The sequence below is a fragment of the Firmicutes bacterium HGW-Firmicutes-1 genome (assembly GCA_002841625.1).
Lineage (GTDB): Bacteria > Bacillota > Clostridia > Lachnospirales > Vallitaleaceae > HGW-1.
Window position 1 is genome coordinate 403,700 of the sequence record PHAG01000002.1, and the last position, 115,343, is coordinate 519,042.

Consider the following 115,343-nt stretch of genomic DNA (forward strand, 5'->3'; position numbering starts at 1 on the left):
ATTTAATGGCACCTTTTAGACGTGCCAATCCCCCTTCAAATTGATAAATTCTAGTTCCTTCAACTGAAAATTGAATGCGAAATCGTATTTTATCCCATGCGTCTTCTAATTTTCTCATATTTTCAGATGCTACATCCCATTTTTCTTGTACTACATTATCTCTTATTGCTAAAATATATGCAACTACATCTTCATCAGGATTTAATGGTTTCTTGACGATTCCACCAGTGGTCATAATTATGATAAAAATGATTAATGTAACAATGGGTAGTATTAATTTCAAAGTTCTTACCATTACAATCAAAACTCCTTTATTTATTAAGATAATCTTTATATAGGTCAATAAATAGCTCTCCACTCGTATTAATAGTTGCTAAATGGATCTCTTTTGAATGATTGATCTTTCTCTTAGCTAGTTCATCCTTAAGCCATCTTTTATCCAAACCAATTTTCTTTAAATTTTCTTCAATGATCATCCCATATATAATAATCTCGGTAGATACTCCAACATAAGGAGTGCTAATACCTAAATCTTGCGCAGTAACTGTTTCATATTGAGACTTTTTTAGCACCGTTAATTTACCGTTCGTTTCAAGAACAGCAAATTCTACTTGACTAATATCAAAAACATTATTAGACCTTAATTGCTCCAACAAATCTGAAAGGCTGTATCTTAATGATTTCATTTTTTTGTCCATCAGTTTACCATTAACGATTATTAGCTCTGGTTGCCCATTGATATACTCTGACACCAGTGGAAACCTTACTACTATGTGTTGAAGTAAGAACACTAAGAAAGACCATATAAATAATCCCATCCAATGTGACCATGCAGAGCTTGTAAGGTCTGTAGTTAAAGTTGCAGCTATAGAACCGATTGTAATACCAAGTATATATTCAAATAAAGTAAGTTGACTAATTTGTTGCTTACCTAATAATTTAGTAAAGATTAATAAAGTAAAAAACCCAATGACACCTCTGACAATAACCACGAGTCCTTCGTCCATACAACCACCTATTCATTTCATATTTTGAAGTTAGTTTGTAACAAAAGATGTTTTTTTATGCGAATTTTGCAAAAGCTAATTAGATGAAGACTAAGTCAAAGCTTAATTATTTTTAACATTTTAAATGAATGAATAAAAAGGAAAGGCCTGCATTTTATTGACAACTACGCTTCTAATATGTTATGTTTTGTTGTAGTAGATTTGTATTCTTGATAAATCTATAAAAGATTCAACAAAGTGAATGAAGAAATATCTTTTCTAAGAAAGGAATGAAAACATGAACAAAACAGAAATTTTAGGTAGATGGACTAGAGATAAGTCCGAAGAACTTTATGGAATAAAAAACTGGGGTGCAGATTATTTCTCTATCTCAGATAAGGGTGAGGTACTTGTTAACCCATATAAAGACAATCCTTCTGCAGCAGTTAGTATTGTGGATATTATATCTGGTGTACGTGAGAGAGGTCTGGATATGCCTGTATTATTGCGTTTTGAGAACCTACTTGACTCACAGATTTCATATCTGAACAACTCCTTTAATGAAGCAATTAAAAAACTTAATTATAAAGGCGAATATCGTGGTGTATATCCAATAAAGGTAAATCAACAACAACAAGTTATAAAAGAAGTAACAAGGTTTGGACAAAGATATCACCATGGTCTTGAAGTTGGTAGTAAGGCTGAATTAGTGGCTGCTCTTTCTTTAATGAAAGATAAAGAAGCTTGTCTTATTTGCAATGGTTATAAAGATGAAGAATTTATCGATCTAGGTTTATATGCTGTTAAAATGGGATTTAAATGTTTTTTTGTAATAGAAATGCCTGGGGAATTAGATATCATCTTACAACGCTCCGAAGCATTAGATGTTAAACCGAATATTGGAATTAGGATAAAACTTTCAGCAAAAGCTGGTGGTCACTGGACTGAATCTGGTGGGGACAGAAGTATTTTTGGCTTAAATATGTCTCAAGTCATTGAAATAGTTGATATTCTAAAAGAAAAGAAAATGTTAGATTGCCTTAAATTGCTGCATTATCATCTTGGCTCCCAAATACCCAATATTCGCGACATTCGTTCTGCTGTTCTTGAGTCTGCTCGTGTATACGCCGAATTGGTTAAGGAAGGAGCGCCAATGGGATATCTTGATCTTGGGGGTGGCCTAGCGATTGATTATGATGGTTCTAATACAAATTATACGAACAGTAGAAATTATTCAGTTGAAGAATATTGTATGGATATTGTAGAAGCCGTCATGACAATAATGGATACTGCCAATGTTCCCCACCCTGTAATTATTACAGAATCAGGACGAGCTCTGGTTGCATATTATTCAGTTTTATTATTTAATGTATTAGATGTCGCAAAATTTGAAGAACATAAACTGCCAGATGAATTGAAGGAAGATACTCCAGAACAAATCAGAAATCTATATGATGTTAGCCAAAATCTAAATTTAAAAAATATCCAGGAATGCTATAATGATGCTCTTTACTATAGAGATGAAATAAGGGATATGTTTAAACATGGAAGAATCAGCTTACGCGAACGTTCTTTTTCTGAAAAGATTTTTTGGAATATTATTAATCAAGTAGCAAAAGAAAAAAATAAGCTAAAATTTGCACCAGTAGAACTAGACGATATTGAATGTGCGATTGCTGATATTTATTATTGTAATTTCTCATTATTTCAATCGATTCCTGATAGTTGGGCAATTGATCAGTTATTCCCTATTATGCCGGTACATCGTTTGCTTGAGTTACCTAAACGAAATGCTATCATAGCTGACATCACTTGTGACTGTGACGGTAAAATAGATCACTTTATTGATCTTCACGATGTTCGAAACACTTTGCCATTACATGAATTGAAAAATAATGACAATTATTATCTAGGCGTGTTTTTAGTTGGTGCCTATCAAGAAACATTGGGAGACCTTCATAATCTTTTTGGAGATACTAATGTTGTTAGTATTAGAATTAACCCTGATGGTAACTATGACTTAGTAAATGAAATTCATGGAGATAGTGTTGCTGATGTACTTTCTTATGTTGAATTTGATCCAAAAGAAATGCATACAAATTTCCGTGAAACAGCTGAAGAAGCTATTCGCGAAGGGTTGATCACTGCTAGAGATAGACGCGATATTATGTCTTCTTTTGACAATGGTTTACGTGGTTACACTTATTACGAAAGCTAAATTTAAGCTAACAAAAGAAATGTTGTACTCAAGAAAATAGATTGATTATAAAAGAAATTAGTTGTATAATGTAAAAGCATTTTTTTAAATTAAAGGAGGTCGAAAAATTGGGAAAAGCTCTTATTATTGGTGCTGGTGGCGTATCAAATGTGGTAGTACACAAATGCTGTCAAAACCCAGATGTTTTTGAAGAAATATGTATTGCAAGCAGAACAAAATCAAAATGTGATGCTATGAAAGAAAAGCTAAAAGGTGGCAAAACAAAAATACAAACTGCACAAGTGGATGCAGACAACACGGATGAACTGATTGGCTTAATAAATGATTTTAAACCTGATGTGGTTATTAACGTTGCCCTACCTTACCAAGACTTAACGATTATGGATGCATGTCTAGCAACTGGTGTTCATTATGTTGACACTGCCAATTATGAGCCCCTTGATACGCCAAAGTTTGAATATAAATGGCAATGGGCTTATAAAGAAAAATTCGAAAAAGCTGGCCTTACTGCTCTACTTGGAAGCGGCTTCGATCCTGGAGTTACGGGTGTTTTTAGTGCGTATGCGCAAAAACACTATTTTGATGAAATTCATACAATCGATATCTTGGATGCAAATGCGGGTGATCATGGTTATCCTTTTGCTACTAATTTTAATCCAGAAATAAATATCCGTGAAATTACAGCTAAGGGAAGATATTTTGAAAATGGAAATTGGGTTGAAACTCCCCCACTTTCAATAAAAAAAGAATATGATTTCCCTCAAATTGGACCTAAAAATATTTATTTATTATATCATGAAGAGCTAGAATCTCTTGCAGTTAATATAAAAGGGATTGATAAAATTAGATTTTGGATGACCTTTTCAGATAATTACTTGAATCACTTAACGGTACTCCAAAATGTTGGTATGACTTCAATTAAACCTATTTTATATGATGGAAAAGAAATCCAGCCTATCCACTTCCTACAAGCTGTACTGCCTGATCCAGCATCATTAGGTCCACGTACAAAAGGAAAAACAAATATTGGGTGCATTTTCCAAGGAACAAAAGATGGACAACCAAAAACTTATTATGTATATAATGTTTGTGTTCATGAAGAAGCTTATGCAGAAGTAGGATCACAAGCAATTTCCTACACGACAGGTGTGCCTGCAATGATTGGTGCAATGCTGATTCTAAAAGGAATTTGGAATAAGCCAGGTGTTCATAATATTGAAGAATTTGATCCAGATCCTTTTATGGATGCGCTAAATAAACACGGTCTTCCTTGGATAGAAGATTTTTCTCCTACTTTATTAGATTAAGGAGCTAAATAAATGATTAAAAATTATAACAGTGTGCCTTCGCCTTGTTATGTTGTTGATAGAGACTTATTAAACAGAAACCTTGAAGTTCTTGATTATGTTCAGAAAAAAACGGATTGTAATATCCTGCTAGCTTTAAAAGGATTCTCGATGTTTTCTTTATTTCCACAAATTGGTCAAGTACTGGTTGGAATCACATCAAGCTCTCTTTTTGAAGCGAGATTGGGATATGAAGAAATGAGTAAAGAAGTTCATATCTATGCTCCTGCTTACCAAGAAAAAGAATTTGATGAAATCATGACATATTGTGATCATATTGTATTTAATTCCTTTCCTCAATATCAAAGATTCAAGGAAAAAGTGAAAAGCAATAAGAGCAAAAAAATTGAATGTGGAATTAGAGTCAACCCACAATATTCAGAAATAAAAACAGCTATTTATGATCCATGTTTTGAAAATTCCAGACTTGGGGTAACGCTTGACCAATTTAAAGAAGACGAGCTAGATGGTATAGATGGTATTCACTTTCATACAATGTGTGAGCAAAATTCAGACACCTTAGAACGAACAATAAAAGTAGTTGAGGAGAAATTTGGCAAGTACTTTCATCAGATGAAATGGATTAATTTTGGTGGTGGACACCATATTACTCGGAGTGATTATGAGCTTGATACTTTAATAAATACAATCAACTATATTAAAAACAAATATAATGTCCAAGTTTACTTAGAGCCAGGTGAAGCCATAGCTTTAAATACCGGCTTCTTAGTCACTAGTGTACTAGATATTGTTTCAAATGGAATGGACATTGCAATATTAGATACTTCTGCTGCTTGTCATATGCCAGATGTCATAGAGATGCCTTATAGACCGGAAATTATCGGTGCTAAAGTACCTGGCATAAATCAATACACCTATAGACTTGGTGGTATGACTTGTTTAGCTGGTGATGTTATTGGAGATTATTCGTTTGAAGAACCATTGAAAATTGGTGATAAAATCATATTTTGTGATATGGCACATTATACAATGGTTAAGAACAATACATTTAATGGCGTTAACCTTCCGTCAATAGCAATTTCAGATACTAATGGTGTACAGGTTATTCGTGAATTTGGATTCGAAGATTATCGAAACAGATTATCGTAGTATAGGCTATATCAAAAAGAAATAAGCCATAAAGCAAAAAATGCCAGTAACATATTCGTTACTGGCATTTTTTATATTTATTTTATAGCCTTTAATATTTCTAATAGATATTGCCAAGTTCTTTGAGTTGAAGAAATAGAAATTCTCTCGTCGGGAGAATGCACATCGTATGTGTTTGGTCCTATTGATATTGCTTCCAAGTGAGGCATTTTTTCTAGGAAAACCCCTGCTTCAAGACCTGCATGAATCCCTTTAATCAGGGGTTTGCTGCCATGCATTTTTTCGTAAGTATTCACGCATATTTCTAAGAACTTAGAGTTACTTTTAATTGGCCATTCAGGGTAATCTTTGCTCGCGGTGCATGTAGCACCAACGTTTTTTGCAAAAAGCTTAAGTAGCTGTACCATGCGATATTTTTTGCTTCTTACTGAGCTTCTTGAAGCAAATTCAAAGCATAATTTATTGCTGTCAATGTACAATCTTCCTAAGTTAATTGAGCTTTCAACCAATCCTTCTATTTCGGTGCTCATTGATTGAACACCATTTGGTAGAGCTCTAAGTAAGAAAATAATGTTCTCAAGAGTTTTGTTGTTTATGGCTTGACTCACTTTCTCTTCTTCTTTTTCCTCTAACAAATCAATCATAAAAACAATTTCTGGGTCACTACCCTTGTATTCATTCTTAAGATCACATATAATTTTAGACATCGTTTCATGAAACAATTCCATTTGGTCTTTACGAACATTTAACGTAACAAACCCTTCCCTAGGAATAACATTGTCCTTTAAGCCACCAAATAAATGACATAAATTCAAATCGATAGCTTCATTTAACTGACTAAGTACAATTCCTAAGAGTACAATCGCATTTGCTCTATTTTTGTGGATTTCCATTCCGGAGTGTCCACCCTTTAAGCCTTTAATCGTAATCTGTACAATATTATATTCAACATCATCTAATTCAACAAATTCAAGAGGTAATTCAATTAAAGCTCTTAGACCGCCTGCACAGCTTACGATTACTTCACCCTCTTCTTCAGTATCTAAATTGATAAAATACTGCCCCTTTAATCCTGAAGTATCCATTTCTAAAGCACCTGTTAAGCCCACTTCTTCATCTGTTGTGATGAGAATTTCAAGTGCTGGATGAGGAATATCATCAGCATCAAGCAAAGCCAATGCATATGCAACTGCAATACCGTTATCTGCACCAAGTGTTGTTCCATCTGCAAACAAATCATCACCATCAACGATAAGTCGAAGTGGATCCTTGCAAAAGTCATGGATGGTTCCCTCGTTTTTTTCACATACCATATCCATATGCCCTTGTAAAATAACTACTGGCGCATTTTCATAACCTGGAGTTGCAGGTTTTTTAATGATGATATTTAAGTATTTGTCTTGTTCAATAAACAAATTTCTTTCTTCAGCAAAGTGTTTTAAGTAATCACTTACTTCTTTTTCGTTCCCCGATTCTCTTGGGATATTACTGATTTGGGTAAAGAAATAAAAAACTTTATCTTTTTGCAATGATTCTAAAGTATACTCCATTGATTTCACCTCTATTGTTCTTATTCATTGTATGTTTAGTTATCGTGTCAGAGTTCATGGTTAACGCATCCATACAGTATATGCAGTTCTCGAAAGATCAACTACATACTTTTAACACATTAATTTCTAAAACTGTGAATGGGAGCTGGAATTCGTCCAGTTCTATTAATAAAAGCACTACAATCAAAATTATTTACTTTCATGATAGGTGCATGGCCAAGAAGTCCACCAAACTGTGCTATGTCTCCGACATCTTTACCAATAACAGGTATAATTCGAACTGCGGTAGTCTTGTGGTTTATCATACCAATAGCCATTTCATCTGCAATGATTCCTGAAATTGTTGCTGCGCTTGTTTTCCCTGGAATTGCGATCATATCTAATCCAACAGAGCAAACACAAGTCATAGCTTCAAGCTTCTCTAAGGTCAACGCACCAGCCATAACGGCATTTATCATCCCTTGATCCTCACTTACTGGAATGAAAGCACCACTTAAGCCACCTACATATGAAGATGCCATTACTCCTCCCTTTTTCACTTGATCATTAAGAAGTGCTAATGCAGCTGTTGTACCTGGGGCCCCGACATATTCCAGACCCATTTCACATAAAATATCTGCAATACTGTCACCAATTGCTGGAGTTGGTGCTAGAGATAAATCTATAATTCCAAATGGAACCCCTAATCTTTTAGAGGCTTCCTGTGCAACTAATTGACCTACTCTTGTTATTTTAAATGCTGTTTTCTTAATTGTTTCACATAACACTTCAAAATCAACGTCTCTGCAGCCCTCTAAAGCTTTTTTAACAACACCTGGACCACTTACACCCACATTAATTACAACATCGTATTCGCTAACACCATGAAAGGCTCCAGCCATAAAAGGGTTGTCATCAGGCGCATTACAAAAAACAACGAATTTAGCACAACCTATGGAATCTTTATCTTTTGTAAGTTCAGCAGTCTCTTTAATAATTTGTCCAATTAATCTAACAGCATCCATATTAATTCCTGTTTTTGAAGAAGCTACATTAACTGAGCTACAAACATGATCAGTAATAGAGAGTGCCTCAGGAATTGAACGAATTAAGCGCTCTTCACTTGGTGTCATCCCTTTATTAACTAAGGCTGAAAAACCTCCAATAAAATTTACACCAACTTCTTTAGCTGCTTTGTCTAATGCTTGAGCTACAGATACATAATTATTAGAACGAGTTGCAGCTGCTGCAAGTCCTATGGGGGTTACAGAAATCCTTTTATTGACAATGGGAATTCCATATTCCTTAGAAATATCTTCACCTATTCTCACAAGGTTTTCAGCTTTCTTGGTGATTTTATCGTAAATATTTCTATTGAATTTATCCATACTAGATGAAGCACAATCAAGTAGGTTAATACCCATTGTAATTGTTCTAACATCTAGATTTTCTTTTAATATCATATTATTGGTTTCATTAACTTCAAATAATTTAATCATTTTCAAGCCCTTTCTTTGTGTTTCAAGATTAGATTCTGTGCATTTTAATAAAGATATCTTCAAGTTGAAGAAGTACTACTACTCCAATTTCCTGACCAAGAACATCTAATTCATCAACAATATCTCCAAATTGCATGGTGGCTTTATCTAAATCAACGAGCATCATCATATTGAAATAATCTTGAACGATAGTTTGATTTATATCCAAAATATTAATTCGATGATTGGCTAAATATGTACATACTCTTGCTATTATTCCTACCGTATCTTTTCCAACTACAGTAATGATTCCTTTTTTCATTTATGCTTCCTCCAAAAAATTTTAAATAACAATAAGATCTGAGTTTTGATTACGTTTGGCAACTAAAACAGAAATAGTTGGTGAATAAACTGCCTCACGTTCATAGAGTTCAAGTTTAACTGATTCAAAAGCAATATCAGGATAATTATTTTCTTGACTTAAGTGTCCAAGAATAACATGTGTTAAATCTTTGTGAATTAACTCTGATATGAGCTTACCAGACATTTCATTAGATAAATGACCAAAGTCACTTAATATTCTTTGCTTTAAGAAATAAGGATATTTCCCAACTTCCAGCATTTTAATATCGTGATTGGCTTCTATAAATAAGACATTAGAATGCATAAGCTTTTCTTTTATGTAATCATTATAGCATCCTAAATCAGTTGCGACACTAATTTTCTTATTATTTTTTGTAAAAGTATAACAGACCGGATCAACAGCATCATGAGATGTTTTGAACGGATAAATATCAATATCATTGATTTGAAAGCCAACATCTGGAATAATTTCCACATGTAAAGAAGGATCAATTTTGCCCAAGACACTATTCGTTTGAAGCTCATTCCAAGTAGTTTGGGTAGCAAATATAGGTATTGAAAACCTTCTTGCCATAATACCCAAGCTTTTTATATGATCGGCATGTTCATGTGTAATGAGAATGCCATTCAAATCCTTAGGTGAAATATTGATGAAAGATAAACCTTCTGCAATTTTTTTGCCGCTTATTCCGACATCTATTAAAATATGAGTGTTATCATCTCCAATATAGATACAATTGCCACTACTACTACTTGCTAGGCTACATATGTGCATACTAAAGCCACCTTTGTTTATTTTATTTAGTTGTTTTATTCGTTTAGGTTTATGTCATCAACGGTTATCTTACCGCGACCATGATCTTTAGAATAATACATTGCATTATCTGCTCTATTGAGTAAATCTTCTGCACTGGTGCCAAAGTCAGGATAAGCTGTAACTCCAATGCTAATGTTTATATAAACCAGTCTATCTCTATTATAATATAAAGGTTCTTTTTTTAATTCATTATGCATATTTTTCATGATTTCAACAGAGTCGCGAAGGCCAATGTTTGGAAGAACAATTACAAATTCCTCACCACCATACCTACCAGCAAAACCACCATGTAAAAGAGCATATTTTTGTGCAATTCTTGATACCATTTTGATTGCTTCATCACCAAATAAATGTCCATACGTGTCATTCACATTTTTGAATTTATCAATATCGAACATTGTGACTGACATCGTACCCTTTTCTTTAATCTTATTGAATAAATCAACAAGCATTTTTTGAAAATGTCGCCTGTTATATAATCCTGATAATCCATCCTTAGTTGCCATTTCTTCCATTCTAGTATATAAACTAGCGTTGTTTACTGCAATATTAATTTGGGTTGCAATGCTTTGGAAGAACTGTAGGTTCGTTTCTCCAAAAAAACCAGTTGAGGCATGCTCAGAAATTAACAATCCATAAATACTATTATTTCTAATTAATGGAATGATTATTAGAGAACCTACTGGCCTATCTTGAATAAAAGGATAATCAGAGGTATTAACATAGCTATCAATATGTGAATTTTTTTCGGAAAAGTATTTTGCAAGGTTTCCTTCGGATAGAGCATTTTTCAACTGCTGTTCTATGTCTACATTATAATTTGTTTTGGTTTTAAAATAATATTTATCCTGCTCTACATTATGAATGATTAAAGAACAGGTATCTACACCAATAGCTCCAATAATGGAATCTGTTACCAAATCCATCAATTGATCTAATTCTAGTGTAGAACCAATATACCTTAATAATTCATTTTGAATATACATTTCAGATGTAATTCTATTTAAAGTTTTGTTTGTTTGTTCCATATCCATTTTTTGTTTTTCCATTTGTTGATATGCAATTTTAACTTCATTTTGCGTTGATAATAGTTCTTGATTAGAATGTTGACTTGATTCCCATAGTTTAATTCCATCCGCTATTTTTTCGCGCATTTCATCACCATTCAAGTCAATTATTTTATATATTCCAAATAAAAGAGCTGAAAATTGAATTAGAAAAAGAAGTTGAATCCAGTTGAGATCCTTAGCAAACCACAATACAAAAGAACAAATTATCATCGGCACAAAGGTAAAGAAAAACATCCTATTTCGTTTTGTTATATCCTCTTGGAATAACGTTAAAATCAATTCGATGCAAATCATAATATAACAAAGTGATGCTGTAACTAAAATAAAGATGTTTTCATTATAAAATAAAATCCCTAATGAGAACAAATTAATATATTTTAAGGTGATAAATATATTTATACGATCGAAATATTTAAAATGGTATAAAACGATTGTTAGAAGAAACACAAAGAAAATCATGCTAATTCCCAAAATAAGCAATTGATCCTCTTTCATTTCATTGAAAAACAGAACCATATATGCAAATAGGATACACAAAGTACCTGAATAGATTCCTATATACTTTTTTTCATATTGAAGTATCCTTCCCATTGGTAAACTCTCCTGATATTCATATTTAAATATTACTCCAGTATATTTTTAAAACATCACCATCTTTTATTGGTGACATATAAGTAACCTTTTCATCATTGATCTCACAAATAACAACGCCTTGAGGTTGACTTAAATCAAAGGGGAAATGATCAAATACATCTACAAAAATATACTCTCTCTTTGTACTGAGACTGATAACATGTCCATTCACAATAACATGAATGGTTTGAATAAGTTTGTCAAAATCTTTTGTTACTACCTGCTCATCTACTGTTGTAGTTGGCTGATCAAAAAGTATGATATCATTGTCATTCACTTTGGCTTCAACATCTTGCTTTTCATTATTTAGTATGATATCTTGACCCGTATATCTGATTTCAAAATGATTGAATATTTCTTTAATTGTAGGATGAATCGTTTCAATTCGATCATTATTATGTAGATCGTAGTTTATTGTTGCTAGCTTATCATTAAGCATAAGTTTCGGCTTATATTTATAACTAGTACCATTTATTTGAATATGTATTGGATCATTTTTTTCGGACAATTGATGCGTTGAAATTTCGGCATCCTTTCCTTTTTTTGCGGAAATAATTACAATATAATCATTCATTTCTACCCTATCATTTAGACTTGCAGGTTGATGATTAATCAATATTTTTGAGGGTTCCCCTACCTCACCTTTAACACGTTTTTCAATTCCATTAAATATAAAGGTAAGATCATTTCCCCTTCTAGCAATAAGATGCTTTGGGTTGAATCCTTTAAATGCAGCAATGTCCATAATAGTTAAGTTATTCGTATTAAAAACCTTGATTGGTTCATCGTTCAAATACACTTGCATAAATTCTCGTTTGTTGCTATCTAGTCCACTAAAGCAAATTCCTATTGGTGTGACAAGGTCAGGGCTTTTCTTACGACCCGATTCAAAATTGATATTGTTTAATACTGTTTTTCCTCTAAGTGCCACTCTATCATTAGATAACTCTAATTGTTTCGCTAGCATATCTGTAAATTTACTTAACTGCCCCCCACCACCAACAAGGAAAACTGCATTTGTGGAATATCCATTGTTAAGTTCTTTGATTTTATTGCCAATTTTCTCCGCTAAGTTTTCAGCAGTAGCTTTGATTTTAACATTAACCTCTTCAGGGCTTATTGAATGTTGAAGACCCATAATATCCTTATAAGTAATTTTTTTAGTCTTACTTGAGGCTTTTATTTTAATTTCTTCTGCAGTGTTAAAGTCTACTAAATATTCATGAATGATTGTTTCAGTCACTTCATCTCCTGCAAGCGGAATCATTCCATATGCTATAATACTTCCATCCTTTGTAATAGCTATATCAGAGGTTCCAGCACCAATATCAACTAATGCAATATTCAATAAACGATATTCTTTAGGAATTGCGATGTTGATTGCAGCAATTGGTTCTAGTGTTAAACTATAAACTTCTAAATCAGCGTGATGTACAACCTCATGTAAGCTCTCTACAACTTCTTTAGGCAAAAAGGTTGCAAGTACATCCGCTCCAATCGTTTTACCCTTATGTCCTTGCAGTTTGCTAATTTCATAATTATTCAAGTAATACTTTGATACTGTATAACCAACACAATGATAACCGAGTTCATGACCATTTAGGGCAACGTTTACCTCTTGATGTGCTTTTTCAATACCTAATAATTCAAGTGCAAATATACGATCATCATTGATGTTCGTATTAAGATCTATCGTCTGTTCTACATGGACTGTAGTCGTTTTTAAAACACGACCAGCTGCAGCAATACAGACCTTTTTAAGAGTAAAGCCCAGTTTGTTTTCTAACTCAAGCTTTACCTTTTTAATGGATTCTGTGACTTTTTCAATATCATATATTTGCCCATCAATCATAGCACGTGTGTCGTGCTCAAGAAAGGAATCAGCGATTACGTTGAAGCCACCAGCAGTTGGATAGCCAACAATACCAATAATGCTTCTTGTACCGATATCTAATCCGAATATATAGTTTTCTTGAATAAATTGTTTGCCTTGTGACATCATAAATCTCCATGAAGCTTATTATAAAGTGTCAATAGTCCTAGGATTTGATGCTAACCTATGTTTAACATCATATCACAAATACAGACAATTGAGTAGTTTTTTCGACCAATAGAGTTATCAAAATTATTTTTGTCTATTGATATATAGGTTCTCAATACCACGAAAAGCATGATCGGTAATTGGCTTTAATTCACCATTCACATCCTTGTTTGTTAATATGATTGAATTCATGAAATACAAGGAAAAATAAGGTAGCTCCTGTACATATAAATTACTAAACTTTTGAAAGTTGGAATATAACATCGCATCATCAGATGAATTGAAAACATCACTTAAAGCTTGATCCATTAATGGATTGTTGTACCGAATAAAATTAGAACCACCTGCGATTTGAGTTGAGTGAAACATATCTGTATAATCTGGAACAACTGAAAGTTTCCATCCAGTAAGTACAAGATCAAAGTCACCTGCTAAAAGTTTGGCGTTGAAGGTAACTTTATCTACAGCTACAATTTCTACTTTCAATCCAATTTCTTTCAAGTATTCCTCTAACATTGTTGCCACTTTATTTCTGGATACATTTTCCTTGTTAACGAGTAGTCTTAAGCTTGGTATATCATAGTATCCATCTTTATCAGAGTCTTTAAGATCTATTCCGTTTAATAATTTTTTAGAATTGTCGACATCATATTTATAAGTGATCTGATTATCTGTTGGGCTTAACCAACTATCAGGATGAATCGGACTGTCAGTAATAGCCACCTGAGATAAAAATTGTTTCTCCGCAACCTCCTCCCTATTGATACTGTTAGCAATTGCTTGCCTAACTACAGCGTTGCTTAACCACTGATTCGTAAAATTAAATCCTAAAAATTCAAAATAATTTGTTGTATAAGAAAGAGTTTTTTGATTGCTTGCGTCAGAATGCTCAAACCAATCAAATTTCGAAGGGAAAAGCATATCTACAAGTTTTTGTTCAAACGCATTCGCTTCAACCTCAGCATCTCGAGTAATGATTGCTTCAATACTTTCAATATAAACATCATCCTTATGTTGTTCTGCTGCTTTCAGTTTTACGCTCTGCATTGATGTGAATTCTGTTATAACATAAAGGCCACTACCAATTGGTTTGAAAGGATCATATCCACCACTAGTGCTGTCTTTCATTGACACGATTGGAAAGTTTAAATAGTAGGTTGAGAACGCATAAGGCTGTTTAAAATAAATTTTAAGCGTTTGGTTATCTATAACAGCTGTACGTTGTATGTTATCCACGCAGCTTTTATAGACTACTGTTTCTGGAGCATTTTTTAGCACTTCAATAGAATACTCAACATCATAAGCAGTTAATGGTTCAGAATTACTAAAGGTACGATTTTTCTTTAGAGTCAATGAAATAGATGAATTGTCAGGAGCAATAGCATATGACTCAACAAGATGTGGAATAGGCTTATACTCTGCATCAATTATAAACAAAGGTTCAAAAACTACCTTTAATAATTGATCCACACTTTGCTCTTCATTTAACAAGGGATTTAAAGTAATTGGGTTTCTTATTGAAACCCTTAGTGTTTCACCAAAAGTAGGTACGATAGGTGTTTCTTTCGTATCAACAGGTGGATTTTCATCTGGATCCAGTGTTTTTGGATCATTTCCATTATTGCACGAGGTTATAAAAATCGCACATATTAATATTAGAAGGATTGCGCCTAAATGACTAATTTTTTTCATGTTTTGCCTCCAAAGCTTTCATTATTTCTATTTTTACTTGTTGAAAAGTAGCTTCAATTTCTAATGAATTATCGATTATAACATCTGCATAGCTTTGTAACTCTTCTTCACTTTGTTGATTTGAAATAATGTTTTCGATTTTTTCCCTAGAAAGATTTCTACTATTCATAAGTCTTTGCATTCTTACTTCTTTTGAACAGGTTATTAACCAAATGACATCAACTAGTTTGGTCCACATGGCTTCAACCATGATGGCAGCCTCAAGTATGATGAAATCATATTGATTGATATTATTATTAATTTCTAAAATTTGCTTAACAATTTCATCATAAATTAGAGGATGTGTTATATTATTTAATTTGTTTAATAAGATAGTATCCTTAAATACAATATCCCCAAGTATTTTCCTATTAATATTTCCATTTTCGTCTAATATTGATTTACCAAATAATTCAATTATTTGATGATATGCCTTAGTATCTTTAGCCATGACTTCATGCCCCACTTGATCGGCACGAATGACATAAGCGTTATAATTACTTCCTAGAAATGCAGCAATCTGTGACTTCCCAGTACCAACACCACCAATTATTCCAATAACCATTCTAACGCCACCTCTATTTTGCTTCATACCAATTATTACCTATATGTGCATCAACCGTCAAAGGAACTTTTAAGATTACCGCCTTTTCCATTTCGGAAATCAATATTTCTTTTACTTGTTCGGCTTCATCTACAGGGCTTTCAATAAGCAATTCATCATGTACTTGTAAAATAAGTCTTGATTTAAGCCCTTTTTTCATAAGACTATTATATACATTAATCATAGCAATTTTTATAATATCCGCAGCACTTCCTTGAATTGGTGTATTCATTGCAATTCTTTCTCCGAAGGAACGTTGCATAAAGTTGCTCGATGAAAGTTCAGGAATTGTTCTCAGTCTATTAAACATCGTTTTTACATATCCTGTTTTTTTAGCATCTTCAACTGTTTGATCTAAGAACGATTTTACACTAGGATACTTGGCAAAATATTGTTCAATATAATCAGCGGCTTCCTTTCTAGATATATTTAAATCTTCGCTAAGTCCAAAAGCACTTATACCGTAAACAATGCCAAAATTAACAGCTTTTGCGTTTCTTCGTTGTAAATCTGTAACCTCTTCAAAAGGCACATAAAAAACCTGTGAAGCCGTCATAGTATGAATATCTAAATTGCGATTAAAGGCTTCAATAAACGATTCATCCTTTGATAAATGGGCCAGTAATCTTAATTCTATTTGAGAATAATCTGCATCAATAAATACACAACCCTCTTCTGGTATGAAAACCTTTCTAATAGCCCTACCAATTTCTAATTTAATAGGGATGTTTTGAAGATTAGGCTCTGTACTACTAATTCTACCTGTAGAAGTAACCTTTTGATTAAAAGTGGAATGAATTCTTCCATCCTCTTTGATATATTCAAATAGTCCATCTGCATAGGTTGATTTCAGTTTTGTCAATTGCCTATATGCCAATACCTCTCTAATAATCGGATGTTTATTTTGAAGTTTTTCTAGTACGTCTGCAGCAGTTGAATAGCTCGTTTTTGTTTTTTTATTTGAAGGCAATTGAAGTTTTTCAAATAATATAACACCTAATTGCTTCGGGGAATTAATATTAAAGCTTTCTCCTGCCATTTCATAAATATTTTTTTCCAACTCAACAATTTGACTATATAAATTATTGCCATATTCTTTTAAACCCTTAGAATCTACCTTAACGCCAATTGTTTCCATACTTTTCAGTACATATAGAAGTGGCAATTCAATATTAAAGTATAAATCTAGCATATTTTCTTCTTTAAGCTTATCAAAGAGCTTGATATAGCTGTTGAACAATATATTCGTACTTTGAACCGAATAATCGATTAGCGCTTCCCTAGGAAGCTCAGATAGAGGTATTTTAGACTTCCCTTTTCCAACAAGCTCATCTAAGGAAACCATAACAACATCTAATATATCCTTAGCGATATCATCTATATGATATGTTTCTTTCACTGGATTCATTAAATAAGATACCAAAGCCAAATCATAAATTGAACGATTAGAAGTTGCTAATTGTATTTCTAATAAATGTAGCTGTTCATTTAAGCTATGGGTAATTTTAATGATATTTTCATCTAATAAAATGTGAATCAATGCTTCACAGATGAATTCTTTTTTTATGATTGTTGAATCACAGTAATAGTGATGATCTCCATCGGAAGTAAAAGATAAATACAACCTATCACAATCATATACTAAGTAGTATGCAAGTTTTTTTGATAAATATAACTGTTCCTTTAATTTATCAAAATGATTGATTTCAGAAATGCTATAATTTATCACTTGTTTTTTAGGTGCGTCAAACTGAAACCTGTCAAGGAAAGACTTAAATTCTAATCTCTTAAAGGTATTGTAAACAGCTTCACTGTATAGGTTATTCAGCTTACATTCATCAAATACAATATTGGTAGCACAATCCGTACATATTGTTGCTAGTTCTTTACTTAACAAAGCAATGTCGATGTGTTCTGATAACTTTGATGCAATTTTAGATGGTAAACTTTCTAGGTTTTTATAAGCATTTTCAATGCAATGATAATCTTCTATGATCTTGATAGCAGTTTTTTCTCCAATACCAGGAATACCTGGAATATTATCAGAGCTATCTCCCATAAGTCCTTTAATATCTATAAACTCTTTTGGAGTAACATGATAAAGTTCTTTAACATCATTTGCATAATAGTGTTCAGTAGTAGTAGATCCATTTTTGGTTTTGGGAATACTAATCTTAATAGATTCTGTGGCAAGCTGTAACATATCCCTATCTCCGGATAATATCGTTACAGGCCTTCCTTCTCTTTCGCTTTGGAAAGCTAATGTACCAATGATGTCATCTGCTTCATAACCTTCAATTTCACTTATTGTTATGTTCATTTCTCCTAAGACCTGCTTGATGAGAGGCATTTGTTCTCTTAATTCATCAGGCATGCTTTTTCTATTTCCTTTATAGGCCTTATATTTCACATGTCTAAAGGTTGGTGCTTTTAAATCAAAAGCAACAACAACATGTGTCGCTACTTCTTCATCGATTGTTTTAAATAAAATATTCAAAAAGCCATAAACTGCATTTGTATGGAGTCCTTCTGCATTCGTAAGCTCTCTTATTCCATAAAATGCTCTATTCATAATACTATTACCATCTATTAACAAAACTTTTTCATTCATTTCTTGATTCCCCATGCTCTCTTTTCTTTATCTTTCGATTTAATTCTATCTTTTTTATTATAGCAATAAACAAAGAGTTTCTGCAACAATAATTGCAGAAACTCTTAATAAATATACCTAATTTCGACCTTTTACACTCAACTTAATACCAATAGGAATAATAATCATAAGAAGTAATGCTAAACCAAACCATTTTAATGCTTTAGGGAAAGTATCCGATTGATCATTGTCTTCATTAGATATTGTATCCTTTCCTGTTTCATTTAATAATTCCATTTCCTGGCTGTCACTCTGATCTACTGCTTTCTTATTATCAGGAGCCATTTTACTAGCAATTGGTGGACTTGCAATGCCATAGTTATTATCAATAATTTCATCTGCAGTTGGTTCTGCACTTAAAATCAAAGCATTTTGTTCAGTCTTTGTATCCGTTACGCTACTATCGCTTGTACCGCCATCTATAGTTTTGGAATCTGTTTCTGTACTTTCATTCATCACATTTGATTCTATTAAAACACCATCTTCTTTGAATTCTTCGGTTGTATTGGGACTACTCGTAAAATCCTCTCTTTGAGCTTCTCTAGGAGCAGCTTCATTTTCATTCGTGTCATATAATATACTGTTCGTAGTTTCATTCTCAGCAATATCCTCTGCAACACTCTTTTCTTTTATTGCTTCATCTTGTTTCGTCATATTCTCAAGCATATTCGTACTCATAATTCCAAAAACTACGAAAAACAAAAGTGCAGCAGCAACGATGGAGCTTCCATATACTCTTTTGTAAAAAGGTTTTTTTCTTGAATCGTCTGCTTGATTATGAATTCTAATCATTAAATCACTATGAAAACTTTCTGGAAGATCAACTTCTTCTATCTGATGTGTCATATGAACAATAGATTCTATCACTTTGTATTCTTCCAAACATGCCGGGCAACTATCTAAATGTTCTCTTAACATGTTTTCTTCCTGCGTAGTACATTGATCATCTATATATGCTGAAAGCAAATTTTGAACTTCTATACAATTCATCACACTGCCTCCTTTCATTTTTATTTTGTTTGGCTTATACTTTAATTCTTTGACGAAAAAACTATGTCTTATGTTCCCTCTGTTCTAATATAATATCCTTCAGCGCTATCCGAGCTCTTGAAAGTCTTGACTTAACCGTTCCAATCGAGCAATGAAGTATCTCCGATATCTCATCATAGCTATATCCCCTAATATCTCTAAGGATTATAATAATCTTATGATCTTCTTTAAGAACATCTATTGCCTTCCTAACCTGAGTTACTTCTTCAAGTTGAAGAACCTGCTGTTCTGGTGTCAAAGAAGGATCTCTAAGTTGTCTATCAATCGTATTTGTTTCGCTCTCTATAGGGTCATCTAAAGAATACGCCTGTTTGTTTTGCCTTTTCTTTTTCCTATACTCATCTATGCATGTGTTCGTTGCAATTCTATGTAACCAAGTGCTAAAGGAAGAATCAAATTTGAAGGTATGAATATTATTATACAACTTAATAAATACTTCTTGCGCTGAGTCATAAGCATCATGCTCATTACCAAACATATGAAAGGCTATATTATAAATCTTTTTTTCATACATTAAAACGATCTTCTCAAAAGCGTCCCTATCGCCACTGATAGCTTTCTTAATCAACGCATTTTCAATATCATTCATCAAATCATCCTCCCTTCAAAAAATTTGTCTTAAAAATATTGCATTTCTTTATTTTATGTGATAATATATACAACGTCAAGTACATTCTAGAAACTCAACTTGCCCGTGTGTCGGAATTGGCAGACGAACTTGACTCAAAATCAAGCGCCCTCAAGGCGTGCCCGTTCGAGTCGGGCCACGGGCATTTAAGACAAAGCGAAAAAGCAATAAAATATTTACAAAAAGTATACATCCCTTCTCTAAAAATATTCACTTAAAATTAAGTAATATAAAATGAGAATGAATGTATTTTTTTGTATTTTATTGCTAATCTGTAGTTTTTCTCTTAAATCTTAAAATTTCTCAGCAAATCAATTATAAATATTTTTTATTTCCCCACATATTATCTTTCTTCAATTCAACATAGTCGTTATAAGCAATTTCTAATATTTGCTTTTCATTTTGAAATTTCAACATATGATAAGCTTCGTGATATTTGTAATATCCTGCATCCACAAAATATTCTTCCTTTTGAGGTTTAGAATAATAAGTATTAGACTTCATAAGATACCAATGTACATCTTTAATAATCGTTTCATTAGAAACAATAAATGAATATTGACTTTTGCCTATATACTTAATTATACTAGCAGAAACACCAGCTTCTTCACTTACTTCTCTATATGCGGTATCTTTATAATCCTCTGCTTTTTCTACTGTTCCTTTAGGTAGGACCCAACCTTCATATTTTTGTTTGTAATTTTTGTATAATAGTAAAATCTTCCCTTTATGAATTACCACCCCGCCGCAACTAACCGCTCTTATCATAGTATGCCTCCTAAACCAATTTGGGTGTTAATTTTTCTACCCTGCTTGTACACTTATAAAAAGTATACAATTATTAAAAGCATTTATCAACAAAATAATCAAATTTGAATTTATATTCCTGATGCTTATTGCAAATAAATGTCAAATAGCTTTTTAGCCATAGGAACAGCTAAATCACTACTACCACCTGAATTTTCAACAAGAATTGCAATAACAATCTGGGGATTTTCAGCTGGAGCAAAGCCAACAAACCACCCATGTGCATCCCCAGACGGATTTTCTGCCGAACCGGTTTTTCCTGCAATTTGATAATCATCAGAAGCACATTGTTTTGCAGTTCCACTCTTGACGACCTCTATCATATTATCGGTAATGATTCTAGTGAGTGATGCATCTAATAAAGTACCATGAACATTTGGCAGATAATTTTCCTCTACTTTACCCTTATTGTTTTCAATGTGGTCAATTAAATAGGGCTTCATAAGAATTCCACCATTTGCAATAGTCGAAACAATAAGTGCATTGTGCAATGGTGTGATTAATGTTTCTCCCTGGCCTATTACAGTTTCTGCCTTTTGAGCAGAATTATTCTTACTAGTAAGTTTAAAGCTGCTTTGTTCAAAAGGTAGTGGATACGGTAATGGTTTATTGAATAACAGCTGTTCTGTAAGCTTATTGAGCTCATCAATATCTAAGCCTTCACCTATAGTTGCAAAGGCCGTGTTACAAGAGACTGCAAAAGCTTCTATTAAAGACTCCTCACCATGTGCAATTCCATTATAGCAATGAATTACTTTTCCATCAAAATCATCTTTTCCTTCACAATTATATTTGAAATTATTTGAGGGGTTTTCTTTAAGGAATTCAATAGCTGTTAACACTTTAAAAGTGGATCCTGGTGGATACAATCCTTGAGTTGCACGATTAAGTAACGGTGAATTAGCTTCATCTTGTAATAAGTAATCCCAATTTAATACTAGCTCATTGGGATCGTAATCTGGTTTTGAGACCAAACATAAAATCTTTCCAGTGGAAGGCTCAATGGCTACTACCGCGCCCTTGTTATTCCCAAGCAATTCATAAGCTTTTAATTGCAAATCTTTATCTAAGGTCGCAACTATATTGTTACCGAAACTTTTTTTGTCTGTTAATTCGAATATAATCTGATCGTAAATTGACATATTAGACTGTAATAAATCTAGATCAGCCAAAGCCTCAATACCCGTTTTACCTTGATGACTATAGCCTACTATATGAGCAAAAGCATTTTTATAAGGGTAAACTCTATGTTCTTCACCATTATAGTCAACCGTTTCAGCAAGTACGTCACCGTTTCGATCAAAAATTTTTCCCCTAATGATATTCTGCTCTAAAATTGCAAGTCTAGGATTATAAGTATTAATGACAAGATTATCACTAGAAAAAACAACAAAATATGCTAGATTAAAAATAAGCATAGCAAATATCACTAAATAAACATATTTTATTTTGCTAAGTGCTTTCGTATTATTTTGAGAATTATCATTTTGTTGTTGTTTTACGTTTTCTATTTGCTTCTCTTGTATTAATTTCTTTATCTTCTTCATCTTCTTCATCCTCATCTCTAATATTTCCATTTAAATATACTCCTTGTAAAATGCCTAGCATAATACAGGAAGCTATCAAGGATGTTCCACCATAGCTTATAAAAGGAAGTGTAACTCCAGTGCTTGGGATAAATTTGGTGACTCCACCTATGATTAAAATTTGCTGAAAAGCTAAAATAATACTAATTCCTGCAGAAACTAAAAACGAAAAATGATCCTTTACTTCAATGGACATACGGATCGCAGTTAAGAAAAAAATCATAATTGTAGCGATTAAAAGTATTGAAAATAGATTTCCGAATTCTTCACTGATTGCAGAAAAAATAAAATCTGTCATAACAACGGGTATTTTATTTGGTAAGCCCTTTGTGAGCCCTGCGCCCAACCATCCACCTGCTCCAATCGCAAATAAAGATTGTGTTATTTGATATCCTTTATTATCAATATCTATCCAAGGATTTGCCCAAGCTTCAACTCTTACTCTAACATGAGCAAAAAATTTATAACCTATAAACGCAGCAACTGATCCAGCTGCTAAGCCCCCTAAGAAAAATACCGGTTGATTTGTTTCGATATAAACAAGTGTTATGTATAGTATTGAAAAGATTAGCGCTGTTCCTAAGTCTTTTTGGAATACTAAAAAAAGCACTAGCCCTGCAGTAAAAAAAGCAGAAATTAGCAACTTATTACGATTAAAGTTTTTTCTGAAAAAAGATGCAATAAATAAGACATAAAATATTTTCACGAATTCTGAAGGTTGAAAACTAAAGGTTCCAATTGTCATCCAATTTTTAGAACCATTGATTGTATCATTCACCAGCAATAACAATCCAATACTTAAGACCAAGTAAACCCATTCAAGCTTAGCTAAAAAAGTCATTTTATGAAATATTTTAGGTATTATTAACGCAACCACGTAACCTAGTAAAGCCATTCTAAATTGTCTCACACCATATCCAAAATCTAATCGCGTCAATATAATAAAGCTAATTTGTATGAAATACAAAGAAATATTCCAAAGTAACAAATTGGTACCATAATGAAGCTTTGAAATAATTCCCCATATAACCATAAAAAACAGTACTTGCTCAATATATAAAATAGTTAAATCTAACGTATTTTCCTTCGTTAAAACAATAATGATAAAGCCAACTAAATGTGATAATAAAATTGTCACTCTTTGAGCATTAAAATAAAAGTCTTTGTTATTATCATCATTACTGTACAAAGCCTTATTCAATTTAATGGAACTATAAAAAAAATAAAAACCGCATAAAAGAAAAAAATATCTCGTTATATCAATAAAGATAGCTACCATACTACACCTACTTTACGCCTCGAGTTAAGTGCCCACGAGTATAATTTTTTAAAGCATTGATTTTATCATAATCTTCAGTACTCATATTTTGGTTATTTAAGATTCCTATAGAATAATTCATTATTTCTCTTATATCCGATGGACTTTCATCTAAAAATTCAAGACGAAGATGTCCTATACCAATCGCCTTTAAGTCTTTATATTTATCTATTAACACTACTGGAAGTGAATTATATATCGTATTAAGACACATTTTACAATCCTTAAACACTTTAAAGATTATGTTTTTTCTATCCTTTAATTCATAAACGATATCTTCATTATTACAAGGCTTATTCATCGTTTTATTTAAGCATTGTGCAGTTACCATTAATGGTATGTAACCATAAATAACGATTTCTAATTCATTGTTACCTAGTAAAGATATTTCTTTCAGATTTAGCTCAGGGGAAATACAAAATCGTTTAATGGAGTGTTGATTCCAAAACTCAAAGGCAGCGTTGTTAAAAATATTTGCACTATAATCAAGTAATATTTCTCCGATGCCTTTCACCAACTCATAGGAATCAAGTGTTCTAATCATCATGCCTTGTATTGGTAATTTCTTAATTAAGTTCAGGGAATCCTTTATTTGCTTTGAATTTTCTTTTCGAATAATTTTAGGTAAAGCGATGTAAACTTTGATTGCCAATTCGTTACATTCTTCACTTATTTTTTTTATTTCATTTATTGAAAATTGACTTAGTTCTAAGTATAGATTGCTGACTGCATAACCTTTCACTATTTGATATTGTGCCATACTCCTAATTAAAACATTTATATTTACAGTATTTATAGGATTAACATTTTTTTTAGTGTTATACTTTGCTATCGTTGCTACACGTTTTGTAGATTGTAATATTTCGTTAATTAATATCTCGATGGCTTCTCTCCTTAATGCATTTAGCTCTTTAATGGAAAGGAAGATATTTTCATCAATCGTCAAATTAAGCTCGTTCATATAAATAGGATCGTTACCTGTTTTATTAAGTTGTGCAGCAATTTTATCTGCGCTCATTACGCTAGTGATTGCTTGTTCTACAATAACTCCCCATACTTTTGCAATGTGTTGTTTATAACTCATTGTCAATTGACACGGCTCCCCCACCTTCGCAGTAAACATCACTTTTACAGGTATCTTCTTATCTTTTTCTAATAATTCCTCTTGAATTCTCTTAGCAAGATGAACATCTGTTAGCTTATAAACAGGTGCACCTTGCCTAATGCCTTGCACATCAACATTTAAAGTATAAGGAGATGTCAAAATATTTTCCTTAGCAATAAAACTATAATTATCTGCATTTGATGTGGTAATTTCCAAACAATCACCTTGATTTACCTTATCCTCTAAGGATAAAGTGAAACTTTTATTATTCATAATTTTATCCACTTTACCAATTTTAATTCCTTGATGATTCGGTCTCGTGATACTGATCATGTCAATTCCATTTTTATTGAGAAAATAACCGCTTGAAAATCCACCTCTATTAAAAATTTGATGTACATCTAAAATATCTTGTTGATCAACATGATACTTTTCAGGATTAGATAAGAATGAATCTATATATTTTCGATAAATAGACGTTATTAAGGCAACATAATTAGCATTTTTCATTCTGCCTTCAATTTTAAAGGATCCAATTCCACTTTTAATTAATTGAGGAATAATTTCGAGTGTTTGAATATCTTTAGGGCTTAATAAAAACTTATTATTGGGAGTGTTTTGCAATTTACCACCATTATATAACTCATAAGGAAGCCTACATGGCTGAGCACAAGTTCCTCTATTACCACTTCTTCCTCCAATAAGGCTACTAAAGAGGCATTGACCCGAGTAACTATAGCACAATGCACCGTGAATAAAACATTCAATTTCAATCTTTGAATTATTTATAATATAATTAATTTCTTGCAATGAAAGTTCTCGGCTAAGTACAACTCGTTCAAATCCGAGATTTTCTAAGAAAATAGCACCCTCTAAGCTATGAATGGTCATTTGAGTACTACCATGAAGCGCTAATCGTGGAAAATACCGATGAACTGTTTGATATACACCAATATCTTGAATAATGAGTGCATCAATACCTTCTTGGTATAAAAAGTTTACTTGTTCTAAAAAGGTTTGCATTTCATTTTCTTTGATTAAGGTGTTTGCTGTATAGTATACCTTCACACCATGCAAGTGAGCAAAATCTATAGCTTTCGGTAGAGTATCATTTGTAAAATTTTCCGCATTGGCTCTAGCACCAAATTTTTCTCCGCCTAAATATACAGCATCACATCCCGCATGTATAGCCGCTGTTAATGCTTGATAAGAACCTGCAGGTGACAATAATTCAGGCTTGTTATAATTCATTCTACATAATCTCCTTGTATAAATAAAACCTCATTTAATATCTTTCACGATAAACACAAAGCTATTCATAAACTGAGTTTATGAATAGCCCTAATTGATAAAGTGTTCATTAATCTGCTTTTTCATGATCAAATATTTCAATATACTCATCTAATTCTGCTTTATAACTATCTATTTCAGTTTTTAATGCCTCAATTCTTTGGTTGAATTTTGATTTTTCACCATCAAGCTCTTCTAATTTAACTTGAAGACTAATAACATCTTGCTCTAAGTTGGTTATCGTATCATCTTTTGCTTTTATTATTTTTTCTAATTCTTCGATCTTAACTTTTGCTTTAAAAAAATCATCTGCAATATTAATATCTAATAAAATCGACATTAGTCGAGTGTTTAATTTCTTTGCATTGTCAGATTTTCGTATTTCTTCAAGCTTATTGTTGATATACAGTGCTACTCTTTGAATATACTCTTCGCTCTCTGTTCCTGCTAAAGTATAAACATTACCTCCAATAAGAACTGTCGTGTCATTTTTATGTGACATTCTGCCAAGCCCCCTTTGATTCCATATAATAAACATTATAACATATTACTTTGTCCTTTGAAAACACTTTTTGACCTACTATAAAATCATTACAGCATTTACCGCCTTATCTGGCATAAAATTCGTATTCCAATAAAGAATACACGAGGAGGATGTGCTTTTTACATTTGATATATCAGTAGTATGTTCATATTTAATTGCATGTTCTCTTTTTAGCTCTATCAAACTCATCTTAGCAAGTTTAGATATTTCATCTTCTTCGCCATATATGTAAAAAATATTGATTCCTTTTTGTAATTGATTCTCAATTACTCTTATTATGCCATTTCTTGTTTTACTAATAATATGATAGCTATCAACAATTAATTGATACTGACGTTTCGCTTTTTCGTGCTGGCCTAAAGTTGTTAGGAAATATTTTGTCTTCTTTGACTGGCTTTGTTCAATGATGATATATCCTAATTGGATCATATTAGAAATCAAACCATTGATGGTCCCTAAGGATAGATCCATGGCTTTTGCTAATTGTCTTTGACTTATTTGCTCATTTTCATTAATGTTCGTCAGTAACTGAAGCTCTTTATTCATAGCACCCACCTTTATCTATATAACCTCTTATCATGTTCGCAAAATGAACATACTTAAAATTTACATAATTCTTAAGAAAAAGTCAATACCTTTTAAACAGAATTTATATCTAATTGTCCTTCGTGGCTTTCAAAATAGGTTATTCCTAAATGCTTATAGCAATATGGAGTAACAATACGCCCTCTTGGTGTTCTATTGATAAGTCCTAATTGTAATAAATAAGGTTCATAAACATCTTCAACTGTATCTACCTCTTCGCAAATTGTTGCGGCTAAGGTGTCTAAGCCAACAGGACCTCCATTGTATTTTTCAATCATGGTTAAAAGCATTTTTCTATCATTTTTATCAAGTCCTAAAGTATCAACCTCTAATAAATTTAGTGCACTATTTGCAACATCTTTGGTAATAATACCATCAAACTTTACCTGCGCAAAATCCCTTACTCTTTTTAGTAATCGATTTGCAAGCCTTGGTGTGCCTCTTGATCGTCTAGATATTTCATTGGCTCCGTCTACATCTATTTTAACACCAAGTACCTCTGAAGAACGGATTATGATTTCTTTTAGCTCCTCAGGAGTGTAAAATTCCAATCTATGAATTACTCCAAATCTGTCTCTTAAGGGTGCTGACAAAAGACCAATTCTGGTAGTAGCACCTACTAATGTAAATTTAGGTAGGTCTAATCGTATGGATTTAGCAGAGGGGCCTTTTCCAATCAGTATATCTATAGAATAATCCTCCATTGCAGGATACATAACCTCCTCAACTTGACGGTTTAGTCTATGTATTTCATCAATGAAAAGAAGATCTCCTTCTTGTAAATTGTTTAGGATTGCTGCCATTTCCCCAGGCTTTTCTATAGCTGGTCCTGATGTAACCTTTACATTCACGCCCATCTCATTGGCCACAATATTAGCTAAAGTAGTTTTTCCAAGCCCTGGCGGTCCATATAAAAGCACATGATCTAGAGATTCTTTACGCATTTTGGCAGCATCTATAAATACCTTGATATTGTCTTTGGCCTTAGTTTGTCCAATATAATCCTTCAGAAGCTTTGGTCTTAAAGACGTCTCTATACATATATCCTCAGGTATAAACTCTGTAGTGATGGTTCTCTTATTCATATATAATGTCTCCTTCGCCAATTCTTATAAACGAGCCAATTGCTTTAAAGCATGTTTTAAAATGTCTTCAACCTGATCAGCTCCACTAAGTCCTTTCGTAGCCTTCACTGCTTCAGTATTTGAATACCCTAAAGAGATGAGCGCAGCAATCGCCTCATGTAAACTATCATTGCTATCAAAGCTCGATGAATATGCTTGTGCTTCTTTACTAATTGTATCTCCATAATCTTTTAGCTTAAGCTTATCTTTTAGATCAATAATTAGTCTTTGAGCAGTCTTCTTACCAATACCTGGCGCCTTAGAAATTGCAATATCATCACCGGTTACTACAGCAAAACGCAATGCATCAGGTGTAAGTGCTGATAGAATTGCAAGTGCACCTTTTGGTCCTATACCATTCACTGTTAAGAGTAACTTAAATACATTAAGGTCATCATTGGTTAAAAACCCATATAGAAGCATAGCATCTTCTCTTACGTATAAATAAGTATAAACCTTAACCTCATCACCTATAGGGGGTAATTGAGAGATTATGGATAGTGGTATCTTTACTTCGTAGCCCATATTATTGAAATCGATGACGATTCTATCTTCACCCACCGTGTCTAACGTTCCTTTTATGTAAGCAATCATATTCGTTTGCTCCTTTGTTATTGACTATGAATGCATTCATTTTAGTCAAATTGTATTTATCTGTTTTCTCATTAAGAACATTTGTTCTGCAATACAATAATTATACTGAAAAAAGTCAATATATACAAGTAAAGATTTTTATCAATAATATATATTTTTATCTGTAATAATCAAATCCATGGGTACATCATAAGAATGTGTTGGAATTTCATCAACTATTTGACTTTCATACGCCAATGCAATTGATTTATGATATTGATTATTTTGTAAATAACGATCATAAAAACCAGCACCATAACCTAAACGATTTTTCGAACGATCAAAAGCGATTCCTGGAACGATAAAGATTGAACATTGGTTAGGTTTTGCTTCTTCTATTATATTTCTTGGCTCTAATAAATCAAATTTCCCGAGAACTAGTTCCTCTAAAGAACAAATATAATAAAATTTCATGATTCCCTTGTGAAATGTTTTAGGAACTGCAATTCTTTTGCCTTCTGCCAATGCTTTTTCAATCATTCCTAAAGTATCAACTTCGTTTTTGATTCCTACATATGAAAAAAGTTCATCACTATTTTTATATAGGTCAGTTTGAATAAATTTAGACATAATTTGATAACTTAAGGTAGATACTGTCTTAAGTGAAAGTTGATTTCTTTGAAATAAGCATTTTTTCCTCAATAAGTTTTTATCCATATCGTATAAACCTTTTAAAATGAATTTTATTTATTTTTTTCTTTTTAGTGGTTTCACATTTCCATCAAGATCTTGAACTTTGATTGTACCTAAGGTACCTCTGAAATTTTTCGAAACCAATGCAACATATTCCTTTCGGAGTTGTGCCTGTTCTAATACTTCTGCTTCTGTTAAGCCTGTTTCTTTTTGTTTTTTATAAAGTGCATTAATACGATCTAATTTATTTTGTTCCATTTCGAGACCTCCAAATAAAAATACGAATTATATTTTATTACCATGGTTTTCATAAGTGAAAATGAATTTTTTACAGATATAATTGAGATAATAATAGCATTAAGTAAAACTAAAAATCAATGAAATCAGGTGATTAATTTGAAGTCTATGCGTAATTTAGTCCTTATTATAGCTGTAATGTTATTGTGTTCATGTACCAAAATAGGTTCTGAAGAAAAATCAAGTAAAGAAAGTAGTGAAACAGTTTTGCTTGCAGCTAAGATCGATTTGTTTAATTCAACAGAAAAGCTAATAGAAAAAATTTATACAAAAAAGTACATTGAACTATATGACTCGTTAAAAGAAATATATGAATTATCTAATAAAGCAAATTTAGTATCTGAAAAGACGGATGCCTCTGCAAATAAATATATTCAAAATTTAAATCAACTATCTGAAGATATTTACAATGAAGCCAACAAACAAAAAAGCGATGAGATATACTACGCATATGAAAAGTCTCAACTCACGATCATATCAAGCGTAGCATCTGGTGGTGATAAGAAACAAGAGAGCTCAGGCGGTGAGTCATCCGGTGGTGGATCAAAAGAAGGCTCTGGCGGTGGTGATACCTCCGGCTCTTCAAGTGGTGGAGAATCTTCAGGAGGTGGTGGCGAGGAAAAACAAGAGCAACCACAAATTGTTATTCCTCAAGAAGAAGCTCTGAAAAAATATCCCGAAATAATTTTTACGGAACAAGACAAAAAAATTCTAGATTTAACAGTGGATTTATTAGGCTATATTTCAAAAGTTAGTTTAGAATCAGACAAAGAGAACCCTACGACAATTTCAAATAGGGAAAAGTATTTATTGTATAAAATCACTACATTATCTAAACTAAATGAATATCGCGAAGCAAGTGATTTGGTATCTGAAGCTCAAAACAATTGGGACGCTCTATATATTAAGGTACAAGAAGAGAACAAACAGGATGCAGCTACAATAAATGCACTCTTGAAAAATATAAAAACATCTGTAGATAAAAAAAATCCAGTTGCTATAGAGCTTCAGACAAAAATAGCAATCAAACTTTTAGAAAACCTATCAACTAAAAGCAAGTAATCTTAGGAATAAAAAATAGTTCCAATAGGTTCTTGTCTCATGATTTTATAAATAACATGATCGGTTTCAGAATTGGCTATAATCGTATCAATGCCAAATTCATTCGCAAGTTTAGCCGCCTGAATTTTAGTAGTCATACCACCTGTACCTACTTTGCTCAGGGCTCCCGAAGCCATGCTTTCTATATCTTCATTAATTTTATGTACTTCATAAATAAGCTTTGCTTCTGGGTTAGTTCGTGGATCACTATCAAATAAACCATCAATATCAGATAAGATGATCAATAGGTCTGCTCCTATTAGACATGCTACAATCGCAGATAGGTTATCATTATCTCCAAATTCAATTTCTTCAGTAGAGACTGTGTCATTTTCATTTACGATTGGGATAGCGCCTAATTCTAACAAAGCCTGAAAGGTGTTAATTGTATTATTCTTTCTACCTTCATGCTCCAGTAAATCTTTGGTAATTAAAATCTGACCTACCGTTTTATTGTATTCTCTAAATAATTTTTGGTATATCATCATTAGAGAAGCTTGTCCTACTGCTGCTACAGCTTGTTTATCAGATAAACTTTCAGGTCTTTTTTTCATATTTAAAGCGCTAATTCCGACTGCAATAGCGCCTGAAGATACGAGTACTACTTCTTTACCGGAATTTTTCAGATCAGCAATTTGTCTAACAAATAATTCCATCTTAGAAATGCTAATGTGACCCGTCTCCTTGTGTGTCAATGAAGATGATCCGATTTTTATCACTATTCGTTTTTTAACTTCTAATTTATTTCTAGCATCCATAACTTTACCTCGCAAAATATTTTGTTATTCATCAATTATCTAATCTATTTTACACTAAAGTAGTTGTGTTATCAAGAGAATAGTAATGATACGGTTTATCCTTTAGACGCAAGCTGTTCTGCAATTTTAATTCCGTCCATAGCTGCTGACATAATGCCACCAGCATAACCTGCACCTTCTCCACAAGGATATAAGCCTTTAATGCTACTTTCGAATTGTTCATTTCGCAGAATTCTTACTGGTGATGAGGATCTTGTTTCAACGCCAGTTAGTATTGCATCTGAATGAGCGAAGCCTTTAATTTTCATGTCAAATTCGAGAACACTTTCTTTGATTGCTTCAGTTACAAAGTGAGGTAAACAATCATTTAAATTAGCAAAAGTATATTGACCTTTAAGGCATGGAGTAATTGATCCAAGACTAGTAGTTGGCTCATTATTTAAGAAATCAGACCATAGTTGGAGGGGCATTTTATAGTTGGAACCTCCAAGTACAAATGCCATAGACTCCCACTTTCTCTGATATTCAATACCGGCGAGTACGTCGGTGCTTTCAAAATCTTCTGGGGTGACATTTACTAGAATAGCGCTATTTGCATTGTTGCTATCTCGTTTAAAATAACTCATTCCATTTGTGACAATATGTCCTGGTTCAGAGGATGAATTAACTACATAGCCACCTGGGCACATACAAAAGGTATAAACACCTCTGCCTGATTTGGATCTATGGGTTAATTTATAATCTGCTACGGGTAGATTTGGGTGTTTGTATTGGTCACCAAATTGGTTTTTTGAGATCATTTCTTGTAAGTGTTCAATTCTAAGACCAATTGCAAAAGCCTTTGCTTCCATTGGAATATTTTGTTCTTTAAGCTTAGTGAAAGTATCTCTTGCGCTGTGGCCGATAGCTAAAACAACATTGTCTGAATGTAGTTTTTCTAATTCATTAATGACTACACCGGTTATTTGATTATTTTCGATTATTAGGGAAGTTACTTTGCTATTAAAACGCACCTCTCCACCTAAACGCTCAATTTTTTGTCGAATTTTTTTAACAACCTTAATGAGATTGTTTGTACCAATATGAGGTTTGTTCATAAATTTAATTTCATCAGGTGCCCCTGCTTCCACAAATTCCTCAAAGATTTTTTCTCGCCTAAAAAATGAATCTTTTACTTGAGTGTTAAGCTTTCCATCTGAATACGTGCCTGCTCCACCTTCACCAAATTGAATATTTGATGCTTCATTTATAATTCCTTTTTCAAAGAATAGATTTACATCCTTAATCCGTTGATCTACATCTTGACCTCTTTCTAGAACAATAGGATTATAACCATTTTCAGCCAATATAAGAGCACAGAAAAGACCAGAAGGTCCGCTTCCTATAATAATTGGTCTAGATGCCAATGGTTTTTTTGTAGTTGGAAAAGTATAATGCTCTTCGGTAGTATACATAATACTATTACCGTCAACCACTCCATTTTTTGGTGTTTCTTTTAATTCAACCTCTACTGTATAAACAATGTATATAGACTGTTTTTTTCTTGCATCAATCGATTTTTTTACAATTACATAATGATTGATTTCTTCCATTGGAATCCTTAGTAAATCGCATATTCTCTGTTCTAATTGCTCGGGACTATGATCTAATTTTAATTTAATTTGTTGAATTCTTATTCTTTTCATTTATTACTCCTCTAAAGCTGCATTTTTTCCGGCAACAGCACCTGAACTCCAAGCCCATTGTAGGTTATAACCACCGCATATACCATCAACATCCAATATCTCACCACATAAATAAATACTCTTAGCTTTTTTTGATACTAAGTTATTAATATTTACTTCACTTAGTTTAACTCCCCCAGCTGTAACCTGAGAGTTATTCCAATCTTGGGTTCCAGTAACCTTCATAGATACATTTTTTAAACATTGCACAATTCTTTTTCTTTCTTCTTTAGTAATATCTCCAGCTTTTTTTGAGGCAGATATTTCTGAAGATTTTAATATTGGCATAATTAAACGATTGTTTATAAAGCCAATTAAGGTATTTTCAGCACTCTTGGTAGGCATAATAGAAAACCTATTGGTCAACAATACATCTAACTGTTCTATTGATTGTTCCGGAATTAAATCTATTAGTACATATGTATCAAGGTGATTTTCATAATAATAGGAAGCATCTCTACTAATTTGCAATACTGGAGGACCAGAAATACCATAATCAGTAAATAAAATTTCGCCTCTCTCCTCTTTAATTAGCTCATTTTGATCATTTAAAAGCTGTACAGTACCTATTACTTTGGTTCCTTTGAGTTGTTTTAAATAAGGATAATCTGTCTGTAGCTGAACTAAGGAAGGAAAGGTTTGTTTAATCGTGTGTCCAAATGATTTTGCTAGTTCAAACCCACTTCCATTTGATCCTAAATCAGGACAAGATTTCCCCCCAGTTGCAACAATCAATTTGTTGCAGTAGTACTTACTATTATCTGTCAATACCTTAATGTTATCACCAATTTCTATTGCATTAACCTGTTCATCACAACGAATATCAACCTTTAATCTTTCTAGTTCTAATAACAATACGGATACAACTGAGCTTGCTTGATCTGACCTTGGATATAACCGTCCTTCTTCTTTCTCCACAACATCTATCCCTAATTCTGAAAAGAAGCCAAGGGTTTTTTCAACATCAAATTCACTTAAGATTTTACTTAAGAAGTTTTGATCTTCTCTAACGCTATAGTAATGTTGTATTGCTACATTCTTATTTGTTAGATTACAACGACCATTTCCAGTTGCTAATATCTTTCGCCCAATTTTATCCTTGCGTTCTAATATTGTAACTTTAGCACCTAGCCTAGCAGCAAAAATCGCAGCGACCATACCAGATGCGCCGCCACCTATAACGATTATTTTTGATTTTCCCATGTTTTCCTCTTTCATGGCATCATAACCATTAACTTGAATAATTTTCTAATATACGAATCAACTCTTCATCGCCGTATACTAGTATACCATCTTTTAACTTTTCTCGTTCCTCAGGAGACAATATATTAATTGGTGTATCTAAGATCTCTCTTAAATAATGATCTTTATTCATATGAATAAACTCTACAAAATAAAGAGCTTCTTCATCACTATGATATTTACCAACAGCCACTGCTTCTTGGAAGGCTATTTCAAAGGCTTCAGTATAATCATAAAAAACTGCCATTTTACCTTCGAACTCTCTAATAATATAATATCCCTTAGAATCTCTCTCATTGATACTCTTTCGGAGCACTACCTTATCAGAAGAGAAAGAAATCAATTGCCAATCAGTATAATATGCTTCTAATTGATTTCTTGTCATATCAATCAGATAGTAAGGTGGTTCACACTCATCAGTTACCAATTTATCATCCATTGTATAATAGTATTGGTATACTATTCTAGTTGAAGGGGATATTCTAGATAGTTTTAACGTATCAGCTTGTATTGCCATGCTTGTATCAGCCTTATCATCTAATTCATCTTCGTAAGTTACTGGTTGTTCAAAATCATCTGATTTGTTTTCACCATTTAACAAAATCAATGAAGTGATTTCATACGATAAAACTACCGCAAGCACAATACCTAATAATATTAACGGTACATACATTTTTTTAGCCATATCAAACCCTCCTTAAAGGTTTTGATAGTATTATTTACCGTTTTATTAGGGAATATACATTAATTTGAAATACTCCGTTTAAATTATATCATTTTTAATTTTTTAAGAAGCTTCAATATTTTATAACCTTTAGGAAAATCAACAATTTCTTTTTCGGTGATGCCTTTTAGTTTTAATAGTATAATAATATATACCAGCATGCTTATTATGATAGAAATTAGAGTAGCTGCTGTATTACTACCTGATAAAATACCTATTAAATAATACGAAATATAACACGTAACTCCCATTAAAGCGGCTGCAGTAATTGGGATTAATACAGTTCTTTGTAAATCAAGCTTTAAAGGTATGTGTTTATTAATTACATATAAATTCAATCCAGCATAAACTGCAGAAAATATAATGTTTGCAATAACAGCACCATAAACGTTTAAGTTGAAAACAAACAATAACACAATATTTAAAAGAACTTTCAGCAATAATGCTAAGGAAGATGTCCATATTTGTATTTTCAACTTACCTAAGCCTTGCAAAATACCAACTGATACTGTTGATAGTCCAAAAAACACTATAGATAGTGCTGCGACTTGAAGAAGCTTTGCTGCAAGATCAAGGTTTCCACCTGTAAACAGCATATCAATAATAGGTTTGGCCAATACAAATTCTCCAACTGCCGCAGGTATTACAATCAAAATAGTACCACGAATTGCAGCTTCTATTTTATTTCTAATATCATCCGTATTACCATTTACTACAGCAGCGGAAATACTTGGGATACTAGCCATAGCAAGTGATGCTGCTATGGTTACTGGCAAATTGATAAGTAATTGATTCTTCGTAGTATATAGTCCAAATAATTTCGTTGCATCTAATACTACTCCACCATGAAATACAATGGCTTTTTTAAACATAACCATATCAACTATTGAAGCAAAATTCAGAATCGCAGTCCCAATTATAATGGGTATTGATACTGTTAAAATAAGTTTCCAATAAAAAAAGATATTTTTTTTCTTAAAATTGCTAATGTCTTTTTTAAGGTTCTTTTTGAAGATCTTACGCCTTGCTAGTTTATACACAAAAAGTAATAGCAACAGTGCAGACAGAGCGCCAATACCTGTTCCTAATTCTCCACCAGCTGCTCCATATTCCAACCCTTTTTTTACTAAAACAGAAGCCAATATAAGACTAAATGCGGCATTAAAAATCTGCTCAAGTATTTGGGATATCGCCGTGGGAACCATTGTATTCATACCTTGAAAATAGCCTCTGAACACCGAAAGCACAGAAAAAATCAATAATGCAGGAGCTGTTGCCTTAATAGCAAGGGCAGCCTTTGGATGATCCCCTCCTATAACTGCTAATGTATCTGCTCCAAACCATAAAATGATTGAAAATAGAATACCTAGTATTAAGCCTAATGATAATGCGGATTTAAAAATAGCCTGAACTTCCTTGAACTTTTTTTCGGCCAATCTTTCAGAGACAAGCTTTGAAATAGCAATTGGAAATCCATATGTTGAAATCATCAAAAAGAATGTATATATGATAAATGCACTACTATAGTAATTATTTCCTTCATCAGTCAATATATTATTTAAGGGTATTCTATAGAAAAACCCAATCATTCTTACAATCAATGCAGCGACTGCTAAAATTGAGCCTTGTAATACAAGGCTATTTTTTCTTCTCTTACTAGTATTCACATCCAAACCTTTGCACCTCAATCATGTATTATAATAAATTAAATTTGTATGGTAATAGTTCAGATACTTTTAATACCAATATTTCTTTCCCATTATCAAAAATCGCTTCACCCTCATGCATAAATTCCCCCAATACCTGACGACAGATACCACATGGGTAAGTATGTTCATTCGAAGAGCTTACAACTGCAATTTTATCAAATTCCATTTCTCCTTCTGATATAGCCTTAAATATTGCTGTTCTCTCAGCACAGTTTGTAGCACCAAAGGAAGCATTTTCAATATTACAACCTCTATATACCTTACCACTCTTCGTTAATAGTGCGGCACCTACTTGAAATTTCGAATAGGGCACATACGCAAATTTCATTGCTATTTTAGCTTCATGGATTAAGTCTTGATTTGTCATACTATCTCCTTATTCATAAGTAATTTGATCTTCTTTATGAGATGGAAAAACGGCAATCCATGTTTTTCCTTTATTTAACAATAATTCAGAACCGTCTTCATTATAATACTTTGTAGGAGACTCATGAGAAGTCTTTTCCCAGGTTATTGGTATTACCTTAGCATTACTTATGTAGTAACCTGTACCAGTCGCAATTAAGTCCATATCTAGCCTTCCTTCAGTATCACCCGATATACGCCATATATCAACTAATTGTATAATAATATTTTTGAATTTTAGTTGTTCATTTGTTTCAACATCAATTTGCTCTTCATTAAATTGAAATCTATAGTACAGACCTTCCGTATCGTTATATTCAAACCATGGTTGATTATAAGACGAATATGGCAAGGACACCACCTTTGCATTTACTAATGTCTCAGGTGTGTAATCTTCTTCGCTAAAGGTAAATTTACTTTCAATTTCAGTATTCAGTTCTTTTCTATATTCTTTTTTATCCCAACCAGCCATGAGTCCTTCATAGCTCGTATATGTACTATGTGGTCGAACCCGTTCAGGATCCTGAAAACACATAATCGTATCTAACCAAGATAGTCCATTTAAATTAGGAGCACCTAAATTACTGATAGCAATATCTGCTTGTGGGCTTTGACCATAATGTACATAAATTGCGTCAAAGTCAAATGCAAAATCTAAGAAGTAATGCCTTGCACTTCTTATAGGGCCAATTTTTTCCGCATCAAAATCTTGAAATACTGCAAACAATCTACAAATATCCCCTTCAACTAAGGTTTCATATATAATATCAGCTTGTCCAATTCCACTTTGAGGTTGTGCCGCCTTTAAGTTGTTAATCATTATTCCAATCGGTCTGCGAAGTGCAGCTTCTTTACTAATATAAAGACCTGTTAATGGATTTATAGCATCGTTATCATGATTAATCACTTCTTCTTCTACTACATTATCTTCTTCAGCTTTTACCTCAACGGCAATTAAGGGTTTGATTTCCTTTTTGCAAGCAGTAATGGTAAAAATCAACATCAACATCATTAGTATAACCCATGTTTTTTTCATCATGCTTTTACTCCTTAGGTGTATTTATCGAAGTTGGAATATCTTTGGCAAATATAACAATAAAAAGACACAAATAGCACCAAATGCAGCAATTAGTGTCGCTCCAGCAGCAATATCCTTTGCATATTTGGCAATTTCATTGTATTTATCTCCACAAACCATATCGATTGCATATTCAACTGCTGTATTTAACATTTCAGTAGTAAAAACAACCGTAATGGTAAACACAATCATGATCCATTCAATCAATTCGAATTTGAGTATTAATGCAAATACAACAGCAAGAATTGCTGATACACAATGCAATTTTATATTTCGTTCTGTTTTGAATGCTTGAAAAATACCACTAAAAGCATTTCTAAAGCTATCTTTTAGAAGTCTGTTTTTCATCTGACAAGGCCTACTTTTTCTAATATATTTTCTTGGATTTTAAACATTTGTTCTGATTCATATTCATCAATATGATCATAACCAAATAAATGAAGCATGCTATGAACTATTAAAAATCCAAGCTCTCTTTCAAGGGAATGGTTATAAGCTTCAGCTTGTTCAATTACTTTTTCTATTGAAATTACGATATCGCCTAGTACCAATTCATTCGTATCCAAATTGAAGTATTCACTATCATCTACTTCATCAACAAAGCTAAAATCACTTGGGTCATCATATTCTAACAATGGAAAGGATAAGACATCTGTTGGTGTGTCAATGTCTCTATGCTCCTTATTCATTTTTCTGATTTCCTCGTTATTAACAAAGATCATACTTACTTCCACATCAAAGGGACATTTTTCATGAGTAAGACATTCTGCAACAGTTTTATGAATTAGCTCTGTATATTTTTCATTTAATTCAAAGCTTGTATCATTTGTAATTATTATGGACATATAAGTACCTCGTTTCCGAAAAATTTTGATTCATCGTTTTCATTACTATTTTATACTTTTATTGTGATTACTGTCAAGATTTGTTGAGATTAGTTATTCATCGCTTCGTGCTTTTCATATGCTTCAACTATCTTTTGAACCAATGGGTGCCGTACTACATCTTTGTTTGTTAGGTGTACAATGCCAATTTCATTAATTGGATTTAACACCTGAATCGCTACTTCAAGGCCTGATAATTTGTCTGGTGGCAAATCCTTTTGCGTTAAGTCACCAGTAATGACTGCCTTAGATCCAAATCCAATTCTGGTTAAAAACATTTTCATTTGTGCAGGAGTGGTGTTTTGTGCTTCATCAAGAACGATAAATGCATGGTCTAAAGTACGACCCCTCATATAAGCCAATGGAGCGACTTCTATCAAACCTTTTTCCATATTTCGAAGAAAGCTCTCAGTACCCATGATCTCGTACAGAGCATCATATAGTGGACGCAAGTAAGGATCAACTTTGCTTTGCAAATCGCCAGGTAAAAAACCTAGCTTTTCACCAGCTTCAATTGCTGGTCTCGTTAATATGATTCTGTTCACTTCATTGCGTTTAAATGCCGTAATTGCCATAGCCATTGCCAAATAAGTTTTCCCTGTACCAGCCGGACCAACTCCTAGAACAATCATTTTTTCTTTTATATAATCTATATATTGTTTTTGACCTAAAGTTTTTGGCCGAATAAATTTCCCATTTGTTGTTGTACAAATAAAACCCTCACTAATTTGATCAGCTTTTTCTTTTTCGTTTTTAGATAATCCTAAGTAATATTCAATACTTGCAGTAGTGATCTCGATACCTTTCTTAGCAACATCTATTAATCCTATCAAAGCTTTTTCCGCAATTTCTATTTTATCCTCATTACCAGAAATTTTAACTTCGTTACCCCTGTTTACAATGGTTACATTTAGGGAGTCTTCAATTAGTTTTATGTTGCAATCAAAGCTTCCAAAAACTTGTAACATGATGTCATGGGGTATCTCCATCTTCTTCTGTAAAATACTCATTATATTCCTGCCTCCGTATAGTCTCATCAAAAAATTTTATATCGCCATTTTTTTCAATTACATAAATGGAACCTGATGCAATGAACGACTTTTTATCTTCTTTAAATATTACATCATTAGAGAGTATTTGTATATTATTTTCTTCAAGTTTTTTCATGTGTAAAATTAAGCGCTGTGTTAATATTTCTTTTGCTTGTTCAGGTGAATAGACTTTTTCTACCTCTTCAAATGGCATATATGTTGTAGTGGTAAAATAAATGGGCAAATAGAAATTTTTAATAGGTTCTATTTGAGTTTGTTTTTCAACTGTATCATAGCGAAATGCTTTCATATTTGGCTTTAGAACATTAATTTTAAAATGAAAGAGTTGAAATGCCTTATCTTTTTTTTCTTTTTCCTTAATATATTGCTTATCAATATATTGGTATTCAAGAGTATCTGAATAAGGATGCTTAGTCCTTATAAATATATCAGCATCCGAATGAGTAAATTCGACTGCTTTTATTTCAGTTAATTCTTTGATTTCTAGCGTTCCACTTACTAAAATCGCATCTTTTTCTACTTCATCTCCTTGCTTAACCAATGGTGTTCCTGTTCGAGTTATAATTGACACAACCGTTCCTTTCTTTGTGGCAATCATATCACAGGGCTTTTTATTGTCTACTATGATTTCTGATTCCACACCTTCTCTAATATGTATAATAAGCTTAGTTCCAACCAATTCACTACTTACCCACATCGTTTTATTAAAATGAGACAAGAGTTGATCATCTAGTTCAGAACATTTGATTTTCGGCTTCAAACTGCCAATCGTGATATTTTGTTGTGCCAGATATGCAGTGATTTCTTCATTTGTATAGTTGAGATTTCCATCTATTTCAATTCTCCATACAAAAAATGATAATAAGATAACAGACGCAATGCTAAATAGTAATCCATAAAAGAAATATTTTCTTTTTTTAACCCTTAAAAACTTAAAAGGCAATCCAACCTTTTCTAATATTTTCACACGGCATTTCGTTTTTTTGGCTATAGGTGATAACATAAAAAAAGCCTTTCCACTAATACAAAAAACATAACCTTCAGAAATCTTTCTTACATTCCAGATATAAATGTTTTTGTTTGCACAAAGATTAATAAATCTTTCCGGTGAATATCCTCGAACTTGTATGACAACATATCCTTGCATATATTTCCATAATGATAGGATCATAACAACCTCCTAATGAATTAATAATTTATTTCAACAATGGATCCTATCACTTTTATTTCTTCATTCGTAAGATATGTAATATTAAAGTTAGATCCTTTAAACTCAATGACACCATTTTTTGTGAGTATTTTGATATAATCGTTTGTATATTCGACAATTCCCTTGTAGTTTTCTATGATTGCTTCTCTCTTACCAGTCAAAGTAATAATGGCTTCTCCTAATACTACATCTTTGGGTACTTCAAATATTTCGGTGAAATTAATTTTGTTTTTCTTTTTATTTGCTTTTTTCTTCATGGCAAGCCCCCTTCATATGTTCTATTACAGTTTATTAATTTGAAAGGGGAAATATGAATTTGAAGGGGGGATATGGTTAGTATGTTAAGATGGTAGAATAGCTGAGTATTATCTAAGCCGTTCAGAATTCATACTCGTATTATAATTTTGGTATTCACAATATTGTGCATACACGAATAAAAGCTATCGAATTCATCGATAGCTTTTATTATCTATGCCAATACTTTTCTTACTATTTGACTTACAAGTTTGTTATCAGCTTTTCCGCTTACTTTGGCGACGACAGCAGACATCACTTTACCCATGTCCTTTTGTGTTGTGATACCTAATTCTTCAACTGTTTGCTGTACGATTACAGTAATCTCTTCTTCCGATAACTGTTGTGGTAGATATTCCATAAGCATTTCAATTTCTTGTTTTAGCTCAGAAATTAGATCTTCTCTTCCACTTTTCTCATACTCGGGCAATGCAGCCCGGCGCTTTTTTAGTTGTGAAGCTATTATTTGAATAACTCCATCATCAGATAGCTCAACATGGTCATCTTTTTCCACTTGAAGTACCGCGGTGCGTATAGACTGAACTGTATTTTTACGTAAGGTGTTTTTTTCTCTCATGGCATTTTTTAGCTCTTCAAATAACTGTTCTTTTAATGACATTGCTTAATCATCCTCACGAAAATTAGTAACGACGTTTTCTAGCCGCTTCTGATTTCTTTTTACGCTTTACGCTTGGTTTTTCGTAATGTTCTCTTTTACGAATCTCCTGCATGATACCCGCTTTAGCACAATTTCTTTTAAATCTTCTAAGAGCACTATCAAGGGTTTCATTGTCTCTAATAACCACATTTGACATAGCCAATTCAACCTCCCTCCAGTTGTAATTAGTGCTGGCCTACAACTTCGGAGAATAAATTTTAGCACTATTATAAATTATATCATATTTCTCGGATTCGTCAATACATTTTTGTCTTTTGATTTAGATTATTTTAATGGGATGTAAAACTCGTTATTTTCAAGGCTATAATTATAGCCCTCTAAGTATGTCATTAAGTGGTCTATTGTATATGTTTTTGCAAATTCAAGTCTCTTAATGTCATATTGTGGCATGGTCAAACTCTGATTACTTATCTTCTCTAATGCTTCTACTACTGGAAGAATACCAATTACTTCTTTGCTCCAATAAGTATAAGTAGGAACTATGGATATTCCTTCTATTGTTGCCTTTTGATTATCAATTTTTTTGAAGTCTAACCCCATAATAACGCCTAAATCCTTGTTGACTCCTGGTTCATGCATTTGGGAGGAAATAAAGTTTCCTAAGGAATAAATAACAAGGCCTTGTTCTACTGTACCATCTGCTCTACTATTTTCACGGAGTTCAATCGGTTGTAGTACATGTGGATGGCTTCCCAAAATAATATCTGCTCCCGATTCAAACAGAGCATTAACAAGATTCTCTTGATATGAATTCGGAAGTTCAGTGTATTCATTTCCAAAATGTGGCATTACAACTACAAAATCCGGATTTAACTCAGAAGCTTTTTTCACAAGTTCGCACATTTGTTTTTCTTTTTCTGGTTCGAACATGTCTAAGGAATTAATTATATATTCATTACCTTCTGATGGAACAAATCCATTCATTGCATATGTAAAGCTTACAAAGGCGAATTTTAACCCATTTATATCTACAATTTGGGTTTGATCCGCTTCCTCCTTGGTTCTATAGGTACCTACGTGTAGAAGTTCGTTTTTGTCTAATATATCTAGTGTTCTAGAAAGTCCAACTTCTTTACTATCTAAGGAATGATTGTTTGCGGTAGTAAGCAAATCAAAACCAGCTGCTTTTATGTTCTGAGCAGCAATATCAGGAGTACAGAAGCACGGGTAACCACTATAACCTGCAACTCGTTCCTCAACATTGAAATCATATGCACCGTTAGGACCACCAAAGGTTGTTTCAAGATTCCCGATCGTATAATCAGAATCCGTTAAATAGCTCTGTACGTGAACAAAGGTATCTTCAAATTGGAATAATCCTGTCTGACTATCATATGATCTAGTTAATTGATTACTGTGAAACATAATATCGCCTACTGTTTTAAGTGTTACCAATTGAATTTTAGGTTCAGTAGGTATTGTAGTTGTTTCCTCTTGCTCGCTTACTGCATCCTCACTTATTACCTCTACAGCCTTGTTATTACATGCAGAAAAAACGAACATGACTATTAATATAATAAAATATAGATATCCCTTTTTTAACATAAGCTTACTCCATGCAAAAGTATTTTAATAACATATTATTATTCCGTAATAGAATTACACTTACTACATATCCTTCATTTAAACAATAATATATTATCATATCTTCTTTGTAATTACAAATAAATTTTAATTTACATGCACTTTGAACTAGGTGGAACATAAATAAGTGCTGTGCTTTTAAATCTTCAATACTGAAAACTTATACATCGTAGTCTGATCGTAGGTCTCTGAAGGTTTGAGTGTTTTGGAAGGCACTAATTCAAAATTAAGAGAGTCTGGATAATATTGAGTTTCTAAACATATACCGCTTCTAGGTTGAATTGAGATATGATCATATGCTTTCATTTCTGTAGTTAAAAAATTTCCAGTATAGCATACCAAACATTTTTCGTTTGTTAAAACAGATAATTTTCTTCCACTATCTTTATGTACCAAGGTAATTTGAGGTTTATTTGATCCATTTAAAACAAATGGATGGTCGTAACCTTTTCCATTCTTAATTTGTTCATCCTCCAAATCTATATCTTGTCCTACTGCTTTCGCTAGTCTAAAATCAAAAGGTGTTCCTTCTACATTGCTAATATCGAAAGGAATCAAATTTGCGCTGATTTTAACAAACTGATCTGCTGCTATATGTAGCTCATGATCTAGTATCGTAGTTGACAAGTCACCTGATAAATTAAAATATGTGTGATTTGTTAATGTTATAGGTGTTTCCATATCCGTGTTAGCTAAATAACGAATGGTTAATTCATTTTCATTGTTCCATTTATAAATTACTGTCATATCTAAGTTACCTGGATAGCCTTCTTCTAAGTGCTTGCTTACGTAATTCAAGGATAATCCTATACAATCTCTCTCAATGAGTTCCTTAGCACTCCAAATCACTTTATCGAAGCCTTTTAACCCACCATGCAAATTATGATTTCCATTATTTTTGTTTAGCTTGTAAATTGTTTCATCTATTTTAAATTCAGCATTATTTATCCTTCCAGCTGTCCTTCCAGTAATACAACCAAAGTAAGGAGAATTTTCTTCATAATTTTTTATGGTAGTATGTCCTAATACGATGTTTTCAACTACGCCCTCTTTATCAGGAATATTTATTCCACAAATGATACCTCCATAATTTAATATACTTACGGAATAACCAAAATCATTCGTCAAAGTATATCTTTTTACTTCTTGCCCACTATTTGTTATTCCAAAAAAATTCACTTCGTTCTTCATGCCATACCTCTCATCTAAATATTTTTTAGAGCAATACGCTTTAAATACTTCTACTAAATTTTGTGTATTTAGAAATACATACACCAATCATTACAACTATTAAAGCAATTATAACACTAACAGAAATGAAATTACCACTCCATAATCTTAGTTTAAATTTTCTTCTGCAGATTCTTCAATTGTATTGCTATGCACAACATCCTTGCAAATAGAAAAGCACCTACTAATTTAAGTAGATGCAATTTATATGGTTTAAGTATCTTATAATTGTGTTTGCAAAATTTCTTTTGCCTTAATAAGGGCTTCTTCAATCTTTTCAGGATTTTTACCACCTGCTTGGGCGATATTTGGTCGTCCGCCGCCGCCACCACCAACTACTTTGGCAATTTCTCCAATCATTTTACCTGCATGAGCACCCATTTTTACAGCTTCATCTGAGGCCATGACAATTAAGTTAACTTGATCATTTGCTTTGCTCGCAAGTACTACAACCCCATTTTTCAGCTTTTGTTTAAACTGATCACCCATATCTCGCAATCCGTTCATATCAATGTCTACTACTGAGGCACATAGTAATTCTACATCCTTAATCTTTTCAACTGAACTTAATAAATCATCTACTGCACCACGAGCAGCCTTGGATTTGAGTTTTTCGTTCTCAGATTGCAATTTCTTAAGCTCTAAAAGGAGGTTGTCAACTTTCTGAACAATAGCTGTCGGCTCTGATTTTACCTTTGCAGCAAGCTCTCTAACAATGTCTTCTTGTCCTTTATAATATGAAATAGCGCCGTCAGAAGTGAGTGCTTCAATTCTTCTTACCCCTGCAGCTACACCGGTCTCAGAAATAATTTTAAAGGTTGATACTTCTGAAGTATTATTAAGATGTGTACCACCACATAGTTCTGTGCTGTAATCACCCATTTTTACAACTCTAACTGTAGTTCCATATTTTTCTCCAAAAAGAGCCATAGCTCCTGCTTTTTTTGCATCCTCAATGGACATTTCTTGAATATTTACTTTAAGACCTTCAGATATTTTTTCGTTTACTTCTTTCTCTACGCTCTCTAATTCTTCACTAGTTAATGCAGTAAAATGAGTAAAGTCAAATCGGAGTCGTTCTGCATTTACATTTGAACCTGCTTGTTCAACATGGTTTCCGATTATATTGCGCAGTGCCTTTTGAAGCAAATGTGTTGTACTATGATTTTTAGCAATTGCATATCGATTTCGAGTATCTACTTTTAAAGATACTGTCTCTCCTAATTTAAGAGAACCTTTTGTTACAGTCCCTATATGTGCAATTTTATTCCCCACTACTTTTTGTACATCATGAATTAAAATTTCACATGAGTTTGTATAAATCGTACCCACGTCAGCTGCTTGACCACCACTTAAAGCATAAAAAGGTGTTTCATTTACAAATACACTTACTTCTTGACCTTCATTCACCAAGGTAACAACATCTTCTTGCGTGGTTAATGCAATTACGTTAGAAGTATGTTCAAGGGTCTCATACCCAACAAATTCATTTTCTAGGTTTGTATCTAATTGATTGTATACTGTTTCTTTTGCACCCATATAGTTTGTTTCTTCTCTTGCTGCTCTAGCACGCTGTCTTTGTTCATTCATTTCTTTTTTGAAAGCATCTTCGTCAACCTTCAGGTCATTTTCTTCTAATATCTCTAATGTCAAGTCAAGAGGAAAACCATAGGTATCGTATAATTTAAAAGCACTAGCTCCAGATAAAATCTTTTCGTTAGCTCCTTTTAAATCTTCAATATATCCTTTGAGTATAGACAGTCCTTGATCAATCGTTTCATCAAAGCGATCTTCTTCTACACTTATTATTTTTAAAATATATGCTTCTTTTTCAAAAAGCTCTTGATATGCATCTTTGGAGGTTTGAATTACAACTTCAGCAAGCTTAGATAAGAATTTACCTTCTATACCTAATAATTTGCCGTGACGAGCTGCTCTTCTTAACAATCTTCTAAGAACATAACCTCTACCTTCATTTGAAGGTAAAATACCATCAGAAGTCATAAAGGTTACTGATCGAATATGATCGGTTATTAATCTAATAGAAACATCTACCTTGGCGTCAGCCTTATAGGCTACATGAGACGCTTCGCATACGGCATCTCTGATCGCTTTGACAGTGTCTACATCAAATATCGAGTCTACACCCTGCATCATAACTGCAAGACGCTCTAGACCCATTCCTGTGTCAATATTTGGCTTTGGAAGCAATACATACTCTCCAGCATCAGTTTTATCAAACTGCGTGAAAACTAAATTCCAAATTTCTACAAACCGATCACAATCACAACCTACCTTACAGTCAGCTGATCCACATCCAAAAGCATCGCCTCTATCAAAATAGATTTCTGAACAAGGTCCACAAGGTCCTGCTCCATGTTCCCAAAAATTATCTTCCTTACCCATTCTTACAATATGATCCATCTGCACATGTGCTTTTTCATGCCATAGTTTTTCTGCCTCATCATCTTCTAAGTAAACTGAAACATATAACAAGTCCTTTGGTATTTGAAGAACTTCTGTAAAGAACTCCCAGGCCCAAATGATTGCTTCTTCTTTAAAATAATCTCCAAAAGAAAAGTTGCCAAGCATTTCAAAAAAAGTACCATGACGTGCAGTCTTACCAACATTTTCAATATCACCTGTTCTAATACATTTTTGGCATGTAGTAACACGATTTCTTGGTGGTATTTCTTGTCCTGTAAAATAAGGCTTCAAAGGTGCCATACCTGCATTGATGAGCAATAAGCTCTTGTCATTTTGTGGTACCAACGGAAAACTATCCATTTTCAAATGATCTTTGCTTTCAAAGAAATCAAGATACATTTTTCTAAGTTCATTCAGTCCATAACTTTTCACAACGAATCCTCCTGTATATTAACACGCCTTCTCAATAGTAACGTCGTTAAATATTTACTTTTAATCATAACAATCTAATTTAAAATTATAAATAAGTTAGTAGTTTTTGTCAAATAATTTATATATCAAAATCTAATTTTTTGAGTTGAAACCATATCGTTCTGCTGTCATTATAGCACTAATGATAACATTAATAAGCAATTTAAGTCTATAATAATAAAAGAGGCCACTTCTTTGTGATGAAGCAGCCTCTTCTACGTATTAATGTTCTATATATAAATTCAATAAACGCCTAAATTAGTTTTTCTTACTACCATTTGTTTGATTATCATTGTCATTACTGTTTTCTTTAGTATCATCTTTCTTGTTTTTATTATTTTTTAATAAAGAATCATTAACATCATCATTTTTATCTTTCATATTCTTATTGGTGTTCTCATCATTTAGAGAATCCTTATCATCATCGTTATCATTATGTGTTATCACCTTATTCTTATCGGTTGTGATGTCAACGGCTTTATCTTTTTTTTCATTTTCAATACTCGCGTCGTTTTTTTTAGAATTGCTTTTTAAATTTGAGTTATTTTTAGTTGAAGGAATGAATTCATCGGTTGTATCTTCAGTATTTATGTCATCTTCAAACGTAACTTTTTCTGCATCTTGCAATTCATCTTCAGTACTATCTTCAGTACTATCTTCAGTACTATCTTCAGATTGATTTTTACGAATAATTTTCAATGCTCTTTTTTCTGATTTGTTTAATTCTATAATTTCTTTTCTTTCTGCTATTGCAGCAACTTTCATTTCTTTGATTTCTTCTTGCGTAATGTCGTCATCTAAAAACTTAAGCATTTCAAATTTTCCTAGCGATAAACCTTGTGAATTTGCTGCTTTTAGCGCTTCGTCAGTTCCTTTAACATATAAGAAATTATATTGTTCAGTTTTCTTTTCCATGAAAGCTTGGATGCGTTCTTCTAGTGCAGATTCTTCTTCAGTAGTATCTTCGTCATCAGTAGCCGCATCAACAGTGGTGTCTTCATCTTCTTCAAGTATAACCGATGAAATTAAAATCGAACCATCTTCTAATAGAAACCCTTTAACCTGAGCATTATTAAGCAATAATTCTAATGCATCTTCTATGTTCATCCCTATCATATTATTTGAAATAATGTCTGTTGCAGCATCATTTAAATTTGTTACTTTCATAACTATATTATCTGTATCTAGTTCAATTTCAACACTTGGATTGATATCAACCGTTACAATAGCGTATGGTTTTGCATTTGATGTCGTACCACCAAAGTCAAGTAATGTAGCAACCAATATCACAATTAATAACGAAGCTACAAGAGCACTCATTTTCATTATTTTACTTTTTATTGTATATACATCTTCTTTAAAATAATAAACTTTTTGACCTAGTGACATTCCCAGTTTATAATTGATTTTTTCTGGTTTTCCTTCATCCGACAATACAACGGCATAGGTTGAATCGACTTTAACAATCGTACCTGTTTTCATCATGAATATTCCCTCCTAGAATGTTTTCAATCCATTGTATGATTGTGTGTACTTTCTCTTCGTAGGCAACCACAATGGCAATTATCAACTCCTTATGTAGTTTTAAAAACTTTTTTGAAACACTAAAAAGGTTTGATATTTCAGTTATTGGTAATTTTTTCTTCTCAAATATTTTTCTTGTTATTTCTTCATCTTTACTTAAATTAATAGCAAGTATAAAAATTTGACTTCTAGTTAATTTATGCTTCGGCGCCGTTCTCACCAAATCGTCCCAAGTAATATCAAAAGTAGATAGATTTTGCTCATATTTCATAAGCTCATGTTTTAGAAGAGTATCCTCTTCGAAATGTTCATAAGCACTCACCTGTGAATCTTCAAATGTAATTTGAATTATTTTTGATTTTTTCCGAGTATCATCAATCAATCGATTGACAATAACTGTTTTGGCAAAAGAGAAAAAATTGCCTCTACTTTCCTCATAATGATCGATAGCATGATTGAAAGCTTCTATAGCTATGCTTAATTCTTCGCTATTTTCTACTTCTACATATTTTTTGGTATAATCTGCTACAGCCTTTATGATGAAAGGGAAATGTTCAGAAATAAATTCATTCTTGTTGTCAATATTCATCATTAGTACCCCCAAGTATGTATGATACTCTTATTATATAATACGTGATTCATTTTATTTTTAGGGACCTTTTTATAGTTAGTTATATACTAATTATACCTAATGTCATATAATAGCTCAATCTAAATTCCAAAAAGGACTGATTACTCTTTAATCAATGGCTTAATCCAAGCAAATAAAAACACCCTTTGTGAATCCACAAGGAGTGTTCTAAATGAGTCTTGTTACGGTTTCGTAACTGAATGCAATCGTCGCTTGCACATCGGTTAAATAATAATAATTTTTTCATTAACCAATTGTTGAAGTGCTTTCATTGTTCCTAGTTTAGCATGATGCCAAGTCAACCCACCTTGACAAAACACTGTATATGGTGGTTTCATTGGTGCATCTGCACTTAGCTCTATTGAAGAGCCTTGTATGAAAGTCCCTGCCGCCATGATTACCGGAACATCGTATCCAGGCATTTCCCAAGGTACCGGCTTAACAAAACTATCAACAGGAGCAGCTTCTTGGATCCCTTGGCAAAAAGCAATTACTCCGTCTTCACTTTCCATATTTACAGCTTGCACAATGTCATATCTTTCCTCTGTAGCACTCGGAAATGTATGATATCCTAACTTTCCAAATACATTTGCAGTAAAAATTGCACCCTTAAGAGCACTTGCTACAACTTGAGGAGCTAGGAATAGCCCTTGAAAGAAGGTTTGATTGAGTCCTAAAGTTGCACCAACTTCCTTCCCTAGACCTGGGGCTGTCAGTCTATTTGCTGCAGCTTCAACATACACATTTTTCCCAACGATATATCCACCAATAGGTGCCAATCCGCCACCTATGTTTTTGATTAATGATCCAACCACCAAATCTGCACCTACGTCTGAAGGTTCTATCTTTTGAACAAACTCACCGTAACAATTATCAACCATACAGATAATACGATTGTTTATTTTTTTTATAAAAGATATTAATTCCCCTACTAGTTCAACAGATAAAGTTGGCCTAATGGAATAACCTTTCGATCTTTGAATACTTACTAGCTTCGTTTTAACTGTAATAGCTTTTTTAATACTATCGTAATCTAACGCGCCATTTGGTAGAAGTTCAACCTGCTTATAAGTAATGCCATACTCCATAAGCGAGCCATTTGTAGGCCTTATTCCAATAACACCTTCAAGCGTATCATATGGCTTACCTGCAGGGCAGAGAAGCTCATCACCAGGCCTTAGATTGCCAAATAGCGCAACCGTGAGTGCATGAGTACCCGATATTAATTGTGGACGCACCAAAGCAGCCTCCGCATTAAATACAGACGCATAAACTTCTTCTAATGTATCACGACCTAGATCGTTATATCCATACCCCGTTGTTGCTGCAAAATGTGTATCACTTACTCTATTTTGTTGCATACTATAAATCACTTTGAGCTGATTATATTCTGCAACCAAATCAATTTCACAGAATCGATCTGATAGTTCTGCTTCAATACCATTACAAAAATCAAACACCTCTTTTGAGATGTTTAACTTCGAATACATGGATTGTATCATCTAGTACATTCCCTCGCGCTCTTCTACCATTAATTGAACTTCTTTTGAAGGGATAATTGTTGATATTGCATGCTTGTAAATCATTTGTTGCTTGCCTTCTGTTTCTAAAATAACAATAAAGTTATCAAAACCTCTAACAATACCCTTTAATTGAAAACCATTTGTTAAATAAATCAAAATAGATGTTTTGTCTTTTCTAACTTGATTTAAAAACACATCTTGTAAATTTATGGCCTTACTCATGATGATGTCCCCCTTATAATTTCGTGATTTACATTTATTTTCTCAAAGGTACTAGACTTATAAATAGTTTAGTCTCGTAACCAAATGTAAGCAGAACTTTCACTTGGTAAAATGAATGCTTAGTTCTATTCTATTACAAAAATTGTTTTTCTTCAATATCTTTTATTATTTTGGACAAAATATTTTCAATATTAAACTCAAATAAATCTAAATTTAGCCAGCAAATGTCTTTTTCTCTTCTAAACCAAGTAAATTGCCTTTTAGCAAAATGTCTTGTATCTCTTTTGATGATGTACTTTGCTTCTTCTAAATCACATTTACCATCAAAGAAAGAAAAAACTTCTTTATATCCCAAGCCTTGCATAGAAACCAATTCTTTTGTATAGCCCCTATCTCTTAAATCAGAGACTTCTTGAACTAGTCCTTTTTCAAACATTTCGTCTACTCTTGTATCAATTCGGTTATACAAAATTTGTCTATCCATATCTAACATATAAAACAAAAAATTATAGGGTGATGTTTTCTTCTTCTCTTCTTCATTATGCTTTGATATTGGTGAACCTGTTTGATGGAAGTATTCTAATGCCCGTATTACACGCTTAACATTGTTTGGGTGAATAATCTTATAGGATTCTTCATCTACTTCCTTTAATAAGCTATGTAAATATTCATTTCCGTTTTCTGATGCTAATTTTTCAAGTGACCATCTATAGGAATTGTCGTTTTGAGTTTCCTCAAAGGATATATCATATAAAATTGCTTGAATATAAAACCCAGTTCCCCCTACAAGAATCGGGATTTTCCCTTTTTCTAAAATTTCATCAATGGCTTTTTTCGCTTTTTGTTGAAATATCCTAATATTAAAGGGCTCTTTTGGATCAATCATATCTATTAGATGATGCTTAATTCCCTGTTCTTCTTCTTTGCTGACCTTAGCAGTACCTATATTCATATACCGATATACTTGCATAGAATCTGCTGAAATAATTTCTCCATTGATTCTTTTTGCAAGTTCTACTGATAAGCTTGTTTTTCCTGATGCTGTTGGCCCAGCAATGATGATAAGTGGTTTTTTCATATTTACACTCCTACTGTATTCTTTTGAACTTCTTTTCTAATTCGTACTTAGTCATAGAAATGATTGTTGGCCTACCATGAGGACAGTTAAAAGGATTTTCTAGGAGCAAGAGTTCATCGATTAATTGTTGATATTCTAAACTTGTCATATGATCATGAGCCTTCACAGCGGCTTTGCATGCCATTGACGCAATCTCATTTATAAGTATACCATATTTTTCCTCTTTATATTCATTATCAAGTCTATCTAAAATAGTAACAAAATCATTTGGATGCATTGGTCGATCAAAAATATAAGGTACTGAACGAATTGCAATAGCATCCCCACCGAAATCTTCAATTTCAAAACCAATCTCTAAAAATAAATGTTGATGAAGATCCAATCTGATTTTTTCTTTCATGGATAAGTGAACAATCAATGGCTGAAGTAATTTCTGGGAATAGGCTGTTTTATCCTTTAGTCCTTTTATTATCTTATCATACAGAACTCGCTCGTGAGCTGCATGTTGATCTATAATATAATATTTATCTTTAAATTCAATAATCCAATAGGTACTAAACAATTGCCCGACAATTTTATGTTCCTTTGCAGTAGCAACGTCAGTGAAAAGTTCTTTTTTGTAGTCTATTTGTGTTCCTTTTAAGGCTTCGTTGTTCGATATACTTGCTTCAGGGATGTTCACACGTTGAACGATATTTGGGATACCCATCGATCTGTTGTTTTCATTTATATTCGATGAATCCTTTAACAGAATGCTTTCTTTTAGGCTTGAATACTGCTTGGACGCTTCTGAAACACTGTTATTGATTGGTTGAATCTTTGAAAAGTCCTTTGTAAAATTTGATGAATTTCCTTGTAACCTATTTGCTTCAAAGGGTTCAGGAATAGACCTGCCAATGATGGGTTTTGGTTGTTCTTTTCGTTTATCAAAGGTCACCTCTGGAATCAATTCGCTTGATACCAATGCTTTTGTAAGAGCGCTATATAATACATCATAGATTTCCTGCTCGTTATTAAAACGAATATCCATCTTCGTTGGATGAACATTCACATCAATGTATTCAGATAATATTTCTATATTAAATACTGTAAATGGGTATTGATGTATCGTTAATTTAGATTTGTAGGCATCCTCAATTGCTTTTTGGATCACTTTACTTTTTATATATCGCCCATTTATATAGTAATTTTCATAACTACGATTTGCACGACTAATTACAGGTTTACCAATATATCCTCTTATATGGAAATCTCCATTCAATTCATTTAACTCTATTAAATTTTTTGCGATATCTTTTCCAAATACAGTAAAAATACAGTCTTGTAACTGATTATTTCCTGATGTGTGCAGCTTAATTTGATTGTTATTAATGAATTTAAATGATACTTGTGGATTTCCTAACGCTAACTTATTCATCAAATCCGATACATATGCGGCTTCTGTTATTGGTGCTTTTAAAAACTTTCTTCTTACGGGTGTATTATAGAACATATTGTTGATGATAAAGGTCGTACCTTCCGGGCAACCAATTTCTTCGATACTCTTCTCAAATCCACCTTCAATAAGGTATCTAATACCGGTTAAGTGATCATAAGTTTTTGTAATCATTTCTACTTGAGATACGGATGCAATACTAGCAAGTGCTTCACCTCGAAAACCAAGGGATGAAACCGTAATTAAATCCTCAATATTTTTTATTTTACTCGTTGAATGTCTCAAAAAGGCGTTGCTAATATCTGAAGCATCAATACCAATCCCATTATCCGTAATTCTTATTGTAGAAAGACCACCTTCTTTAATTTCAACAGTAATTGCTGTGGCTTTTGCATCAATAGAATTTTCAACCAATTCTTTTACAATAGAAGCAGGCCGTTCAACAACCTCGCCTGCCGCAATTTTATTAATTGTATTTTGATCTAGTAATTGTATTTTCGACATAATTATCCTCTACTTTATTACCTTTTTTTGAAGCTCACTTAATAAGGTTAAGGCTTCTAATGGTGTAATATGATTCAGTTGAATGTTTTTTATCATACTAACAACTTCACTGTCTGTTGCATCAAATAAATTGAGTTGAATAGGTTGTTCCTTTCTCGGCTCAATAAGCTTTTTGCTATTCGTATGTGTTGCGATATCAGCATCCGTTAATTCTTGAAGTATTTCTTTAGCCCTTATGATCACATTCTCTGGAACTCCTGCAAGCTTAGCAACTTGAATTCCATAGCTTTTATCTGCACCACCTGGAATGATCTTTCGCAGAAATATAATATCGTCTCCCTTTTCTTTCACGGAGATACAATAATTAACTACTCCATCTATTGTTCCTTCAAGCTCAGTGAGCTCATGGTAATGGGTAGCAAAAAGAGATTTTGCACCTAAGGTATTACCGACTATGTATTCTACTACTGCCCATGCAATGCTAAGTCCATCAAAGGTACTTGTTCCTCTTCCAATTTCATCTAAAATAATCAAACTATCTTTGGTAGCATTCCTTAAAATATTTGCAACCTCTGTCATTTCAACCATAAAGGTACTTTGTCCAGAAGCCAAATCATCAGAAGCTCCAACTCTTGTAAAGATTCTATCTACAACACCAATTGTTGCTTCAGTTGCGGGCACGAAACTACCCATCTGAGCCATCAAAACAATTAAAGCAACTTGTCTCATATACGTTGACTTACCAGCCATATTAGGTCCTGTTATGATTGAAAATCTATGTTCTAGACTATTTAAATAAGTATTGTTTGTGATGAACAGATCATTGTTCATCATTTTTTCTACCACTGGATGTCTACCATCCTTTATTGAGATCCCTTGATCGTTGTCAATCTTTGGTCTTACAAAGTTTTGCTTGCTTGCCACATCACTTAAGGATTGTAATACATCAAGCAAGGATACTTGAACTGATGTCGTTTTAATACGTTCCACCGCTTCAGCAAGCTCATTTCTTATAGAGACAAATAGTTCATATTCAAGAGAAACTACTTTTTCCTCAGCGCCAAGAATCGTGTTTTCCATTTCTTTTAATTCTGGAGTTATATAACGTTCAGCATTGGCAAGCGTTTGCTTTCTTGTATAGCGTTCTTCTGGAACCATATCTAAATAGGACTTGGTTATTTCTATATAATAACCGAATACTTTGTTATAATTTATTTTTAAGTTTTTAATTCCTGTTACATCTCGTTCACGCATTTCTAAGTTTGCAAGCCATTCCTTGCCTTCTGTACCTGCGCTTCTTAATCGGTCAACCTCTGCATGATAGCCTGTTTTGATAATATGACCTTCTTTAATAGAAATTGGTGGGTCATCTTCTATTGCTTGATCAATTAATAAATACAAATCATCAAGTGTATCAAAATCCCTACATATTTCTTGTAATAATGAAGATTGACAATGATGAATACTATTTTTTATATAGGGTAACATTCCTAAGGATTGCTTAAAAGCGATTAAATCCCTGGAATTTGCTGTTTGACAACTAATTTTACTCATTAATCTTTCCAAATCATAGATCGGTGTTAATAGCTCTTTCAGTTCTTCTCTTAAGATTGGTTGTTGATACAACTCTTCTACTGCATCTAATCTTTTTTGAATAAGTTCTATTTGTTTTAAGGGTTGTTCAAGAAAGCTTCGAAGCATTCTAGCACCCATAGCTGTTTTGGTTTTATCCAAAACCCATAATAAAGAACCCCTTCTTTCTTTTTCTCGTAAGGTTTCAACTATTTCTAGATTTCTTCTCGTTGATAAATCAAGAACCATATAGTCATCCGCATCATAATAATGAATTTTAGTAATATGTTTAACACTACCCTTTTGCGTTTCAAATAAATAGTCTAAAAGAGCTCCTGAAGCGATCAAGGACTCCATATGTCCAGAAAGTCCAAGCCCTTCTATTGCACCCATTTTGAAATGATTTTGTAACACATCACTACATCGTTTTTTATCAAAGGACCAATCTTCTCTTATGCCAACATAGGCATGTACTCTTCTATTAAACATTTCTAGAAGATCTAAATGTGTTTCAAGTGATTTATCTAAAATAATTTCGGAGGGGCTGACTTTAGCAACCTCATCTATTAATTTTTGCTCTCCTGTAATACTTGTTGTATAAAAATCACCAGTTGTAATATCTACATATGCAACGCCAAAATGAACTACATTATTAAAAATACACATCAAAAAGTTATTTTTGGTTGCATCTAAGGATTGCATATTAAGATTTGTTCCTGGAGTTACAATTCTAACTACGTCTCTTTTCACAATCCCTTTTACTTCCTTAGGGTCTTCAACTTGCTCACAAATTGCAACTTTAAACCCCTTTGAAATAAGTTTGTTTATGTAATTCTCTGCTGCATGATGAGGCACCCCACACATAGGTGCACGCTCATCTTGACCACAATCTCTTCCAGTTAATGTAATTTCTAATGCCTTAGAAGCGAGTTGAGCATCCTCGAAAAACATTTCATAAAAGTCACCTAGTCTGAAAAATAGGATACAATCTTTATATTGCTCTTTTAAATCAAAGTATTGTTGCATCATGGGTGAATATGCTTTTGACATCTTGTTTACCTCATATTTATACTAATTCGCCGTTCAAATAGAAGGATTTAGCGCTAGTTATTTTGACAGATAGTATTTTACCAATTAACTCTTGTCCACCATTTAAATGAACTAAATGATTATTTGATAACCTACCAGATACTAGAGAAGGATTTTGTTGGTTTACCTCTTCAATTAACACATCATATACCTTTCCAACATGTGCTACACTTTTTTCATAAGCAATTGCATTCACAAGCTTTAATAATCTGTTAAACCTTTCCTTAGAAACAGCTTCTGGAATTTGTTCCTCCATAATCGCTGCTGGAGTGCCTGTCCTTTTAGAATAAATGAAGGTATACACAAAATCGTAGCCTACACTTTCTACTACCTCTAACGTATTGATAAAATCTTCTTCCGTTTCACCCGGAAAGCCAACTATAATATCTGTACTAAGTGCAATATCAGGGCAAGATTTTTTAACCTTGTCAACTAACTGCAAGTAATGCTCTTTGGTGTACTTTCTATTCATTTTTTCTAATATTGATGTACTGCCTGATTGGAAAGGCAAATGCAATTGATCACATAATTTTGTGGATTTTGCCATAACCTCAATGAGCTCGTCTGACAAATCCTTTGGATGAGAAGTCATAAATCGTATACGTTCAATACCTTCTATTTTCTCAATCTGAGTTAGCAGTGTCGCAAATGTTGTATTAACATCTAAACTTGAACCATAAGAATTGACATTTTGCCCTAAGAGCATAATCTCAACAACACCCTCTGATGCTAATGTTCTAATTTCATTTATAATGTCTTCTGGTGTTCTACTTCTTTCACGGCCTCTCACATAGGGAACTATACAATAGGAACAAAAATTATTGCACCCATACATGATATTAACACTTGCCTTGAAAGAAAGTTTTCTAATGCTAGGCAAATCTTCAACTATATCACCATGTTCCGTCCATATATCAAAAATGGTTTCACCAGTTTCTAATCTTGTTTCAATTAATTCTGCGACCTTATATAAATTATGAGTACCAAAAACCAAGTCAATATGCCTAAAGGATTGTTTTAGCTTTTGAACGACTGTATCTTGTTGCATCATACAACCACATAAAGCAATGAGCATATTGGGATTTTTTTTCTTGATATTTTTTAGGTATCCAATTCTTCCATATACCTTTAATTCGGCATTCTCTCGAACACAACAAGTATTATATATAACAAAATCCGCATCTTCTTCTATATCTGATGGAGTATATCCAATTTCTTCTAAAACCCCTTTTAGCTTTTCTGAATCATGGGCATTCATTTGACATCCAAGTGTAGTGATAAAATATGTTAAATTATTACCTTTCATTTTTTTGCTTAATCTACAGATAATTTCCTTTTGTCTATTGGCTTCTTCGTGACTTATTGTTACTTGTTCTCTCATTTAAGTGTTCCTTCCTAATATGTATCCAGTTAATTCTATCAATCTGTAATATCTCTATCATTTTACTGGATAATCAACTATTTTTCAACACTAAAATTAGGTAGTAGATGTTTCTAGATTATTTTTTAATCATATAATAAAAATGACGTACAACCTCATATGTTGTTGAGACCATTACGATTGCAAGAAATCCTTTGATAAACATCGAAATAAAATTGGTTATTGGAAATGAATTTGAAGGTAATAAAACATTATTTAAACTACTATTTAGTATTGCTGGATTACTAACCATTTTCAGTATTACCCATAATGTTCCTAAGCTAATAATAATTGTGACAACCCTAGAAAAAATGGTCCATTGTCTTGTTTTGAGATGATACACATAAACTAATATTTGAACGAACCAGAATATATTAACGTATTTCATATAATATTTCAATACCCCTAAGTCAAAAATAGGCATGATCGTGGATATATCTCCCGAAAAAGTATAAATCGCTATTCGTCTAGGGAATAAATTGAAAATGATAATCACAAGTGTTGTAAAGCAAAGCGCAATAATTGTTTCACGTCTTCTTAACCTATTTTTTATTGGTGGAACCACTCTCATATCCTTTGGATGCCATTTCATTTTAATCGCTTTGATATTAAATCTATTTTCATGATTAAAATACTGAATAAGTGCAAAAATTAACGTTACCGACCCAATCGAAATAAGAATTGCAGAAATCAGCTGCATCGGCAATTTAACAATAAGGGTATGGAAAGCGTCTTGTGCACAAATTACGGAAACAAGCGTGGTTATACCAATTGCAAAGCATACAGAAAATGTTACAACAAATAATAGTAAAATATATAATTCAAATAAATCCGGACCAATTAAATACTTATAATTTGGATAATATTTTTCAGCCATTTTAGTTGGAGATCCTAGTTCTAGGAAAACTTCAAAAACATCATCATCACTCATGATATATGAGTCCTCGTTTTGCAATCTCTTGTTGTTTATCGCATAACTAACAGAAGAACGTATTTCTTTTTCTATACTTTCTCTGTGCTTTTTAGGTAACTTTTCACATACAGCATAAACATAACGATCTATCCAATTATTCATTATCTAAATCTCCAATATGGTTTAAGTAGTCATTTGCCTTTTTCAGTCTTTTATAAGTATACATTTTTTCATCAGCAATTTTCATTAAATTATGTCCTTCTTCTCCATCTATAGGAAACTCTACAATACCATAGCTAAAGGATATCTTTTCTTTCTGTCCATTTATATTTAAATATGTTTCTGAAAAGTCTAGGTTTACTTCATACATTATTCTTTCAGCATCATGAATATGTTTTGATTTTAATAATATGAGGAATTCGTCTCCTCCATATCTTGCAAAAATATCTTCTTTATGTAAATGGTTTTTAACTCCCTCTGAAAAACGAATGAGTAAGTTATCACCCTGTTCATGACCATAACGATCGTTAATTCTCTTCAAATTATCTAAGTCAATTGAGACTAACGTAAAAAAATCCATTGGAGTAATATCCCCCATAATTTTTTCAATTAACTCGTTAAAGTACCTTCTATTAAAAACTTGTGTTAGTGTATCATACTTTAATAAATATTGATTTTCTTCTAAACTATCGTAAAGCTTAATCACTTTTTCGACCTCTGAAGCGAACAATTCAATGCTTTTTACATCTTCCGCTGAAAAAGCATCCTTCTTAATACTATCTGCGTTTATCATACCCCATAGCTTACCATTCACTATGATCGGAGTGCTGATCGTAGTTTGAATGTCTTTCATTCCAATAAGACTTAACAAAAGTTGATTTTCCTCTAAAACACTTTCTCTATTGTATTCAGATGAATTGTTGATAATTACAGTCCTATCAACCTTTCCTTTGGTTTCTTTGTATAAATATGTTTCTTCAAGTTTAAGAGAAATCTTTTTTAACATTTTCATATCAAAGCCCTTTGCAGCTTCAAAAGAAAAGACCTGATTATCAATAACCTTCAAAATCGAACCTTTATTTGCATTAGAAAGAGCCAATATAGCTTTATCGAGTATTAAGTCATATAGTTCTTCTCTAGTTTCAAGTTTTCCAGATTCGTTTAATAAATCATATAAAATGTTTTTCAAATTTAAGCTCTTAGATAGATTATGAAATGTCGCATAACTTTTAAAGAATTTTGATATTCCAATAAAGCTTAAAATGAATAATAAAATAAGTAAAAACAAGATAACCACCGAAGGGTATGTGTTAAAATCTTGCTTTATAGCGAAGGATACATTGATGTAAATGATAATACTTAGCAACACGAAATAAAACACAGCGTAATACTTCAATAATTTCTTGCTCATAAAATCACCTCAATCCGCATTAATCATTTGATTGAACTATTGCTAACAGGCCTTTTTTTATAGTAATGGCGCCCTGTTCACTTAGTATTTCATTGCTGATTCCAAAGGAGCTATTTCTTAAAAGTGTTGCATCTTGAAGCTTGTACTTCAAACCTTCTGTTGTAACTCCGTAAACTTTTCTTGAAATAGGAATTAATGAGATATATTTATAATCCTTTTTATGATATATACGGCTACTTCCGTCGCTTACTAATTCTATTGAATTTTTTGTGTCGACTATTTTTAGGTGCGCATGGCGTATAAATTTTTCTAGCATATAAATATTAGCTAAGGTATGATCTATCCGCAATCCGGTTGCACCTAATATGATGATTTTTTTGGAACCTTGTTTGATTGCATATTTTATAGCAATATGCGTATCTGTTAAGTCTTTTTCAGCAGAAAACCTGACTGTCTTGATACCTTGCTGAACAAAGGAATTAAATACTTCTTCATCAACAGAATCAAAATCTCCTAACAATACATCTGGTAATATACCTGCATTATATAAAGCATCCGCACCACTATCTGCACAGATAATAAGCTCTACTTGTCTTTTTTTTATTTGTTCCTTTAAAAAATCTAAAGGCAGATATCCTCCGGTAACAATTATAGTTTTCATATAGTTTACCTAATACTTTTTAAAAGCTTGTATGGATTCTGTTACATCCGGAGAACCAAATATCGCTGAACCTGCTACAATTATCTGTGCACCGGCTTGGACTACTTGCTCAACATTTTCTAAGGTTATTCCGCCATCTACTTGAATAACACAGCTTGAATCTGTTTTTTCTATCAATAGTTTCATCTCTTTAATCTTTCCTATAGATGCTTCTATGAAACTTTGCCCACCGAAGCCTGGATTTACTGACATAATTAAAACAAGATCAATCATAGGCAATATTGGTTCAATTGCTAAGCATGGTGTCGCAGGATTGATTGCAACCCCTACCTTAACACCCTTTTCTTTTATACTTGATATTAATCTATGCAAATGATTTGCACCTTCGTAATGAACAGTTATGATATCCGCACCGCTAGCAATGAAGTCATCAATATACCTTATAGGATCTTCTATCATCAAATGTACATCAAATACTTTTTTAGTACATTTTCTAATGGCCTTAATAACAATTGGTCCTAGCGTAATATTAGGAACAAAAGCTCCATCCATAACATCTATGTGTATATAGTCGCAGCCTGCCTCTGAAATTTTTTGTATTTCTTCCTCTAATCTGCCAAAATTAGCAGATAGTATTGAAGGAGCTATTTTTATCATTTTACCATCTCCTTATATCTTTTAATTCTTGATAAATTAATACATAGTTATTGTATCTTGATTCAGAAATTTCACCTTTTTGTAAGGCATTCTTTACCGCACAATGTGGCTCATTTAAATGATTACACCCCTGATACTTACAGCTATTACTATAATCAGTGAATTCAACAAAATAATTTTTCAATTCATCCTGCATTAATTCATCTAGGGACAATGAGCTGAAGCCAGGCGTATCTACAACATAACTGTCTTCTTTAAAGCAAATTAGCTCTGCATGTCTAGTCGTGTGCTTGCCTCTTTGGGCTTTTTGGCTTATTTCACCAGTTTCTAATTGTATTTCTTTTTGAATCAAGTTCAGTAAAGAAGATTTTCCAACTCCTGATGGTCCTGCAAAAACAGTGGTGGTATTATATAGTGCTTGCACCAACCCTTCAATTCCTTTACCTAATTTTGCACTCGTTGTAAAGACAGGATAACCTAAACGCTCATATGTTACTTTTATTTCTGCAGTGCTTTCTTCATTTAAAGTGTCAATTTTGTTAAAGCATATACTAGCAGGAATGTTTTCTCTTTCAACCATAATTAAAAAACGATCCAGCAAGTTCACATTTGGCTTTGGATGATTGACCGAGAAAACAATCAATACTTGTCCAATATTAGCCACTGTTGGCCTAATAAGCTGATTTTCTCTTGTTTTTATTTCTAATATATTGCCTTTTTTTTCTTCATTGGTTAAGATATCTATCACTACATTATCACCAATCAATGGCTTTATATTTTGATTTCTAAAAAGTCCTCTAGCTTTACATTCATATACACCGTCTCCTGGTACATGAACATAATAAAAGCCTGCTATGCCCTTGATGATTTTGCCTTCCATTAATTAGCCACCTCGTCAAAATTAACAGTATTGGTGTATTCTTTTACACCATCTAAATAAACCTCAACGGTTGCTTTTCCAGCACCATTCACATTAACGACAATTGGAAAATCATCTCTAACAACAGTGTTTGAGTAGACGATATTACTTTCCCCATTACCTGGTATTAGATATACTTCTAATAATCCACTTGTAGCATCGGCTGGCAACAAATCTGTTATCGTGATTCGTTTCTGTACGGATGATTTTCCTGTACTAACAACCATATTAACAACATAACCAGATTCAATTTCTTTACCTACATCCACATTAGTAGCAATAATATCACCTTTCTTAACAACATCATTTGGAACATAAGTAATCGTTCCTTTTACCAGACCCTTTTCCTCTAAAATTTGAAGGCCTTTTGCTTCGGAAATCAATGTAATATCAGGCATTTTTACCAAAACTTTTTCCTTACCTTGACTTATATAAATTGTAACTACCGAATTAAGTTCAGCTAATTTCAATGCTTCTGGCTCTTGCCTAATTATTTCACCTAAGGGAACTACGTCATGATTTTCCATTTGTCTACGTGATTGAAATCCACTATCATGTAAAATTTTCTCTGCTTCATCAAAAGGTAGATTCGTAACATCAGGCACCGTAGCCGCGTCTTGTCCTTTACTAACTACCAAATCTAAAATAATCTTTTCCCCTTTTTCAGTAGCAACTTTACCAGTTTTAGATTGTTTAAAAACATAGTTCTCAGGTTGGTCTGGAGAAAACTCATAGGTTTCTTCGTTATACTCTATACCTTTTTCATCTAATTGTGCCTTCGCATTTTCTATTGTTAAGCCCACCACTACTGGAATGTCTATTTCTTTTGATGATGGTTTTAAATGACTTTTTGTCCAAGCATTGTAGGATACAAAGAATATAATACCTACAACAATCATTGCGCTTAATATCCCTAAGAATACTACCAACTTATTCATTTTTTCTTGTTTAGGTAGTTCTTCTTTACCAGAAACTTTTCTAATATGTTCAAAATCCGCTGCTGACATTTCCAAAGTAGGAGAATCATCTTCGAATTTATTGATATTTACAAATTCTTCACTTGGGAAATCTTGTGCTTTCTTCAAATCCTCTAACAAACTTTCAGCTGAAGGATATCGCATTTCAGGTTTCTTTTGAGTGGCTTTAATAATAATTTGTTCTAGCGCTTTACTAATATTAGGGTTCTTTTCTCTTGGTTGAGGAAGCCTATCATGAATATGCTTAAGCGCTACTGATACTGGTGAATCAGCGACATATGGCATTTCACCTGTTGCCATTTCATACATCGTTATACCGAGCGAATAAATATCACTTTTTTCATCACAAAAACCGCCTCTAGCCTGCTCTGGGGCAATATAATGTACGGAACCTGTAGTAACATCATTTACGATTATTGTAGATTCTGTGGCGATTCTGGCAATACCAAAATCTGCAACCTTAACTTTACCGTCATTGGTTATAATAATGTTTTGAGGCTTAATATCTCTATGGATAATATGATTTGCATGAGCATGTTCTAATGCTGAAGCAATACATGCAGATAGTTTCATTGTCTCGACATCATCTAGGTTACCCTTTTCTTTAATATGTTCTTTTAAGGTTTTACCTTCTAAGAATTCCATTACTATGAAGTGAACCTTATTTTCATTCCCAACATCATATATATTAACAATATTACTATGAGATAGACTTGCAGCTGATTGAGCTTCTGCTTTAAAGCGTTTTACAAAAGCTTCATCCAAACAATATTCTTCTCTTAGAATTTTTATTGCAACAAATCTCTGAAGCTTTGTACATTTGGCTTTATATACTTCTGACATACCGCCTGTTCCAACTTTTTCAATGATTTGATATCTATCATTAATCAACATTCCCGTTTTAATCATCATTTCACCTCATTTCTAGTTTTTGATCTCTATAATTAGTAATGTAATATTATCTGTTCCGCCATTTTTTATAGCCTCTTTAACTAACACATTACCTTGTTCTTTGATTTCCATACTAGAGCTAAGTATTTCGAATATTCTTTCATCCCTTACCATGGTAGTAAGACCATCAGAGCAAAGAAAAATTTTCGAAAGCTCTTTCGTACTTAGTTTAAAGATATCTGGATCAGCACGATGGGCTATGCCTAATGCTCTGGTTATTTTGTTTTTAGCTGGGTGATGAATGCTTTCATCCCTAGTTATTTCACCAACTCTAATTAGTTCTTCAACATAGGAATGATCAATCGTGATTTGTTTAAGTGAATTGTCTGTAACATATAGTCTACTATCCCCAATATTAGCCACATATAGGACGTCATCAATTATAGAGCATGCTACCATTGTAGTGCCCATGCCATTCATTTCACTCGTATGTATTGATTTCTCATATATAACATTGTTAGCATATTGGGTTGCTTTTATAAATATTTCTTCTGTTGTTTCAGCACTTGAGCATTTTTTTACATAGCCAACAAACTCTTCTACAGCAAGCTTAGACGCCACTTCGCCTGCATTATGCCCACCCATGCCGTCTGCAATAATAAAGAGATTAGGTAGTATACCAATAGGATCCTTTGACATAAAATAATTGTCTTCATTGATTTCTCGAACAAGACCAATGTGTGTTATTCCAAATGTTTTCATAATCCCTCCTAAACATATTAAACCAACAATATGATTCAAGTTTTACCTGAATTATTTATTGTTTTTTTCTACATGTGATCTTCTGAGCTGTCCACAGGCAGCATCTACTTCTTCACCTAAAGCTCTTCTAACTGTTGTAGTGATTTTTTTGCTTTCTAAAATTCTTTTAAAATTTTTCACTGCAGCATCATCACTTTTCTCAAAAGGTTTTCCCTCTACCTTATTCATTGGTATTAGATTTACGTGACATAACATACCTTTTAATCTTCTTGTTAATAAATATGCATCATCTTTTGTGTCATTTACTCCTTTGACCAAACTATACTCAAAGGTAATTCTTCTGTTAGTGGTTTTTGTATAGTATTGACAACTAGCCATTAATTCTTCATAAGTAAATTGATGTACGATAGGCATAAGTTTCTCTCTAACCTCATCGTCTGCGCCATGAAGAGATATTGCTAAATTCACGCCTGTATTCTCATCAGCAAAATCATATATTCTAGGGACAATACCACAGGTTGAAACAGTAATGCTTCTTTGACCTATGTTTCTACCTTCCTTTGAATTGATTATTTTAATGAATTTCATTAGGTTGTCGTAATTATCAAAAGGTTCACCTGTTCCCATTACAACAATATTAGATATTTTTTCGCCTGCGTTTTTTTCAATCGCATAAATTTGTTCTAACATTTCTGATGGTTTTAAATTTCTAACCAATCCACCAATTGTGGATGCGCAAAACTTGCAGCCCATTTTACAGCCTACTTGAGAAGAAATGCATACTGAATTACCGTGCTTATATGACATTAATACACTTTCAATTACTTGATCATCATCAAGTTCAAAAAGGAATTTCTTTGTTCCATCTTCTTTTGACTTTAAGCAATCTAATTGATCAACGTTAACAATATTACAGGTATCTGTAAGCTTTGTAATTAGCTCTTTTGATAAATTTGACATTTCCTCAAAAGATTGTGCACCTTTTTGATGTAACCAAGTGTATATCTGACTGCTTCTGTACTTTTTTTCGCCTATAGATAAGATAAATTCATTTAGTTCATCTAAATCCATAGATTTAATATCTATTAATCTACTCATATTTTATGCCATCCTTTTCATTTTTGCAATAAAAAAACCATCTGATACTTCATTTATCGGGAGCAATTGCAAAAAACCTTTGTCTTTCGCTGTATTTAGTCCGTTTTTTAGCTCATAATCAATTGGAATTAGCTCATAGTTAGAATTATTGTCTAAGAACCACTCAATATTTTTGCCGTTTTCCCAGTTATTGATTGTACAAGTACTGTAGATCAATACTCCGCCAATTTTTACGTATTTACTTGCAACATTTAATATCTCTCTTTGAACTTTAATTAAGCTAGAAATACCCTCTAGAGAAACATTATATTTTATATCCGGCTTCTTCTTAATAATACCAAGACCAGAGCAAGGAACGTCGGTTAGAACGATATCTACTTTATTTTCCAAGTCTAAATCTGAAACTGTTGCATCTTGTTTAGAAATTTCTACATTTGCAATTCCTAGTCTTGAACAATTTTCTTTAATCTTTAAAATCTTGCGGTCAGATAAATCTCTAGAATAGATTTTACCATTATTGTGCATCATTTGTGCCAAATGTGTGGTCTTCCCCCCTGGGGCGGCACAAACATCTAAGATTACGTCACTGTCCTTTGGACCTGCGATTTCACCTACTAACATTGAACTTTCATCTTGAACTTGAAACAAACCTTTCTGGAAAGCTTTCAAGTTTTTAATTGCACCTACACCTTCTAAATAATAAGCATAAGGTAAAAGGTGTCCCTCAGAAACTATAAGTTGATCTTCCGCTAAGCTTTTGAGTAGCTCGTCTCTTGAACCCTTTATAGCATTATGACGAATACATAATCTCGGAATTTTCAAACTATCTTCAAGTATTTCCCTAACGATGATGTAATCATATTGCTCTAGCAAATATTCCACCAACCATTTTGGAAAGGAATACATGATTGATAAATATTCTGATTTACTGATATCCTCATTTGGATAATTTATAGAAGCTATGTTTCTTGAAACATTTCGCAGAACACCATTTACAAATCCAGCTAAATTAACCATCTTACGTTTTTTAACTAGCTTAACACTTTCGTCAATGGCAGCGCTATGAGGTACATGCTCCATAAAGAGCATCTGATATATAGACATTCTGAGAATAAGTAGAATTGGTTTTTTTAACTTGTTCGTTTTCACCTTAGAAAACTGATTGATAATATAATCTATCTTAATTTCATATTCCACTGTTCCATAAATAACTCGATTTATAAAGGCTTTTTCTTGTTGTGTTAATGTAAGCATATTAAAGTGGCCTTCTAATGCATCATTTATAAATATATTGCTCGTTTCTAGTTCTTCTAAGATTTTTAAGCATACGTTTCTTAAATTAATTGTTATCATCTCCAAACTATATTTATTAACTTCAAATGGTTGATGTTTGCACCTTACTTAATTAAAATTATAACCAACATTTAATGTAACACCTCTTAAAAAAGAAGCTGCATCCATTTTGTTTTTACCTTGTAGTTGAAGTTCTTTTATAAAAAGAGCATTTTCGTTACATTTAATAATAAAACCTTCATTTTTAACAATATCAATGATTGTACCTGCTTTGATGGTATTGTCATTGACAGTTACAAGCTCTGCTTTCCATATTTTAAGCATTTTATCCTCGTAATAAGTATAGGCACTTGGCCAAGGGTTTAATCCTCTAATTAATCTTTCAATTTCTATCGCACTATTGTTCCAATTTATTTTACCTAATTCCTTTGATAACATAGGTGCATAACTAGCAGCTTGATGATCTTGGCAGATTCTTGTTATTGAACCCTCTTCCAACTGCTTCAAGGTACGTATTAATAAAGGTCCGCCTAATATACTCAATTTGTCATGTAGGCTTCCTCCAGTCTCATCCTTATCTATCTCAATTGCTTCTTTTAATAACATATCACCAGTATCTAACCCGATATCCATAAACATTGTCGTTAGGCCAGTTTCCTTTTCACCATTCATAACAGACCATTGTATTGGGCCTGCTCCTCTATATTTCGGCAGTAAGGATGCATGCACATTAATGCAACCGAATTTAGGAATCTCTAATAATGCTTTTGGTAGTATTTGTCCAAAAGCAATAACAACAATTACATCTGGTTGTAATTCCGTTAAAAGTTGAATGAATTCAGCTTCCCTAACCTTTTTTGGTTGGAAAACAGGTATATTGTACTCTAGTGCAACCTCTTTTACGGGTGTATGAGACAGCTTATTGCCTCTTCCCTTAGGCTTATCTTGTTGTGTTACAACAGCAATAAGTTCATGCTCAGAGCCAATTAATGTTTTAAGTGTGGGTACTGAAAAATCTGGAGTTCCCATAAAAATAATTTTCATTTCATCACCTTATTCTTCTTCTGTAATGTTTTTTGCTATATCAGTAAAAAGTATTCCATTTAAATGGTCAATTTCATGACAAATTGCTCTAGCTAGCAGATCTTCACCTTCAATTGTAAATATCTCTCCATCTAGATTCAGCGCTTGCGCTTTTACTTTTGCTGGTCTAGTTACTTCGCCAGCTTTTCCTGGAAGACTTAAACATCCTTCTTGATTAACTTGTTCTCCTTCTTGATATACAATCTCAGGATTGATCATAACAACCGGGCCTTCCCCTGTATCAATAACAACAAGCCTTTTTAATAAACCAACTTGTGGTGCTGCTAACCCTACACCTTCCGCTTCATACATCGTATCAAGCATATCTCCAGCTAATGTTTTTACATTATGGGTTATTTCATGTACTGGTTTGGATATTTTCCTTAAAATTGGGTCATCATCTGTACGTATTTTTCTAATTGCCATTTCGAACCTCCTAGAAGTTTTTATATTAATTGGACATCATAGAATTGATGTCAAGATTTATTGTCATATGTTGCCATAAATTATCCTTAAGAATCATTGTATTTAATTCATATAGCAACTGATTTAATGCCTTGTATTCTTTTGATTTTATAATAATGCGCCATCTGTAAGCGTTTTTTAGTTTAGAAACATTAGCTGGTGTTGGTCCTAGTACTAACAACTCTTTTTGATCAATTAATTTCATGATTAAATGCTTTAATTGCATCGCATCTTGTATCAAGGCAGCTTCATCTTTTGAACTCATTAAAATTGTTGCTATATTAGAAAATGGAGGATATCCCATCATTTCTCTAAACATGATCTCGTTATGATAGAACTTTTTATAATTTTGTTCCATTGCACATTGCAAGCTATAATGGTCTGGTGAATAGGTTTGAATGATAGCCTTGCCCTTTTTTGCTCCTCTACCTGTTCTTCCAGTTACTTGTGTTACTAATTGAAAGGTTCTTTCACAAGCTCTAAAATCATTGATATACAAAGATAGGTCCGCGGCTATTACACCAACCACAGTAACATTTTCAAAATGATGTCCTTTAGCTACCATCTGTGTACCGATTAAAATATCCGCATCACCATTTTCAAATTGTCCAAGGATATTTTCAAAATCGTTTTTCCGTGATGTAGTATCAAAATCCATTCTAAGTACTTTCGCATTTTTGAACTCATTCTTTATATAATTCTCTACCTTTTGAGTACCAATTCCAAATTCTTTTATATATTTTGATGTACAGTTGGGACATATTATTATTTTATTAATTGTATTCCCACAATAATGACAAATCATTTTTTCTTGATTAGAATGATACGTATATGGAATGTCACAACTTGGACATTTTACCACGTATCCACATTTTCTACAAGATACAAAGCTTGAGTGACCCCTACGATTGATAAATAATATGATCTGTTCTTTTCTATTTAAAGCAGCCTCTATATTTGTTTTTAGTGAATGGCTTAATATAGATTTGTTTCCTAATAGTAATTCTTCTCGCATATCAACAATGTCTACTGACAATGAAGCATTTTCTATAGCCTTATCTGTAAGCTCGAGTAACGTATATTTTCCATCTAACGCTTTGTAGTAACTTTCTATTAAAGGTGTTGCAGAACCTAATACGACAGGACAGCTTGACATACTACTTCTTTTTATCGCTACTTCTCTCGCATGATACTTAGGAGGCATTTCAGATTTATAGGTCATTTCATGCTCTTCATCAATAATGATAATTCCTAATCTTTCAAAAGGTGCAAAAATTGCCGATCTAGGGCCAATCATAATTGAGATTTTTCCTTCTTTAGCCTTTCTCCATTGATCATACTTTTCGCCTTGAGATAATTTGCTATGAAGTACACCAATAATATCTCCAAACCTTCCAATAAATCTACTCACTGTTTGCGGTGTTAAGCCTATCTCTGGAATTAGAACAATCGCTTGTTTACCTTCTGAAATCACTTGTTCTATTACCTGCATATATACTTCAGTTTTTCCACTGCCAGTCACACCATGAAGCAAAAAGACCTCATTCTTACCGTCTCGGACAGCGCTTTCAATTTTATAGATTGCTTTTTGTTGATTGTAATTTGGCATTATCTTCTCAGTTTTATTCATTTTTAATGAATTAAATGGATTACGATATGCTTCATGGTCTTCGATTTGTATAAACCCGTTTTTCTCTAGAGTTTTTAAGACCGATTTAGAAATTCCTGTATCTTGTAAAATGTCTTTTTCAAGCATTTCATCATGATTTATAAGTAAATTAAAAAATAATATTTTAGTTTTCCATTTCATATTAGAATTGTTCTCTTCAATTAGCTTTTGAAGAGCTTCTAACGAGATATTTCTTTTGATTTTTCTGCTGTACTTCTTATTCAATTCCTGGCTAGAGGGTATCATACTTTTTAATGCTGCTTGCATGCCACAGGTATAACGTCTTTGCATCCAGTAAGCAAGCTTAATTAAATCGCTTTCAACGTTGACACTTGAATTGACATTGGTAATGGATTTGAGTTTTGCTTCATCAAATTGTATTTGATCAGTTAGTGAAACAACATATCCTTTTACATCTCGATTAGATGGTCCGAACGGAATTGTTACTATACTGCCAACATCTACTGAACCTTGTAGGGCTTCAGGTATTAGATATGTGAATGGTCTGTCTAAGCTTTTAGTGGATATTTCTAAAATAACATTGGCATATTTTTTCATTGGTATTCATCCATTCTTTCTATTTACTATTGGCAAAGATCCAGTCTTACGTAATCGTTTTTCATTTTACGATAAACTTTTCTGTATAATCAATATGTAATAAAATATCATAATGAATATTATACCACAATGATATTAGGCAAACAATGTAGAATGCACTTGAGCTTCTTCATTTTTTCTAGTTTACTATTAAGCTTTGGATATGTACTCGAACGAAGTAAAAGCCCTCACAAAAATCGTAAGGGCTTAACAAATCAAAATAAGCTTTCACAACTAAACTACGTCAATAAAACCTTCATAAAGCTCCCAAACAGCATTTGTTAACGGTCTAGGGGACTTCTTACTTATCAGTGGCTCTTCACCATCAACAAGCTGTCTAGCTCTCTTGGCAGTTGCAATAACAATTGAATATCTACTTACAAGTTGATCTTTTGTTAAATTTCTCTTATTAATTGTACTCATTAAATCTGTATACGATGGATGTAACATTTTTAATTATCTCCTTTCAAGAGTTCTTCAAATTCTTTTTTAAACTTCTTTTTAATATCTTTGTTTCTAGTAACTCTTTCATGTTCAGCAACAATAATCCCATGGATATGAGCTACACTTTCTTCTAAACCATCATTTATAACGATATAATCATAATCGTCAATCGCATCAATTTCCTGATAAGATTTTTCTAAACGCTTTCTAATAATATCAGGTGTTTCTGTGCCACGATGTATGAGTCGCTGTTTAATTTCATGGGCGGTAGGCGCTGTTACAAAAACCAGTAAACTATCCGGGTATTTGTTTCTTACCTGCAATGCCCCATGCATTTCAATTTCCAGTATAACATCATTTCCGTTTTTTAATTTCTCATTTACATATTTTCTTGGTGTTCCATAATAATTATCGCAATAAGAAGCCCATTCAATAAGCTCATCATTTTCGATCATTGTTTCAAACTCTTCTTGTTCAATGAAATAATAATGTTCCCCCTCTATTTCGCCTACTCTTGCTTTGCGAGTAGTTGCAGAAATTGATAAGGAAAATAAATTGCTTTCAATCAGCTTCCTAACGATTGTTCCTTTACCAGCACCTGAAAAACCTGAAATAATAATAAGTATACCTTTTCTTTTCATATGATTTTCCTATCTTTTTTCGTCATTATTTTCCAATCTGCTTACTATTGTTTCTACTTGTATGCCAGATAACATAATATGACCAGTAGTCATAATAATAACAGCTCTAGTTTTTCTACCAAAAGTAGCATCTATAAGCTTATCTTGTTCTCTAGCACTTTGAATCATTCTTTTGATTGGTGCGGATTCTGGATTAACGATTGAAATCACCTTATCCACCATCACTACACTACCAAAACCGATATTAATAAATTGTTTATTATTCATATGATATCACTCTATATTTTGAATTTGTTCTCGAATTTTTTCAATTTCTGTCTTTAAATCTAATGCTTGGTTTGATATATCAATCGCATTTGCCTTTGATAATATTGTGTTCGCTTCTCTGTTCATTTCTTGAGTTAAAAAATCAAGCTTTCTGCCAATAGGAACATCCGTAGCAAAAGAATTTTTCATGTGTTCGATATGACTAATCAGTCTTACGATTTCTTCATCAATACAAGCTTTATCAGCAAAAATCGCTACTTCTTGAGCTAGTCTTGACTCATCTACAGAGGCATTTTCCAACAAATCTTTAATTCGAGATTCTAATTTTTCTTTGTAAGCCACTACAATTTGGGGTGCTTTCTCTTTGATTTCATTCAGCGCTTGGAACATAATATCTAATTTTTTTAACATATCTTCTTTAAGAAGATTTCCTTCAATAGATCTAGTTTCAATTAATTGATCGCTACTATTGTCTAATGCTCCCTTTAGTATACTCCAAAGCTCTTCTTGATCATCATCTTGCTCTTCTACAACCAATACATCTGGATATCTTGTCATATGAGATACTTTTATGTCATTTTCAAGATCAAATTCTTCACTAATCAGTTCGAAATACTTCAAATATTCTTTGGCTAATTCAGCATTAAACTTGATATTTTCTAGTTTGTCTGAGTTGTCTTCATAAGAAATAAATACATCAATTTTTCCTCTTGATAATTTTTGCTTGACATAGCTTCTGACTTCGTTTTCTAAAAAGCCTAACTTTCTTGGCATTCTTACGTTAACTTCACAATACCTATGATTAACAGATTTCATTTCAACAATTATTTTTCTCTTATCTTTTTCAAACTCGCCTCTTCCAAAGCCTGTCATACTCTTTATCATGTAATCAACTCATTTCGTATTTAATAATTTGCACAGATAGTATATTATAACCCAACCCAACAACTTAGTCAAGAAAATCATCTACTTTACCTGACTGCCGCTTTTCTAATTACATCTGTCAATTATACTTTATTAAAGTTGAAAATTCAACGGGTTTTAAAGAGAGACTTTCATGCTATATACCTCGTATGATATAATAAATAAAAATAATATCGGAGGCGCAAAAATGATTAAACATATTGTAATGTGGAACATCAATGAAGATGAATCTAAAGAAGTTGTTATGAACGCTTTAAAGGAAAGACTTGAAAATTTAAAATGTGAAATCGACTTTATTCAAGCTTTAGAGGTTGGATTTAATTATAATGTCACCGCTCAAGCTCATGACGTGGTATTGTATTCTGAATTTCTTACAAAGGAAGATTTAGATGCATATGTTGTTCATCCTGCGCATAAAAGAGTTGGTGAATATGTTAGAAGTGTAGTGAAAGATCGTGTTGTTGTTGATTATGAGATATAGTATATATATCTTCTTTATAGTACTTTAGCAGAATTAACTACAATGATAAAAAACATCCTAAAGTTAGCTTTTTGAAAAGACATTTTTAGGATGTTTTTTTATACTGAAAATCATTACATCATAACTATTAATTTTTAATTTTCTTCCCAATCAATTTCTGATAGTTTTGTAACTTTGATTTTTTTGAAGTCTATGCTGTCCAACGATTCTTTTACATCTACTAAATGATAAGATGACATGGCAAATGATATATCTGCATATCCTTCTACGATTGATGTATTAACACCTATCAATTCGCCTTTGCTATTGAATAACGGACCACCACTATTTCCTGGTGCTAATGGTAGGCTAGATTGTAATATTCTTGCATCGCCATCAACTATTATATTTTGAAACAATCCGATTGTAACCGTATTGAATAATCCCATGGGACTACCAATAGCAACAATTTCATCTGCCTTTGTCATAGCATCTGGGTTTCCTAGCTTAACTGGCTCTCCGAATTTTTCTTTTAGTTTTAGTACTGCTATATCAATGGATGGATTTAAGACTACAACGCCTGCAACTTCAAGCTCCGTACCATCAACTAATCTTACAGTTAAACTCTTTTGCTTATGTATTACATGTACATTCGTAACAACGATACCTTCACACAGAAAGAATCCAGAGCCTTGCGAAGTATCACCTAAAATTGCAACCGTCTTCGAATCATTTTCCTTGATGATACTTTTCAGGTCTAAATCTGTACCTGGTGAAGAAGCCGCCCCCTCACTTTCATCCATTATGATTGAACTCTCTACAACTACACCATCTGAATTCTCTGTTACATCAGCGTCAATAATTGTATCTACTTCTTGAGATTTACCTTCAAGTTTTGCTTCAAATGATTGCAAAAACTTATCAGACTTTCTATAGTCCTCATATAAGTCCCAAGGTGCATAGGTCGTCCAACTATCAACCTTCCAACCATCTTGTTCTTTTATTACTGTTAACGTACCATAATACTTGTTTTTATATCGTTTGTCATAATCGTAACCATTTTCATAAGTAAATCCTTCAAATGTGAACACTGCTCCTATCTTATAGAAACCATCACCACCAGATAAAATCTTTACACTATCCCAGGTTTTAGGCATACTATAATAATCGCTTGGAACATCTGATTGAATCAAATCCATTGAATAATAGTCTGGGTCTTCCTTTTCATCAGAGGAAGCATATCTTTCATAAAATGAAGGATAATCTAAATCATAAAAACCTTCATAATCCGGATCTTCTATTTTGAAATCTTTATATAGGATTTCACCATCTTCTTCAACTGAATTCCTCATCTTAAACCAATTGGTATAAAACCCTTTCGCAAAGTCAATTACCTCTGTTGCCTCTTCGGTTACATTTTTAGCAGGAGCATCATCATATGTATTGACATCCCGAAAGTTTTCAAGAGATTCATTGTCTAAATCATCAGAGGATACCTCAACCGAATCGTCGTCATCATCTTTTGATGATTTATTACTAGGTTCTATAAATGATTTACAACCTGATAATGATAATAACATTATTAAAATGAAAGAAAGAATAGTTGTCTTACATAGGAATGCCTTTAACATTTCTCAATTACCTCCTCACTTTATAATTGCTTGCACATCGGTTAAATTATTTTAACTCCTTTAGCACTTGGTAAAGAAATATCAGTCCTTGCTTAGCTGCATTTGTACGAACTTTCATACGATTACCATTTAATTGCAATCTTTTAATAAAGGTTTGATCCTTGTAAGCTATGGCGATATAAACTAATCCAACTGGCTTATCTTCTGTACCACCTGAAGGACCTGCTATTCCTGATATTGCCATCCCTATATCAGATTGGGATCTTTCTTTAATACCTAATGCCATTTCTTTTACTACTTGTTTACTAACTGCACCATAAATATCTATGGAGTCTTTGTCGACACCCAATTCTCTTATTTTTGATTCATTTGAATATACAATTTTCCCATCTTTGAATACCTTTGATACTCCTGGACAATTGACTAACATACTTGCAAATAATCCACCTGTACATGATTCAGCAACTGAAATAGTTTGATTATAAGTATTAAGAAGTTCTACAATAATTTCTTCTAGCTCTTTTTCATCAGTAGTATAGATATACTTATTTAACTGCTTTCTCATTTCTATTTCAGATGATGCAATCAGTTTCAGCGCTTCATTTGTATTATTGGCTCTTGCCGTAATTCTAAAATGCACCTCAGAAAGTTTAGCATATGGAGCAATAGATGGGTTTGTTTGTTCATCAATCATATTTTGAACCAGCTCAGCGGCAGTACTTTCACCAATTCCAATAAGCTTCAATGTTTTTGACACGATACAATCTTTGGATGATTTTTTAATATATGGAACTACACTTTCTTCGAACATTGGAATAAGCTCATTTGGAGGTCCTGGCAAAATAATAAAGATTTTTTCACAACTTTCTATTAATACTCCCGGTGCTGTACCATTGTTATTATTTAGAATGATTGCACCTTCGGGTATGAAAGCTTGCTTCAAATTATTATTTGACATTGGTATATCTCTGTACGCAAAGAATTTTTTAAGTTTTTTTTCTTGATCCTTATTCATATTAAGTGGTAAGCCTAGCGCCTTAGCTACAGTTTCTTTGGTAATATCATCGCTTGTTGGTCCTAAGCCACCAGAAAGTATAATTAAATCACTTCTGTTTTTTGCATAATTGATGGCCTGAATTAGTCTATTTTCGTTATCACCTACAACAGTTTGATAATATACAGATACACCTAAGTCAGCTAGTCTTCTGCTTAAATATTGGGCATTTGTATTTAATATGTCACCTAATAATAGCTCTGTTCCAACACAAATAATTTCTGCAATCACAAATATCCCTCCATAATATGAGTTAAATTCTATTCTTTAAAAACTTCTTTGTTCTGAACGATATAATCAAGTGCAGATATAATTGTTAATATAAGTGATGCATAGATTAGTACTAGCTCGATATATTCTATATATTTAAATTGAAATTGAAATAACACAACAATAATCATTATCATAGTTGTAAAGGTTTTAATTTTGCCCCACCAACCTGCCGCAATCACTTTGCCTGAAGTTGCTGCTAGTAATCTTACACCACTAATAACAAATTCCCTACTGATGATTACAATAACAATCCATGCAGCAATATCACCTGTTTCTACTAGATAAACTAAAGCTGCTGATACCAAAAGCTTATCAGCCAGGGGATCCATAAACTTCCCAAAATTAGTGACAAGATTCATAGAACGAGCTAAATATCCATCTAACCAATCTGTTGCACTCGCAATGATAAAAATACTAACTGCCACATAGTTTGCATAATTTTCAGGGAATACATATAAAACAATCAAAAAAAATGGTATTAGTATCACTCTTAACATCGTTAACTTATTTGCTATATTCATCTTTTATCTCTCCTATTAAGTCATATTCACTTGCTTCATTTACTTGAACCTTTACAATTTGACCTGTCAACAGTTCATATTCACAACCTACAAAGACAACCCCATCAACATTTGGTGCATCCATATATGACCTTCCGCAATAAATCTTATCATCTGGCAAATATCCTTCAATCATAATATCTAGCGTTGCACCTACCATGCTTTTGTTCTTTTCTAGCGATATATTTTGCTGAGCAAGCATCAATTCTTTTTTACGTGATTTTTTTACTGCTTCTTTAATTTGACCTTTCATTGTCGCAGCTTTCGTACCCTCTTCTAAGGAATATGTGAAAACCCCAAGGCGATCAATCTTATATTCCTTTACAAAATCTTTTAATTCTTCGAATTGTTCTTTTGTTTCACCAGGAAACCCTACAATTAATGAACTTCTAATGCAAATATTCGGGATTTGATTCCTCAACCTTGTTATGACATTTATAATCGTTCTTTTATTGCTTTTTCTAGCCATATTTGACAATATACTGTCGTTAATATGTTGTATCGGTATATCAATATATTTCATAACCTTATCTTGTATTTTCATTACTTCAATGAGTTCATCAGTGATGTCTTCTGGATAGCAATAAAGCAATCTAATCCATTCCAAACCTTCAATTTTACATAACTCATTGATCAACTCAGGTAACTTTTTTTCTTTATATAGATCGATGCCATATTTTGTTGTGTCTTGCGCTACCAAGATAATTTCTTTTTTGCCTTGTTTTACTAAATGTTTTGCTTCTTCAACTAAACTCTCAATATGCCTACTTCTAATATTCCCTCTCAATTGAGGTATGATACAGTAAGTACAATTGTTGTTACAGCCTTCAGCTATTTTTAAGTAAGCATATGCAGTTGTTGTACTCGACATTCTTTTTAAATATGCTTCTGGAGAATAGTTAATATCTTTAAACGAACTGACCTTTTCTTTATCTAACACCTTTTTAATTGTAGTGACAATCTCATCGTAATTTGAGGTTCCTAGAATTCCATCTACCTCCGGCATTTCTGCCAGTAGTTCGTCTTTGTACCTTTCTGTTAAACACCCTACAACAATTAACCCTTTACAATTACCCGTTTCTTTATATTCTGCCATTTCTAATATAGTTTCAATGCTTTCTTCTTTAGCGTCATGAATAAAACTACACGTGTTAACAATAATAATATCTGCTTCTAGTTCCTCACTTGTGATAACATATCCTTCTTCATTCATCATTCCAAGCATAACTTCACTATCTACTAAGTTTTTGTCGCAACCTAGTGAAACGTAAAAGATTTTTACACTCAATTAATTTGCCTCCAATATTTATTAACTTATTTATTTTGTTGCTGCCAAAACACAGTTTTTCATTAACATTGCGATAGTCATTGGACCTACTCCGCCAGGAACCGGCGTTATTGCGGAGGCTATATCAAAACACTCTTCATATGCAACATCTCCACATAACTTTCCATCTTCTAAACGATTAATACCAACATCTACAATTACAACATCTTTCTTAAGAAAATCTTTAGTAACAAAATTCGCTTTGCCAATTGCAGCTATGATAATATCTGCTTCTTGACATTCTTGTGCTAAATTTTTGGTTCTAGAATGACAAATAGTAATTGTAGCATTTTCTCTTAATAAAAGCATTGAAATTGGTTTACCAACTATATTACTTCTTCCAATTACAACACACTTTTTTCCTTCCATCGGAATATTATAACGTTTCAAAAGCTCAATAATGCCTGCTGGTGTACAAGAAACGAATCCTGAGTTTCCTATACTTAAATTGCCAACACTAATTGGGTGAAAACCATCAACGTCTTTTTCAGGATCAATTGCTAGTAAGATTTTTCCTTCGTTAATGTGTTTAGGAAGCGGTAACTGAACAAGAATACCATGAACATCTTTTCTAGTATTAAGTTCATCAATTATTTCTAATAGCGCTTCCTCAGAGGTTGTCCCATCCATTTCATAGGATAAAGATCTAATTCCAATATATTCGCAAGCACGTTTTTTATTTTTAACATATACTTGTGATGCTTGATTGTCACCGACTAACACCACAGCTAGTGTAGGTTCAATACTGTTTTCCTTAAGTAGTGTAACCTCCGTCTTTAGTTCATCTTTAATATCTTGAGCTGTTTTTTTACCATCCATTATTATTGTGCTCATTTTAATCCTCCAAAACCATTCATTTATTATCAATTATAATAATAACATAACTTACCATTATTTTCAAAATAAAAAGAATTTTAAAAAAGGAGTGGATTTTTCCATCCTCTCCTTTGAATAAATTTATTATAACTAAAACAAACCTGAAATAACTCCGTTTATATCAATATCAATGTTTTCTGCCGCTGGTTTTTTAGGTAGACCAGGCATCGTCATTACATCACCAGTAAGAACAACAATAAATTCTGCTCCCGCCGATATTGTAACTTCACTCACCGCAATTTCAAAACCACAAGGTCGACCTAGTAATTTGGGGTTATCGGACAGAGAATATTGTGTTTTTGCTATACATACTGGTAGCTTACTTAAACCAAGCTCTTCAATTTTTTTAATCGACTTGGAAGCTTTCCCACTATATTTAACATGATCTGCACCATAAATTTCTGTTGCGATTATTTTTATCTTATTTTTAATCGTATCCTTGATATCATAGAGTGGTTGAAAATGGCTTTCTTTTGTTTCGAGTGTATGTAGTACCTTTTTTGCTAATTCAATACCACCAGCTCCACCATTTTGCCATACTTCAGCCAATGCAAACTCACAACCCATTTCCTCACAAGAATTTCTTACAAAGTTTATTTCTTCAGTTGAATCTGTAACAAATGAATTTAACGTAACAACAACTGGTACTTTATACTTTTTCAAGTTTTCTATATGCTTTTCTAAATTAACAAAACCTTTCTTTACTGCATCAACATTTTTTTCAGACAAGTTAGATTTTATTACGCCACCATTATATTTAAGCGCTCTAATTGTAGCGACAAGTACAATAGCATCAGGTTTAAGCCCTGCCTTTGTACATTTTATATCTAAAAACTTCTCTGCACCAAGGTCTGCTCCAAAACCAGCTTCTGTAATAACTAAATCAGATAGCTTCAATGCATATTTTGTTGCACGAATACTATTACATCCATGGGCAATGTTTGCAAACGGTCCACCGTGCATAATAACTGGTGTATGTTCTAAGGTTTGAACTAGGTTCGGTTTAATTGCATCCTTAAGCAGTGCAGCCATAGCTCCTTCTGCTTTCAAATCATGGGCAGTAACTGGATCTCCATCATAATCATATGCAACTATAATCTCTCCTAATCTTCTTTTCAAATCTTTTAAGTCATTGGATAAGCATAAGATTGCCATTACTTCAGATGCAACTGAAATCATGAACCCATCTTCTCTAGGAACACCTTGTAATCTACCACCAAGACCTACTATGGTATTTCGTAAAGCCCTATCATTCATATCCATAACACGCTTCCATACAATATTCCTTGGATCAATTTTAAGTTCATTTCCCTGCTGTAAATGATTGTCAAGGAGAGCAGACAATAAATTGTGGGTAATACTTACCGCATGTATGTCACCTGTAAAATGAAGGTTGATATCCTCCATTGGAATTACTTGAGCGTAACCTCCACCTGCTGCCCCACCTTTAATTCCCATGCATGGTCCTAAAGAAGGCTCTCGTAAAGCAATGATGGAATTAATTCCTAATTTACCCATTGCTTGTCCTAGCCCAACTGTAATTGTAGTTTTACCTTCTCCCGCAGGGGTTGGATTGATCGCTGTAACTAAAACCAGCTTTCCATCCTTTTCGTGCTTTACTTTGTCCCATAGACTGTCAGAAAGCTTTGCTTTATATCTACCAAAAAGTTCTAAATCCTCTTCGGAAATACGAATACCTTTTGCGATATTAAGAATTGGTTCAATTTTTGATTCATTTGCAATTTGAATATCTGTTTTCACTAAAAGTTCCTCCAATAATAATGTAGTTAATACGAACTAATCTTCACCATCAGAAATAACTGCCTCATCTGATGCTTCATTTTCGTTTGCTTCATGCTTTAATTTATAATAATCTTCAAGTGTAAGATTCACTTTTCTAGGTTTGCTACCTTCTTCTGGACCAATAAATCCAGCTTCATGAAGTTGATCAATTATTCTTGCAGCTCTATTATATCCAACTCTAAATTTTCTTTGAAGCATTGAAGCAGATGCTTTCTCTCTTTCAATAACAAGCTCAAGTGCTTCTTCAAAATAGGTATCGTAGTCACCTTCTTGGGTTGATTCACTTTCATTTGTTGCTTTTGGATCTTTAGAAATTTGCTCCATGATACTTTGGTTATAGTTTGCTTTTTGACTTGCTTTTAAAAATGCAACAACTCGTTCTACTTCTTTATCTGAAATAAAAGCTCCCTGAACTCTTATTGGTTTAGGCATACCTACTGGATAATATAACATATCTCCTTTACCTATTAATTTCTCTGCACCATTCATATCAATGATCGTTCTTGAATCTACTCCTGAAGAAACGGCAAAGGCAATTCTTGAAGGTATATTTGCCTTAATAATTCCTGTGATTACATCAACCGATGGTCTTTGAGTTGCTAAAATTAGATGTATTCCAGCCGCTCTTGCCATTTGAGCAAGTCTACAAATTGCATCTTCAACATCCTTTGCAGCAACTTGCATTAAATCCGCTAATTCATCTACTATAATAACAATTTGAGGTAATTTATTAAGCTCTTCATCTTGTTCAGTAAATTTATTATAACCAACCAAATCCCTCACATTTGCATTTGCAAACAGTTGATATCTTTCCGACATTTCTTGAACAGCCCAATAAAGAGCGCCTGCGGCTTTCTTCGGATCGGTTACAACGGGAATTAATAGATGGGGGATACCATTATACACCTTTAACTCTACTACCTTAGGATCTATCATTAACAATTTTACTTCATTTGGATTGGCTTTATATAATATACTTGTAATTAATGTGTTAATGCAAACGCTCTTTCCTGAACCTGTTGCACCAGAAATGAGCATATGAGGCATCCTTGCAATATCTGCAATAATCGTTTCACCACTAATATCTTTACCTAGTGCAAACGCAATTTTTGAAGGAAATTTCATAAACTCTATCGTATCAATTACCTCTTTAATATGCACTGTACTAACTTCTTTATTAGGAACTTCAATCCCAATTAAAGATTTACCCGGTATAGGCGCTTCCATTCTTATACCTGAGGCCGCAAGATTTAATGCAATATCGTCAGATAAATTAACGATTTTGCTAACCTTTACCCCTTGATCAGGTTGTAATTCATATCTTGTTACAGTTGGGCCATAGCTAATATTGATTACCTTAGCTTGAACGCCAAAGCTTTCTAATGTTTGCTCAAGTTTTTCTGCATTTTTATGAAGCATTTCCTTGGAACTTCTTACTCCTGAAAAAGGATTGTCCTTTAATAGCTGTAAAGGAGGATATTCATATAAGGTTTTATTGATTGGAGCTTTCATTTCTCCTTTTATAGACTCTATATCTTTCATGTCAACTTTTTCTTGATTAGGCTTATTTATCGCATCTTTAAAGAATGAAATTTGGACACTTTCCTTCTTTTTCTCTGCTACTTCACTGATTTTTTCTAGTTCCTTTGGTTCTTCAGACTCTTGTAACGATTCACTACTATCCTCTTTAGGTATATCATAATCTTCAATAATGGTTGATTTACCAAGCATATTTTCTCTAACTTTTCTTGTCGTCTCTTGTTGTTCAATGTTCATTAAATAGGTCGTTTCTTCTTCAGCATAAGTCGACTTGCCTTTTTGTGACGATCCACCACGTTCAGCAATGGCATCCTCAACTTTTGAATATGTTGATGAACTGATTTCCTGAATTTTAACACCAATGAATTTCAATAGCTTAAACAAGGATTTTTCAGTTAACAATATAATCAATGATAGATTAATTAGCAAAATGACTATGAGGCTTCCGCTTTTACCAAGAAGCATGGCAAAAAAATCTCCAAAAAAACCACCAATGAATCCGCCACCTGCATGCAGTTTAGAAGAGACTGAAAAGTAATTTACTAGGGCGGGGAAAAATGCACTCTTTCCCATTAAATAAATATTAATTTGAGATTCTTTGATATATATAATATGTATAAACGACGAAAATGCTGGTACCAATAGAACCAACAACATTAGCTTATTATTAAGTCTTTCGTTTTTCTTGTTAAATATTTTAAATATCGCTGAACCAAGTATAAAGATTGGAATTAAATATGCGCCAACGCCAAAAATTCCAAAAGACACATTCCTTACTCCTTTACCAGCAATTCCACCGATATTGAAATATACACATAGAATCAAAAATAATCCAATAGCTACAAAAGTCATCACTATAATTTCATATCTCAACAGCTCTTGCTTTTCATCATGTACTTTTGAAGCTTTTTTAACATACGGTCTTTTTCCTTTTGAATGAATTGCTTTACGACCGCTCTTGGTGCTTTTTTTGCTTGTATTGTTTTGGGCCATTACGATCCCCCTTTATTAGTATGCTAATTATGAACTAAGAGAATCAAAAAGTGACTTTGCCCCTTAAAATAGATAAGAACTCTATTTAATATTCTAACTGTTTTCACCAATTATTTCAAGCTAATATTTAATATGCAGTTTTTAAAAATCCAGAGCAAATGTTTGCTCTGGATTTACATATGCTACTCATTATTCTTTTGTTTCTTTTCTTTGTTTTTTTCTGTATTCTTGTCTATATTTTTGTCTACATTCTTGTCTACATTCTTGTCTATATTCTTATTTACATTCTTATCTACATTCTTGTCTACATTTTTGTCTATATTCTTATTTACATTCTTTTCTATTTTCTTATCTGTATTTTTGTCTACATTCTTTTCTGCAGTTTTTTCTATACTTTTTTCCGCATTCTTTTCTTTATTCTTTTCTTCAATAAATTTATAGATTTTATTTAGTGCATCTTTAATGCCACCTAATTCGTCGATGATACCTAAGTCTACTGCTTCCTTTCCAACAATTATGCTTCCTACATCTTTTGATAATTGATTGCGATTTAACATTAGCTCTCTAAGTCGTTCCGTAGAAATTTTAGAGTTCAAGGTTACAAAATCTACAATTCGATCCTGCATCTTATCTAAGTATTCAAAGGTTTGTGCGACACCTATTACAGTTCCATTCATTCTTATTGGATGAATTGTCATTGTTGCACTTGGTACGATGTATGAATAGTTTGAAGCTACTGCTAAGGGTACTCCAATAGAATGGCCTCCACCTAATACTAGCGAAACAGTTGGTTTACTTAATGACGCAATCATTTCAGCGATTGCTAATCCTGCTTCTACATCTCCTCCAACTGTATTTATGAGTATTAATATCCCATCAATGTTATCATCTTCTTCTATTGCGGCTAACTGTGGTAATACATGTTCATATTTTGTAGTTTTATTTTGTTGAGGCAAGCATACATGCCCTTCAACCTGTCCAATAATAGTTAAGCAATGAATACGTTTGTTTAATTTCTTATTTTCTATAACTGTTTGTCCATATTCCTTTACATGATCACTTGAGTTTTGATTATCATTCTCTTGTGATCCTTCTTCAATAGCATCTTCAGAGTCATTTGACATTTTTTCATTTGTATCTTGATCCACATAAACCACCTCCTGTGTAGTTTTTTATGTTTTCTAAATACCAATAAAGGTGGGATTTTCCAATAGTAAGGTATTTAAATCTAAACTTACTTATCATATTATGCGTTAAGGTAACTTTTTTTATTCCTTTTTATAGGTTATAAGAATTGGTTGAATTTGCTTTCCATTTAATGCACTCATTAATGTATCAAAAATCAAATCCATTCTCGCAACCAATGAATTTTTTTTAGTTTTAAAGTTATCCTGTCCAAAAGGTACAAAGTATATATTCGGTGTATTCATTAAAATTCCTAAATTTTTCATATTTAATCCTAGTGCATCATTTGAAGCTATACCTAGAATAACCGGTATATTATTCCTTAGTGTAGCTTTGATCGCCATTAGGACAGATGTGTCTGTAATCGCATTTGCCAGTTTTGCAAAAGTATTGCCAGTACATGGTGCAACAATGAGTGCATCATATGGATTATCTGGTCCAATAAGCTCAGTTTCTTCAATTTTTGTTTGTACTGAATTCCCAGTCAATTTCTCAAGTAAGCTAACAAATTCTTTTGCTTGACCGAATCGCGTATCAATAGTACTTGCATGCTCAGACATGATTGGAAATACTTCAGCACCTTCTTCAATAAGTTTCTTGATGGGTTCAATAATGCTTTTAAATGTACAAAATGACCCAGAAATTGCGTAACCAATTTTAATATTTTTCAATAAATCCATTAATCATTCTCTCCTACTACACTTTTGATTAATTCATTTAATATTTCGCCAATAATGATACCTGCAGTTCTTGGAGAAAACCTACCAGGAATTCCTCTCATTTTTAAAAAGCAATCATGATCCATTTGATAAGCCTCAGTAATATCAATAAAAAGTGATGTGCACTCTAAAATTTTCTCTTCATTTATTAGGAGCTTTGGAATGGTATTGATAATAAAATCATACTTTTTGTTAGGTAGAAAATCGCGAATCAAACCAAACCCATTATTTTCTACTGCTCTTTCTTCTATAGGATTTACAGTATAAATATCTATTGAAGCTCCAAAATCATTCAAATTTTTAGCCATTCTCTTACCACAGTAACCATAGCCCAATATCAAACCTTTGCTTTGATGAATTGTACAGTCTAATTTATGAATAAGTTCTGCAACAACTCCTTCAGAAGTTGGAATTGCATTTTTCATTTTAAAAGTTTCAATATCAGTAATATCAATTACAGTTGCACCAAGGTTTTTAAGGTTAGTTAAAACCTCATGATTAAAAGGTCCTCCAATAATGATATTTTCTTTTGTGACCTTTGCCATAAAGGATTCTATTGATACTACTTCTACAAAATATTTAGAATAGACATGTTTTTTGTCTCTACTAAAGGGAATTGGAGCGATTATAATATCACACTCCAAAAAAACATCTGAAAGATTGCAACCTTTTATCACTGTTTCTCTCTCATTAATACTTTCATTGGCAAAAAAGACAACCGGCTTTTCAAGTACGTTAGCCAAATAACGTTGTCTTAAATCTCCTCCAATAATTCCAATTGTTTTTTTCACGTAAGCACCACGCAGATTTCAATGTTCTTAATATTAATTTATGATTATGTTTTGTTTTGTGTGCAGATAGAAAACTCAATAAAGAAATTGCACAGCAAGCAAAATAAAAATGCACCAATAAACCAAATTTACTGATGCATTTTCATTATGTAATGTATGCTTATTGAACAAGAATAGAAATACAGTGCATTATTCCTTCTTTCTCTATCCAGATAATTTTATCACCAATTTTAATTGGACTTCCAACGATTGCATGATCCTCGTTAGATAACTCCATTTCTGTTAATGGAACTTGATACCACTGTCGAGCTAAGATATTATCATTTTCATAAAGAGTAAATTGAAAGCTATCATATAAGAAATAACTACCCTTTTGATCAACAAATTTGAGTTTTTGATAATCCTTAAAATCTTTAACTCTCTGCTCCAAAGAAATGATCTTATAAGTAAAACTCAATGTATCAAATACATATGCAAATACTTCATCTTTATTGTACAAATAAAAAGCAACATCATCATCTACCTTCGTATAATAATCATTATTATTCGTCATGATATGTTCAAATCTTTTATTATAAATAGTTTCGTATTGTTCAGTCAAATAATAGTTATACTTCACTATATTTTCCTTATCAAAAACGATAAGCCCATTCTTATCATAATAAACAAGTTCCGCATCATCAATTTTATATACACCACTCATTTTTTCCCATCGTTCATACTGATATAAATAAATATCATTGTTTTTTATGAGTGCGCATTGATCACCTGAAATTAATTGATAATAATTATTTCCAAGGGTATCTAACTCCATTACCCCATAATCCATGTCATATACGAATTGTTCAGTATCTGATGTAAATAATACGGTTCTATCATTCATCTCAACCTTTAAATTTTGAGCGTCAATATTTTTCGCGCTATAATCATATATGATAACCCCTGTTTTTAAATCAACAATTGAAAATCCTGAATTTTTGACTTTGGTAAGTATTGCTGTATCGTTTTTCCATACTTTACTATTAATATAATGATCCGTATATAGTTTTTCCCATAATATTCGACCATCTTCTGGAGAAATCGTAATTATCTTAGAACTACTTTTATTGTCATTAAGCAAAATATTAGTGTAACTTAAATCCTTAGCTTGCATCATGGAATTGACAAAAAACAATTCATCGTCTGTATTATAGTCCTGTTCCCAGGCAAATTTAATATTTATGTTATGTATTGGATTGCTTATGATAGTACCTACCGGAATAAATGATAACCCTGTAATAATACCTACGATTAAAATAAGTCTAGCCCTATCCTTCCAATAATCATGTACATAGGAAGACCACTCGCTCTTGCTTGAGGTAAAAAAGTCAAAAGATGTTTGACCCATGATCAATGTCAATGCTATAGAAAACAAAATAATAAAAATTCCAAAGCCCATTCTATTTTCATAAATTGTATACGGAGGAATAATCAAAAATATCGGGTACATTATAGATAATACCATTACTTGAACAATCCCAATAATAGGTAATATCGAATAATAATGTCGATCGTTATGAGCTTCTCCTGTTACAATGTGAAGTATGTAAGCAATAGATGCTTGCATAAACATAAGGCAAAGAAAAAATAAAATTTTATCACTACCAAGTGCTAGAGTCATCTTATGATAAACAGATATAACCTCAGTAGTCCTAATAAAACTATTTGAATTTGCAAAACTGGTATAGAAAGGGATTACTGTTAAAATCAACAAGGAAGGTATGAATATAATCCTAAAAAATTTACTTAGTTTCTCAAATGATCTTGCTGCCGATTCTAAAAACCAGAAAGCCATGATCGCTAATGAAAAGAAAAATGAAACCTTTAATCCATCTGCATATACACTGAAATAGATTGGTAATGGACTCGATTGGGATGTCCATAAAACGAGTATGGTTGAAAAATATGCAGTTAAAAAATAAACATTGATTTTTGTATTTATTGATCCAAATGTAAGAGATGATGCAATCATTAACTTATCATCATGGTCATTCTTAATTTTAATTCCAAATTGTTCTAAAAAAAGCTTATGGATAAAGATGTAAAAATCGTAGAAAACAACTAGCTTAGTCATAATAGATTGCGTAAATCCCATTAATAAAATGATAGGGATAGAAATTCTAAAGGCAAGCCTTCTAATTTTAGCTTGTTTCAAATACCGGATAGCGTTAATAAAAATTAGTATTCCTGGTATCAATATGAATAATCCGTCAATGATAGCTTCAATTACAAGACTAATTTCACCTTGCCTGGAATAAATATACTTGAATTCACCCCAATATAGACTTTGAAAATAGAAAATAATAATTGAAATACTAATCACTACTAAGCCGTTGGCGAAGGTTACTGCTTTTCTGTTTGCTTTTAATAAATATTTTTCTGATTCTAATGCCTTTCCAGTTAAATGTCTTGTTGCAGTAAATAGTACAAAAAGATGCACTAAGAATAATCCATGAGAAATAATTGGAACACTTAAAAGTGTTCTTACATATTCAAAAAAGCTTAGTTTACCTCCAAGCATCAAGCCAGCTTCAATGATCATCCAAAACAAAACAATTGCTTTCGTTAATAGTATCGTTTTTCTTCCGAATATAATTTTAGGTTTTGATATTATAACCTGCTCAATACGGTCTAACTTTAATGTAAATAATGCTATAAACCAAAATACGGATATAAGCATCGCATCCATAATAAGTTTAATCATTTCTAGCCACTCCTTAAATGTTAATTATTGACCTGTATGACCAAAGCCACCTTCGCCTCTAATACTATCTTCAAGAGCATCAACGACTTCCCAACTAATTTGCTCAATCTTATTAATAACCATTTGGGCAATTCGTTCTCCTCTTTTTATGATGAAATCATCTTTTCCTACATTCAACATAATTATTTTAATTTCACCACGATAATCAGCATCTATTGTTCCTGGAGAGTTGACAAGTGTAATTCCATGTTTCAAGGCAAGTCCACTTCTTGGCCTAATTTGAGCTTCGTACCCTTCAGGTAAAGCTATCTTTATACCAGTTGGAATCAGCTTAATCTCACCTTTAGGAAGCAGCTCATCCCCGTCTACACAAGCATATAGGTCCATTCCTGCTGCGAGTTCACTCATATACTTTGGAATAGGTAAATCTAATCCTTCTTCTGTTTGCTCTAAGAAAACTTTGATCTTTTGCATATTTCTTCAATCCTTTCTATGTCAATTTCTTCTAAATTCCCAATAATAGAAACACTCATTTTTAATGGATCTAATATTTCTTTAGAAAATTCAATTAGGGCTTCAAGTGTTACTTCATTGATTTTTTTAATAATTTCATCTTGAGATTTAATTGAATTTAAAATTAGTTTTGATTTTCCATAATTCGACATTCTTGAACTCATACTTTCAAGACCAATAATCATATTGCTTTTTATTTGTTCTTTTGTCATATTTAGTTCTTTTTCATTAAAACCTTTTTTTACAAGCTTGTCAAGCTCATCTAAAATACCTATGAGTACCTCTTCAATTTGCACTGGGCTTGATGCAGCATAAACATTAAATAAACCGCCATATTTATAGGATTCTGGATATGAGTAAATCGCATAAGCAAGACCTCTCTCTTCCCTAATGCTCTGAAATAGTCTTGAATTAATGCCTCCACCAATAATTGTGTTCAATATCGAAAGCATATAAACCTTTTCTGATTCATATGAAATGCTTGGAAAAGCTAAGCAAATATGCGCTTGCTCTATGTCCTTATTTTTTGCACTAAATGATTTTTGATAAGTTGCGTTATCAATTCTTTCAACAGATTTATTGTTTTTAATTCCAGAAAAGCTCTCCTCTAATTGGGTCAAAATATTATCAAAATCCATTTTCCCTACCACTGATATAACCATATTTTCAGCAATATAGTGCTTTTCTAAATAGGATAACATATCACTTCTAGAAAATTTTCTAACGTTCTCTTCTGTACCTAAAATATTGTAGCTAAGAGAATGACCTTGCCATACATTATGCTCTAACGCATCCATAACCATATCCTCAGGGGAATCCTCACACATTTTGATTTCCTCAAGGATTACACCCTTCTCTTTTTCGATTTCATCTTCTTTAAAAGTAGAATTGCAAATCATATCAGACAATACGTCTAAGGCTACTCCAAAATGATTGTCCAATACATGGGCATAGTAGCACATATATTCTTTTGAAGTAAAGGCGTTGATTCTTCCTCCAACCTCTGACATTTCATCTGCAATATCTCTTGCAGTTCTTTTGTTAGTACCCTTAAAAATCATATGCTCTATAAAATGTGAAATACCATTTGTAGAATCGTCCTCATCTATTGAACCGTTGCGTATCCATATTCCAATGGAAATGGTACGAACAAAATTATTTTCTTCTCCAATAACACATATGCCATTTTTCAATCTAGCAGTTTTTACCATTAAAAACCCTCCGATTTATTATTTTTTATATAAGTAATGATGCAATTGTCATCAAGACAGTTGCATCATTATGGAATTAGTCTTTATGCAAGCGTTATTATTATTCTTCTTCTAATATTGCTTTTCTAGATAGGTTGATTCTTCCTTGTTGATCAATTTCCATTACCTTTACCATAATTTCATCACCAAGATTTACAACATCTTCAACTTTGTTTACTCTTTCTTTCGCTAATTTAGAAATATGAACCAAACCATCTTTACCAGGTACTAATTCAACAAAAGCACCAAATGCTGTTATTCTAACTACTTTACCTGTATAAACAGATCCAACTTCAACACCATTTACAATAGTTTCAATAATTTTTATTGCTTCTTTTGCTTTTGCAATGTTGCTGCTGCAAATAAACACTCTACCATCATCTTCAATATCAATTTTAACTCCCGTATCTTCAATAATTTTATTGATAACTTTACCTCTAGCTCCAATAACCTCACTGATTTTCTCTGGATTGATTGTCATTTGAAGAATTTTAGGTGCATACTCTGATAACTCAGCTCTAGGTTTATCTATAGCCTTTAACATAACTTCATCTAGGATATATAGTCTAGCTTTTCTAGTTTGTAAAATTGATTTTTCGATAATTTCTTGGCTAATACCTTTTACCTTCATATCAACTTGAATTGCAGTTATTCCTTTATGTGTTCCAGCTACTTTAAAATCCATGTCACCAAAAAAGTCTTCAAGACCTTGGATATCTGTTAATAATACATAGTCATCATCATTGTCTCCAGTAACTAAACCACAAGAGATACCTGCAACTGGTGCCTTAATAGGAACACCTGCAGCCATTAATGATAATGTACTTGCACAAATACTACCTTGAGAAGTAGAACCATTAGAGCTTAATACTTCTGAAACTAAACGTAGTGCATAAGGAAATTCAGCTTCTGAAGGTAATACTGGAATTAAAGCTTTCTCTGCCAAAGCACCATGTCCGATTTCTCTACGTCCTGGTCCTCTGTTTGGTTTTGCTTCGCCAACTGAGAAAGACGGGAAATTATAATGATGTATATATCTCTTAGACGTTGCTAATTCATCTAATCCATCTAAATGTTGCGCTTCTGAAAGTGGTCCAAGTGTAGTAATTGTCAATACTTGAGTTTGTCCACGGCTAAATAAACCAGTACCATGTGATTTTGGCAAAAAGTCTACTTCTGCAGTAAGCGTTCTGATTTCATCTAATGCACGACCATCTGGTCTTTTGTTATCTTTTAAAATCATCTTTCTTACCGTAGCTTTTTCATACTTGTACATTGCTTCATCAAGGTAAGTCAACCACTCTTCATTTATTTCTACAAGCTTTTCTTCAAGCTCTTTTTTGATCTCTGTAATACGGTCTTCTCGTATTTGTTTTACATCTGTAAATACAGCGTGTTCCATTCTATCACTACTAATGATTTCTTTTACAGCAGCATACATTTCTTTTGGAACTTCTGATTTTTCATATTCATGTTTTGGTTTGCCTTCTTTTTCAACTATGCCTTCAATCCATTGCACAATCTTTTGATTGGCTTCGTGTGCTTTCGCAATTGATTTAATCATAACATCTTCTGATACTTCATTTGCTGCTGCTTCAATCATAACGACTTTGTTCTTAGTCGATGAAACAGTTACTGTCATTTCAGTTATTTCTCTTTGGTCTTGTGTAGGGTTTAGAATAATTTCTCCATTAACTAACCCCATGATAACCGTAGATATTGGTCCCTCAAATGGTATATCAGAAATAGATAGCGCTACTGATGAACCAATCATTGCTGCTATCTCTGGTTGACAGTCGTTATCAACACATAATACTGTATTTACAATTGCACAATCATTTCGATAATCGTCAGGGAAAAGTGGGCGAATAGGTCTATCAATAACCCTTGAGGTTAAAACTGAATTTTCTGAAGGCCTACCTTCTCTTTTTATAAAACCTCCTGGTATTTTTCCAACTGCATACATCCTTTCATCGTAATCTACACTTAATGGAAAAAAATCAATACCCTTTCTCGGTTTTTCTGATGCTGTAGCTGTTGATAATACAACAGTATCTCCGTATCTTACCAAAGCTGCACCGTTTGCTTGTTCTGCTACTTTGCCGATTTCAACACTTAAAGTTCTCCCGGCTAATTCCATTGAATAAACTCTTGACATAATGATCTCCTTTAGACTTTGTGCCTAGTAATCCTTAGTCGTTAGTCTTTATCATTCAATCCCTATTGAATTACAAAAACTAATGACTAAAGGGCTTAGGGCTAGGCAATGTTTGTTTTTCTACAATTATAGCGTTCTTTGTACAATCGCAGTGTTCTTTAAAGCTCTCTCTTGCTTGCAAGATGAACTTTCCTACTGGATAAAAATTATAGAGCGGAAAAAATCTTCCGCTCTATATTATTATTACCTTCTTAAAGATAATTCTGCAATTAAGTTACGATAAGATTCAATATCATTGTTTTTAAGATATTGTAATAAACCTCTTCTTTGACCAACCATCATTAATAATCCTCTTCTTGAATGGTGATCTTTTTTGTGCATTTTTAAATGCTCAGTAAGATGGTTAATTCTAAACGTTAATAATGCAATTTGCACTTCAGGAGAACCAGTATCTTTGTCATTTCTCCCAAACTTAGTGATAATTTCTTGCTTTGTAGCTTTGTCCATAACCATGGGGCTACCTCCTATAATATAATATTATGCCAATTTCTAAGATGTGGGCGGAGTCTCCAACATCTGAGGAACGGCTACTTCCACAAAATATCTTACCATATGTCATAAATTTTGTAAACCATTATTTCAATTAACCTTAAACTTTATTGGCATAATTTCTTATTCGAAGCAAGTAATTGATTGTCACAGAATAGGCTGAAAATAAATGATATAATTTCAGTAATATTTTGCGCTCTTTTTTTGATTCTATACCATTTTATATTTTATTTGCATGCTCATCTTTGATAATGTTCTGCTAATTTTAACAATAGATTGTTATGTTTGCTGGTATTTTTTGTGCAATAGGTGTATAATTAGAAGACTTCACGATATGTCATTAATAGAAGGAGAATACCCTATGGATGTATTTGTAGCACGTCAGCCGATCTTTGATAGAAGTAATCATGTTATTGCTTACGAATTACTATACCGTACAAATGAAAACAATTTTTTTGATCATAGTGTATCTTCTAATATAGCCACATCTATTCTACTTATGAATAGTTATTATTCCTTTGGGATTGATAACTTAATTGGCAATCGATTTGCTTATATTAACTTTAGTAAGGCTCTAATAGAAAATGACATTCCCTTATTATTAGATGAATCTCACGTAGTTATAGAATTACTTGAAAATATTAAGCCTGATAATCATTTGCTCAACAAATTAGCTTACTTTAAAGAAAGAGGCTTCAAGATTGCTCTCGATGATTTTACTTTCCATTATCCCTATACCGAACTGATTGATCTAGCAGATATCATTAAGGTAGATTTTTTAAATAATACGCTTGAAGAAATCATTGGAATATTTCTGAAATATAAAAAACAAGGCAAAATTCTACTAGCTGAAAAAGTAGAATCTTATGATTTATATTTATGGGCTCGTAAAGTTGGTTTTGACTTTTTTCAAGGATATTACTTTAGTAAGCCCGTCATTATGAAGAAAACCGCTTTGCCTGATTCTGCATATCAATATTTTAGACTTGTAGAAAAGCTCAATGCACAAGAACCTAACTACAAAGAGATTGCTGGTATTATCGAAACAGATGTTACTTTGACTTACAAGTTATTAAAGCTTATTAATTCGAGATTCTCTTTAGTTAATAATATTTCCTCAATCCAACATGGGCTTGCTATTATTGGCATTAATTCTTTCAAGAAATGGTTAAGCCTTGCTATGCTTCAAAACATTGCTACGCTAAAAACACCAGAAATCGTGAAAATAGCAATCATAAGGTCTCAATTCATGGAAACAGTTGCTCGTGAATCATCCTTAAGAAAGCATACTGAAGAAATTACTTTTGTTGGTATCTTATCAGTCATTGATGTCCTTTTAGAAGCAACCATGATAGATATCCTTCATAATCTACCACTAAGCGATGAAGTTAAGAATACGCTACTAGGAGAAGATACTGATTATGCAACTATATTTAATATCCTTAAATTGTATGAGGTTGGAGATTTTCATGACCTTGTCAACTTATGTGATCGCATTCATTTTGACTCAAATAAATTACCTAAAATTTACTGTTCTTCTGTAAAGTGGGCTGAGGATTTATTTGAGTATATGCAATAACACGAAAATCGGCTGCGCCAAGTTAAAACTCTCGTTACCTATCTGCCGCTTTTCCAATTGCTTATGCAGTACTTTCATAGTAAAGAAAAAAATAGTCTCTTTTATTTTATTAAAATAGACTATTTATTTATTTAAGCATTGAAATATTGTTTCATTGCATCAATATCTAAATGAATTTGTGTCTTCAAGTCATCCAGCGTATTAAACTTCTTCTCTGGTCTTAAATAGTGATACAGATTCACACTAATTTCTTCTCCATATATGTCTTCATTAAAACCAATGATATGTGTTTCAACAATAAGGGCTTGTCCATCTACTGTAGGATTGTTGCCAATATTAGTTACTCCATTATACTCTTTGCCTCTTACCTTTACCTTTGAAATATATACTCCTCTAGGCGGCAACAACTTACTCTCGTCAGGTATAATATTGGCTGTTGGAATTCCAATACCCGTTCCAATATGCTTACCCTCTATAACACTTCCATTTATCAAAAATGGCCTTCCCATTAGCTCATTCGCTAGATCAAGATTACCTTCCTTAATTTCGTCTCGAATCCACGTGCTACTAATTACGGTTTCTCCATGCTTTAACTTATGAACAACAATGACATCAAAATCATATTCTTGCGAATATTCTACCAACGTCTTGTAATCACCTAATTTGTTTTTACCAAATCTATAATCTGCCCCAATAATAACCACTTGCGCATTAAGCTTGGTTAGAATAATTTCTTCAATAAATTGTTTGTAAGAAACTGATGCAGATTGTTTTGTAAATGGAAATTCAATATAATAATTGATACCTGCATTTTCCATGATCATTTCTTTTTCATGACTTGTATAAATTAGATCAACTGGCATTTTCCCGGTCAAAACAAACGAAGGATGTGGGAAAAAGGTAAAGATTGCTGTTTTAATTCCTTCTTCTCTTGCTATTTCTTCTGCTTTATGAATCAAGAGCATATGCCCTTTATGTATTCCATCAAAATTACCTAATACGACTGCCGTCTTAGGTAATGTCATATAATCGTTCATCACTATTTTTTCCATTTAAATGATCTCCTTAAATAAATAGCGTCCTAGGCTTTAGTATTAATTCATCATCTTCTGATTTAATGCAATGATATAGTCCAATAAAATCATCTTTTTCATCATAAATTCTATATTGACGTTCAACGATAAGTTTTATTGGTTGTACTAAATAAGCTAATTTTAGTTTATTGCCATTATATAGCGCTTTGTTGAATTCTTCCTTTACACATACTTGAGGATAGTCTAAAAAAATCCTATCTACACTCATGATCTTTTCTTCTAATTTATTATCTGCAATTAGCTGATCTAACTCATCTATTTTAAGGCTATTTTGTTTTTCAAAATCTCCTGACTTCTCTCTTATTAAGGATGTCATATGTGCTCCACAACCAAGCACTTCACCGATATCATGACATAAGGTTCTTATATAGGTTCCTTTTGAACAAGAGACTCTCAAAAAAACATTCTCTCCCTCAATAGAAATATCTGATATATCATAAAAAACAATATCTCTAGCTTGCCGCTCAACTGTTTTTCCTTCTCTTGCAAGATCATATAGTCTTTTGCCACCTATTTTTATTGCAGAGTACATGGGCGGTATTTGACTGTACGGGCCTATAAAGCTTTCAATAGCTTTTGTAATCTGTTCATGGGAACAATGAACCTCTTTAGATTCTAAAATTGTGCCAGTATGATCTTGTGTATCTGTGGACTGCCCTAATTTCATTGTTGCTGCATAGGTTTTTTCCTTGTCTATTAAATAGTCAACTGCTTTGGTTGCTTTACCAATGCAAATAGGAAGTACTCCTTCAGCTTGAGGATCAAGGGTACCTGTATGTCCAATTTTTTTAATATGAAGCTTTTTTCTCAGAATAGCTACAACATCAAAGGAAGTGTAGTCTTTTTCTTTATAAATATTTATAATGCCATCTTTCATAAAAGGTCCTCTTAAGTAATTTGGTTATGTCAGGATGACATAACCAATTGTTCATTAATCACTGATATGATTTTTTGCATAACAGTAGATAGGTGTCCTTCAAGACAGAAGCCGGATGCATTCTTGTGTCCGCCTCCACCAAAGTATTGTGCAACTTCACAAACATTCACTGCACCTTTTGAGCGCAGGCTGACTTTGTGTTCGTGTAAATCGGTTTCATATATAAACACTGAACATTCTATGTTTTCAATTTCGTTCAACATCTGAACAATGCTTTCTGTATGTTTCTTTGTTGCATTTAAGGATTGTATTTCATTTCTTGTTAAATAGGTCAATGCAATTTTGTCTAATGAAAACATTTGAAGATTTTCAATTGCTTTGCTTTGTGCTCTCAACCCAGTTAATGATTTGTAAAAGAATAACTTGCTAATAATTTCCGTAAAGTCTACACCATACGTAATAAGGCTTCCTGCAATGTTATGGGTATTTTGTGTGGTACAGCTATGTTTAAATATGCCCGTATCATAAACAATACCTGTATATAGAGCAGTGGCTATGTCCACATCAACCAAAGACTTATCATCTATCATATCATAGATGATTTCGCAGGTTGAGCTCGCAGCACTTACGACATAATTATATTTACCAAAATTCGTATTGCTAAAATGATGATCAATATTGATGATAGTTTTTGCTTTATCTATGCACTTTTGAAATTCACCAAATCTCGTGACATCTCCACAATCAAGGGAAATTAACAAATCCACTTTAGTTGGTTCCTTATCAACAATCCATTTTCCTAAGGGCAAAAAATGATAGGTGCTTGGTACATCCTTTAACAAAACATTTGCCCTAATTCCTTTTTTGTTTAACAACATAGCCAATGCTAATGTCGCTCCAACACAATCACCATCAGGATTCATATGCCCTAAAATATAAATATCTTCCGAGTCCTTTGCAAGTTCTTCAATATCCTTAAGAAGCATTTATCATTTCTCCTGTCCTTCATTATTAATGACGTCATCGATTAGTTTAGACATATTGATTCCATATTCAATAGATTGATCCATAACAAAATGGAGTTCTGGTGTAAGCCTAAGGTTCACTTTTCTTGCTAGTTCACCTTTAATGTATCCAGATGAACTTTTCAAACCTTCTTCTGTACTTTTACGAACTTCCTCATTCCCCAAAACACTAATAAAAATCTTGCAGTGTTTTAAATCTGGTGTTGTTTCTACTCTAAGAACACTAGCTAAAGGGGTTACCCTTGGGTCTTTAAGTCCTGTTCTAATAATATTACTCAATTCATGTTTAATTTCTTCATTAATTCGTGTAATTCTATTATTTGCTTTTCTCATTTTTTACCTTCCATACTATAAAAAACTGATTATATTATATTGAGATTTCTTGCTATAAAAGCTAGGTTACTCTATCTTGGTAATTCTTCCATGATAAAGGCTTCAATGATGTCGCCTTCCTTCATATCATTATACTTCGTAAGTGTAAAACCACACTCATAGCCTGTATTAACTTCCTTAGCATCATCTTTAAAGCGCTTTAGAGAATCAAGTTCGCCTTCATAAATAACGATGTTGTCTCTTAGCAATCTAACACTTGATTTTCTAGTTATCTTACCATCAAGTACGTAAGCTCCAGCAATGGTACCCACTCCAGATACTTTAAAGGTTTGCCTAACTTCAGCATGCCCAATAATTTTTTCTTTAAACTCTGGATCTAACATACCCTTCATAGCGGCTTCTATATCTTCAATTGCATTATAAATAACTCGATATAATCTAAGGTCAATTTCTTCGTTATCCGCTGTTATCTTTGCTGCTGCTTCAGGTCTAACATTAAATCCTATTATGATTGCATTAGAAGCAGATGCTAACATTACATCTGATTCATTAATTGCTCCTACGCCACCGTGAATTATATTGATCATTACCTTTTCATTTGACAATTTAACTAAGCTTTGTTTTACTGCTTCAACAGAACCTTGAACATCTGCTTTAACAATAACTTTTAGCTCTTTCACATCGCCAGCTTGAATTTGAGTAAACAAATCATCTAGTGTTACTTTATGTGGTGTATGAGTAAGTAATTTTTCTCTATTTTTTACTGTTACTTTTTCAGCTACATGTCTTGCTTGACGCTCATCCTTTGCTGTATAGAACGCTTCGCCAGCAATTGGAACCTCTGATAATCCAAGAACTTCTACTGGTGTTGAAGGTCCAGCATGCTTAACACGTCTTCCTTTATCATCCACCATAGCTCTGATACGACCATATGCAGTTCCTGCTACTATAGAATCCCCAACATTTAAGGTACCATGTTGAACAAGTACTGTTGCAACAGGGCCTCTACCTTTATCAAGCTGTGACTCTATAATGGTTCCTCTTGCATTTTTATGTGGGTTAGCTTTGAATTCTTCAATTTCAGATACAAGTAAGATCATTTCTAATAGTTGGTCAAGATTTGTTCTTTCTAGCGCTGATACATCAACACAAATAGTATCGCCACCCCATTCTTCAGCAACTAATTGAAATTCAACCAATTCCTGCTTAACACGATCTGAGTTTGCACCTGGCTTATCTATTTTGTTCACTGCTACAATAATTTTAACTCCAGCTGCTTTAGCATGATTAATTGCTTCTATCGTTTGTGGCATAACTCCATCATCTGCTGCTACAACTAGGATTGCGATGTCTGTTGCCATTGCTCCTCTAAGTCTCATAGCCGTAAACGCTTCATGTCCTGGTGTATCTAAAAAGGTAATTTTTTGGCCGTTAATTGCTACAACTGAAGCACCAATGTGCTGTGTAATACCACCGTGTTCACCTTCTGTTACTTTACTTTCTCTAATTGCATCTAATAAAGAAGTTTTACCATGATCAACATGACCCATAACTACAACAACTGGAGGTCTGCTTTCTAAATCTTCTGGTGAATCTGGTTCTTCTTTAAAGAATTCTTCTGTAATATCCACTTCTTCCATTTGTTCTACAAGAAAACCTAATTCTTCTGCAACGGATTGGGCCATATCAAAGTTGATTTCTTGATTTGCTGTTGCCATAACACCTTTAATCATTAACATTTTAATAATTTCTGATGCTTGTTTGTCTATTTTAAGTGATAAGTCTTTAACTGTAATTGTGTCTGCTATTTTAATAATGGATAGTTCTCCTTCTTTTTCAATTTGAGCTGATTTCTGTGAATTCTTTGTATTAGCTACTGATTTCTCCGCCTCAGGTTGAGCTTGTTGAGGTTGCACTTGTGGTTGCACTTGTGGTTGCACTTGTTTTGTTTGAGCTTGTTTTGGTTGCACTTGATTTGGTCTATGCTTTGGTGCTTCTTGCTTTATCTGCTCTTGTTTTTGTTGTTTTGGTAGTTCTGTCTTTTGTTGTTCTTGTTTTACTTCATTGTGCTTTGGTTCTTCTTTCACCTTTTTAGCAACATGGGATTGTTCTGCTTGAGGTGTGATCTTCTTCTCAACTTGTTTCTTTTCTTCTACTTTATGATCAACTGATTTCTTATCAATCTGTTTTTTGTCCGTTCCTTTATTCTTGTAATGTACAAGAATTTTTTCCACTTCTTCATCAGAAAGTGACCCCATATGATTTTTTACTTCAATGCCAATTTTAGCAAGTTCATCGACGAGATCTTTGTTACTCACTCCAACCTGCTTCGCGATTTCATAGACACGTATTTTTGACATTAAATCACCTCCGTAAGCCTTTTAAGCCTATATTTTTATTTTTCTTCAATTTTTGACTTTATATTTTTTGCAAAATTCACGTCTAATATACCTATCGTAGCTCTTACTTCCTTACCTAGTGCTTTTCCTAGCGTATACTTATCACTAAATTCAATCATCTCAACATTTCTAAATGTACACATATTTCTAAACTTCTTCTTTGTATTATCTGAAGCATCACCTGCTATAATAACAAGCTTTACTGTTTCATCTTTAATGGCTTTCTCAACCATAAACTCACCTGCAGCTAACAGTCCCGCCTTCATACAAAGTCCTAGTGTTGGAAAAACTTTATTCATTTTGACCTAACTCCTTTTTCATTTGCTGATATACGTCTTCTGGTATCTGGCATTTAAAGGATCTTTCTAGGCCTTTACTTTTAATGGCCAATGCTAAGCAATCTTGAGTAGGACATATATACGCGCCACGTCCATTTAATTTCCCCGTAAGATCAACAAAAAACTCATCTTCTTTATTTCTAACAATTCTAATAAGACTTTTCTTGTTTTTCATCTCTTGGCACCCTATACATTTTCTCAGTGGCATTTTCTTTTGCATATAATCACTACTCCTCAAATAAGTCCTTCTTTGCTTTTGATGCTTTTGGCTTCTTTGCGAATATATCCATATCCTCTTCTATTGTATGTGCTTGTGCAAACTTATCTTCAATAGGTATGATTACTTCATCAGATTCTAAGATAAAATTAGTTTCTTTTGCTTGTGTTTCACTTTTAATATCTATCTTATAACCCGTTAGCTTTGCAGCTAATCTTGCGTTTTGCCCTTCTTTACCAATCGCTAAAGACAACTGATAATCCGGAACAACTACCTTTGCACTTTTCACTTTAATATCTACAGCGACCTTAACAACCTTTGATGGGCTTAAAGCTGCAGAAATAAACTTAGCTGGATCTTCACTCCAAGGTACAATATCAATTTTTTCGCCCTTTAATTCATGCACTATGATTCCAACTCTTGCACCGTTATGTCCTACGCAGGAACCTACAGGATCCACATTAGAATTGTTAGAATGTACAGCTATTTTTGTTCTAGAACCTGCTTCTCTTGATATAGATTTTATTTCAACAACACCATCGTGTACCTCTGGCACTTCTTGTTCAAATAAACGCTTTATAAGCTCTGGATGAGTTCTAGATACATAAATTTTAGGTCCCTTCGTACTTTCTTTTACTTCAATTACATAGACCTTTAAGCGTTCATTAGGTGGATATACTTCTCCAGGTACCTGCTCTTTGTCAACAAGCATTGCATCAATTTTGCCTAAATTAACGACTACGCTACCTTTCACTTCTCTCTGGATGATACCAGTAACGATTTCTTTTTCTTTTGTAATATATTGGTTAAAAAGTACATCTCTCTCTGCTTCTCGTATCTTTTGAACAACAACTTGTTTTGCTTTTCCTGCTGCTATTCTTCCAAAATTTTTAGGCGTTACTTCAATGTTAACTATGTCCCCGATTTCATACGCTTTGTCGATTTCCTTAGCTTTTTCAAGGGAAATGGTAAGATGTGGATCTTCTACCGTTTCAACAACTTCCTTTTCCGCGTATACGACTACATCACCTTTTTCTCTGTCAATATTAACTTTAATGTTTTGTGATGTACCATAGTTATTTTTACACGCTGTAATAAGCGAATTTTCAATTGCTTCGATTAAGATATCTTTGCTAATACCCTTTTCCTTCTCAATCTGGTTTAATGCTAGAATAAATTCTGCATTCATTGCCTCTAATCCTCCTTAAATACTATATTTAAAAGATAACAGCTAGTCTAATAAGCGCAATATCTTTTCTGTTAAATGTCATGTTACCTTCTTTTTCAATGCTAATTACTACTTGGTCTGAGTCAAAGCTTTCTAATATTCCTACAAATTCTCTTTCATTTTTCATAGCTTTATAGAGCTTTATTTCAATAGCTTTACCAATGCTTCTTGTGAAATCCTTATCTTTTTTTAATGGCCTACTTAGTCCTGGCGAGCTTACTTCAAGAATATATGGATCCTTTATTGGGTCCGTTTTATCTAGCTCTACGTCAAGGGCCCTACTAACAACCTCACAATCATCAACAGTTACGCCACCTTCTTTGTCAATGTAAATCCTTAAATACCAAGTACCTACCTCTTTTACATACTCTACATCTACAAGCTCATAATTATTTTGCACCAAAATTGGATCCAATAATTGTTCTACGAGCTTTTCGATTTGTTCTTTAAATGACATTTCGTCACCCCTTTCACCTAAATACCTATGCAGAACCTTCATAGTTGTATATGATATACTTATTAAATACAGAAAATCGGCTCGTTTTTAAAATAAAATCCTTGATACATATCTGCCGCTTTTCCATTTGTTTATGATAATCTCTCATATTAAATAACAAGAGTGGACCAAAAGTCCACTCTCTCTTAAATGTATATATGATTTATCATCTCTTCTATTATAGCACTGATAATAGTTGTTGACAAGAAGTTTTATGAAATATTTGCAATTGATTTATACAAAGTTACGTTCTAACTTACATGGTAGGAAATCAGATGTGAACATGGAAGCCTTTTTGCAGGCTAGCATAACCATATATATTAAATACTCAATATATATTAAGTCCTTCTGCGCTAACGGTAAATATCTTAAACTATACATTATAATTATTAGCCTTTTCAGCTATTCGTTTTCGTAGATTTGAAAATACTTCTTCATGTGAATAGCGAATGTTTGTAGACTTAGCTTCCATTTCAGCTTCTTTCCATTTAAGATAAATTTCATTTCAGGTTCAGCTGTTTCATGCACTATTCTTGATATATCTGCAAAGTTGTTTCTTAAATCTGAAACTGGTCTAATATGTTAAATAATTTTTACAGCGTTTAACTTTTTATTTGAAAGAATTATAATATACGTTATAATGAAGTAAATAATTAACACCTTAATTTAATCCAATAGATTTTAATATGCCCAAGGGAGGCTACAATGATGAATGAAAAAACAAAAAGGTCACTACTCGTACTTATAATGTTTTGGATTATTTGGTCTATGTTATTGTTTTTTGCATTAATAATGTTATTTGATGATTTTTTTTCAAATCTCTACTTTGTTGGGTTGTTACATATTTATTGTTTTTTATTCTTATTTCGGTTACTGATACTAGAGAAATCACTCAAGAAAACAGTCAGAATATAAGCATTTATAAAGAAAATGATGTCACAGTTTCTGTTCTTGAAGGTATTTTGCCAGATGATGAAACTATCGATGTGTCAAAAGTTAAGAACCCTAAAACAGAGGACATTGATGGTGTTGCATTTTATACTTATGAAATATCACTTCCTAACAAAACTGTTATGGAAGGTGTTGCGGAAATAAAAATACCCTATGACGAAGAACAATTTTCATCTGATATTGATGCAACGGATGCGATATCTGCTGCATATTTTGATGAACAGGAAAGCAAATGGCTTGCTGTACCCTATACCGTTGACTCAAAAGAAAAAGTAGTAACCATATATACCAATCATTTTTCAAAATATGCTGTTGTATATTTTAAAGATGGTCGAAAAAAACTTTCAGATAAATTGCCTAAATTCGACAGTATGCCTACGTCGTTATACAGCGTAAGTGATATGGAAAAAATACTTGGTGAAATTGAAAAAGGGACTGGTGAGAGCTCAACTGCCCTAAGCGCTGGCTGGAATAGCTTCAACTCCTATTACGGACTTACCAGTGCATCAGAATCTATTCTATCGACGGCGGTCAGTTCTAAAACGCTAACCAGTATAAATAGCCTAATGACCGAAGCCGGGGTTGGCTTTGCTTTCGCACAGCTTGCCTATGATCTTTCTAACGGGGACAACAATGCCGCTGTTAATAATTTAATTAAAAATTCATCTTATTACAGCGCTTCCAAATGGGGCGGTACTGCTATCGGTCTTGCATCTGCAGGAGCCACCTTTATGGATGTTGCTATAAATAAATATGCAGAAACGGCACTTGATAAAAATCTTCAAAAATGGGAAGATTCCTATAGATACTATTATTTTACAAATCCCAAGGCAACCCGCTCAGCAGTTGAATGGTATAAAATAGTAAGCCAACTGCACAAGAGTTCTGAAAATCCTGAAGAATTCAAAAACAAACTTGACAGTGCTATCACCGACTACTGTGATATTTTTTGGAAAGATCCTGAAGCCTATGCTTATATTGCCGAAAAAACACCTGGAAAAATAGGCTTTGGAGCTGGTGGAGAATATGCTAATGATGTATCAACAATTAGTGATAGATTCAAAGATTTTATATATGCTAATACTATTAAATCCGTGATGGAAGTTTACACTAAAAATCTTTGGATAGAAGAAAGCATAAAATCCGATAAGAAGCTTCAAAAGCTTAAGGACGAGATGAATAAAGAATATACCGTTACAGTTAATCTTTCAAATTATCAACAAGTTAAAAATATTAAAGGTACAATGGTACGTTTAAAGAATGGAGACGGCAAGGTAATACATAGCCAGAGTTTTGATACTTCTGGCAAAGCAATTATAAAAATGTCCTTATTGGGATTTTTAAAAGCTGGCGGTCCTGTTAACATTGAGGTAAAAGTACCCGAACAGGATAACACACCAGCATATAAAACGACTCTTACTTATAAATTAGACAGTACAAATATTGTACTTAATGCGCCATATACTCCAGTTATTACTTCCCAAGAAACTAAAAAAGCAGTCGAAGAGTCAACGCCAACTGAGACAAAAAAGCCAGAACAAAAAAGTACACCCCAAAAAAAACCAAATAATCAAACACCAGCAGCAACGAATACACCAGCGGTTGTACAGCCCCCTGTGACTACTCCAAAATCCGAGTACAATTATAATGCCGCTTTGGCAGCCTGGTCCGCCGCTTTGGCTGCAAAGGAGAACAGTAAAACTTTTGACGATGGGACTTGCAAAACAACTTGCCAATTTGAATGGGTCACGGCTCCTTATATTAAAGACGGCCAGGTTTATGGTGCTAGCAAATTATGGTATAATAATCAGTATTATTCAGGAGCAAAAGCTGGAACTACGGAAAAATATGTTGCAAGTGAGATGTACGACGCAAATAATCCAGGCGTATTAATATCGCTTGCCGACCTAAAAAAAGCCTACCCACAGTTTGGTAATTGATCTAAACTTTCCATCAAGTGTATACATTCTATTGTGAAAAATTTACCCCTCCTCCCCCGCATTCCTTTGTTTCCTATGGAAATAAAGGAATACTTCTATAAGTGAAGGTTAATCTACCAAAATGACAAGGAAGTTAGGCCTTAGTGTTTTCCCTTTGTTATGTATGTATAGGTGGCTTGATATCCTTCTTTAATCAGCATTTCTTTTTCTTCATAAGTTAAATCAAAATCCAGAGTATTAATGTGTTTATGATCAATGAATACTGTTCTATACTCATTTCCACCTCTGAAGCAATATTCATTTGCTACATTTCTAACGGCTTCGTACGTACACGCAATATGTTGCCATAGGTTTTTATCTTCCCTTCTAGAAGGGGTTAAAATATCATTTTTTGAAGACAAGATAAACCCTAAAGTATTATCAGCAGGGCAACCTTCATCAAAAATTTCAATTGGGTAGTTATACATAGTGCCTCCATCTACATAAATATCCTCTTTCCATTCAAAGGGCCTGTAAATAAAAGGAATTGACATAGATGCTCTAACAGAGGCCACAACAGGCATATCTGGTGTATCTTCATGGTTAGCAATTACTGTTTTTCCATAATTCAAGTTGCAAAGCACACAATGAAGTTCCTTGCCTGTTGCTTCATAGAGTTGCTTATAGGTCGTTTTACCGTCAAAACCTTTTCTTTTAAACATATGTATCAACCATTTTGTAAAATAACTTCCATCACACAAACCTCTATAAACAACCTCATCATATAGAACCATTGCAGAAGTCATTGGTTCTAATAACATTTTGGGATCATCTGCCAGCATTTCTATTTTTACTCTTGATTCTTCCAAGAAGCTTTTAAAATCTATGGCTATCATCTGACGATATAGTTCCTTTTCCTTCATGCCGATAGCAAGCAAAGCCGCAATAATCATACCCGCACTCGCTCCTGAATATCTTTTAACCCCTTGAATAACACCTGTCTCCTCCAAAGCTCTTATTGCACCTAAATATGCAATGCCTTTTATACCGCCTCCACTAAAAACAAGATTTTCTGGAGTTATAACATGCTTTCTAGTTTCCAACCCATCTGTCCTACACAAATAATACTTCATAACCAGATTCCTTTTTATCTTCTAATTATGTTATTCTATGTCTGGAAAGCCCTGAGTATGACCTTCCAAAATCCTCCTAATGAATTCTTCCAAAACTCCTTTACGCAAACAAATGTTCGTGTTATAATAGGTTATATCTTAGCCTACTTGGAGTGAATAATTATGTCGACCTCACCTACAATATTTCATATAGATGCTAACTCTGCCTACTTGAGTTGGTCTGCTATTTCTCTGTTGCAACAAGGTTATCCTTCTGATCTACGAGATATCCCTTCTGTTGTCGGAGGCAATGAGAAGTCAAGGCACGGTATTGTTTTAGCAAAATCCCTCCCTGCCAAGCGATTTAATATACAAACCGGCGAATCCTTAAGAGCTGCCTTTGCAAAATGTCCTGATTTAATATCAGTTCCTCCCGATTATAGTGTTTATATGAAAGCCAGCAAAGCCATGGTGACAATACTACAAGAATATACCCGGTCCCTACAAAGATTTAGTGTTGATGAATGCTTTTTGGACTATACGCATATGTCAGATCACTTTGGCGAGCCACTGGAATGCGCCCATAACATTAAGGAACGCATTAAGAAGGAATTAGGCTTCACTGTTAATATAGGTGTTTCTTCTAATAAAATACTAGCAAAAATGGCTTCTGATTTCTCAAAGCCTAATAAGATTCATACTCTATATTCTCATGAAATACAAGAAAAAATGTGGCCTCTACCTGTTAGGGATTTATTTATGGTAGGACGAAGAACTGAGCTCAAGCTACACCAACTTGGCATTTATACGATTGGTGCCCTTGCTAAGGCCGATACTCATATTCTTTTTTCTCATTTTAAGAGTCACGGATTATTAATTCAACAATATGCAAATGGTATTGATGATTCCATAGTAAGAAAGAGTAATCATGAACTTGTAAAAGGTATGGGAAATTCTACAACCATGTCTTTTGATGCAGAAGACTATGAAACTGCATATAAGGTGCTTCTTTCTTTAGTTGAAAATGTATGTATGCGACTACGCTCTGCTAAGATGAGCTCACGGTTAATTGCTATTTCTATTACAACAAATACTTTTGGATACACCTCTCACCAACGCAAAATAGATGTTCCAACAGATTCAACAAACGATGTTTATCATGTCTGTAAGCAACTTTTTAATGAGCTTTGGCAAGGCACTCCTCTAAGGAAGCTCGGGGTAAGTGTTTCCGAACTTACTGATAATGATTATGTGCAAATGACTTTGTTTGACTCCAATACTTTAGAAAAATATAAGGCTTTAGATAAATGTATAGATGCAATCCGTTTAAGATACGGAAATAATGCTGCAGGGCGCGCTTGTTTTCTTCACTCTGGAATTCAACCGATGACAGGAGGTATTGGCGAAGACGATTATCCTGTGATGACAAGTATATTATAATAAGAAGGAGGCGCTTACTTGAAAACCATAGCAAAATCCATAGAGATGATTAGTTGGACAGAAGAAAACGGTAAAATTCACCCTCTTAAATTCAAGCTTTCTCAAAACGAAGGTGAAAATCACATCTATAAAATCAGAAAAATCTATACCTCTGAACTAGAAAAACTAGCAGGTAACAAAATATATAAATTCACTTGTGAAATTGTTATTAACAACACGATAAAGGTGTGTGAGCTTAGATATGAATTGGATTCTTGTAGATGGGTTTTGTTTAAATTGTAAGTATCAAGAAAACAAGAGCGGCTTAAAATCGCTCTTGTTTTGAAGAAAAAACCTTCTTATGAGAAAATCTCTAAATATCTTACATTTACTACATCCCAATTAATATTTTTAATAAAAATATCAATGTATTCTTTTTTTGCAATTCCATAATCAATCATATACGCATGTTCATATACATCTAAAACCAACAAGGGTATCGTCCCAATGGTACTACCTTCATCATGGGCATCTTGACCGATGACATGTAAGCCTTCATCTAATGGATCCCAAACCAAAACAGCCCATCCCCTCATAGCCATACCAACCGCTTTAAATTTATCAATGAAATGCTCTACACTTCCGAAATCTTCAACTATAGCATCCATAAGTGGTGGATATGGTCTCTTGCCTGCACCTATTATGTTTTCAAAATAGAGTTCATGGAGCTTAACACCATTTAAAGTATAGCTTTCTGCTAGCTTTAGGCTTCTCAATCTGCTAAAGGTACTATTCGTACCTGCAAAATCTTTATCTTCAACAAGTAAGGTCCTTACTTGATTAAGCTTTTGTACATAATTCTCATATAACATTTCATGTTGTTTAAGCTGCTTTTCAGACAAATCATATACACCATGAAAATTATATTTTTTTGCTTGAATCTTCTCCATAATCATCCCACTTTACCTTGATTTAGAACGTCTTAGGGTAATATACCTAATATATCTAATATATCTAATATACTCGCACTGTGTGCTCGTAACCTAATGGCAAGCTGCGCTTGCCATCAGTGGGCGCTTGTGCGCCCACTGATTCTGTATGTACGCAGTACATACGGAATCAGGTTAAATTATTATACAAATCAATCCGCCGTTTCCCTCATTCATAATTTTCTTCAAGGTTTCTTGAAGCTTTAATTGGGTGTCTACAGGCATTCTATAGATTTTGTTTTGAAGTCCATCATTGACTAGTTCATGCAAAGATCTTCCAAATATGTTAGAGTTCCATATCGTTTTTGGATCATTTTCAAATTCACTCATAATATAATTCATAAAGTCTTCACTTTGTTTTTCAGTTCCAACAATAGGAGAGACCTCAGTTTCTATATCACATTTAATCATATGTATAGTAGGAGCGCTTGCTTTTAATTTAACCCCAAATCTATTGCCTTGTTTCACTATTTCCGGTTCATCTAAGACTAGATCTTCAATATGAGGTGAAACTATTCCATATCCATGAAGCGAAACATCTGTTAGGGCCTTTTCAACCTGTTCATACTTCTTCTTAACCTTACCAAGCTTTTTAATAAGAGAAATGAATTGATATTCTCCTTCTACCTCCGTTCCAATTAAATCACTGAGTACATTATAATAGTAATCATCCTTAATTTTTATATCCATATTTGCACTACCATCTGACAACGAAATCTTATCTAAATTAATTTTTTCTACATATTCGTTATTAAAGGCAAGGATTGAAGGCTTTTTAATATCTCTTATTGTATTGATACTCTTAATTGTATCTCTTGCAGTTGCTATTAGACTTTCCTTGAGCCAATGGTCGTGATCAAGTACTTCAATCCATTTTGGAATGTTAAAATTAAGCGAGGAAACTGGAAATTCAAACAATACATTTTCGAATATTTTTTCAACGTCTTCTTTTCTAAGTTGTTCACAATTACATGGAATTGTTGTAACGCCATACTTCTTCTCGAGCTCATTCACTAATTCGGATGTAACGTCAGAAAATGGTTTGATCGTATTTATGATAAGAACAAATGGCTTGCCAATCTTTTTAAGCTCAGCAATGGTTTTTTCTTCTGCCTTCACATAGTGATCTCTTGGAATTTCTCCAAAGGAACCGTCTGTTGTAATAACAACACCGATTGTAGAATGGTCATTGATAACTTTTTTTGTCCCTATCTCAGCTGCTTCAGTAAATGGTATCTCATGATTAAACCAAGGGGTTTTAACCATTCGAGGTAAATCTTCTTCAAGATGACCCGAAGCCCCATCAACCATATAACCTACACAGTCAATTAAACGAATATCAAATTCAATGTCATCTCCAAGTGATATTCTTGCGGCTTCTTGAGGAATAAACTTAGGCTCAGTTGTCATTATAGTCTTTCCAGCTGAACTTTGGGGCAATTCATCTTTTGCTCTTTCTTTCATATGAACGTTATCTATGTTAGGTATTACAAATAAATCCATAAAACGTTTGATAAAGGTAGATTTACCCGTTCTGACTGGCCCAACGACACCTATGTATATTTCACCGTTTGTTCTTGCTTTAATGTCACTATAAACATCGTACTCTTCAAACATAAAAATCCTCCTACACATATTTTCTCATAAATAAATATATGTAGAAGGGCTATCAATTAGACTTAATTTGCTATATGACCTTTTTAAATTTATCCTTTACAACTTAAATTGTTCCATTAATTGTGTTAAGTGTTTTGACATTTCTTTTATACTATTGCTTCTTTCATTAAGCTCATGCATTGTTGAAGATATTTCTTGTATAGCAGCTGATGACTCTTCCGTACTTGCTGCATTTTCTTCTGCTATAGCAGATAAACCTTCTATGACTGTCATTACCGTACATCTTTTTACTTCCATATCTTTGCCATACAAATTAATTTGTTATGAAAACTCAAGAGACATATGGATGGCTTCTGCTATCTCTTTATACTTCTTTTGTGTTTCCAATACACTATCACTTTGAATGTCAACAGCTTCACGTAATTGGCGGCTTGTTTCAATTGATTTTGTTGAATTATATTTTAGCTCTGTTAACATTTGATCAATTTGAGCTGTTGATTTTGCAGACTGTTCTGCAAGCTTTCTAATTTCATCTGCAACCACTGCAAAACCTTTCCCTGCCTCTCCTGCACGCGCCGCTTCAATTGCTGCATTTAATGCTAGAAGATTGGTTTGACTTGCAATATCGGATATCATTGTACTTGCTTCACCAATATTATTCGTACTTTCTTTTGTAGTTTCTGCAACATCTGAAAGATCAGCCATCGATTTTTTACTTTCTTCAGTCTTAATGGCCAGATTTTCAACAAGTTTTAGTCCATCTTCTGTGAGCTTACCAATCATGAGCGATTGCCCTGCGAGAGCTTCAGCTAATTCAGCATTACTCGAAACAATATAACCTAATTCATTCACATCGTTAGAAACACTTCCTACATCATCTGCCTGATTTATTGCGCCACTTTAAATGTCTTTTTGCTGTTACATTATGGAAGTCGCCCCCCTAAGTACAACCTTTTTTATAGTTGAACAGATTCTATGATTTCTTTTTCAACAGTTCTTACATATGCTTCGATCTCATTTATTTCTCTTGAAGCTCTTTCCACAAAATCATCATCCTTAATAGAGCTAAGATTAATCTTTACATTATAAATAGCTGACAAAGCCGAAGTTCTTGCCATCATAGCAGAAACGATACCATCTGTGACTGCATTCTTATTGCCTTTGGCTACTACTTCTCTTGATAGATTAATAATTTCATATGATTTTCTAGCAACTTCTAATGGTACCAATGCCGCATACTTTGTACTCTCTTGAATTTTATCACTTCTAAATTCTTGATCTTCTTTTGTATCCTTTGGCAATTTATAAGCAGCCATAACCTCATTGAAGGCGTCTGAATCTCTATCAATCTCTTTTACCAATTCAGCTCTAAGCAGCCCTGCTTTTTGTGCTACTTGTATCATCTCGTCTGATACCTTTTCGTATGCCTTCTTACCTATCGTAAGGTTTGCTACCATTTCTACTAAGGCTGCGGCAGTTGCACCGCTTTGAGCCGCTATACTTCCACCACCTGGAACTGGATTACTAGATGCGGTCTCATTTAAAAATTCAACAATCGTTTTATCAATTAACATATTCCATGCTCCTTCTACTTTTACTAAGTATGAATAATCGTTTCTTTATTTATCTTAATGTTACAAAAGCTTCGATTTCCTTTCGGTTAAAACAATCTGTCCTCTTTTTATCACTGTTTCTACTGTGCTTACACCAATATGGTAAGATAAAAAGTGGTAAGTTGGACAATCGTGAATGACGATGTCAGCGATTTTACCTACATCTAAACTACCGATATTTTCAGCTCTATTAAGTGCAGCGGCACCATTAATAGTAAGGGCAGTTATAGCTTCTTCCGTCGTCATGTTCATTTGTAGGGTTGCAAGTGCTATTATCAAAGGAATTGATTCACTA

At 33.0% G+C, this 115,343-nt stretch carries 102 protein-coding genes, 1 tRNA gene and 2 pseudogenes (2 of these 105 running past the window's edge); 10 read left to right on the forward strand and 95 right to left on the reverse strand.

What is annotated here, in order from left to right:
• Nucleotides 1–343 carry the 5' portion of a hypothetical protein gene (locus CVU84_04090; protein PKM95986.1) on the reverse strand. 71 nt of this gene lie to the left of the window's left edge, so the window shows 343 of its 414 coding nt (coding positions 1–343); its start codon is at nt 341–343; the stop codon falls past the left edge of the window.
• On the reverse strand, nt 312–1,007 hold the full coding sequence (locus tag CVU84_04095) for a DUF421 domain-containing protein (protein ID PKM95987.1): 696 nt from the start codon (nt 1,005–1,007) through the stop codon (nt 312–314). The genes CVU84_04090 and CVU84_04095 overlap by 32 nt, the downstream gene beginning before the upstream one ends.
• 277 nt (nt 1,008–1,284) lie before the next feature.
• Between CVU84_04095 and CVU84_04100 the strand changes: the two genes are divergently transcribed.
• From CVU84_04100 to nspC, 3 genes are all read left to right on the forward strand, one after another.
• On the forward strand, nt 1,285–3,204 hold the full coding sequence (locus tag CVU84_04100; protein ID PKM95988.1) for an arginine decarboxylase: 1,920 nt from the start codon (nt 1,285–1,287) through the stop codon (nt 3,202–3,204).
• A 107-nt stretch (nt 3,205–3,311) separates the two neighbouring features.
• A complete protein-coding gene (locus tag CVU84_04105; protein ID PKM95989.1) occupies nt 3,312–4,511 on the forward strand; it encodes a saccharopine dehydrogenase in 1,200 nt (399 codons plus the stop codon).
• Between the two features lie 12 nt (nt 4,512–4,523).
• Entirely contained in the window at nt 4,524–5,660 is a 1,137-nt protein-coding gene (nspC, locus tag CVU84_04110; protein PKM95990.1) for a carboxynorspermidine decarboxylase, read from the forward strand.
• Nucleotides 5,661–5,737: 77 nt separating this feature from the next.
• On the opposite strand, the gene CVU84_04115 is transcribed toward nspC, so the two are convergent.
• The 11 genes from CVU84_04115 to CVU84_04165 all read right to left on the reverse strand — a co-directional run bounded on the left by CVU84_04115 (nt 5,738) and on the right by CVU84_04165 (nt 20,215).
• Nucleotides 5,738–7,210, reverse strand: coding sequence for an aminoacyl-histidine dipeptidase (locus CVU84_04115; GenBank protein PKM95991.1), 1,473 nt, complete (start codon nt 7,208–7,210; stop codon nt 5,738–5,740).
• Between the two features lie 119 nt (nt 7,211–7,329).
• Nucleotides 7,330–8,688 carry a hypothetical protein gene (locus tag CVU84_04120; protein PKM96130.1) on the reverse strand — a complete coding sequence of 453 codons (1,359 nt, stop codon included), beginning with the start codon at nt 8,686–8,688 and terminating at the stop codon, nt 7,330–7,332.
• Nucleotides 8,689–8,716: 28 nt separating this feature from the next.
• A complete protein-coding gene (locus tag CVU84_04125) occupies nt 8,717–8,989 on the reverse strand; it encodes an ACT domain-containing protein (protein PKM95992.1) in 273 nt (90 codons plus the stop codon).
• A 21-nt stretch (nt 8,990–9,010) separates the two neighbouring features.
• Nucleotides 9,011–9,805 (reverse strand): ribonuclease Z, encoded by a 795-nt coding sequence (locus CVU84_04130; protein PKM95993.1) that lies wholly within the window; start codon nt 9,803–9,805, stop codon nt 9,011–9,013.
• Between the two features lie 35 nt (nt 9,806–9,840).
• The gene (locus CVU84_04135; GenBank protein ID PKM95994.1) at nt 9,841–11,508 is read right to left on the reverse strand and encodes a hypothetical protein; all 1,668 of its coding nucleotides are present in this window, start codon (nt 11,506–11,508) and stop codon (nt 9,841–9,843) included.
• Between the two features lie 25 nt (nt 11,509–11,533).
• Nucleotides 11,534–13,552, reverse strand: a complete 2,019-nt coding sequence (locus tag CVU84_04140; protein PKM95995.1) for a cell division protein FtsA — start codon at nt 13,550–13,552, stop codon at nt 11,534–11,536.
• Nucleotides 13,553–13,675: 123 nt separating this feature from the next.
• Entirely contained in the window at nt 13,676–15,283 is a 1,608-nt protein-coding gene (locus tag CVU84_04145) for a hypothetical protein (protein PKM95996.1), read from the reverse strand.
• Nucleotides 15,270–15,914 (reverse strand): dephospho-CoA kinase, encoded by a 645-nt coding sequence (locus CVU84_04150; GenBank protein ID PKM95997.1) that lies wholly within the window; start codon nt 15,912–15,914, stop codon nt 15,270–15,272. The genes CVU84_04145 and CVU84_04150 overlap by 14 nt, the downstream gene beginning before the upstream one ends.
• Nucleotides 15,901–18,537 carry a DNA polymerase I gene (locus CVU84_04155; protein PKM95998.1) on the reverse strand — a complete coding sequence of 879 codons (2,637 nt, stop codon included), beginning with the start codon at nt 18,535–18,537 and terminating at the stop codon, nt 15,901–15,903. Before CVU84_04155 ends, CVU84_04150 begins: the two co-directional genes overlap by 14 nt.
• Before the next feature lie 117 nt (nt 18,538–18,654).
• The gene (locus tag CVU84_04160; GenBank protein PKM95999.1) at nt 18,655–19,584 is read right to left on the reverse strand and encodes a hypothetical protein; all 930 of its coding nucleotides are present in this window, start codon (nt 19,582–19,584) and stop codon (nt 18,655–18,657) included.
• 43 nt (nt 19,585–19,627) lie between these two features.
• Nucleotides 19,628–20,215, reverse strand: a complete 588-nt coding sequence (locus tag CVU84_04165) for an RNA polymerase subunit sigma-24 (GenBank protein ID PKM96000.1) — start codon at nt 20,213–20,215, stop codon at nt 19,628–19,630.
• Nucleotides 20,216–20,316: 101 nt separating this feature from the next.
• Between CVU84_04165 and CVU84_04170 the strand changes: the two genes are divergently transcribed.
• Nucleotides 20,317–20,399 (forward strand) — tRNA-Leu (locus tag CVU84_04170).
• 170 nt (nt 20,400–20,569) lie between these two features.
• Here CVU84_04170 and CVU84_04175 read toward each other — a convergent pair.
• The 10 genes from CVU84_04175 to CVU84_04220 form a co-directional block, all read right to left on the reverse strand.
• Complete coding sequence (locus tag CVU84_04175; protein ID PKM96001.1) at nt 20,570–21,022, reverse strand: hydrolase; 453 nt, start codon at nt 21,020–21,022, stop codon at nt 20,570–20,572.
• Nucleotides 21,023–21,147: 125 nt separating this feature from the next.
• Entirely contained in the window at nt 21,148–22,638 is a 1,491-nt protein-coding gene (locus tag CVU84_04180; GenBank protein PKM96002.1) for a peptidoglycan glycosyltransferase, read from the reverse strand.
• Nucleotides 22,544–23,926 carry an FtsW/RodA/SpoVE family cell cycle protein gene (locus tag CVU84_04185; protein PKM96003.1) on the reverse strand — a complete coding sequence of 461 codons (1,383 nt, stop codon included), beginning with the start codon at nt 23,924–23,926 and terminating at the stop codon, nt 22,544–22,546. The genes CVU84_04180 and CVU84_04185 overlap by 95 nt, the downstream gene beginning before the upstream one ends.
• A gap of 7 nt (nt 23,927–23,933) precedes the next feature.
• Nucleotides 23,934–26,321 carry a peptidase U32 gene (locus CVU84_04190; GenBank protein PKM96004.1) on the reverse strand — a complete coding sequence of 796 codons (2,388 nt, stop codon included), beginning with the start codon at nt 26,319–26,321 and terminating at the stop codon, nt 23,934–23,936.
• Between the two features lie 109 nt (nt 26,322–26,430).
• On the reverse strand, nt 26,431–26,898 hold the full coding sequence (locus tag CVU84_04195) for a cell division protein ZapA (protein PKM96005.1): 468 nt from the start codon (nt 26,896–26,898) through the stop codon (nt 26,431–26,433).
• A 42-nt stretch (nt 26,899–26,940) separates the two neighbouring features.
• Nucleotides 26,941–27,450: a hypothetical protein gene (locus tag CVU84_04200; GenBank protein ID PKM96006.1), complete on the reverse strand. Its 510-nt coding sequence runs from the start codon at nt 27,448–27,450 to the stop codon at nt 26,941–26,943.
• Nucleotides 27,451–27,542: 92 nt separating this feature from the next.
• On the reverse strand, nt 27,543–28,574 hold the full coding sequence (locus CVU84_04205; protein PKM96007.1) for a Holliday junction branch migration DNA helicase RuvB: 1,032 nt from the start codon (nt 28,572–28,574) through the stop codon (nt 27,543–27,545).
• A 24-nt stretch (nt 28,575–28,598) separates the two neighbouring features.
• Nucleotides 28,599–29,207 (reverse strand): Holliday junction branch migration protein RuvA, encoded by a 609-nt coding sequence (locus CVU84_04210; protein ID PKM96008.1) that lies wholly within the window; start codon nt 29,205–29,207, stop codon nt 28,599–28,601.
• A gap of 141 nt (nt 29,208–29,348) precedes the next feature.
• Nucleotides 29,349–29,903, reverse strand: coding sequence for a 5-formyltetrahydrofolate cyclo-ligase (locus tag CVU84_04215; GenBank protein PKM96009.1), 555 nt, complete (start codon nt 29,901–29,903; stop codon nt 29,349–29,351).
• Nucleotides 29,904–29,933: 30 nt separating this feature from the next.
• A complete protein-coding gene (locus CVU84_04220; protein ID PKM96010.1) occupies nt 29,934–30,137 on the reverse strand; it encodes a DUF896 family protein in 204 nt (67 codons plus the stop codon).
• 138 nt (nt 30,138–30,275) lie between these two features.
• Here CVU84_04220 and CVU84_04225 point away from each other — a divergent pair, with 138 nt between their 5' ends.
• Entirely contained in the window at nt 30,276–31,238 is a 963-nt protein-coding gene (locus CVU84_04225) for a hypothetical protein (GenBank protein PKM96011.1), read from the forward strand.
• Between the two features lie 2 nt (nt 31,239–31,240).
• Here the strand turns inward: CVU84_04225 and proB are convergent, their stop codons facing one another.
• The 41 genes from proB to CVU84_04430 form a co-directional block, all read right to left on the reverse strand.
• Nucleotides 31,241–32,035: a glutamate 5-kinase gene (gene proB, locus CVU84_04230; GenBank protein PKM96012.1), complete on the reverse strand. Its 795-nt coding sequence runs from the start codon at nt 32,033–32,035 to the stop codon at nt 31,241–31,243.
• Between the two features lie 95 nt (nt 32,036–32,130).
• The gene (locus tag CVU84_04235) at nt 32,131–33,720 is read right to left on the reverse strand and encodes an FAD-dependent oxidoreductase (GenBank protein ID PKM96013.1); all 1,590 of its coding nucleotides are present in this window, start codon (nt 33,718–33,720) and stop codon (nt 32,131–32,133) included.
• Nucleotides 33,721–33,723: 3 nt separating this feature from the next.
• Nucleotides 33,724–34,977 carry an aminoacetone oxidase family FAD-binding enzyme gene (locus tag CVU84_04240; protein PKM96014.1) on the reverse strand — a complete coding sequence of 418 codons (1,254 nt, stop codon included), beginning with the start codon at nt 34,975–34,977 and terminating at the stop codon, nt 33,724–33,726.
• A gap of 13 nt (nt 34,978–34,990) precedes the next feature.
• The gene (locus tag CVU84_04245) at nt 34,991–35,686 is read right to left on the reverse strand and encodes a hypothetical protein (protein PKM96015.1); all 696 of its coding nucleotides are present in this window, start codon (nt 35,684–35,686) and stop codon (nt 34,991–34,993) included.
• An 83-nt stretch (nt 35,687–35,769) separates the two neighbouring features.
• Nucleotides 35,770–37,398 (reverse strand): polysaccharide biosynthesis protein, encoded by a 1,629-nt coding sequence (locus CVU84_04250; GenBank protein ID PKM96016.1) that lies wholly within the window; start codon nt 37,396–37,398, stop codon nt 35,770–35,772.
• 22 nt (nt 37,399–37,420) lie between these two features.
• Nucleotides 37,421–37,801: a cytidine deaminase gene (locus CVU84_04255; GenBank protein PKM96017.1), complete on the reverse strand. Its 381-nt coding sequence runs from the start codon at nt 37,799–37,801 to the stop codon at nt 37,421–37,423.
• Nucleotides 37,802–37,810: 9 nt separating this feature from the next.
• Nucleotides 37,811–38,878, reverse strand: coding sequence for a DUF3048 domain-containing protein (locus CVU84_04260; GenBank protein PKM96018.1), 1,068 nt, complete (start codon nt 38,876–38,878; stop codon nt 37,811–37,813).
• A 21-nt stretch (nt 38,879–38,899) separates the two neighbouring features.
• Entirely contained in the window at nt 38,900–39,265 is a 366-nt protein-coding gene (locus tag CVU84_04265; protein PKM96019.1) for a UDP kinase, read from the reverse strand.
• Complete coding sequence (locus CVU84_04270) at nt 39,262–39,762, reverse strand: rRNA maturation RNase YbeY (GenBank protein PKM96020.1); 501 nt, start codon at nt 39,760–39,762, stop codon at nt 39,262–39,264. The genes CVU84_04265 and CVU84_04270 overlap by 4 nt, the downstream gene beginning before the upstream one ends.
• Before the next feature lie 89 nt (nt 39,763–39,851).
• Entirely contained in the window at nt 39,852–40,811 is a 960-nt protein-coding gene (locus tag CVU84_04275) for a phosphate starvation-inducible protein PhoH (GenBank protein PKM96021.1), read from the reverse strand.
• Complete coding sequence (locus tag CVU84_04280) at nt 40,774–42,024, reverse strand: hypothetical protein (GenBank protein PKM96022.1); 1,251 nt, start codon at nt 42,022–42,024, stop codon at nt 40,774–40,776. The genes CVU84_04275 and CVU84_04280 overlap by 38 nt, the downstream gene beginning before the upstream one ends.
• Before the next feature lie 17 nt (nt 42,025–42,041).
• Nucleotides 42,042–42,320: a sporulation protein gene (locus tag CVU84_04285; protein ID PKM96023.1), complete on the reverse strand. Its 279-nt coding sequence runs from the start codon at nt 42,318–42,320 to the stop codon at nt 42,042–42,044.
• A 212-nt stretch (nt 42,321–42,532) separates the two neighbouring features.
• A complete protein-coding gene (locus tag CVU84_04290; GenBank protein PKM96024.1) occupies nt 42,533–42,976 on the reverse strand; it encodes an aspartyl-tRNA amidotransferase in 444 nt (147 codons plus the stop codon).
• Between the two features lie 22 nt (nt 42,977–42,998).
• Nucleotides 42,999–43,172: a 30S ribosomal protein S21 gene (locus CVU84_04295; GenBank protein PKM96025.1), complete on the reverse strand. Its 174-nt coding sequence runs from the start codon at nt 43,170–43,172 to the stop codon at nt 42,999–43,001.
• A 128-nt stretch (nt 43,173–43,300) separates the two neighbouring features.
• Entirely contained in the window at nt 43,301–44,581 is a 1,281-nt protein-coding gene (locus CVU84_04300) for a capsule biosynthesis protein (GenBank protein PKM96026.1), read from the reverse strand.
• Nucleotides 44,582–44,758: 177 nt separating this feature from the next.
• On the reverse strand, nt 44,759–45,811 hold the full coding sequence (locus tag CVU84_04305; GenBank protein PKM96027.1) for a galactose-1-epimerase: 1,053 nt from the start codon (nt 45,809–45,811) through the stop codon (nt 44,759–44,761).
• 261 nt (nt 45,812–46,072) lie between these two features.
• Nucleotides 46,073–48,709: an alanine--tRNA ligase gene (locus CVU84_04310; protein ID PKM96028.1), complete on the reverse strand. Its 2,637-nt coding sequence runs from the start codon at nt 48,707–48,709 to the stop codon at nt 46,073–46,075.
• A gap of 297 nt (nt 48,710–49,006) precedes the next feature.
• Nucleotides 49,007–50,233 (reverse strand): hypothetical protein, encoded by a 1,227-nt coding sequence (locus CVU84_04315; GenBank protein PKM96029.1) that lies wholly within the window; start codon nt 50,231–50,233, stop codon nt 49,007–49,009.
• Nucleotides 50,208–50,861: a hypothetical protein gene (locus CVU84_04320; protein ID PKM96030.1), complete on the reverse strand. Its 654-nt coding sequence runs from the start codon at nt 50,859–50,861 to the stop codon at nt 50,208–50,210. Before CVU84_04320 ends, CVU84_04315 begins: the two co-directional genes overlap by 26 nt.
• A 266-nt stretch (nt 50,862–51,127) precedes the next feature.
• Nucleotides 51,128–52,405: a hypothetical protein gene (locus CVU84_04325; GenBank protein ID PKM96031.1), complete on the reverse strand. Its 1,278-nt coding sequence runs from the start codon at nt 52,403–52,405 to the stop codon at nt 51,128–51,130.
• Nucleotides 52,406–52,648 (reverse strand): RNA chaperone Hfq, encoded by a 243-nt coding sequence (locus CVU84_04330; GenBank protein PKM96032.1) that lies wholly within the window; start codon nt 52,646–52,648, stop codon nt 52,406–52,408. It lies immediately after the preceding gene.
• A gap of 133 nt (nt 52,649–52,781) precedes the next feature.
• On the reverse strand, nt 52,782–53,726 hold the full coding sequence (locus CVU84_04335) for a tRNA (adenosine(37)-N6)-dimethylallyltransferase MiaA (protein ID PKM96033.1): 945 nt from the start codon (nt 53,724–53,726) through the stop codon (nt 52,782–52,784).
• 10 nt (nt 53,727–53,736) lie between these two features.
• Entirely contained in the window at nt 53,737–55,665 is a 1,929-nt protein-coding gene (locus CVU84_04340; protein PKM96034.1) for a DNA mismatch repair protein MutL, read from the reverse strand.
• 9 nt (nt 55,666–55,674) lie between these two features.
• The gene (locus CVU84_04345) at nt 55,675–58,266 is read right to left on the reverse strand and encodes a DNA mismatch repair protein MutS (GenBank protein PKM96131.1); all 2,592 of its coding nucleotides are present in this window, start codon (nt 58,264–58,266) and stop codon (nt 55,675–55,677) included.
• Between the two features lie 37 nt (nt 58,267–58,303).
• Nucleotides 58,304–59,707 (reverse strand): tRNA (N6-isopentenyl adenosine(37)-C2)-methylthiotransferase MiaB, encoded by a 1,404-nt coding sequence (gene miaB, locus CVU84_04350; GenBank protein ID PKM96035.1) that lies wholly within the window; start codon nt 59,705–59,707, stop codon nt 58,304–58,306.
• Between the two features lie 118 nt (nt 59,708–59,825).
• Nucleotides 59,826–60,821 carry a hypothetical protein gene (locus CVU84_04355; protein PKM96036.1) on the reverse strand — a complete coding sequence of 332 codons (996 nt, stop codon included), beginning with the start codon at nt 60,819–60,821 and terminating at the stop codon, nt 59,826–59,828.
• The gene (locus CVU84_04360; protein PKM96037.1) at nt 60,814–62,070 is read right to left on the reverse strand and encodes a hypothetical protein; all 1,257 of its coding nucleotides are present in this window, start codon (nt 62,068–62,070) and stop codon (nt 60,814–60,816) included. Before CVU84_04360 ends, CVU84_04355 begins: the two co-directional genes overlap by 8 nt.
• Nucleotides 62,071–62,089: 19 nt before the next feature.
• Nucleotides 62,090–62,731 (reverse strand): thiamine diphosphokinase, encoded by a 642-nt coding sequence (locus CVU84_04365; GenBank protein ID PKM96038.1) that lies wholly within the window; start codon nt 62,729–62,731, stop codon nt 62,090–62,092.
• Between the two features lie 9 nt (nt 62,732–62,740).
• Nucleotides 62,741–63,388 carry a ribulose-phosphate 3-epimerase gene (locus CVU84_04370; GenBank protein ID PKM96039.1) on the reverse strand — a complete coding sequence of 216 codons (648 nt, stop codon included), beginning with the start codon at nt 63,386–63,388 and terminating at the stop codon, nt 62,741–62,743.
• Nucleotide 63,389: 1 nt separating this feature from the next.
• Complete coding sequence (gene rsgA, locus CVU84_04375; protein PKM96040.1) at nt 63,390–64,268, reverse strand: ribosome small subunit-dependent GTPase A; 879 nt, start codon at nt 64,266–64,268, stop codon at nt 63,390–63,392.
• A complete protein-coding gene (locus tag CVU84_04380) occupies nt 64,268–66,196 on the reverse strand; it encodes a hypothetical protein (GenBank protein PKM96041.1) in 1,929 nt (642 codons plus the stop codon). The genes rsgA and CVU84_04380 overlap by 1 nt, the downstream gene beginning before the upstream one ends.
• Nucleotides 66,197–66,208: 12 nt before the next feature.
• Nucleotides 66,209–66,937, reverse strand: coding sequence for a serine/threonine-protein phosphatase (locus CVU84_04385; GenBank protein PKM96042.1), 729 nt, complete (start codon nt 66,935–66,937; stop codon nt 66,209–66,211).
• 51 nt (nt 66,938–66,988) lie between these two features.
• Nucleotides 66,989–68,035, reverse strand: coding sequence for a 23S rRNA (adenine(2503)-C(2))-methyltransferase RlmN (locus CVU84_04390; GenBank protein ID PKM96043.1), 1,047 nt, complete (start codon nt 68,033–68,035; stop codon nt 66,989–66,991).
• 3 nt (nt 68,036–68,038) lie between these two features.
• Entirely contained in the window at nt 68,039–69,394 is a 1,356-nt protein-coding gene (locus tag CVU84_04395) for a 16S rRNA (cytosine(967)-C(5))-methyltransferase (GenBank protein ID PKM96044.1), read from the reverse strand.
• Nucleotides 69,395–69,436: 42 nt separating this feature from the next.
• On the reverse strand, nt 69,437–70,372 hold the full coding sequence (locus tag CVU84_04400) for a methionyl-tRNA formyltransferase (GenBank protein ID PKM96045.1): 936 nt from the start codon (nt 70,370–70,372) through the stop codon (nt 69,437–69,439).
• Nucleotides 70,373–70,381: 9 nt separating this feature from the next.
• On the reverse strand, nt 70,382–70,837 hold the full coding sequence (gene def / locus CVU84_04405) for a peptide deformylase (GenBank protein PKM96046.1): 456 nt from the start codon (nt 70,835–70,837) through the stop codon (nt 70,382–70,384).
• 25 nt (nt 70,838–70,862) lie between these two features.
• Nucleotides 70,863–73,103: a primosomal protein N' gene (locus CVU84_04410; protein PKM96047.1), complete on the reverse strand. Its 2,241-nt coding sequence runs from the start codon at nt 73,101–73,103 to the stop codon at nt 70,863–70,865.
• 273 nt (nt 73,104–73,376) lie between these two features.
• Complete coding sequence (locus CVU84_04415) at nt 73,377–73,592, reverse strand: DNA-directed RNA polymerase subunit omega (GenBank protein ID PKM96048.1); 216 nt, start codon at nt 73,590–73,592, stop codon at nt 73,377–73,379.
• 2 nt (nt 73,593–73,594) lie between these two features.
• Nucleotides 73,595–74,227: a guanylate kinase gene (locus CVU84_04420; GenBank protein ID PKM96049.1), complete on the reverse strand. Its 633-nt coding sequence runs from the start codon at nt 74,225–74,227 to the stop codon at nt 73,595–73,597.
• A 9-nt stretch (nt 74,228–74,236) separates the two neighbouring features.
• On the reverse strand, nt 74,237–74,494 hold the full coding sequence (locus CVU84_04425) for a hypothetical protein (GenBank protein ID PKM96050.1): 258 nt from the start codon (nt 74,492–74,494) through the stop codon (nt 74,237–74,239).
• Nucleotides 74,495–74,500: 6 nt separating this feature from the next.
• Nucleotides 74,501–75,379, reverse strand: coding sequence for a YicC family protein (locus tag CVU84_04430; GenBank protein PKM96051.1), 879 nt, complete (start codon nt 75,377–75,379; stop codon nt 74,501–74,503).
• 226 nt (nt 75,380–75,605) lie between these two features.
• On the opposite strand from CVU84_04430, the gene CVU84_04435 reads away from it, so the two are divergent.
• Nucleotides 75,606–75,899 (forward strand): stress responsive protein, encoded by a 294-nt coding sequence (locus tag CVU84_04435; protein PKM96132.1) that lies wholly within the window; start codon nt 75,606–75,608, stop codon nt 75,897–75,899.
• A gap of 134 nt (nt 75,900–76,033) precedes the next feature.
• Here the strand turns inward: CVU84_04435 and CVU84_04440 are convergent, their stop codons facing one another.
• The 15 genes and pseudogenes from CVU84_04440 to CVU84_04510 all read right to left on the reverse strand — a co-directional run bounded on the left by CVU84_04440 (nt 76,034) and on the right by CVU84_04510 (nt 95,800).
• On the reverse strand, nt 76,034–77,509 hold the full coding sequence (locus CVU84_04440) for a hypothetical protein (protein ID PKM96052.1): 1,476 nt from the start codon (nt 77,507–77,509) through the stop codon (nt 76,034–76,036).
• 46 nt (nt 77,510–77,555) lie between these two features.
• Entirely contained in the window at nt 77,556–78,794 is a 1,239-nt protein-coding gene (locus CVU84_04445; GenBank protein ID PKM96053.1) for a competence/damage-inducible protein A, read from the reverse strand.
• A 29-nt stretch (nt 78,795–78,823) separates the two neighbouring features.
• Nucleotides 78,824–79,357, reverse strand: a complete 534-nt coding sequence (gene pgsA / locus CVU84_04450; GenBank protein PKM96054.1) for a CDP-diacylglycerol--glycerol-3-phosphate 3-phosphatidyltransferase — start codon at nt 79,355–79,357, stop codon at nt 78,824–78,826.
• A complete protein-coding gene (rimO, locus tag CVU84_04455) occupies nt 79,341–80,684 on the reverse strand; it encodes a 30S ribosomal protein S12 methylthiotransferase RimO (GenBank protein PKM96055.1) in 1,344 nt (447 codons plus the stop codon). Before rimO ends, pgsA begins: the two co-directional genes overlap by 17 nt.
• Before the next feature lie 30 nt (nt 80,685–80,714).
• Nucleotides 80,715–81,557, reverse strand: a complete 843-nt coding sequence (locus CVU84_04460; protein ID PKM96056.1) for a bifunctional methylenetetrahydrofolate dehydrogenase/methenyltetrahydrofolate cyclohydrolase FolD — start codon at nt 81,555–81,557, stop codon at nt 80,715–80,717.
• 132 nt (nt 81,558–81,689) lie between these two features.
• A complete protein-coding gene (locus CVU84_04465) occupies nt 81,690–83,360 on the reverse strand; it encodes a formate--tetrahydrofolate ligase (protein ID PKM96057.1) in 1,671 nt (556 codons plus the stop codon).
• 36 nt (nt 83,361–83,396) lie between these two features.
• Complete coding sequence (locus CVU84_04470) at nt 83,397–85,934, reverse strand: cell division protein FtsK (protein ID PKM96058.1); 2,538 nt, start codon at nt 85,932–85,934, stop codon at nt 83,397–83,399.
• Nucleotides 85,935–86,344: 410 nt separating this feature from the next.
• Nucleotides 86,345–87,058, reverse strand: a pseudogene (locus CVU84_04475) (translocation-enhancing protein TepA).
• 144 nt (nt 87,059–87,202) lie between these two features.
• Entirely contained in the window at nt 87,203–87,799 is a 597-nt protein-coding gene (locus CVU84_04480) for a dipicolinate synthase subunit B (GenBank protein ID PKM96059.1), read from the reverse strand.
• Nucleotides 87,799–88,644: a hypothetical protein gene (locus CVU84_04485; GenBank protein PKM96060.1), complete on the reverse strand. Its 846-nt coding sequence runs from the start codon at nt 88,642–88,644 to the stop codon at nt 87,799–87,801. Before CVU84_04485 ends, CVU84_04480 begins: the two co-directional genes overlap by 1 nt.
• Nucleotides 88,645–88,789: 145 nt before the next feature.
• Entirely contained in the window at nt 88,790–91,372 is a 2,583-nt protein-coding gene (locus CVU84_04490; protein ID PKM96061.1) for a hypothetical protein, read from the reverse strand.
• A 24-nt stretch (nt 91,373–91,396) separates the two neighbouring features.
• Nucleotides 91,397–91,846, reverse strand: a complete 450-nt coding sequence (locus CVU84_04495) for a dUTP diphosphatase (GenBank protein PKM96062.1) — start codon at nt 91,844–91,846, stop codon at nt 91,397–91,399.
• Nucleotides 91,822–93,096, reverse strand: coding sequence for a peptidase M16 (locus CVU84_04500; protein PKM96063.1), 1,275 nt, complete (start codon nt 93,094–93,096; stop codon nt 91,822–91,824). Before CVU84_04500 ends, CVU84_04495 begins: the two co-directional genes overlap by 25 nt.
• Nucleotides 93,097–93,196: 100 nt before the next feature.
• The gene (locus tag CVU84_04505) at nt 93,197–95,293 is read right to left on the reverse strand and encodes a polyribonucleotide nucleotidyltransferase (GenBank protein PKM96064.1); all 2,097 of its coding nucleotides are present in this window, start codon (nt 95,291–95,293) and stop codon (nt 93,197–93,199) included.
• A 243-nt stretch (nt 95,294–95,536) separates the two neighbouring features.
• Nucleotides 95,537–95,800: a 30S ribosomal protein S15 gene (locus CVU84_04510; protein PKM96133.1), complete on the reverse strand. Its 264-nt coding sequence runs from the start codon at nt 95,798–95,800 to the stop codon at nt 95,537–95,539.
• 277 nt (nt 95,801–96,077) lie between these two features.
• Here CVU84_04510 and CVU84_04515 point away from each other — a divergent pair, with 277 nt between their 5' ends.
• Complete coding sequence (locus CVU84_04515; protein PKM96065.1) at nt 96,078–97,421, forward strand: hypothetical protein; 1,344 nt, start codon at nt 96,078–96,080, stop codon at nt 97,419–97,421.
• Between the two features lie 131 nt (nt 97,422–97,552).
• Here the strand turns inward: CVU84_04515 and CVU84_04520 are convergent, their stop codons facing one another.
• The 10 genes and pseudogenes from CVU84_04520 to CVU84_04565 form a co-directional block, all read right to left on the reverse strand.
• Nucleotides 97,553–98,473, reverse strand: coding sequence for a hypothetical protein (locus CVU84_04520; GenBank protein PKM96066.1), 921 nt, complete (start codon nt 98,471–98,473; stop codon nt 97,553–97,555).
• Between the two features lie 13 nt (nt 98,474–98,486).
• The gene (locus CVU84_04525) at nt 98,487–99,392 is read right to left on the reverse strand and encodes a tRNA pseudouridine(55) synthase TruB (GenBank protein ID PKM96067.1); all 906 of its coding nucleotides are present in this window, start codon (nt 99,390–99,392) and stop codon (nt 98,487–98,489) included.
• 29 nt (nt 99,393–99,421) lie between these two features.
• A complete protein-coding gene (locus CVU84_04530; protein ID PKM96068.1) occupies nt 99,422–100,378 on the reverse strand; it encodes a hypothetical protein in 957 nt (318 codons plus the stop codon).
• A 3-nt stretch (nt 100,379–100,381) separates the two neighbouring features.
• The gene (locus tag CVU84_04535) at nt 100,382–100,750 is read right to left on the reverse strand and encodes a ribosome-binding factor A (GenBank protein ID PKM96069.1); all 369 of its coding nucleotides are present in this window, start codon (nt 100,748–100,750) and stop codon (nt 100,382–100,384) included.
• A gap of 71 nt (nt 100,751–100,821) precedes the next feature.
• The gene (locus CVU84_04540) at nt 100,822–103,110 is read right to left on the reverse strand and encodes a translation initiation factor IF-2 (GenBank protein ID PKM96070.1); all 2,289 of its coding nucleotides are present in this window, start codon (nt 103,108–103,110) and stop codon (nt 100,822–100,824) included.
• A 35-nt stretch (nt 103,111–103,145) separates the two neighbouring features.
• A complete protein-coding gene (locus tag CVU84_04545; protein ID PKM96071.1) occupies nt 103,146–103,448 on the reverse strand; it encodes a 50S ribosomal protein L7ae in 303 nt (100 codons plus the stop codon).
• Nucleotides 103,441–103,707 carry a DUF448 domain-containing protein gene (locus CVU84_04550; GenBank protein ID PKM96072.1) on the reverse strand — a complete coding sequence of 89 codons (267 nt, stop codon included), beginning with the start codon at nt 103,705–103,707 and terminating at the stop codon, nt 103,441–103,443. Before CVU84_04550 ends, CVU84_04545 begins: the two co-directional genes overlap by 8 nt.
• A gap of 7 nt (nt 103,708–103,714) precedes the next feature.
• Nucleotides 103,715–104,893, reverse strand: a complete 1,179-nt coding sequence (locus CVU84_04555) for a transcription termination/antitermination protein NusA (protein PKM96073.1) — start codon at nt 104,891–104,893, stop codon at nt 103,715–103,717.
• 28 nt (nt 104,894–104,921) lie between these two features.
• The gene (locus CVU84_04560) at nt 104,922–105,389 is read right to left on the reverse strand and encodes a ribosome maturation factor RimP (GenBank protein ID PKM96074.1); all 468 of its coding nucleotides are present in this window, start codon (nt 105,387–105,389) and stop codon (nt 104,922–104,924) included.
• A gap of 412 nt (nt 105,390–105,801) precedes the next feature.
• Nucleotides 105,802–106,016: pseudogene (locus CVU84_04565) on the reverse strand (prevent-host-death protein).
• 260 nt (nt 106,017–106,276) lie between these two features.
• Here CVU84_04565 and CVU84_04570 point away from each other — a divergent pair.
• Complete coding sequence (locus CVU84_04570) at nt 106,277–108,319, forward strand: hypothetical protein (protein PKM96075.1); 2,043 nt, start codon at nt 106,277–106,279, stop codon at nt 108,317–108,319.
• Between the two features lie 140 nt (nt 108,320–108,459).
• On the opposite strand, the gene CVU84_04575 is transcribed toward CVU84_04570, so the two are convergent.
• On the reverse strand, nt 108,460–109,431 hold the full coding sequence (locus tag CVU84_04575; GenBank protein ID PKM96076.1) for a hypothetical protein: 972 nt from the start codon (nt 109,429–109,431) through the stop codon (nt 108,460–108,462).
• 162 nt (nt 109,432–109,593) lie between these two features.
• On the opposite strand from CVU84_04575, the gene CVU84_04580 reads away from it, so the two are divergent.
• Both CVU84_04580 and CVU84_04585 read left to right on the forward strand, forming a co-directional pair.
• A complete protein-coding gene (locus tag CVU84_04580; GenBank protein PKM96077.1) occupies nt 109,594–110,850 on the forward strand; it encodes a DNA polymerase IV in 1,257 nt (418 codons plus the stop codon).
• Nucleotides 110,851–110,868: 18 nt separating this feature from the next.
• On the forward strand, nt 110,869–111,132 hold the full coding sequence (locus CVU84_04585; GenBank protein ID PKM96078.1) for a hypothetical protein: 264 nt from the start codon (nt 110,869–110,871) through the stop codon (nt 111,130–111,132).
• A 56-nt stretch (nt 111,133–111,188) separates the two neighbouring features.
• Here CVU84_04585 and CVU84_04590 read toward each other — a convergent pair whose 3' ends face one another.
• The 5 genes from CVU84_04590 to CVU84_04610 form a co-directional block, all read right to left on the reverse strand.
• Nucleotides 111,189–111,785 carry an amino acid ABC transporter substrate-binding protein gene (locus CVU84_04590; protein PKM96079.1) on the reverse strand — a complete coding sequence of 199 codons (597 nt, stop codon included), beginning with the start codon at nt 111,783–111,785 and terminating at the stop codon, nt 111,189–111,191.
• A 168-nt stretch (nt 111,786–111,953) separates the two neighbouring features.
• Nucleotides 111,954–113,435 carry a stage IV sporulation protein A gene (spoIVA, locus tag CVU84_04595; protein ID PKM96080.1) on the reverse strand — a complete coding sequence of 494 codons (1,482 nt, stop codon included), beginning with the start codon at nt 113,433–113,435 and terminating at the stop codon, nt 111,954–111,956.
• A gap of 321 nt (nt 113,436–113,756) precedes the next feature.
• Entirely contained in the window at nt 113,757–114,287 is a 531-nt protein-coding gene (locus CVU84_04600) for a hypothetical protein (protein PKM96081.1), read from the reverse strand.
• A 104-nt stretch (nt 114,288–114,391) separates the two neighbouring features.
• Nucleotides 114,392–115,009 (reverse strand): methenyltetrahydrofolate cyclohydrolase, encoded by a 618-nt coding sequence (locus CVU84_04605; GenBank protein ID PKM96082.1) that lies wholly within the window; start codon nt 115,007–115,009, stop codon nt 114,392–114,394.
• A 60-nt stretch (nt 115,010–115,069) separates the two neighbouring features.
• Nucleotides 115,070–115,343: the 3' portion of an imidazolonepropionase gene (locus CVU84_04610; GenBank protein ID PKM96134.1), read on the reverse strand. The gene runs 992 nt beyond the window's last position; 274 of the gene's 1,266 nt are visible here — the last part of the coding sequence; its start codon lies off the right edge, out of view; the stop codon is at nt 115,070–115,072.

Excerpts from the sequence above, each read along its gene's own strand:
- CVU84_04145 (PKM95996.1), bottom strand. The coding sequence starts at position 15,283 with ATGAAAAAAATTAGTCATTTAGGCGCAATCCTTCTAATATTAATATGT.
- CVU84_04270 (PKM96020.1), bottom strand. The coding sequence starts at position 39,762 with ATGTCCATAATAATTACAAATGATACAAGCTTTGAATTAAATGAAAAA.
- spoIVA (PKM96080.1), bottom strand. The coding sequence starts at position 113,435 with ATGTTTGAAGAGTACGATGTTTATAGTGACATTAAAGCAAGAACAAAC.
- CVU84_04460 (PKM96056.1), bottom strand. The coding sequence starts at position 81,557 with ATGAGCACAATAATAATGGATGGTAAAAAAACAGCTCAAGATATTAAA.
- CVU84_04435 (PKM96132.1), top strand. The coding sequence starts at position 75,606 with ATGATTAAACATATTGTAATGTGGAACATCAATGAAGATGAATCTAAA.
- CVU84_04590 (PKM96079.1), bottom strand. The coding sequence starts at position 111,785 with ATGATTATGGAGAAGATTCAAGCAAAAAAATATAATTTTCATGGTGTA.
- CVU84_04400 (PKM96045.1), bottom strand. The coding sequence starts at position 70,372 with ATGAAAATTATTTTTATGGGAACTCCAGATTTTTCAGTACCCACACTT.
- CVU84_04120 (PKM96130.1), bottom strand. The coding sequence starts at position 8,688 with ATGATTAAATTATTTGAAGTTAATGAAACCAATAATATGATATTAAAA.
- CVU84_04495 (PKM96062.1), bottom strand. The coding sequence starts at position 91,846 with ATGCAAAAGATCAAAGTTTTCTTAGAGCAAACAGAAGAAGGATTAGAT.
- CVU84_04525 (PKM96067.1), bottom strand. The coding sequence starts at position 99,392 with ATGAAAGATGGCATTATAAATATTTATAAAGAAAAAGACTACACTTCC.
- CVU84_04210 (PKM96008.1), bottom strand. The coding sequence starts at position 29,207 with ATGATTGCTTACATAAAAGGAACGTTAGACACGGTGGGTGAAGATAGA.
- CVU84_04160 (PKM95999.1), bottom strand. The coding sequence starts at position 19,584 with ATGAAAGGAGGCAGTGTGATGAATTGTATAGAAGTTCAAAATTTGCTT.
- CVU84_04260 (PKM96018.1), bottom strand. The coding sequence starts at position 38,878 with ATGATGAAAAAAACATGGGTTATACTAATGATGTTGATGTTGATTTTT.
- CVU84_04510 (PKM96133.1), bottom strand. The coding sequence starts at position 95,800 with ATGGACAAAGCTACAAAGCAAGAAATTATCACTAAGTTTGGGAGAAAT.
- rsgA (PKM96040.1), bottom strand. The coding sequence starts at position 64,268 with ATGGAAGGCAAAATCATCAAGGGCATAGCAGGCTTTTATTATGTTCAT.
- CVU84_04390 (PKM96043.1), bottom strand. The coding sequence starts at position 68,035 with ATGAGTAGATTAATAGATATTAAATCTATGGATTTAGATGAACTAAAT.
- CVU84_04580 (PKM96077.1), top strand. The coding sequence starts at position 109,594 with ATGTCGACCTCACCTACAATATTTCATATAGATGCTAACTCTGCCTAC.
- CVU84_04100 (PKM95988.1), top strand. The coding sequence starts at position 1,285 with ATGAACAAAACAGAAATTTTAGGTAGATGGACTAGAGATAAGTCCGAA.
- pgsA (PKM96054.1), bottom strand. The coding sequence starts at position 79,357 with ATGAATATAGCAAATAAGTTAACGATGTTAAGAGTGATACTAATACCA.
- CVU84_04245 (PKM96015.1), bottom strand. The coding sequence starts at position 35,686 with ATGGCTAAAAAAATGTATGTACCGTTAATATTATTAGGTATTGTGCTT.
- CVU84_04490 (PKM96061.1), bottom strand. The coding sequence starts at position 91,372 with ATGATTAAACTTATTATGGATGCGATGCTTATATCCGTATTTTGGTTT.
- CVU84_04575 (PKM96076.1), bottom strand. The coding sequence starts at position 109,431 with ATGAAGTATTATTTGTGTAGGACAGATGGGTTGGAAACTAGAAAGCAT.
- CVU84_04255 (PKM96017.1), bottom strand. The coding sequence starts at position 37,801 with ATGACAAATCAAGACTTAATCCATGAAGCTAAAATAGCAATGAAATTT.
- CVU84_04300 (PKM96026.1), bottom strand. The coding sequence starts at position 44,581 with ATGTTAAAAAAGGGATATCTATATTTTATTATATTAATAGTCATGTTC.
- CVU84_04180 (PKM96002.1), bottom strand. The coding sequence starts at position 22,638 with ATGGAAATATTAGAGATGAGGATGAAGAAGATGAAGAAGATAAAGAAA.
- CVU84_04505 (PKM96064.1), bottom strand. The coding sequence starts at position 95,293 with ATGTCAAGAGTTTATTCAATGGAATTAGCCGGGAGAACTTTAAGTGTT.
- CVU84_04295 (PKM96025.1), bottom strand. The coding sequence starts at position 43,172 with ATGTCAAATGTGGTTATTAGAGACAATGAAACCCTTGATAGTGCTCTT.
- def (PKM96046.1), bottom strand. The coding sequence starts at position 70,837 with ATGGCAATTAGAAAAATACGTACAGATGATGACCCAATTTTAAGGAAA.
- CVU84_04265 (PKM96019.1), bottom strand. The coding sequence starts at position 39,265 with ATGAAAAACAGACTTCTAAAAGATAGCTTTAGAAATGCTTTTAGTGGT.
- CVU84_04425 (PKM96050.1), bottom strand. The coding sequence starts at position 74,494 with ATGAATAATAAACAATTTATTAATATCGGTTTTGGTAGTGTAGTGATG.
- CVU84_04285 (PKM96023.1), bottom strand. The coding sequence starts at position 42,320 with ATGAAGAAAAAAGCAAATAAAAAGAAAAACAAAATTAATTTCACCGAA.
- CVU84_04190 (PKM96004.1), bottom strand. The coding sequence starts at position 26,321 with ATGAATTATAACAAGCCTGAATTATTGTCACCTGCAGGTTCTTATCAA.
- CVU84_04215 (PKM96009.1), bottom strand. The coding sequence starts at position 29,903 with ATGGATAAAAACTTATTGAGGAAAAAATGCTTATTTCAAAGAAATCAA.
- CVU84_04135 (PKM95994.1), bottom strand. The coding sequence starts at position 11,508 with ATGGGAAGGATACTTCAATATGAAAAAAAGTATATAGGAATCTATTCA.
- CVU84_04370 (PKM96039.1), bottom strand. The coding sequence starts at position 63,388 with ATGATAAAAATAGCTCCTTCAATACTATCTGCTAATTTTGGCAGATTA.
- CVU84_04095 (PKM95987.1), bottom strand. The coding sequence starts at position 1,007 with ATGGACGAAGGACTCGTGGTTATTGTCAGAGGTGTCATTGGGTTTTTT.
- CVU84_04415 (PKM96048.1), bottom strand. The coding sequence starts at position 73,592 with ATGTTACATCCATCGTATACAGATTTAATGAGTACAATTAATAAGAGA.
- CVU84_04500 (PKM96063.1), bottom strand. The coding sequence starts at position 93,096 with ATGGTAAAAACTGCTAGATTGAAAAATGGCATATGTGTTATTGGAGAA.
- CVU84_04195 (PKM96005.1), bottom strand. The coding sequence starts at position 26,898 with ATGTTTATTATATGGAATCAAAGGGGGCTTGGCAGAATGTCACATAAA.
- CVU84_04335 (PKM96033.1), bottom strand. The coding sequence starts at position 53,726 with ATGAAAAAACCACTTATCATCATTGCTGGGCCAACAGCATCAGGAAAA.
- CVU84_04155 (PKM95998.1), bottom strand. The coding sequence starts at position 18,537 with ATGAATGAAAAAGTTTTGTTAATAGATGGTAATAGTATTATGAATAGA.
- CVU84_04185 (PKM96003.1), bottom strand. The coding sequence starts at position 23,926 with ATGGTAGCTATCTTTATTGATATAACGAGATATTTTTTTCTTTTATGC.
- CVU84_04420 (PKM96049.1), bottom strand. The coding sequence starts at position 74,227 with ATGAAAAGAAAAGGTATACTTATTATTATTTCAGGTTTTTCAGGTGCT.
- CVU84_04355 (PKM96036.1), bottom strand. The coding sequence starts at position 60,821 with ATGAATAATTGGATAGATCGTTATGTTTATGCTGTATGTGAAAAGTTA.
- CVU84_04130 (PKM95993.1), bottom strand. The coding sequence starts at position 9,805 with ATGCACATATGTAGCCTAGCAAGTAGTAGTAGTGGCAATTGTATCTAT.
- CVU84_04520 (PKM96066.1), bottom strand. The coding sequence starts at position 98,473 with ATGGAAAAAATAGTGATGAACGATTATATGACATTACCTAAGACGGCA.
- CVU84_04605 (PKM96082.1), bottom strand. The coding sequence starts at position 115,009 with ATGTTAATTGATAAAACGATTGTTGAATTTTTAAATGAGACCGCATCT.
- CVU84_04515 (PKM96065.1), top strand. The coding sequence starts at position 96,078 with ATGCTCATCTTTGATAATGTTCTGCTAATTTTAACAATAGATTGTTAT.
- CVU84_04540 (PKM96070.1), bottom strand. The coding sequence starts at position 103,110 with ATGTCAAAAATACGTGTCTATGAAATCGCGAAGCAGGTTGGAGTGAGT.
- CVU84_04275 (PKM96021.1), bottom strand. The coding sequence starts at position 40,811 with ATGAGTATTTTACAGAAGAAGATGGAGATACCCCATGACATCATGTTA.
- nspC (PKM95990.1), top strand. The coding sequence starts at position 4,524 with ATGATTAAAAATTATAACAGTGTGCCTTCGCCTTGTTATGTTGTTGAT.
- CVU84_04545 (PKM96071.1), bottom strand. The coding sequence starts at position 103,448 with ATGAATAAAGTTTTTCCAACACTAGGACTTTGTATGAAGGCGGGACTG.
- CVU84_04325 (PKM96031.1), bottom strand. The coding sequence starts at position 52,405 with ATGATACAATCCATGTATTCGAAGTTAAACATCTCAAAAGAGGTGTTT.
- miaB (PKM96035.1), bottom strand. The coding sequence starts at position 59,707 with ATGAGAGAACAAGTAACAATAAGTCACGAAGAAGCCAATAGACAAAAG.
- CVU84_04140 (PKM95995.1), bottom strand. The coding sequence starts at position 13,552 with ATGATGTCACAAGGCAAACAATTTATTCAAGAAAACTATATATTCGGA.
- CVU84_04340 (PKM96034.1), bottom strand. The coding sequence starts at position 55,665 with ATGTCGAAAATACAATTACTAGATCAAAATACAATTAATAAAATTGCG.
- CVU84_04150 (PKM95997.1), bottom strand. The coding sequence starts at position 15,914 with ATGAAGCAAAATAGAGGTGGCGTTAGAATGGTTATTGGAATAATTGGT.
- CVU84_04480 (PKM96059.1), bottom strand. The coding sequence starts at position 87,799 with ATGGATTTATTGAAAAATATTAAAATTGGTTACGCAATTTCTGGGTCA.
- proB (PKM96012.1), bottom strand. The coding sequence starts at position 32,035 with ATGGATGCTAGAAATAAATTAGAAGTTAAAAAACGAATAGTGATAAAA.
- CVU84_04440 (PKM96052.1), bottom strand. The coding sequence starts at position 77,509 with ATGTTAAAGGCATTCCTATGTAAGACAACTATTCTTTCTTTCATTTTA.
- CVU84_04555 (PKM96073.1), bottom strand. The coding sequence starts at position 104,893 with ATGAATGCAGAATTTATTCTAGCATTAAACCAGATTGAGAAGGAAAAG.
- CVU84_04530 (PKM96068.1), bottom strand. The coding sequence starts at position 100,378 with ATGCTTCTTAAGGATATTGAAGAACTTGCAAAGGACTCGGAAGATATT.
- CVU84_04240 (PKM96014.1), bottom strand. The coding sequence starts at position 34,977 with ATGAAAGAGGAAAACATGGGAAAATCAAAAATAATCGTTATAGGTGGC.
- CVU84_04330 (PKM96032.1), bottom strand. The coding sequence starts at position 52,648 with ATGAGTAAGGCCATAAATTTACAAGATGTGTTTTTAAATCAAGTTAGA.
- CVU84_04115 (PKM95991.1), bottom strand. The coding sequence starts at position 7,210 with ATGGAGTATACTTTAGAATCATTGCAAAAAGATAAAGTTTTTTATTTC.
- CVU84_04235 (PKM96013.1), bottom strand. The coding sequence starts at position 33,720 with ATGAAAAGAATAAGAATTCAACAAATTAAATTAAAATTAGATCATAGT.
- CVU84_04470 (PKM96058.1), bottom strand. The coding sequence starts at position 85,934 with ATGGCCCAAAACAATACAAGCAAAAAAAGCACCAAGAGCGGTCGTAAA.
- CVU84_04535 (PKM96069.1), bottom strand. The coding sequence starts at position 100,750 with ATGAGAAAAGCAAATAATAGAATTACACGAATTAATGAAGAAATTAAA.
- CVU84_04560 (PKM96074.1), bottom strand. The coding sequence starts at position 105,389 with ATGTCATTTAAAGAACAAATCGAAAAGCTCGTAGAACAATTATTGGAT.
- CVU84_04550 (PKM96072.1), bottom strand. The coding sequence starts at position 103,707 with ATGCAAAAGAAAATGCCACTGAGAAAATGTATAGGGTGCCAAGAGATG.
- CVU84_04205 (PKM96007.1), bottom strand. The coding sequence starts at position 28,574 with ATGAATAAGAGAACCATCACTACAGAGTTTATACCTGAGGATATATGT.
- CVU84_04200 (PKM96006.1), bottom strand. The coding sequence starts at position 27,450 with ATGAATAAAGAGCTTCAGTTACTGACGAACATTAATGAAAATGAGCAA.
- CVU84_04320 (PKM96030.1), bottom strand. The coding sequence starts at position 50,861 with ATGAATATTGACAACAAGAATGAATTTATTTCTGAACATTTCCCTTTC.
- CVU84_04165 (PKM96000.1), bottom strand. The coding sequence starts at position 20,215 with ATGAATGATATTGAAAATGCGTTGATTAAGAAAGCTATCAGTGGCGAT.
- CVU84_04125 (PKM95992.1), bottom strand. The coding sequence starts at position 8,989 with ATGAAAAAAGGAATCATTACTGTAGTTGGAAAAGATACGGTAGGAATA.
- CVU84_04430 (PKM96051.1), bottom strand. The coding sequence starts at position 75,379 with ATGATAAAGAGTATGACAGGCTTTGGAAGAGGCGAGTTTGAAAAAGAT.
- CVU84_04315 (PKM96029.1), bottom strand. The coding sequence starts at position 50,233 with ATGATGAAAACAGGTACGATTGTTAAAGTCGATTCAACCTATGCCGTT.
- CVU84_04220 (PKM96010.1), bottom strand. The coding sequence starts at position 30,137 with ATGGAACAAAATAAATTAGATCGTATTAATGCACTTTATAAAAAACAA.
- CVU84_04410 (PKM96047.1), bottom strand. The coding sequence starts at position 73,103 with ATGAAAAAATATGCCAATGTTATTTTAGAAATATCCACTAAAAGCTTA.
- CVU84_04175 (PKM96001.1), bottom strand. The coding sequence starts at position 21,022 with ATGATAAGAGCGGTTAGTTGCGGCGGGGTGGTAATTCATAAAGGGAAG.
- CVU84_04345 (PKM96131.1), bottom strand. The coding sequence starts at position 58,266 with ATGATGCAACAATACTTTGATTTAAAAGAGCAATATAAAGATTGTATC.
- CVU84_04380 (PKM96041.1), bottom strand. The coding sequence starts at position 66,196 with ATGATGATTAAAACGGGAATGTTGATTAATGATAGATATCAAATCATT.
- CVU84_04365 (PKM96038.1), bottom strand. The coding sequence starts at position 62,731 with ATGAAAACTATAATTGTTACCGGAGGATATCTGCCTTTAGATTTTTTA.
- CVU84_04385 (PKM96042.1), bottom strand. The coding sequence starts at position 66,937 with ATGAAAACATTTGGAATAACACACATTGGTCTTGTTCGAGAAATCAAT.
- CVU84_04290 (PKM96024.1), bottom strand. The coding sequence starts at position 42,976 with ATGTCATTAAAAGAACAGTTATTTGAAGAGCTAAAAAATGCCATGAGA.
- CVU84_04280 (PKM96022.1), bottom strand. The coding sequence starts at position 42,024 with ATGATCCTATCATTATGGAAATATATGCAAGGATATGTTGTCATACAA.
- CVU84_04305 (PKM96027.1), bottom strand. The coding sequence starts at position 45,811 with ATGAAGAACGAAGTGAATTTTTTTGGAATAACAAATAGTGGGCAAGAA.
- CVU84_04360 (PKM96037.1), bottom strand. The coding sequence starts at position 62,070 with ATGAGCAAGAAATTATTGAAGTATTACGCTGTGTTTTATTTCGTGTTG.